This is a genomic window from Xanthomonas sp. F14 (genome assembly GCF_014199865.1).
On the sequence record NZ_JACHOM010000002.1, the window covers coordinates 176144 to 291486 of the forward strand.

Consider the following 115343-nt stretch of genomic DNA (forward strand, 5'->3'; position numbering starts at 1 on the left):
CGTTTCGTGCTGACCGTGGGCGCCACCGCCAACCAGAACGGCACCGCCTTGTTCGAAGGGGTGACGGTGATCTTCCTGGCGCAGTTCTTCAACGTGGACCTGAGCATCGGCCAGCAGTTCATGGTGATGCTGGTCTGCATCCTGGGTGGCATCGGCACCGCCGGCGTGCCGTCCGGCTCGCTGCCGGTAGTGGCGCTGATCTGCGCGATGGTCGGGGTCAACCCGGTCGGCATCGGCATGATCCTGGGCGTCAATCATTTCCTGGACATGTGCCGGACGGCGCTGAACGTGACCGGCGATCTGGCGCTGACGACCTTGGTTGCCAAGGGCGAGGAGTAGGGAGTCGGGATTGGGGATTCGTCACAGCGGGCTGCGATCGTCAGGCGCCAGGTTGGTTCTTGCGGTGTTGCGACGGTGTCTGACACTGATTGCATCGCTTCCAGCGGACGAGTCTGCCAAGGTCGGTTCCGGCTTCACCAATCCCGAATCCCGACTCCCCAATCCCAGCCCCCTAACGCGCTCTGTGGGAGAATAAGCGTCTCCGCTTCCAGCGGTGTTCCCCTCCGCTTCCATAGACGCCCATGACCCAGCCCACCCGCCGCCAGCTGGCCAACGCCATCCGTTTTCTCGCCGCCGATGCGGTCGAAGCCGCCAAATCCGGCCATCCCGGCATGCCGATGGGCATGGCCGATATCGCCGAAGTGCTGTGGAACGATTTCTTCCGGCACAACCCGAACAACCCGCAGTGGTTCAACCGCGACCGTTTCGTGCTGTCCAACGGCCACGGCTCGATGCTGCAGTACGCGCTGCTGCACCTGTCTGGCTACGACCTGCCGATCGAGCAGCTCAAGCAGTTCCGTCAGCTGCACAGCAAGACCGCCGGTCACCCCGAGCGCAGCGAAACCCCCGGCGTGGAGACCACCACCGGCCCGCTCGGGCAGGGTTTTGCCAATGCGGTCGGGTTCGCGCTGGCCGAGAAGTTGCTGGCGCAGCGCTACAACCGCCCGGAGCTGGAAATCGTCGACCACCGTACCTGGGTGTTCATGGGCGATGGCTGCATGATGGAAGGCATTTCCCATGAAGCCGCTTCGTTGGCCGGTACCTGGGGCCTGGGCAAGCTGGTCGCGTTTTGGGACAACAACCAGATTTCCATCGACGGCAACACCGCCGGCTGGTTCAGCGACAACACCCCGGAGCGCTTTGAGGCCTATGGCTGGCATGTGATCCGCGATGTGGACGGACATGACGCGGAGAAGATCAAGGCCGCCATCGAGACCGCGCTGGAGAACACCGACAAGCCCACGCTGGTCTGCTGCCGCACCAAGATCGGCTTCGGCGCACCGAGCAAGGCCGGCAAGGAATCTTCGCACGGCGCGCCGCTGGGCAAGGAAGAACTCGAGGGCGCCCGCAAGGCGCTGGAGTGGCCGTACGGCCCGTTCGAAATTCCCGAAGAGATCTACGCCGGCTGGCGCGCAGGTGGCACCGGCACCCTGCGTCAGGCCGAGTGGGAGCAGTTGTTCGACAAGTACGGCAAGCAGTACGCGGCCGAAGCTGCCGAGCTGACCCGCCGCTCGCACGCCGAGCTGCCGGCCGACTTCATCGCCCAGGCAGATGCATACATCGCCAAGGCGCAGCAGGACGGCCAGACCATCGCCTCGCGCAAGGCCTCGCAGCTGGCGATCGAAGCGTTCGCGCCGTTGTTGCCGGAACTGATCGGCGGTTCGGCCGACTTGGCGCATTCCAACCTGACCTTGTGGAAGGCCAGCAAGTCGGTGGCCACCGATGATCCGGATGCCAACTACGTCTATTACGGCGTGCGCGAGTTCGGCATGACTGCCATCGCCAACGGCCTGGCGCTGCATGGCGGCTTCATTCCGTTCGACGCCACCTTCCTGGTGTTCAGCGATTACGCGCGCAACGGCGTGCGCATGAGCGCGTTGAATCCGGCCCATGCCATCCACGTGTACACGCACGACTCGATCGGCCTGGGCGAGGACGGCCCGACCCATCAGCCGGTGGAACACCTGGCCTCGCTGCGCTACATCCCCAACAACGATGTGTGGCGCCCGGGCGATGCGGTGGAGTCGGCGGTGAGCTGGAAGGCCGCCATCACCCGCAAGGACGGCCCGAGCTGCCTGGTGTTCAGTCGTCAGAACCTGCAGCACCAGCCGCGCAGTGACGCGCAGCTCAAGCTGATCGAGCGCGGCGGTTATGTGCTGGCCGATGCCGAAGGCGGCACGCCCGACGTGATCCTGATCGCCACCGGTTCGGAAGTCGGGCTGGCGGTGGAAGCCAAGCAGACCCTGGACGCGGCCGGGCTGAAGACGCGCGTGGTGTCGATGCCGTCGACCGATGTGTTCGATCGCCAGGATGCGGCCTATCGCGAGTCGGTGCTACCCAATGCGGTGCGCAAGCGCGTGGCGGTGGAAGCGGGCGTGACCGGCTTCTGGCGCAAGTACGTGGGCCTGGATGGCGATGTGGTCGGTATCGACACCTTCGGCGCCTCGGCACCGGCCGATCAGCTGTACGCGTACTTCAAGATCACCGCCGAGCATGTTGTCGCGGCAGCCAAGGCGCTGTAACGCCTTGCGTGGTGCCTGAAAGAAAAAGCCGGCGAAAGCCGGCTTTTTTGTTGGATCTCGTGATCAATGCGCGATGTGCGGTACTTCATCATTCAACGAGCGCGTTGCGTGTTTCAGCGTGCGTCGTTGGCCATCACCGCTGCGCGGATTCTGGTCAGCACTTTCAGCTGTGCGTCCATCATCGGCGGGTTGGGGTCATGCCCGGTGCGTGGCAGCAGCAGGAATTCCTTGCTCGGTGCAGAAAGACCATCGAAATAGGCTTTGCTGATCTGGGCTGGGGTGACCAGATCCTGTTCGCCCTGAATCAGATAGACCGGCATGGCGAACTGCGGCCCGAGTGTGCGCAGGTCGATCTGCGGGCCCATGCCGTCGCCTGCCAGCCCGACGAACTGCAGGAAGGAATAGTCTTCTCCGGCCTCATAGGCTGCACGGTAGTCGGGCGTGTCGTACTCCGCTGCGAAGGTGAACCAGTCTTCCGGTGCCGGGTCGGTACTCAAGGCTTCGTACTTGCGCGTCAGGCGCCTCAAGACGCCGAAGTTGCGCGGGTTGGTCCATGGCGGCGGGCCGATCTTCTCTAGCTTGCCGATCGCGTCTGCATCGCTGGCTACGCTCGCCAGGCTCAGCGTCTTGGTGTAACTGGCCGCCATATCGTCCTGGTAATTGACTAGTTGCGCTGTACCGACATACGCATGGAACAGACTGGGATTTGCCTTGGCGATATTGACCGACAGTGCCGAGCCCCACGATCCACCCATCAGGATGAGCTTGGATTTGCCCAGCCGTTGCGTGGCATAGCGCGCGACCGCGCTACCGTCCTGGGTCAGCCGCTGCATGGTCAGCGTCTCGCCGTCGGCAGGTTTGCTTGCCGCGTAGGTCTTGCCAGAGCCGCGCTGATCCCACTGCACGATGGTGAAGTCGCGGGTCCAGCTGCCGAACAGGCGATGCGCGAACGGCGTGTTGGGGTTGCCCGGCCCGCCATGGACGATCAGCACCACCGGATTGCGGCAGTCCTGACCTTCGATCGTGACCCATTGCTGGATGCCTCCGATCTGCACAAGACCTGCCTCGTGCACGGCGTTGCCGGGTACCCGGCAAGCCTCGTTCAGCGACGTTTTATCTGGCCCTGCAGCAGCGCTCACTGCCGGCGTGCACAACAACAGTAGAGCGATAGCTATCCAGCATTTCTTCATGTGATCCCCGTTGTAGTGCGTTCCGTCGTTCCGTCAGCCAACTGTTCAGTAGCTCCCGTTCCGAGTGTCGCGTCTATGCGAGTTCGGCTGCAATGGCTGAGGTCAAACCGGGAGTTGCGCAGTGGGCCTCCTGTCCAGGTAGCGCTCGCTTGTGTCAAGTAAATGCTAAAAATATGTCAATCCAGCTATTTAAAATGTGAATCATTCCCATTAAAATGGCGCGCTGCCGCTGGTAAGGCACACCGTTTCCTCCCCCTTGTTGCCGGCGCGGCGTCTTCGCAGCGCGTGGTCTGATCCGTCTGCGTTGGAGTTCCCGATGATCCGTAGTACCGAATTGCGTCTTGCTTCCGCGGGCGCGCGTCGCCATGTCCTTCCGCGCGCGCTGTTCGCCGCGCTGTGCGCGATGGCCGCCGGCCAGGCATTGGCCGAGACGCCTGCCGCCGGCGATGCAGAGGTCACCACCCTGGACCGGCTCATCGTGCAGGGCGAGCAGGCCAAGGGCTATACGGTGGAGAAGACCACGGCCGGTACGCGCATGAACCTGTCGCTGCGGGAGATCCCGCAGTCGGTCAGCGTGGTTACGCGCGACCGCATGGACGACCAGAACCTGCAGAGCATCACCGATGTGCTCAATAACGTCTCCGGCATCTCGGTGGCGCAGAGCGACAGCGAGCGGCTGGAGTTCTACGCGCGCGGTTTCTACATCGACAACTACCAGTTCGACGGCATCCCGGCGTACATGGAGCAGGCCTGGAGCTACGGCGATTCGGCGCTGGACGTGGCGCTGTACGACCGCGTCGAAGTGGTGCGTGGCGCCACCGGCCTGCTGACCGGCTCGGGCAATCCGTCGGCCTCGATCAACCTGGTGCGCAAGCATGCGCTCAGCCGCGACTTCACCGGCACCGTGTCGGTGGGTGGCGGCGATTTCAACAAGACCCGCAGCGTGGCCGATGTCACCGTGCCGCTCAGCCCCGAAGGCACCGTGCGTGCGCGCGTGATCGGCGTGTACCAGGACGGCGAGTCGGACATGGACCGCTACGGCCTGCGCAAGAAGATCGGCTCGGCGATCATCGATGCCGACCTCACCGACAGCACCTTGCTGAGCGTGGGCTACGAGTACCAGAAGAAGGAATCGAACGATGTCACCTGGGGTGGCTTCCCGCTGTTCTACAGCGATGGCACCCGCACCAACTACGATCGCTCGTTCAACCCGGCGGCCGACTGGACGTTCTGGGACACGCGTCTGCAGCGCACCTTCGCCAGCCTGCAGCAGAGCTTCGACAACGGCTGGACCCTCAAGGCCAATCTGAGCCACGAGAAGACCGAAGCGGCGAACCACCTGTTCTATCCGTTCTATACGATCTTCGGGTTCGACCGTGCCACCGGTGGCGGCGTGGTGCCGTATTCGGGCAACTACCTGACCGAGCGCAAGGCCGATGGTGCCGACGTCTATGCGGAAGGCCCGTTCCAGCTGTTCGGCCGCGAGCATCAGCTGGTTGCCGGCGCCAGCTACAACCGCCGCGAGTACGTCAATAACGGCACCTTCGATTTCCCGGCGCCGCTGGACAGCTACCTCGGCTGGACCGGTGCCTACCCGGAACCCAACTGGAGCCCGCGCACGGTGCAGAGCACCGGCACCATCAAGCAGAAGGCGGCCTACGTGGCTGCGCGCTTCTCGCTGGCCGATTCGCTGAAGTTGCTGGTGGGTGCGCGCTACACCGACTGGCAGATCGATGGCGGCAACTTCGATGCCACGCAGGGACTGGCGCCGTTCTCCGACAGCCAGACCGAAGTCACCCCGTACGCCGGTCTGGTCTACGACATCAACGACGTGTGGTCGACGTACGTCAGCTACACCGAAATCTTCAACCCGCAGACCCTGCGCGATGCCACTGGCGGCTACCTGGATCCGTTGACCGGCAAGGGCTACGAAGCCGGCGTCAAGGCAGCGTGGTTCGACGACAGGCTCAACGCCTCGCTTGCGGTGTTCCGCATCGAGCAGGACAACCTGGGCGTGGCCACCGGCGGCGTCGTCCCCGGTAGCAGCGACTTCGCGTATGAGGCCGCCAACGGCGTGGTCAGCGAAGGCTTCGATTTCGAGGTGTCCGGGCGGGTGACCGAGAGCTGGAACACCACCTTCGGCGCCTCGCACTACACCGCGCGCGATGACAGCGGCACCTCGATCAATACGCATCTGCCGCGCACCACCCTCAAGCTGTTCAACAGCTACACCCCGCAAGGTGCGTGGAGCGATCTGACCGTGGGTGGTGGCGTCAACTGGCAGAACCGCTCGTACTATGTGGACCCGGTCTACGGCGCCTTTCAGCAGAGTGCTTATGCACTGGTCAGCGCGTTTGCGCGCTACCGGTTGTCGCCGCAGTTCTCGGTGCAGCTCAATGTCGACAACCTGCTCGACAAGCGCTACTACTCTCAGTTCAACGGTGGCTATGGCGCATGGGGCGCCTCGCGCAACGGCATGCTGACCTTCAACTACACGTTCTGATCGCAGACCGGGCCGGGCGCGATATCAGCGCCTGGCCTGGTGTTGCAACGATGCAGGCACCTTGCAGAAGGTGCCTGTTTTTGTGTCTGGCGCCAGCGGAGTGATCGTGGATCTGCGGCGCATGCCGCACTGCCTGCGCTACCTGCTGGTATCGGTTTGCGTAGGTGCTATCGAAGTGACGCGCAAGCGACTGATGCCTTCCGCCAATGTCGGCGCGCTACAGAAACACTTCCTGCCTACGCAAACGTACACGCGAAGACGCGCCGGTAATCGCATCGACGGTCAGGGCTACAGCGGTTCCAGATACGGTGCCATCACCTCTGCAACCCAGTCCATGAACGCACCTACGCGTTGCGGCAGATGGCGACGCTGCGCGTAGAGCAGGGTGACCGGCATCGGTTCTGGCGCGATGGCGGCCAGCAGCTCGATCAAGGCGCCGCTGTCCAGGTGTGGGCGCAACGGGCTGGCCGGCGCCTGGATGATGCCCAGGCCCGCCAATGCCGCGGCGAGATAGGCATCGCCGTTGTTGACCGTCACCGGGCCGCGCATCGGCAGTAGCTGGTAGGCCGGTCCATCGCGGTACTCGAAGCCGGACGATCGCTGGCCCAGCGTCGGCACGTAATGCACCAGGTCGTGGTGAACCAGATCGTCCAGGCGCTGCGGCGTGCCCCGTCGTGCGAGGTAGTCGGCACTGGCGCAGTTGATGATGCGAAACACGCCGAGCGGTCGTGCGACCAGGTTGGTGTCTTCGAGCGTGCCCACGCGCAACACGCAATCGAAGCCTTCGCGCACCACATCGACGCGGCGGTCGGTGCCGCTGATTTCCACCTCCAGCTGCGGGTGCTGCGCCAGGAACGTGGGCAATGCGGGAATCACGAAATTGCGTGCGATGCCGGAGGACATGTCCACCCGCAGGCGCCCGCGCAGCTGGCTGCGCTCGCGCTGAAACATGCTCTGCAATTCGTCCATGTCGTCGAGCAGATCGCGGCTGCGCTGGTAGAACGCGGTGCCATCGCCGGTGAGTTGCACGCGGCGCGTCGTGCGATGCAAAAGCTGCGTCCCAAGCGAGGCTTCGAGCCGCTGCACGGCTGTAGAAACGCTGGCTTTGGGCAGGCCCAGCGTTTCGGCGGCGCGGGTGAAACTGCCGAGCTCGGCGACGCGCAGGAAGGCGCGTAGCGACTCCAGGGTATCCATCGATTGGTCGACGTTCTTGAACGGTGCAATCAGGTTGGACCGATTTATGTGGCGCGGCAAGCGCAATAGTCTTGGCACGGCCAGGCAATGTCACCCCCGCCAGCGGTCACCGACCAACTCTGTGATCGCCCCAATCGCTTCCCAACACGTACCGGAGTCCATCCATGTCGACCACCTCACCGATCACCCTGATCACCGGCGGCAGCCGCGGCCTGGGCCGCAATGCCGCGCTTGCGCTCGCTGCGGACGGCAGCGATATTGTGCTGACGTATCGCAGCCAGGCAGATGAGGCCGCTGCGGTGGTCGCCGAAATCCACACGCTCGGTCGCCGTGCGCAGGCACTGCCGCTGGATGTTGCCGACGCGGATTCGTTCGCGGCATTCGCTGAGCAGTTGAAGCAGGTGCTGGCCGGTTGGGATCGCACGCAGTTCGATGCGCTGGTCAACAATGCGGGTACCGGGCTGCACGCGGCCATCGCCGACACCACGCCGGCGCAGTTCGACGCCCTGGTCAACATCCATCTCAAGGGGCCGTATTTCCTGACCCAGGCGTTATTGCCGCTGATCGCCGACGGCGGACGCATCCTCAACGTATCCAGCGGCCTGGCACGTTTCGCACTGCCCGGTGCCTCGGCTTACGCGATGATGAAAGGCGGGGTGGAGGTGTTCACCCGCTATCTGGCCAAGGAACTGGGCGCGCGTGGCATTCGTGCCAATACGCTGGCGCCGGGTGCGATCGAGACGGACTTCAACGGCGGCAGCGTGCGCGATAACGCACAGGTCAATGCGATGGTGTCGTCGGTCACGGCGCTGGGGCGCCCAGGGCTGCCGGACGATATCGGGCCGGTGGTCGCTGCGTTACTCGCGCCGGGAACCGGTTGGGTCAATGCGCAACGCATCGAGGTATCGGGCGGCATGTTGATCTGAATGCACAGGCCTGCGCATCACGCGCAGGCCTGTGTCTGCATCACCGCTCGGTGAATCACTGCAGGGTTTGATCGCCATGCAATACGGGGTAGGGATTCAAGACTTCTCCCTTCCACCATTGTTTTTCCGGCCCCAGGCGGTGGATCTCGAAGTGCAGATGCGGTGCGGCAGGATCGGCATTGCCGGTGCTGCCGACGTAGCCGATGACCTGGCCGCGCTTGATCGACTGCTTTTCTGCCAGGCCGTCGGCATACCGTTCCAGGTGTGCGTAGTAGTAGCAGTACGTGCCGTTCGGATCGAACTGGTAGACGGTCAGGCCACCGCGCTCGCTGTTGAACAGTTTCTCGACCGTGCCGTCTGCAACTGCAATGACCGGTGTGCCGGTCGGCGCAAGAATGTCGATGGCATCGTGCACGCGGCCTTCGCTGCGTGCGTCGGTAAAGGTGTCCTGCAGCTGGCCGCTGCCGATGCCTTGCACCGGAATCAGCAGGCCGCTGCCTGAACTCGCAGCTTCAGGAGCGGCTGCAGACGCAGGCGCGGCTGGCGTGTTTGCGGCGGGCATCATCTCGGTGGATGGCGACGATGCGGCAACGGCTGGAGCGGCAACCGCTGGAGCTGCAGAAGGTGCTGCCATTGCCGCCTCTGACGCATCAGACTGCGCTGTCACCGCGGGTGCAGCTGCGGACGCCGGTGCCAGCGCCCCCTGTGGCGCCCCGCGTTCCAACCACCAATAGCCGGCTGCACCGAGCAAGACACCGACCACCAGCATCATCAGCAGTTTCATGCTTACTCCTGCATCACCACCGGCATGGACGGGCCAACCACGCTGGCCAGATTGACCACGTCCCAGTTGGTCAGGCGCACGCAGCCATGCGATTCGGTCTTGCCGACATGGCCGGGTTCCGGCGTGCCGTGCAGGCCGTAATGCGGCTTGGACAGATCGATCCACACGCGTCCGACCGGATTGTTCGGGCCGGAGGGCAGGGTGGCCTTCTGATCGCCCTTCTTCGCGTCCCAGAACAGCTTGGGGTTGTACTTGAACACCGGGTCGCGCGCCACGCCCAACACCTTCCAGCGGCCGATCGGCAGCGGGTCGTGCTTGCTGCCGGAGGACACCGGGAACTGCGCATACACCTTGCCGTCGGCATCGAACAGGCGCAGCGTCGACTCGGACTTGTCGACCACCAGCTTGGCCGGCTTGGCCAATGGCGGGACACCGTCGATGTTGGGCACCTGGATCACGCCACCGGCCTTGTTCAAATCCACGCCGGGGTTGAGCTGGCGCAGCAGTTCCGGAGCGGCATGGAAACGCTCGCCCAGCGCCTCGTCCACCGAGGTGTAGCCCAGCGACGTCAGCTTGGCCTGGTCGGCCGGTCCTTTCGGAATCGGCTGGAACGGCCCTGCCACATCGGCATCGGTGAGCGTGTACTGCACCAGCGCCGGCGTGGTGTCGGCCTGCAAGGCCTGCCAGGTGGCGTCATCCAGCTCACCGGTGACCTTGATCCGGTGCGCTGCCTGAAATCCGGACACCGCACGCTTCTGGTTGGAGCCGCGCTCGCCGTCGATCTGTCCGGGCGAGAAATGCGCGCGATCCAGCAGCACCTGCGCGTGCAGGTCCGAACGCGGACCGGTCGGCACGACCGTTGCAGCGGGAGCTGCTGCAGGTGCCGGCGCAGGTGCGGCGGCGGGCTGCGGCGCTTGCGCCAGTGCGGACAGGGAGGTGCCCAGAGCAAGGGCGAGCAAGCAGGCGCGAGCGTAGATGCGTGGTGGCATGAGCAGGTCCGGAAGAGGCATGCGCGCACCTTGCCCGAGCCGCCTGCGTGGTCTGCGTGAAATGGCTGCACCGGGACTGACTGGGCGCGCAGTCGCGATGCGGGTCAGGAATGGATACCTGCCATCTCGCCTCCGCACAGCTGCCATAGATGCCGCTGCCTGCCGCTTCTACCCGAGCGGCAGAGAGAATGATGCACCACGCCGCAATCGATCGCCTGCATGTCAGTCAGGCGATCGATACGGATTGGTGCAGACCCGGTCCCTGCAGCTGCAGACGTTGCGCCGCTGCTGTCCGCAGGTCTGCCGTCAGTAGGTGTAGCCCACCGTCAGCATGTACACCCGTCCGGTCTGTACATAGGCGCCGTCGGCCCCAGGGTCGTAGGCCATGTAGCGTTTTGACTTGCCTTGGGTTTCGTAGAACGTGGCGGCATTGAGCAGGTTCTTGGCCGACACACCGACATCGACGTGGTGCGGCAGATGATAGGTCGCGGTGAAGTCCAGTGACTTGACCGGTTGCAAATAATAGTTGAGCCGGTCGCTGGTCAGCCCCAGCAATTGCAGGCCGGTGTAGTTGTAGCTCAGGTCGGCGCGCAGGTGCGTGTCGTCGTAGAACAGATCCATGTTGTAGATGCGCTCGGGTGCGCGTGGCAGCCAGGTTTTTTCCGGTTGGTCGCTGCGTCTGCTGTCTGCTTCGCTGTGCTGCAGCGTGAGGTTGGCGGTGACGCCGACGTTGCTCCACAGGCCCGGCAACTCCTGCAGGCGCTTGCTCGCTGCCAGCTCCAGTCCATAGAGCTTGGCGGTGCCGCCGTTCTGCGGCATGGTCACTGGCACGCCGTTTTCGAAGGTGGTGCCGGTTGGTACCAGCCCGCCCAGGGTGTTGTCGTTGCTGGTCGCCGATTGCGAGGTATAGATGAAGCCGGTGATGCGCTTGTAATAGGTCGATGCGCTGAGCACGCCGCCGCTGTGATCGTAGAACTCGGCGGAGAGATCGGCGTTGTCGGCCTTGCTCGGCTGCAGATCGGGATTGGGCCTGGAGATGCCGACCACCTTCTGGGTATCGTCGATGGTGTACACCGTCTCGCCGGAAATCAGGCCGAACGCCGGGCGGCTGAAACTGCGCCGCAACGAAGCCCGATACACGGTGAGATCATCCGGCCGATAGTTGATGCTGATGCCCGGCAGCACTTGCCCATAGGTGCTGCCGGTGCCGACGAAGCTGCCGGTGCTGCCATCGCCGCTGGATTGCCAGGATTCGGCCGCATAGCGTGTCAACTCGTAGCGCACGCCGGGCAGCACGCTCACCGAGCCGACATGCAGCGCGGCCATTGCATAACCGGAATAGATCGCCTCGGTGCTGGAGGTGGTGTTGGCGTTGTAGTCGTTGGCGGTATAGACGCCTGCGCCGTTGGGATCGTTGACGTACTTGTAGGGCAGCGCCTGCGCAAGCATCCAGTTGCGGTCCAGCAGTTTGAACGGGCCGGCGTAGCGGCCGTCGAAGGCGTGATAGGTGACGCGGCCCGGGATCGCGCTCAGTGGCGGCCCGCCTGCGGTGGGGAAGGCGTAATTGGGTCCGCCAAAATACGGCCCGTTGGTGACGAAGTTGCCGTCCTTGTGGAAGAACGGGTGATCGTAGGCGCCACGGTCGGAATGGTCGGCAGACAGGCCGAGCTTGACGCTGTCCAGCACGTCGCCATCGACCTGGTAGGTGATATCGGTTTGCGCATTGATGCGGTTGTCGTGACTGCCGGCGTCGTGCCCCTGCACCTTCCACAGCAACGACGAATCCAGGTTGTAGAAAAAGTCCTGCAAGGCAGGCGTGCTTGGCGCGATGCTGGGATAGCGGGGGTTGCTGAGGTCGAAGGCGAAGCTGCCGGGCGTAAAGCCATACAGGCTTGCCGATACGTAGTCCGGGCGGCTGCGGGTGCCGCGACCGACCGAGCTGCCGTAGTCGAAGCGCAAGCGGCCTAGCGTGGTCTGGCCTCCCAATTGCAGCGTCGCCAGTTTTTCGTCGATATCGTGCGTGTTGAAGTAGCTGCCACGCACGGCAGTGGGCTGGCTGCGATAGGTTTCCAGGCGCGCGCTGGACTGGTCCTGCTGCCCGGTGACGCCGTAGCTGCCGTAGATCGCACGCGCGTACAGCGCGCTGTTGTCGCCTTGCCAATCCAGCGAGAGATTGCCGCCGTAGCGTTCGATCTGGCTGGTGTAGAGGCTGTACTTGTAGCGGGTGCTGATCAACGGCCCGACATCGCGCAGGTCGGTTGCAGTGGCGAGGGCGGGATCGGCCGGCACGTATTTGCTGTTGGGCGCCGGCGCCTGCGCCATGTTGTTGTTCCTGCCGTAATACGCCGATGCGTAGAGGCCGAAGGCATGACCATCGCCAAACTTCCAGGCCAGCTCCTGCTGGAAGGTGCCGCCGCTGTCCTTGCCGCCCAGCTTCGAGGCCAGCGCATTGAACTGGCCCTGCGCGGTGCTCTTGGCGTAGACATCCTGGCCGAAGTCGAAGGCATTGGGCGTGCGCATGTCGATCGCGCCGCCGATCGCATCGCCGGGCATGTCGGGCGTTGGGGATTTGGACACCTGCACCGACTGGATGCCGAACGGCGCCAGCATGTTCAACGAGATTGCGCGCGTCGATGAATCGGTTTCCGGCATGCCGAAGCCGTTGAGCGTGTAGGCGTTGTAGCTGGCGTCCATGCCGCGAATGCTGACGTAGGCGTTTTCGCCGGTGGTGGCCTGGCCCAGATGCATGTCGCTGTATGCGGACAGGCCCGGCATGTGCGACACGACATCGGCGATGCCGCCCGAAGGGATCGCATCGATCTGCTGCTTGCTCATCACGCTGTTGACGCTGCTGGACAGGCGCTGTTCGTTGAGCGATCCCGGTGCGGCGGCGTGCTTGGCCTGCACGTTGACCGAATCCAGCGTGGTGGTGCCAAGCTCCGGCGTCTCGGCAAACGCCGGCGCGGACAGTGCCAGCGCGATGGCGCAGGTCAGGCGATGGGTGGTGCGTGGGGACTGCATGCAATGGCTCGCGTGGTTGGAGAAGATGGAGTGCCCGGCCCCTTACTGCGGGTGCGGGTGTGCATCGCCGACGCCTTCCGTTGCGACAGGTCTGTGTGTGGTGCGGAAATTGCGACGACGGCAGTGACCCCGACTCAGTGCCCGAGGTCGACGCCCTTGCAGTGCGCCTGCGCCAGCTGCGGATTGCAGCGTGCGACCGCATCGCCTTCGAAGCGCACCACGTAACCGTTGCCGGCCGGCTCATGTGCGGGGAAGTCGGTGCTGAGCAACTGCGCGCCGCTGGCCAGCATGCGGTCGCGGCGGGTGGTGTCGTGTTGCAGTGCTTCCTTCAGGTCGGCGTCGGTACGCGTGCGCACCAGGTAGCCGGCTTTCACCAATTGGGTGATCGTCTCGGCGGGGCCATCGTTGAGTTCGGTGAACGCGGCATCGTCTTGGCCAGGCACGGCATTGGTGAAGCACACGCGTCCGCGCAGCGACGGATGCCCGCGCAGGTAGCTGGCACCGGCCGTGCGTTGGTCGAGCAGGAACACCACCTTGCCGCGTGCCTCGCTCAACGACGGCCAGCCATGCGCAAGCACTGCGGCGTTGAGCGTGGCTGCGTTGCCACGGACCTGATCGGGGCTGAGGTACTCGCCGGGTCGAAACACCGCGCGCAGTTCGGCATCCAATGCATCCATCGCCGCCGGATCGAACGGCTCCGGCTGCACGGTCGGAAACGCCAGTTGCACCGGCGCCTGCTTGGTTTCCAGCAGGATAAAGATCGGCACATGCCCGGGGTGCTGCTTCGACCACGCACGCACTTCCTGCAGGCACGCGATCAAGGGCTGGCAGGTGCTGCGCTGGTCCACGTCCTGCACGTGCATGACCTTGAAGCCGGGTCTGTCCATCACTCCGGCCGGTGCGCCGGGCGGTGCGGGCGGCAAGCCGGCCTTGGCGATCTGCGCGACGCTGGCCGGGTGTGCGTAGCGACCACCGTTGGCGTCGGCGAAGACATCCAGTTCGAGTTGTCTGACGCCATCGTCCAGTTGTTGCCTCAGCGGCGGATGGCGGTAATCCAGTGCCGCGAACAGCTCCGGACTCAGTCGTTGCAGCAGTGTCGCTTCGCTGGGAGCGAAGCCGGCGTGGTAGCTGTTGTGGCTGCCGATGTATTGCAGATCGGTGAGGCGAGGCGCGGCATGCGCGGTCACGCCGGCCAGCATCAGCAGGCCAAGGAATGCAGCGCTAAGTGTGTTGCTTCGCCTTGCGCGTGATGGCTTCGCTGTGCGGTCATCGCCTGGATTCACAGCCGAAACAACGAATAAGCAGCGCATGCAGCCAGGCCGGGAAGAAGGTGGTCGCCATCATCCGGGCCAAATTTGACGCAAGGCTTTCCGCCGTGTTGCCGTCGTGCGTCACAGTGCGAAAAACGCGCCATGGCATCGCTTTTCGCGACACCGGCGCGTCAGTGCACTCTGGTCTTTTGCAAGGCATACGCCAGCAGCCGTGCCTGCACCCGTTCGGCGATGCTGCGTGGCGCATCCAGTGCCATCCGTTGCAGACCGGCGGCTTCGTATGCATCGTCGCTCTTGCGTGACAGCAGTGCGCGCCAGACGGTCATCAGCTTTGCGCTATTGCCGGCGGTGGCGCGTTTGAGCCAGCTCAGGGCGCGCAGCAGGTGTTGCTCGACTCCGGTGAAGTCGCTGCCGAGCGGGTAGTCGGGCAGGCTGCCATCGCGGCGGAACGGCGCCAGCGCCTGTTCCAGTGCCTGCGGCGTGTTGCGTTGCGCACGCGCAGGCAGTGCAGAGTCGCCACGCAGCTTGCGCGATGCCTTGGCGGTTGCCAGCAATGCGTCCTGGAAGCGTGCATCGCAGATGCCGGCCATCGCCAGCACGCAATCCTGATCGGTCTGGTGGCGCAGGTCGGCGATGCCGTACTCGGTGATGTAGAGATCGCGCAGATGGCGCGGGATGGTGGTGTGCCCGTAGTTCCAGCGCACATTGCTCGCCGCATGTGCACCGGCATCGCGCGTGGCCCGCAGCATCAACGCGCTGCGCGCCTGCGGCAAGGCATGCGCCATCGCCACGAAGTTGTACTGGCCGCCCACGCCGGAAACCACACGACCATCTTCCAGCCCGTCGGACACCGCCGCGCCGAGCGCGGTGGCCATCATGCAGGAGTTGAAGAAGCGCGCATCGCGGCGTTGCAGCCGCTCCAGCGCTTCGTTGCCGCCATACAGCTGGTTGATCTCGCTGATGCGACGCATGCCGATGGCACTGCGCGTGTCCGCATCCAGCTCGCGTAGCCACTGGTAGAAATCCGGCGAGCCGAGATAGAACGCCCCATGCAGAAACTCGCCTTCGCGGGCCAGGCGCGCGTGATCGGCCGCATCGGCGCTGCCGTCGGCGATGCGCTGCATCAGCGTCAGATCATCGTGCACCTTGCGGCGGATCACGCCGCTGTCCACCAATTGCTTGAACCCTTCGTTGAGCATTTCGCTGCAGCCGTACAGGCCGATCTCGAACGGCGCCAGGCCACCGCTGGCGCGCACCGCAGGATGCTGTTCCAGTTGCGGGTCCAGCGCCTGCAGCACGCGCCGATAGGTGGCGTTGTCGGTATGTCGCAGTACCAGCGCATGGCTCAGTGCATCGGCCAGGGTGCCGATGCCGATCTGCAAGGTGCCGCCATCGCGGACCAGCGCGCTGGCATACAGACCGATGGCGTAGTCGACGCTGGTTACCGGCTGCCTGGGCAACCCGAACAGGCGCGGCGACGGACCGGGCAGGTCGATCACCAGATCGAAGAACGCCTCCTCCACTGCCGCGGTTCCGCCGATCCACGGCAGTTGCGTGTCCACTTCCGCCACCAGCATGGGGCGCGGCAGGCCGAGCGCCTGCACCGCATCCAGCGTGTCCTGGGTGATGTCGTTGTTGCACGACAACGACAGCCGCGTGCCGCCCGGTTCGCGCGCCACCTTCTGCACGATCAGGTTCGGCGCGCGCTGCGCCACCGCCGCAGCAGCGTGGGTGTAGTTGAGGCTCGTGTAGTCAGCCTGCGCCTGGGTGGAGTGCAGCAGCCCGCCGGACTGCATGTAGAACTCTTCCACCTGCACATGCGCCGGCAGCGCATCGCGCAGCATGTCATCGACATAGGTAAGACGCGGGAAATCCTCGCCAAAATGGCGCGCGATAAACGGCGCCGCAAAGCGTGCCTCCAGTCCCGCGCCGGGTTTGGGCGGATTGAGCGACAGCGCCGTGTACAGCGCCAGTGGCCGGGTCGGCGTGTGCTTGAGCTGCGCATACAACGCGTTCAACAACCGGTGCGGCTTGCCGATGCCCAACGGCGCGCCGACGCGCAGCGGGCCATCGAGACGTTGCAGGATGTGCGCAACCGCGCCGGGCAGGTCGGTAAGGTGTTCGGTCATCGGTGCAGGGTAGCCGAGGCGATGGCGGGGCAGGTATCTGGATCGCCGACAAGGCCTGGTCTGCGCATGCATTTCCCGCAAGGCAATCGAAAACGCGCTTGACAGGGACAAGATTTACACGCGTAATCGATAAAAATTACGGATGTAATCGCATGTCGATCAGTGACGCCGAAGCGGTGGTGATGCAGGTGCTCTGGGATGCGGCGCCACGCAGCGCCGACGAGGTGGTCGCCGCGCTGGCAGGCCGCAGCGACTGGGCCGAGCCCACCGTCAAGACCTTGCTCAACCGCCTGCTCGGCAAGCGCGCCATCCGTGCCGAGAAGCAAGGGCGACGCTATCTCTATTCGCCGGTGCTGGCGCGCGAGCAGTGGGTGCAGCAACAGAGCGAGGGATTGCTGCAGCGCCTGTTCGGCGGACGGGTGGCGCCACTGGTGGCGCACTTCAGCGAGCGCGGAAAACTCAGCGCATCCGATATCGCGGAACTGAAACAACTGCTCAAGGAGCTGGACGATGAATCCTGAGGCCTGGGTCCTGTTGTCCCGCGCAACGCTGTACACCACCGCTGCGCCGCTGGTCTGCCTGCTCCTGCGTCGCCCACTGCGCAAGCGGTCGGGTGCCGGCGCGGCGTATGCGATCTGGTCCTGCGTCCCGCTGGCGCTGGTGGCGGCCTTGTTGCCCGGCCCGTCTCTGGGCATCGCGGTGCCGGGATTGCCGGCGCTGACCGCCATGCCGGCGCTCTCCAGCGTGCATGGCGAAGGTCGTGCGTGGGCAGCATGGCTGGCAGCAGCGTGGCTGGGCGGCGCGGTGGTGATGGCGATCGGATTGTGGACGCGGCAACGGCGTTTCATGCGCAGCCTGGGGCCGTTGCACCGGCGCGACGACCGGCTCTGGTCGGCCGCGCGCGATGCTGGTCTTCCTGCATCGTTGGGACTCTGGCGTCCGCGCATCGTGCTGCCGGCGGATTTCAGTGAGCGCTATAACGCCGATGAGCGCGCCCTGATCCTGGCGCATGAGCGCATGCATCTGCGCCGCGGCGACCTGCATGCCAACCTGCTGGCGGCGCTGATGCTCTGCATCGGCTGGTTCAACCCGCTGATGCATCTGGGCTGGCGTGCGTTCCGGCTGGATCAGGAGCTGGCCTGCGATGCGGCCGTGCTGGCGCAACATCCGGGCAAGCGGCGCAGTTACGCCACCGCCATGCTCAAGACCCAGCTTGGAGGCGACTTTACGCCGCTCGCCTGTCATTGGGCCGCATCGCATCCGTTGACGCAGCGGATCGCGGCGCTGCGCGGTTCCCCCATCGCTGCCGGACGTGCGCGCTGGCGCGCGGCGATGGTCCTGCTGCTGGCGGCGACGATCAGTACAGCCGCCTGGGCACTGCAGCCGGCACGCATTGCGTTAGCGGCACAACCGGCGCTGGCGGCCGGCAACGCGGTGGATTTCGCCACGATGCAACCGCCGAGATATCCGGCAGCCGCGTTTGACGGCGGTATCGAGGGCTTTGTCGAACTGCAGATCGACATCGACCCTGGCGGCGTGCCGCAGCATATCGACGTCGTGCAGAGCAGGCCGGCCGGCGTGTTCGATCAAGCGGTGCTGGAGGCAGCGCGTCAGTGGCGGCTGAAACCTGTTTATGTACATGGCAAGCCGATTGCTTCCACGGTGCGCGTGCCGGTGAAGTTCGAACTGGATGGGTCGGAGCAAACGTCTACCGATGCCGCCGCCGCGCGCTCGGAGGCGCCAGCGTCCAACCGCCTTGCCGGTTGTGCTTCAGCGGGCTGCGCAAGGCGGGAGAGGCCGTGATGCAATCCAGCGCAACCAGCAAAACGACTGCACAATTGTCTGGCGGGCGCGCCGGGTGTCCGGGATTGGCATGTGCCGCGCATACTCGCCGGTTCCTGCACGCTGGCCACGCCCACCCGACAACTGCTCGCCACGTGTTGTCGGCCGTCCTTGCGCCGACCTGCGCCGCAATCCTGGCGCTGTCGCTTGGCGCATGTGCAACGAAAGGGGGGCAGGAACAGCAGCGCAGCCAGCGCGAAGATTCGGTGGACCAGCGCATGCTGAGCGCGCAACCGCGTGGCAATGGTGGCGGCTCCATCCAGTCTTACACGTTGGCGCCAGCACAGCGCTTCCGCATGCCGCGCGCGCTGCGCAGCGATGCGCCGGTGCTGCCGGCCGATTCGCCGCGGCAGAGCTTGCCGCCGACCACCGTGTGCGCGCATGTGATCCTGAACGCCGACGGCGCGGTACAGCGCGTCGACCCCATGTCCGATCGCGACGAATGTGCTGCCGGTCTGCTGCCGGACAATGCCGATCTGGTGCAGTCGGTGCGTACCACGGTGCAGCAATGGCAGTTCGTTCCGGCCGCGCTGTGTACGTTTGCCGCTGGCGTGGCGCAGCCGGCCGCGCTGGACGATTGCAGCGGCGCCATCAGCCAGCAGCCGGTACCGGTGACGCTGTCGTTCGCGTTCACCTTCGAAGTGCGGCAAGGCAAGGTCAGCGTGCGTACCGGCAAGGTGGCGCGTTGAGCGCGCGCATCGCGGCGATCAGAGCATGTCGGGGGCGAACAGGCGCCGCCGCGAGACTTCGTCGCCGGACAGCATGAAGCGGCCATCGCCGCGGTAATGCACCGTTCTCGGGAGCGCGGGCCGCTTGGCCACCTGCGCGCTCACCACTTCCCAGACAAAGAGCGCGTGGCGGTTGATCTGCCGGCCGTCGTGCAGGTGGCATTCGAAACTGGCGTAGCACTCGGCGATGGCCGGCGCTGCGACCCGTTGGCCGGGCACGGCGGTCAGCCCGAAGTGGTCGAACTTGTCGATCTGTGCACCGCTGCTGTTGCCGATGCCGATCACGGTGTCGAGCAGCTCGGCCGTCGGCAGGTTGATCACGCATTGCCTGCTGCGCCGGACCAGCTCGAAACTGTGGTTACCGGGGGCGATGCAGCACGCGATCAGCGAGGGCGAAAACTCCAGCACCATATGCCAGCCCATGGTCATGATGTCGCGCTGGCCCTTGTGGGCCGAGCTCACCAGCACCACCGGCCCCGGTTCCAGGAAGCGGCGCGCCTGCTCCACCGGGAATGCGTGCTTTCGATACTGTTTCATGGACACACCAGCTGATTGAATGCGGTGATCACCGGTGCCGATGCGCTCATTCCAGCACATGCACGCTATCGGCGATGCGCTGCACCTCGTCGGGATTGTGGCTGACATACAGCATCGGCAGGCGGATCTCGTCGCGCACGCGTTGCAGGTAGGGAATCAGTTCTTCGCGGCGCGCCTGATCCAGTGCCGACAAGGGCTCATCGAACAACAGGATCGCCGGTTGCGACAACAAGGCGCGGCCGATCGCCACGCGCTGCGCTTCGCCCCCAGACAGATTGCGCGGCCGGCGTTGCAGTAACGGCCCAATCCCCAACAGCGCCACCACGTCGTCGAAACCGAATGGCGCCGTGCCGCGCGCATGCCGGCCGTAACGCAGATTGCGGCGCACATCCAGATGCGGGAACAGCCGCGCATCTTGGAACACGTAGCCGATCCTGCGCTTGTGCGTGGGCAGGTTGATGCCTTGCCGGGCGTCGTACAGGCAGCGCCCGTCGATGCGGATATGCCCGGCCTGCGGCTGCACCAGCCCGGCGATGGCATTGAGCACCGTGGTCTTGCCCGCACCGGAAGGACCGACCAGGGCCACCACCCGCGCCTGGTCCTGGATGTGGAGATGCCGCTGGAAGTTGCCGCGCTGCAGCTGCAGGTCGATATCGAGCATCAGCCGTCCTCGCGCGGATGCGGCCTGCGCACCAGCCACTCGGACAGCAGCAGCGCCGCCAGCGAGATCGCCAACGCAACGCCGGCCAGCCGCCACACGCCCGATTCCATGCCCGGCACCTGCATCAGCCCGTAGATGGCCGACGACAAGGTCTGGGTTTCGCCAGGAATATTGGACACGAAGGTGATGGTCGCGCCGAATTCGCCCAAGGCCTTGGCGAATGCCAGCACCATGCCGGCGACCAGGCCCGGCCAGGCCAGCGGCAAGGTAATGCTGAAGAACACCCGCCATGGGCCCGCACCGAGCGTGGCGGCGGCTGCTTCAAGACGGCGATCGGTCGCTTCGATGGACAGGCGGATCGCGCGCACCATCAGCGGAAATCCCATCACCGCGCATGCCAGCGCCGCGCCGGTCCAGCGGAACGCGAACTGGATACCGAGATGTTCCAGCAACCAGCTGCCGACCGGCCCCTGCGTGCCCAGCACCACCAGCAGCGCATAACCGGTCACCACTGGCGGCATCACCAGCGGCAGATGCAGCAGGGCATCCAGCAGCGCCTTGCCCGGAAAGCGCCGCCGCGCCAGCAGCCAGCCGCAGGCGATGCCCGGCGGCAGGCTGGCGACGGCCGCAACGATGGCGACCTTGAGACTCAGGCCGATCGCGGTCAGCTCCTGCGGGGTGAACATCGACAACGGCGCGCCTCAATCCTGCAACGAAAAGCCACGGCGAACGAAGATCGCCCTGGCCGGCTTGCTGCCCAGCCATTGCACGAACGCGGCCGTGCCGGCATTGCTGCTGTTCTTCAACGCAGCCACCGGATACACGATGGCGTCGTGGCTATCGGCGGGGAAGGTCGCAACCACGCGGACCTTTGGTTCGGCGCGCGCATCCGAGCCGTACACGATGCCCAGCGGCGCTTCGCCACGCGAGACCAGCATCAATGCGGCGCGCACGCTTTCCGACTCGGCCAGGCGATTGCTTACTCCATCCCACTGACCGAGTTTGCGCAGCGCTGCGGCGGCATACTTGCCGGCCGGCACGCTGTTGGTCTGGCCAACCGCCAACCGACCGCTGTCACCGAGCGCCTTGGCAATCGCGCCGGGCTGGCGCGGATCCACGCGCGGCTTGCTGGTGGCCGGGGCGATCAACACCAGGGTATTGCCGAGCAGGTTGCGGTGCTGCGCCGGCACGACCAGGCCGCGTTGCTGCAGATAGTCCATCCATTCCAGGTCGGCCGAAAAGAACACGTCCGCCGGCGCGCCTTGCTCGATCTGGCGAGCCAGTGCTGAGCTGGCGGCGTAGGAAACGCGCACCGGCGTGCCGGTCGCCTTTTCGTAAGCGGCCGCGGCCTCGTCCATGGATTCCTTCAGGCTTGCTGCGGCAAACACCGTCACCGGCGCGGTCTGCGCAGTGGCCAGGACGGGCAGGGCAAGCATCAGCACGCAGAACGCGCGCTGCCAAAAACCGATCGTGCGCATGGGAAGCTCCAGCAAGGTCAGGCAGCGATCATAGCGGCTGCGCGTCATGCGTCGCGTGGTGGCGACACTGGTGCGTCAGCCAAGCACGTCGTCGCAGCGGCCGGCCTGCAGATTGGTCTGCAATGCCGGCCGGATCAGCCTGGGCTCGGGCAGCGTGGCATCGCGGGCCTGGCGCTGCGCCACGAATGCATCGATCTCCACGCCGTCGCGCACGTGGATATTGCTGCGCCGCTGCTCGCCGATGCTGGTCTGGTACGCCACCTCACGGCCGCCCGGGCCGTAGTCGTGGCAGACGAACACGCGCGTGTCCGCCGGCAGCGCGTACATGCGCTGGATCGAGGCGAACAGTTGCCGTGCATCGCCGCCGGGGAAATCGCAGCGTGCGGTGCCGGCGTCCGGCATGAACAACGAATCGCCGGGGAACAGCGCATCGCCGATCAGGTACGCGATGCTGTCGCTGGTATGCCCGGGCACCGCGATGACACGTACCTGCAGCGTGCCAAGCTCGAAGCGCTCCTCATCGGCGAACAGGTGATCGAACTGCGAGCCGTCGGCACGGAAGTCGTCCGGTAACGCACAACGTGGCGCAAGCGTCTGCTGCACATCGCGGATGCCGTCACCGATGCCGATGCGTGCCTGTGGCCAGTGCTGCTTCAGCCACTGCGCGGCAGACAGGTGATCGGCATGCGCATGGGTTTCCAGCAACCACTGCACCTGCCAGCGGTGGTGGGCGACGGCATCGACGATGGCTTGCGCGGCACGCGTGCCGACCTTGCCGGTGTCGGCCGCATAGTCCAGCGCCGGATCGATCACCGCTGCCGCCCCGGTCGCCGCGTCGGCGACCACATAGGTGAAGGTGTTGCTGTCGGCGTGAAAGAACGCAAGCACCTCGGGCTGCATCGGCGTCTCCATCTCAGGGCGCGGCCAGCGCCGCATTGAGCACGGCGGCCAGTCGGTCGCCAGCCTCGCGCAATTGGGTCTCGGCAAGCGGACGATAGGTCGCGATGTAGTCGTCCGGCAACACGTGCTTGCTCGGATAGACACCGGGCGTGACCGCGATCTTGCAGGAGGCCTGCGCCCATGCCGCAGCCGGCGGTGGCAGCACCGGCGATGTCGCAGCGGTCGCCGGCAACGCCAGCAGGCGTTGCAGATACGCATCGTCATCAAGATGGCGGTCGTTGAGCATGCCGCTGTCCCACAGCGCATGCAGATTGCTGCCCTTGCCGGCGACCTGCAGCTGGAATTCATTGCCGCCCTTGTCGTGCGCGTAGCCGGCATGCATCGGCTGATGGATGTCGCCGACAAAATGCACCACGAACTTCAGGGCCTGCCGGCGCACGTCCAGCGGCTGGCTACGGTCGGCAAGCAGCGCGGTCTGCCGGTCGAGCGCGGCGATCACGCAGTTGCCGTCCGGGCAGTCGCGCGGCGGCGCATACGTGCAGTCATGCTCGCCAAGATTGACGTAGTGCCAGGGCCCGGAGCGCTTGCCCAACTCCGGGTCGTGCTCGCGCAGCTCGTCGGCCCAGCTGGCGACACCGGCCAATGTCGGGTTGGCTTCGCCCTTGAGCAATTGCGCCACCTGCGCTTGCGCCTGCGGGCTCAGTTCGGTCTCGGCAATGCGCGCCACCAGGCGGTGGCCTTGCGGCCCCCAGGCGAACGCGCTGATGGGCTGAAGGGCCGCGACCACGGTTGCGGCAAGAAGGAGGATGCGAGGAGAGAAGGTCTTCATCCGGCAATTGTACGCATCGGTCCGGGACGGTTTGATGGCCGTCCCCGGGCGAAGCACAGCCACGGCTCAGCGTGGCGTCTGCGGCATGCTCAGAAGTACACCAGGTACGACACGCCATAGGTCAGCGGATCGATCCGCGCCTTGCCCAGCCGGCTGCCATTGAAGTCGACGTTGCTGCGCGAATTCGTCCAGCGCGCATCCACCCGCAGGCCGCTGCGATCGTTGAAGATGAAGTCCACACCGACATGCGCGGTGGCGCCCACCGAGTCGTCGAAGCTCAGGTCGCCATTGCCGAAGGCGTCATCGACGTCCTCACCGACAAACGTGGTGTAGTTGATGCCGACACCCACGAACGGCGACACCGTGCCGTAGCCATTGATGTGGTACTGCAACAGCACGCTCGGCGGCACCGACCAGTAGCTGCCCACCTTGCCGACGCCCTCGAGCTCCAGATCGTGCTTGCCCGACACCGCGGCATGCACCTCGATGCCGAGGTTGTTGCGCAGGAAGTATTCGTAGGTGAACGAGAGCGCCGGGGCGCCCTTGATCTCGGCACGCGTGCCACCGAAGCTGCCGCTGTCGGACTTGGGCGAGACATAGCCGGCGCCGTAGCCCGTGGTCCAGTGACCGGCCGATTGTGCAAGGGCGGGCGCGGCCGAGGCGGCCAGTGCGATGGCGAGGGCGGTACGGATCAGCATGCTCATGGAATCCCCGGATAGGTCGGACAGGCGGTCGACGTGACCAACCTGTCCGCAACTCCGGCGGTGGATTCACGTCCCTGGACGCCAAGTGTGCCAGAGATGCATCGCGCACGCTGCCGGGCTCAGAAGCGGTGCACGTAGGCCACGCCGTAGACCAGCGGGTCGATGTTGACCGTGCCGATGCGGTTGCCGTCGAGGCGCGCTTCGGTGTCGATGTCGATCCAGCGCAGGTTTACCCGCAGCGCGCCGCGGTCGCTGAGCTTGTAGTCCACGCCCGCGTGCAGTGCCACACCCCAGGAATCGTCCAGTTCCAGCTCGCTGCCGGCCAGCGCGCCGCGCGTGTCGGTGCTGAAGAAACGGGTGTAGTTGATGCCCGCGCCAACGAACGGCGAGAGCCTGCCCTGGCTGCTGAAGTGGTACTGCAGCGAGATCACCGGCGGCAGATGCTTGGTGCTGCCGACACGCCCCAGGCCACGGAGCGCGATGTCGTGCTCGAACGGCAGCGCAGCCAGTACTTCGATGCCCAGGTTGTCGGCAATGAAGTATTCGGCGGTGAAGGTCGGCTTGATGTCCTTGCCGACGTCCGCCTCCAGCGTGCCGCCGACCAGGCGGCCGTTATCGGACTTGGGAGCGACCTGGTGGGCACCGACGGCAACGGTCCAGTCGCCTTTGGATTGAGCCAGTGCGGGGACGCTGGCGAAGCCGGCGGCCAGGCCGGCGAGCAGAAGGGTAGAGCGCATGCGCATGGAAACTCTCGTTGTGTGCAGGGGATGGAAGAAGTCTTGATGGTTTGCCCGCTGGATGCCTTGATCCTGATCAATCCGTCCGTGTAATGACGTTGCGGGTCATGCGCGGACGCGAGCAGGCACCGGCAGCGGCAGCAGCGATCTGCGCCATGCCGGTGATCGCGCCGGCGCATCGCGTCCGGTCTGCAACGCGATGCGCCTGGCGCAGGCGGCGGCGGGGGAGGAACGCCGACGCCTGCGTGCGCGGTGGAGCAGGCAGCGAGCGGATGGCTGCAGCGCTCGCGCACTTACTTGACCTTGGCGAGCGTGGGCGCATCCACTTCCGGCATCGCCGAGCTGTGGTGGTTGATGATCAGCCACTTGTCGTCGCGCTTTTCATACACGAAGGTGTAGCGCGCCTGCACCTTGCTCTTCTTGCCGTCCTTGTCGGTCAGCGTGAAGGTGTAGACACCGGCATCCACCGCGCTGTCGTCATCGAGCACGCGCACGGTGCGGTAGTTGACGACGCCTTGCGGCTTCTTGGTCAGGAACATCTCGAAGTACTTTTCGATCTGCGCACGCGAGGCGCGCACTTCGTTGGAGACGGTCGGCAGCAACACACCGTCCGGCGCGTACAGGTCGGCCACCTTGTGCGGGTTGCCGGTGGCCAGCGCCGCGTTCCAGGTGTCGAACAGCGCAGCGACTTCGCGCGCTTCGCCATCGGCGGGCAGCGCGGCCTTGTCGGTGTAGTGCATCACGCCGCCAGCCAGCGCCGGGGTGGCGGCCAGGGCCAGAACCAGAGAGAGAAGGGTGCGACGCATGGGGAATCTCCGTTGTGATGGATGGGTGCCTCAGCAGGCAGGGCCAGTATCGAAATCCACGGAGCGCCGAAATGCTGCTGTTCGGCATATGCATCGATACGCCTTTCAGCATATCGATATAAAACTTAAGTAATTGAATTGGAATGGATATATCGAAAAATCAGGCGTAGTTCCGATTGCCGCGCCCGTGCCGCAACTCAGATCGTCACGGGCCCTCAAGTCAGGCAGGCGTCAGCCCCACCGCATCGCTCCGGCAGCACCGATGCTCATCACCTTGTCGATTGACGGCACCCACACAGCGTGCCCACCTTTCGATTCCCGATTCCCGATTCCCGATTCCCAATCCCCACCACGCATGCACCAAGGCACAACGTCCTAGCGCCACATGCTGCAGCGCTGGCGGCAGCACGGCTGCACGAGTGCGACGCTGCTAGAATGGCGGTCCCTTTCCATCCGCCGCGCCATCGCGGCCGCAGGAGCTAGTGAACATGGCAATCAAGGTTGGCATCAACGGATTCGGTCGCATCGGCCGCAACGTGCTGCGCTCTGCGGTGCAGAACTTCGCCAATGACATCGAGATCGTGGCCATCAATGACCTGCTCGAGCCCGATTACCTCGCCTACATGCTGCAGTACGACTCGGTGCATGGCCGCTTCAAGGCCGATGTGTCGGTCGACGGCAACACGCTGATCGTCAACGGCAACAAGATCCGCCTGACCCAGGAACGCGACCCGGCCAACCTCAAGTGGGATGCAGTCGGCGCCGACGTGGTGATCGAGTCCACCGGCCTGTTCCTGACCAAGGAAACGGCGCAGAAGCATCTCGACGCGGGCGCCAAGAAGGTGATCCTGTCGGCACCGTCCAAGGACGACACGCCGATGTTCGTGTTCGGCGTCAACGACAACACCTACAAGGGCGAAGCGATCGTCTCCAACGCCTCGTGCACCACCAACTGCCTGGCGCCGTTGGCCAAGGTGATCAACGACAAGTGGGGCATCAAGCGCGGCCTGATGACCACCGTGCACGCGGCCACGGCGACGCAGAAGACCGTGGACGGCCCGTCGAACAAGGATTGGCGCGGTGGGCGCGGCATCCTGGAGAACATCATCCCGTCCTCCACCGGTGCCGCCAAGGCCGTGGGCGTGGTGATCCCCGAGCTCAACAAGAAGCTGACCGGCATGAGCTTCCGCGTGCCGACCTCGGACGTGTCGGTGGTCGACCTCACCGTCGAACTGGAAAAGCCGGCCACCTACGCCGAGATCTGTGCCGAAGTGAAGGCGCAGAGCGAAGGCGCCTTGAAGGGCGTGCTGGGTTACACCGAAGACAAGGTCGTGGCCACCGACTTCCGCGGCGAAACCTGCACCTCGGTGTTCGACGCCGACGCCGGCATCGCGCTGGACTCGACCTTCGTCAAGCTGGTGTCCTGGTACGACAACGAGTGGGGCTATTCCAACAAGTGCCTGGAAATGGTGCGGGTTGTCGCGAAGTAAGCGCTGCTTTCATTGAATAAAAAAGCGCCTTATGGCGCTTTTTTATTTGAAGTCCTGATCCTTGGTAAACACTCATTCTGCAGTGATGCGCATGTCTTCGCCCTTGCCTGTGACGGCGACTCGGCTACCAACTGCCAAGCCGGAAACTTCGGCACTCGGCTTTGTCACGATTACCTGCGACTTGTTGTCGAAACGGATCTTCAACATGTAGTGCGAGGCTGCACCATTGCTGACAACTTTGTCGCCAACCTGCTTGCCGGCATACGTGCCTGCCGCCGCTCCAGCCTCCGCACCAAGTGGACTGTTGGATTTCAGGCCGAGAAAGCTGCCCGCCATGCCGCCGAAGTTCGAGGCTGCATTCTTCAGGCGCTTGGTACGTTCTGGAACGTTTTCGCCTTTGTTCTCGATGGGTTCCATCGCTGCAATGGTCCCGTGCCTTGCCGATTCGGCCATGACAGGTACAGCAAGCATGAAATGCGCCAGTGCGAGCGCCAGCCATGCAGTACGACTAATCCAATTCCGTGGTTTCATTCGGAGCGTTCCTTGTTTGATAGATTGATGTCGATCAGGGATGGCGCTACTTTTTTTGTTTTGGGCGCCCCCAGCTACGCACATGGTCGTTGCACTTGCTGCCAGCGAAATCGTATCGGGTGATGATTCCGTCCGAATCGGCGACGAAGGTGATTTCGCAATGATGTTCGGCGGGAACGAAGACTTCCTCGCTATGCTGGTTTTCCTGAAAAATCGGGGTGGCGGCCACGCCATTGCCTCCGCCGACCGTGCCGATAATCCCTCCCTGCGTGGTCCAGTAATTGGTGCGGTAGTGCGCCTCTATGCCGAAGTTGTAAGTGTAGGCAGTCTCCTGCGTCTCGGTGTTTTCGGACGTATAGAGCCCTTTCCCTACCGGCCATTGCATCATCAGTTCGCTGGCGTCGTGGCCAATCCAGCTTCGGGCGACATCTTCAGCGGTGCCGAATATGTCGGCAGAGGCCTGCGGTGCGGTCGTCAGCAGGACGAGTGCGCAAAGTGCGGAGAGTGAGTAAGAGCGGAAGAGGGTGTGCATTGTGATACGTCCGTGCAGGGCAGTGATGCCGTTGGTCCTTGCGAATCGGGTGCTCACCCGTGCGCTGGCGCGTTTGTAGCACTAGAGGTAAAGCTCGGCAAGTAGCGAATTACTGGATCTGCAAGACGGCTCAGCGTGGACATCGACCCAGGCGCGTGCGCTAATAACCTGCTGGCCAGTGATTGTTCCTGCGCTGGGACCACAGAGGACGTACAGGGGCACCCAATGAATTCAAGGAGAGACAACGTGCAGATCAATCGTATGTGGATGGGAACCATGGTGCTGACGATGGTGCTGGCAGGGCTGGCGCCGCAGGCAATGGCAAAGAAGCAGACCGGTACGCCGGCCTGGATGAATGCCGATGGCGAGGTGATCAAGTCGGCCGATGTCGAGGCGGGCTATGGCGAAACGGTCAAGGGCATCAACGATTACGAAGGTGAGATCACCGGCAAGCCGGCGCCTGACAGCAAGTTCACCCAGCTGAAGATCGGTATGCCGATGAAGCAGGTCACCGACCTGATTGGTCAGCCGAATGATCAGGGCTCCTACGTGACCGGCAAGGCGTTTATCCCGTTCTTCTTCGGCGGCGACCGTTACCGTTACGAGATGGCCTACAAGGGCCAGGGGCGCCTGGTGTTCGCTGGCAAGTCGATGGACACCGGCGGCAACCTGATCTGGATCATCCATAACAAGAACGACAGCGGCTACCGCGAATAAGTGTCAGACGCCCGGTTCTTCCGGGCGTTTTTTTGGAGTGCATGTTCGTGCCTATGGCCAGTGTGGCTAGGTGGCGCCGACGGCATCGCGTCGCTGCGCTTCAGCCAGTGATTGGCTGCCCAGACGCGGCCTGAGCCTGTATGGTTCGCGCATTCGGCCGGATGCCGACTCAGGGGTTGTGCGTTGGAAACGATGATTGTGACGGTGGTGCTGTTGCTGCTTGCGGTGCCGGTAGGGCTGGTGATCGCCCTGGTGTGGATCGCCGGGCTGCGGCGGCGCGTGGATGCGCTGGAACAGCGGCTTGCGCAATGGCAGGCCAGCGGCGCAGCAGGTGCGGACGCGGCGGCGGTGCACAGGTCAGCGCCAACGCCATCGCCTGCCGGGGCGTGGGAGCCGCAAGAGGCGTCCAACGTCGGCATGCCTGCGTATGGCGAGCCTGAGCTGCCTCTCGCAGCAGATCTGCAAGCCGCGCCGGCGCCGACGCCGGTCGCACCACTGCCAGTGCCGCCAGCATTGCCGGCAGAAGCTCCCGCATCGTCTGCGGCGCGCAGCGCAGTGCAAGCGCCGCCCCTGACCGCTGCGCCTGCCGAGTTCGAGCAGCCAGCGCACGTGCCCTCCGGGCCGGGCCCGCTGGCGCGCGTGGCCAGCGCAGCGAAGCGCTGGTTCACCGAGGGCAATGTGCCGGTCAAGGTCGGCATGCTGGTGTTGCTGGCCGGCGTGGCGTCGCTGTTGAAGTACGCCAGCGACCAGGGCTGGATGCGCATGCCGATCGAGCTGCGGCTGGCCGGCATCAGTGTGCTGGCGCTGGTCGGCCTGGTCTTCGGCTGGAAGCAACGGCTGCAGCGGCCGGGCTTTGCGCTGGCGTTGCAGGGCGGCGCCATCGGCGGCTTGCTGCTGACGGTCTTTGCCGCGTTCAAGCTGTACGGGCTGCTCGGCGCAGGTCTTGCGATGGGCATCAGCGTGGTGCTGATTGCCGGCATGTGCGTGCTGGCGGTGGTGCAGGATTCGCGCACGCTGGCCGTACTGGGCGTGCTGGCCGGCTTTCTCGCGCCGATCTGGCTGTCCACCGGCAGCGGCAATCATGTCGCGTTGTTTTCGTACTACGCGGTGCTCAACGCCGGCATCGTGGCAATCGCCTGGACGCGTCCGTGGCGGGTGCTGAACCTGCTCGGATTCGCCTTTACCTTCGGCATCGGCACGCTGTGGGGTGCGCTGCAATACACCCCGGCGAAATTCGCCACGACCGAGCCGTTCCTGCTGTTGTTCTTCGCCATGTATGTGGCGATTCCGGTACTGCACGCGCGGCGTGGCGATGGCAGCGCGGGCAAGCTCATCGACGGCAGCCTGTTGTTCGGCACCCCGCTAGTGGCCTTCGCGTTGCAGGCGCGCCTGCTGGATGGCGATCGCCTGCCGTTGGCGCTGTGTGCGCTGGCGGTGGCGGCGCTGTACGCGGGCCTGGCCAGCTGGTTGCTGCGACGTGCCTCCACGCGCCTGCTGGGTCAGGCGCACGCGATGCTGGCGGTCGGTTTTGCGACCCTGGCGGTGCCGCTGGCATTGTCGGCGCGTGCCACCGCCAGCGTCTTCGCGCTCGAAGGCGCCGGCTTGCTGTGGCTGGGACTGCGGCAGCAGCGTCGCATCCCGCAGTTCAGCGGGGTGGCGTTGCAGTTGCTGGCGGCGGTCGGGGTCGCCTTCGGTGTGGATGCGTGGCGCCACGACACGGTGGCCGTTGCCAACGCCACCTGCATGAGTACCTTGCTGCTTGCATTGGCCGGCTGGGCCAGTGCCTGGTTCCTACGCGATGCAGGGCAGCCGCGCCGCGCGCTGGTGGCGTATCTGTGGGGGCTGGGCTGGTGGGCGCTGTGCGGTGTGCACGAGATCTTGCGCTTTGCCGGCGATCTGCGCAGCGAGCCGGATCTGCTGCTGGGCTTTGTCGCACTCAGCGTGTGGCTGGCAGCCGAGGTGCATCGGCGTCGCCCGGCAACGGCGCTGGTGTGGACGGCGATGTTCGGGCTGGCGCTGGCCGCGCCGTTGGCGCTGTGGCAGAGCCATGCGCATACGCAACCGTTCGCACATTGGGGGGCGCTGGCCTGGCTGGCGTTCGCCGTGGCCGGCACGCGCGCGCTGTGGTGCCTGCGCAGGCAGCACGGCGCCGGCGCGGTGGCCGCACAGTTCATCTGGTGGCTGCTGTGGCCGCTGGTGGTGTCGTTGGGCGTGTCCTGGCTGGCCGATACGTTCGTGCTGGCAAATGGCTGGCGTTGCGCCTTGCTGGCCGCGCCCTGGCTGATCGTGGCGGCAGTGGGGCTGTTGCGCTGGCCATGGCTGGCGTGGCCGCAGGGTGCCGGTTTCGATCGGGCACGCAATGCCTTGCTGGGCTGTGTGTTCGCGGTGCTGGGCATCGGTTGGTTGATCGTGCTGCTGGACCCGGTGAGCGCGGCGCCATTGCCATGGCTGCCCGTGCTCAACCCGGCCGAGCTGGCGCAACTGGCGGTGCTGGCCTTGCTGGCGCGTTGGGCCTGGTCTGCGCAGGCGCCGTTGGCCGTGCAACGGTGGCGGGTGACTGCGCTGGGCGTGTCGGGCTGGGCCTTGATCACCGGCAGCACCTTGCACAGCGTGCATCACTGGGGTGGCGTGGCGTGGGATGCCGGCTTGATCGGCGCGACCCTGTCGCAGACCAGCCTGACCATCGTGTGGAGCGTGCTGGGCGTGCTGGGCTGGGTGATCGGCTCGCGGCGCGGTCAGCGTGGACTGTGGCTGGGTGGTGCGCTGTTGATGGGCCTGGTGCTGGCCAAGCTGGTGCTGGTCGACCGCCAGCATCTGGGCAATCTGCTCGGCATCGGCTCGTTCATGGCCTATGGCCTGTTGTGCACCGTGGTGGGCTATCTGGCACCGGCGCCGCCGCGCCAGCCGGTGGCCGAAGAGCAGACTGGCGGAGACGATGGCGTGGACAAGGATCAGGCATGAAATCGAGGCAATGGGGATGGCTGCTGTTGGTGCCGCTGCTGGCGCAGGCAGCCGATGTGCGCCAGGACTATCGTCAACAGTGGCCGCTGCAGGTAACCGGCGCGGACGCCGGCATGTATCAGCTGCGTTTGAATGCGGCGATCTATCGCAGCGCCCATGACCCGGGGCTGCGCGATGTCACGGTGATCGATGCGCGTGGCGAGGAGATGCCGGCCGCGCTCTTGCCGGTGGATGCCGCGCCGGCTGCCGCGCCGCGTCGGCAACGCCTGCCCTTGTTCGCGCTGCCGGCCGGTGCGGCGCCCGCCAACGGCGATCTGCAGCTGATCGCCGAACGCGATGCCAGTGGCGCGGTGCGTCGGCTGGAAGGCCGTTTCGCCACCGGCACCGCTGCCGTTGCAGGCGCCGGTGGCAGCTGGCTGATCGATGCCAGCGCGTTGCGCGATCGTCCGCGCGCGCTGTGGCTGGACTGGGACGGCAACACGCCGGTGCAGGCCCGGCTGCGCGTGGAAGGCAGCGACGATCTGCGCGACTGGCACCTGCTCGCCGCAGATGCCACCGTGATGGCGCTGGACAACCAGGCGCAGCGTCTGCAGCAGCGCCGCATCGCGTTGGAGGCGGGCGCGCGCTATCTGCGCATCGTGCCGGTGTCCGGCGAGTTGCCGGCCTTGCGCGTGGTCGATGCGGAACTGGACGGCGTCTCGACGCCGCCGCAATCGCAGTGGCTGGAATTGCCGGGCACCGCGCAGGACAAGGCAGTGGTGTATGCCTTGCCTGGGCGCTTTCCGATCACCCAGGTCGATGTCAGCGGCGGTCAGGCCGAGGCGGTCGAATGGACCGTGGCAAGCCGCGATGCCGATGACGCACCGTGGCTGCAACGTGCCGGGCCATGGTTGGCGTATCGCCTGGGTACTGGCACCGCCGCCGCGTCGCCACCGCAACAGCTGTCAGCGCCTGTGCGCGACCGTCAGTGGCGATTGCTCGCCGCACAAGGACGCAGCACCGCGCTGCCGACGCTGCGCGTGGGCTACCAGCCGGAGCGGATGATGTTTCTCGCCCAGGGGCAGCCGCCGTATGCGGTGGTCGCCGGCAGCGCGCGGCAGCAACGTGGCGATGCGCCGCTGGCCTCGATGCTGCAGGCACTGCGCCGCGAACGCGGAGCGCAATGGCAACCGGCGCAGGCCAACATCGCCGCGCAGGCACAGCCGCTGGCCGGTGATGCCGCGCTGCAGCCGGCCGCCACACCGCGTGACTGGAAGCGCTGGTTGCTATGGGCGCTGCTGGTCGGCGGCGCCTTGCTGGTCGGTGGTTTTGCAGTGAGTCTGCTGCGCAATTCGGCGACCGACCGCAGCCCCTGACGACCCTTCGCGTTGCAACGCGGTTTGCCGCTGCGGCGCGAAGGTCCGACAATGGGCATCCCCCGTCGCAAAGGCAGCCGCATTGCCCGTCGTCTTCGACCGAGCATCCCCCGCATCGCCAGCCGTATGGGCAGCGACATGCGCGACAGGCAAGCTGCAATCTCCGCGACCTGCACGCGGGCGCAACGCCAGCGTGCAACGGCTGCGCCAAGCCATCCATCCGCGCAGCGCCCAGGCATCGGCGCCACGTCCACCGGCTGCTTTTTCGATTCCCCAATCCCGATTCCCCAATCCCCAGACCTAGCGAGCTGACCCCATGTCCATCGTCCGCATGACCGACCTCGATCTCTCCGGCAAGCGCGTGCTGATCCGCCAGGATCTCAACGTGCCGATCGACAACGGCCAGATCACCTCCGAGCAACGCATCACCGCGTCGGTGCCCACCATCAAGCTGGCGCTGGAAAAAGGCGCTGCGGTGATGGTCACCTCGCACCTGGGCCGGCCCAAGGAAGGCAGCTGGACCGAAGAAGATTCGCTGGCGCCGGTAGCCGCGCGCCTGACTGCGCTGCTGGGCGTGGACGTGCCGCTGGTGCGCGACTGGGTCGACGGCGTCGACGTCGCGCCGGGCCAGGTGGTGTTGCTGGAGAACTGCCGTATGAATGTCGGCGAGGGCAAGGACGACGAGACGCTGGCACGCAAGTACGCGGCGCTGTGCGATGTGTTCGTCATGGACGCCTTCGGCACCGCGCATCGCGCGCAGGCCTCCACGCATGGGGTGATTCGCTTTGCGCCGGTGGCTGCCGGTGGCCCGCTGTTGATGGCCGAACTCGATGCGCTGGCCAAGGCGCTGGACAACCCCGCCAAGCCGCTGCTGGCGATCGTGGCCGGCAGCAAGGTGTCCACCAAGCTGGAGCTGCTGTCCAACCTGGTCAACAAGGTGGACCAACTGATCGTCGGCGGCGGCATCGCCAACACCTTCATCGCCGCAGCCGGGCATGGCGTCGGCAAGTCGCTGAGCGAGCCGGATCTGATTCCCACCGCCAACCAGATCGTCGCCGATGCGAAGCTGCGCGGTGCGGAGATTCCGTTGCCGACCGATGTGGTCGTTGCCAAGCAGTTCCTGCCCGATGCCGAAGCGACGGTGAAGGCGCTCGACGCCGTGGAGGCCGACGACCTGATCCTGGACATTGGCCCGCAGACCGCCGCGCGCTACGCCGAGCTGATCGCCAGCGCCGGCACCGTGGTGTGGAACGGGCCGGTCGGCGTATTCGAGTTCGAGCCCTTCAGTCATGGCACCGAGACGCTGGCGCGTGCGATCGCCAGCTCCAAGGCGTTCTCGATCGCCGGTGGCGGCGACACCCTGGCGGCCGTGGACAAGTACGACATCGCCAAGGACGTCACCTACATCTCCACCGGCGGCGGCGCCTTCCTGGAATTCCTGGAAGGCAAGACCTTGCCGGCGGTGGCCGCGCTCGAGGCGCGCGGCAAGTGAGTGCAGCCACGCTGTTCTTCGATCTGGACGGCACCCTGGTCGATTCGGAGCCGGGCATCGTCGCCAGCATCGTGCACGCCTTCGACGCGGTGGGCCAGCCGCGTCCGTCGCCGCAGACCCTGCGCGCGTGGATCGGCCCGCCGCTGCGCGACAGCTTCACCGACTGCTTTCCCGACGATCCGGAGCTGGTGCAGCGCGCACTGGCGGCGTATCGCGGGCGTTACGACGCGGTCGGCTGGACCGAACTGAGCGTGTTCGACGGTATCGGTGAGGTCGTCGTCGACCTGCACCGCGCCGGCCATCGCCTGGCGGTGGTGACCTCCAAGAACGAGCGTTACGCGCGCCGCATCGTCGAGCATCTGCCGTTCGGGGCCTGCTTCGAGAACGTGATCGGGGCCAGCGAAGACGGCGAACGCCGCTTCAAGCCGGACCTGATCGCCGAAGCGCTGCGGCGGTTGGACATCGCCAAGACCGGCTGCGTGATGATCGGCGACCGTCGGATGGACATCGATGGCGCCAACCACCACGGCATCCACAGCATCGGCGTGCTGTGGGGCTTCGGCGACGAAGCCGAGCTGCGCGCCGCCGGTGCCGGTGCGATCGCGCACACGCCTGCCGAATTGCGCGCCTTGATCCAGTCGTAGGAGTGACAAACAGAGCAGCTGCGCGCGTCGCCAGGCGAGCGCAGCCGGCGCTCGTCGTTGGATAGCGGCACGCGGATGCGGTGAGGGTCTTGCAGCATCCGCGCTGCGACGACCGCTCGTTGTCATCCGACCGCCGCTGCAACCCGTAGGGCCTTCACCGCTGCCGCGTTAGGGTGGCAGCCCACAGCAACATCCCGCGGTGCGTCAGCGCGCTGCGGAAAGCGTACGTACTGTCCCGCACTGTCTTTAGGACATGCCGGAATACGAGGGTGGCTATGCCGCAATGCCATCCTCGGTAGGTGACGCGTGTGTTAAGTTTCGCGGCTTTTACAGGGAGGCCATCATGAAAGAACGTCAACGCCGCACCAAGATCCTCGCCACGCTCGGACCGGCGACGGATCCGCCCGGTGTGCTGGAAGCCTTGTTCAAGGCGGGCGTCAACGTGGTGCGCCTCAACTTCAGCCATGGCGACCCGTCCGGCCAGGCCAAGCGCGCGGCCGAAGTGCGCGCGGCGGCCGTGCGCGTCGGTGCCGAAGTCGGCATCCTGGCCGACCTGCCGGGCCCGAAGATCCGCGTCGAACGCTTTGCCGAAGGCAAGGTCAAGCTGACCACCGGCGAGCGTTTCGACCTGGTGGCCGACCCCAATGCGCCTGCCGGCGACCAGCACCAGGTCGGCGTCAGCTACCTCGGCCTGCCGCAGGACGTGGCCGCCGGCGACGTGCTGCTGCTGGACGATGGCCTGGTGCAGCTGCAGGTGGCCGAAGTGCAGGGGCAGCGCATCGTCACCACCGTGCTCAACGACGGCGTGCTGTCCGATCGCAAGGGCCTGAACAAGCAGGGTGGCGGCCTGTCGCTGGGCGCGCTGACCGAGCGCGACAAGGAGCTGATCGGCATCGTCGCCAAGATCGGCGTGGACTTCATCGCGGTGTCGTTCTGCCGGAACGCCGAAGACATGAATGACGCGCGCCGCATTGCCCGTCAGCACGGCTGCGATGCCGCGCTGGTGTCCAAGATCGAGCGCACCGAAGCGATCGAGAACCTGGTCGAGATCGTCGAAGCCTCCGACGTGGTGATGGTGGCGCGTGGCGATCTGGGCGTGGAAATCGGCGATGCCGAATTGCCGGGCCTGCAGAAGAAGATCATCCGCGAGTCGCTGGCGCAGAACAAAGTGGTGATCACCGCCACGCAGATGCTGCAGTCGATGGTGGAAAGCCCGATCCCGACCCGTGCCGAAGTGCTGGACGTGGCCAATGCGGTCATCGACGGTACCGACGCGGTGATGCTCTCGGCCGAGACCGCGGCCGGTGCCTACCCGGTGCGTGCGGTGGAAGCGATGGCGCGCATCTGTCTGGGTGCCGAGCGTCAGTTCGAGTTCGACACCGACTTCGAAGCGGCGCAACGCAATCTGCAGCGCGCCGACCAGGCGATCGCGATGGCGACCATGTTCCTGTCCGAGCACATCGGTCTGGCTGGCGTGGTCGCGTTGACCGAGTCCGGCGGCACGCCGCGGTATCTGTCGCGCTTCCGTTCCAACATGCCGATCTACGCCTTCACCCGTCACGATGGCGCGCGCCGCCACATGGCGATGATGCGTGGCGTGTTCCCGATCAGCTTCGACAGCCGTGGCCTGACCCCGCGCGAGGCCGCACGTGCGGCGATCCGCCTGCTGGTGGAGAACGAGCGCATGGGGCCCGGCGACCGCGTGGTGTTCACCAGCGGCGAGCATATGGAAACCCACGGTGCCACCAACACGCTGCGTCTGCTGGAAGTGGGCGAAGACGGCCGCGCCAGCGGTCTGGGCGAGCTGTAACGCACGCCCTGCGCAGCGCGTGCGTCGTCGGTCGACACGCGCGCTGCATCCACATCGTTGCGTACAGACACAGCGGCGGCCTGCGGGTCGCCGTTGTGTTGTGCGGGACAGGGTCTGCGGTGCGAGTGCGCCCGCGGAGCGCGCAGCCCGCAACGCGCATCACGCTGCGAGCCGCGCCACACATCCGCCATGCCGGACACGTGTAATCGGTTGCAGGCATTCCGTGAAGGAATGTCTGCAACTTTCGTCGCTATACTTTCGTTCTCCCCCGCAGCTGCCACAGGAACTACATGAGCATCGAACAGCTTGCCGAAACCGCCCAGGCCATGGTCGCCCCGGGCAAGGGCATCATCGCCATCGACGAATCGACCAGCACGATCGCCAAGCGTTTTGCCAGCGTCGGCATCGAGAACATCGAAGAAAACCGTCGCGCCTACCGCGAACTGCTGCTGACCACGCCCAAGCTGAGCGACTACATCTCCGGCGCGATCCTGTTCGACGAGACCATCCGTCAGAAGACCAAGGACGGCGTGCCGTTCGCCGAGTACATGACCGCCCACGGCATCATCCCGGGCATCAAGGTCGACAAGGGTGCGCAGCCGCTGGCCGGCATGCCGGGCGAGCTGGTCACCGAAGGCCTGGACGGGCTGCGCGCGCGTCTGGAGGAGTACTACACGCTGGGCGCACGCTTCGCCAAGTGGCGTGCGGTCATCAACATCGGCGAGGACATCCCGTCCGGCACCTGCATCGAGGCCAACTCGCATGCGCTGGCGCGTTATGCCGCGCTGTGCCAGGAGCAGGGCCTGGTGCCGATGGTCGAGCCGGAAGTGATCATGGACGGCAACCACGACATCGAGACCTGCTACGAGGTCACCGAAGCCACGCTGCGTTCGCTGTTCGGCGCACTGTATGAGCAGAATGTCGTGCTCGAAGGCACCATCCTGAAGGCCTCGATGGTCATCTCCGGCAAGGGCTGCGAAGAGCAGGCCAGCGTCGAGGAAGTGGCCGAGTCCACCGTGATGTGCCTGAAGTCGACCGTGCCGGCGATCCTGCCGGGCATCGTGTTCCTGTCCGGCGGCCAGACCGACGAGCAGTCCACCGCGCACCTCAACGAGATGCACCAGCTCGGCAACCTGCCGTGGCCGCTGAGCTTCTCGTACGGCCGCGCGATGCAGCAGGCTGCACTGAAGCTGTGGGCCAAGGACATGACCGGCAACTTCGCCAAGGCGCAGCAGGTCATCTATGAGCGCGCCAAGGAAAACGGCCTGGCCGCGCTGGGCAAGTGGAAGGGTTGATCGGCATGCCGGCCGCTTCATGGCCGGAGCACACCTAGCGAAAACGCCGGCAGCGATGCCGGCGTTTTTGTTTGTGTGGGTTGCCACGCGCCCGCACGACTTTCTAAACGCAACGAGCGCCTTGCGGCGCTCGTCATCTCCAACCTCTGCCTTGCACAGGCGTCAGGCGGCAGCGGTTTCCTGCGCAGCCAGCGCCTGCTGGTAGGCCTTGAACGTGGCCTCGTTGTAGGCCACCAGCACGATGTGCTTGGGCACCTTGTGCGAGCGCTGCCAGTCGCGCGTTTCGGTCACGGCGATGCGCGCGGCCTGGTACAGCGGATAGCCATAGATGCCGCAGCTGATGGCCGGGAATGCGATCGAATGCAGCATCATCTGCTCAGCCAGCTTCAACGACTGCCAGTAGCAGTTGGCCAGTTGCTCCGGCTCGTTGTGCTTGCCGTCGCGCCACACCGGGCCGACGGTATGGAAGACGTGCCGCGCCTTGAGATCGAACCCGTCGGTGATGCGGATTTCGCCGGTGGGGCAGCGCACGCCTGGACGCACCTGCGGTAATGCCTCGCAGGCCTGCAGCAGGCGCGGGCCGGCAGCGCGATGGATGGCACCATCCACGCCGCCACCGCCCAGCAATGATTCGTTGGCGGCGTTGACGATGACGTCAACGTCGAGTTCGGTGATGTCGCCTTGCCAGACTTCGATCTTCATGGCCAGATAATTATGGGATTTGCATGAGGAACGCGTGATGGGGCGCGCGTTGCGGAACAGGCACGCTAGCGCCCATTCATCTCATCTGCTGCGATTGCCGGGAACGGCTGTGGCGGTCGTGCGGCGGGAAGCATGCGAACCCGCAAGCTGCGATCAATCCGCTCAATCGCCGAGCAGCAATGTCGCCACGATTGGCGACTTACAGCCAGCGCCGCACGCGTGCGCAATAGGCGCTGTATTGGCGGCCGAATTCGTTGCGCAGACGCGCCTCTTCGAATGGAATCACATACCGCTGCAGGGCCAGCCAGGGCAGCGGCAGCAAGACGACTGCCCACAGCAGGCCTAGCTGCAGGCACAGGCCCACATAGCTGAGCACCAGCGCCAGGTACATCGGGTTGCGGGTGAAGCGATACGGGCCATCCAGCACCAGCCGTGAGGGATGGCCGCTGGGCATGATGGTGGTGCGCCGGCGCGCGAACAGGATGAAGCAGCTCACCGCCAGCGCCAGCCCCAGACAGGCGATCACACCGCCGGTCAGCTCGATCCAGGCCAGTGGCGTCGGTGCAGGCAATGGCAGCTGCAGTGCGCTCTGCAGCCAGGCGCCCACGCCCAGGGCAAGCGCGAAGTGCGCAGGCGAGGTGATCTTGACGAGCCATGGCGCCCGCCACACGCGGGTGTCGCTGTATCCATACGGCCGGTTGCTCACGACGGTTCTCCCTGTGTCGGCCGCCATCCTAACGTTTCCTTGACGCGGAGGGGAGTATGCGCACGCCGGAGTCCGCCGCACGCGAACGAAAATCCACGCAGGCGTAGTGCTGCGACATTGGCATGTCCGCGCCGGCACGCGGGAGCACAACGAGCAGCTGCGCAATGACTGGACGACCACAAACACACAGGCCGCGCTGTGGGCGCGGCCTGTGTGTGCAAACCAACGCTGTGTGATCGGTCAGGGCAGACCGGCCAGCCAGTCGTCGTCGGAGCCTTCGTTGATGTCGGCAAACAGCGGCGTGGAGAAATAGCGCTCGCCGGTATCCGGCAGCATCGCCAGCACGACCGCACCGGGCACCGCGCTTTCGGCCACGCGCAAGGCGGTGGCGACGGTGGCACCGCCGGAGATGCCGGTGAAGATGCCTTCTTCGGCGGCCAGACGGCGGGCCACGCTGATCGCGTCGGTGTCTTCCACGCTGAGCACTTCGTGGGCGACCTCGCGGTTGAGCACCTCCGGCACGAAGTCCGGGGTCCAGCCCTGGATCTTGTGCGGCTTCCAGTCCTGGCCCTGCAATAGCGCAGCGCCGGCCGGTTCGGTGGCGGTGATGCGCACTTCCGGGCGGGCCACGCGCAGCACTTCACCCACGCCGGTGAGCGTGCCGCCGGTGCCCCAGCCGGTGACGAAATGGTCCAGCCGGTGGCCGGCGAAGTCGCGCAGGATTTCGGCCGCGGTGGTGTTGCGGTGGTAGGCCGGATTGGCCGGGTTGGCGAACTGGCTGGCCAGGAACCAGCCATGCTGCTCGGCCAGCTCCCTGGCCTTGCGCACCATGCCGCTGCCGCGCTCGGCGGCCGGGGTCAGGATCACCTTGGCGCCGTAGGCGCGCATCAGCTTGCGGCGCTCGATCGAGAAGGTTTCCACCATGGTGGCGACGAACTTGTAGCCGCGCGCGGCGGCCACCATCGCCAGCGCCACGCCGGTATTGCCGGAGGTGGCTTCGACAATGGTGTCGCCGGGCTTGAGCAGGCCGCGTTGTTCGGCATCGAGGATGATCGCCAGCGCCAGGCGGTCCTTGACCGAGCCGCCCGGATTGAACGACTCGACCTTGACGTACAGGGTCACGTGCTCGGGCGCGAGCCGGTTGAGTTTGACCACCGGGGTACGGCCGATGGTGTCGAGGATGTTGTCGTACAGGGCCATGGGGTCTCCGTCGGAATCAGGCTGCGTGGGCGAGTGTGGGCGCGTCGGGCGTTGCGATGGGTGAGTGCGGGGGCGGCTGCGCGGTCAACGGCGCTGCGCCGAACCAGTGCAGGCTGGCGGCCAGCCCGGCGACCTCGCCCAGGATCAGCAACGCCGGGGCGCGCACGGCGTGCTGCTGCGCGGTGGCCGCCAGGCTGGCGAGGGTGCCGGTGATCACGCGTTGCTGCGGGCGCGAGCCGTTTTCCACCAGCGCGAACGGGGTGGTGGGTGCGCGGCCGGCCTGCAGCAGGCGTTGCTGGATGCCGTCCAGGCCGGCCACGCCCATGTAGAAGGCCAGGGTCTGGCGTTCCTGGCCAAGCGCCTGCCAGTCCAGCGTGTCCAGCGAATCCTTGCAGTGCGCGGTGATCAGCCGCAGCGATTGCGCATGGTCGCGGTGGGTGAGCGGAATGCCGGCATAGGCGGCGCAGGCGATCGCGGCGGTGATGCCGGGAATGACCTGGAAGCCGATGCCGTGGTCGCGCAGGAATTCCAGCTCTTCGCCGCCGCGGCCGAACACGAACGGGTCGCCGCCCTTGAGCCGCACCACGCGGCGCCCGGCGCGCGTGTGCTCGCGCATCAGTACGTGGATCTGCTCCTGGCGCGTGCTGTGGCCCTGGGCGGCCTTGCCGACTTCCACGCGCAGCGCGTCGCGTCGGGCCAGTTGCAGGATCTGCGGGCTGACCAGGCGATCGTAGAGCAGCACATCGGCCTGCCGTAGCGCGCGCAAGGCATGCCGGGTGAGCAGGCCGGGGTCGCCGGGGCCGGCACCGACCAGGGTCACGCTGCCGGGCAATAGCCGGCCGACCGCGGTGCGTGGCGCCGGGGGCCGTGCAGGTGGCGCTGCCGACGCGGCGGGCGTGGCGTCGTGGGTAAGCAGGCGGCGTGCGCTGGCCGCGGTACGCAAGGCATCGTTGAGGTCCGGCGCGGTGCTGGCGGCGATGGTGAGCCAGACCGGTTGGTCGGGCAGCTCCAGCCATGCCGGCTCGAACCGTCCCACCAGCCAACGCAGCCGCCCGGCCTGCGCCCAGTCGCGCAGTTGCGGGCTCAATTCCGGCGCGCCGACCAAGGGGACGGCGCCGGCCTGCAGCAGCGCGGCGGTGGCGTGCTCGGCCTCGGCGCCGCCGCCGATCACCAGGACGGCACGGCCACGCAGGTCGGCAAGAAGCGGGAAAACAGAGGGCACGGCCAGCGCATCGAGAGGGGAGGGCCAGACCGTAACGCCGGCATATAGCGGTCGGAAATGACTTCATACACCCTGAAAATAGCGTTCGGTTATAAGCTGGCCCGCAGAACTCCTCTACAGTCGAGTCCTTCGTGGCGCCTCGCGCTTTTTTGGATATAAGCCCATGACGCTGACCCAACTTCGCTATCTGGTCGCCATCGCCGATGCCGAGCTCAACATCACGCTCGCCGCCGCGCGTGTGCATGCGACCCAGCCCGGTCTGTCCAAGCAGCTCAAGCAGCTGGAGGACGAACTGGGCTTTCTGCTGTTCGTGCGCAAGGGACGCAGCCTGGATGCGGTGACGCCGGCCGGCGTGGAAGTGATCGAGCGCGCGCGCTCGGTGCTGTCGGAAGCCAACAACATCCGCACCTACGCGGCCAACCAGCGCCGCGAGAGCCAGGGCCAGCTGACCCTGACCACCACCCACACCCAGGCGCGTTTCGTGCTGCCGCCGGCGGTGGCGCAGATCAAGCATGCCTATCCACAGGTCAGCGTGCATCTGCAGCAGGCCGCCGAAAGTGCGGCGCTGGATCTGCTCAGCCAGGGCGATGCGGATATCGCAGTGGTCAGCACCGCCGGCGGCGAACCGAGCGCCGGCATCGCGGTGCCGCTGTATCGCTGGCGGCGGCTGGTGATCGTGCCGCGCGGCCATGCGCTGGATCAGGCACGCACCGCGCCGGACATGCAGGCGTTGTCGCAGCACCCGTTGATCAGCTACGAATCCTCCACGCGGCCGGGCTCGTCGCTGCAGCGCGCATTCGCCCAGGTCGGGCTGGAGCCGAGCATCGCGCTGACCGCGCTGGACGCAGACCTGATCAAGACCTATGTGCGTGCCGGGCTGGGCGTCGGGCTGGTGGCTGAGATGGCGGTGAGCGCCAGCGACGAGGACCTGCGCGCCTGGCCGGCGCCGGCGCCGATCGCCGAGTGCATCGCCTGGGCAGTGCTGCCGCGCGACCGCGTGTTGCGTGACTACGCCCTGGATCTGGTGCACGTGCTGGCACCGCAGATCGACAAGCGCGACCTGCGCCGCGTGCTGGACGGCAACCAGGCCCCGGCCTGGCCGCTGCCGCCGACCTGGGAATCGCTGACCCAGACCATTACCAGCTGAGCTGGCTGTCGAAGACTGCAGCGCGCATCGAGCACGCTTGCTCGCGACGTCTGCTGTCGACGTCTGCTGTGTCCGGGGGAATGCTTCGGTCACTGAGGGGGCGCCTGCACGCGTACCGGCATGGGACACGCCGCAAGTACGTCCACGTAGCAACTGTGCAACTGCGTCATGCTGGCGGTCAGTGTGCGGAATCGATGACGACTGTCCGTACACTGCGACCTGTACGCCGGGCGTACCGATTCCCCTTGGCTGCGCGCGCGGTCCCTGTTCGCCACTGTGAGGCACTGCCACCGATGACCGAGCCACTGCGTCCGCCCCACAGCCGGCTGTGGTCGCCCGACCAGGACGGCGGCATGGCCTTGCAGCTGTCGGCACGCGTCGAGGGCCGCGAGCATGCGGTACTGACGGTGCTGGCCGATTCCCGGGACGAATCGTTGTGGGTGGAACTGCAGGCCGATGGCACCCAGGTGCAGATTCCGCTGGCGGTGCTGCGCCAGCTGCTGGAGGTTGCGGCGGAAGAGGTGCATTCGGCGGACTGGTTCGCGCGCCAGGATGCGGCCGATTCCGGGTTCTGAGACAGCCCGCGAACGCACATCGGAATGGTGCGCTGCAGCGTCCGCTTTCTAGAAAACCTTTCTTCTATCAATCACTTGAGGAGCGGTGGGCGCTCGCCAAAATGCGCACTGTCGGTGATTCTCCCTACAGCTGTCAGGGCCGTGGCGGCGGGGTGGTCTGGCCGCATCAAGTTGCGCCCTGCGCTGTCGTAAATCCTTATAGCAACCATCACGCGACACTCTCGGACGTCTAGGGGTGGACGGCGCAGGACCGGCGATGCGGCACATCGCATCGCTGGTTTGTTTGTCGGTGTCGTCAAGCGGTTGCTAGCGCTGTCGCATCACCATTGCGCGAGGCTGCGCAATGGAGCGACTGGCGCACCCGGGTCCCTGGGGAGAGACCTGGCGTGCTTGGCGGCGGATCCGGGTCGGGAGCCCGGGTCCGCCTTTTTTTGCGTGGCATCGGCTGCATGGCGTTGCCGGTCTGCGCAATGCCGGCAAGCAGCGCCCACCTGCTGCGCTGACTCAGTCTGGCCCGGCGCTACCGAGTGGTGGTCAGGCCAGCGGGATGCGTACCGAAAAGCAGGTGCCGCCGCCCGGGCGTGGGCGCACATCCACTTCGCAGCCCAGGGTCTCGGCGGTGCGGTGCACGATCCACAGGCCGATGCCCAGCCCGTCGCTGCGCGGGTCGGCCTGGCGGAAGGCCTGGAACACCTGTTCGGGGTGGTCCAGGTTCAGGCCGATGCCGCTGTCGATGATTTCCACCACCGCGTGGCCGGGGCGACGCCGGACGCCGACCAGCACGCGTCCACGTTCGGTGTACTTGACCGCGTTGCCGATCAGATTGCCGAGCAAGGTGGTCAGCAGCGTGGGATGGCTGCGCACGCGTAGCGAGGTGGGCACGTGGCGCAAGGCCAGGCACTTGTCGATCGCCGGTTGCCGCCACACACCCAGCACCGAATGCAGCACATCTTCCAGCGCCAGCGGCTGCAGATCCGGCGTGGCGGTCTCGCTGGCGGCCGCCAGGGTGGCCAGCTCGTCGAGGTTGCGCGCCACCAGATTGATCGCATCGCGCGCGGTGACCAGGGTCGGCACCGAATCGACATTGGCATGCCGGCGCATCTTGTCGATGGCGTAGGCGGCGGTGCGCAGCGGGGTCTTCAGGTCGTGCCCGGCGATGGCCATCAGGCGACTGCGGTAGCGGTCGGATTCTTCGGCCACCTGCAGCGCGCGGCGCAGTTCCAGCTGTGCCATGGTCTGGCGTGCGAGTGCGCGCAGCGCATCGACCTGTTCGGCACTGAGCTGGCGCGGCTGGCGGTCGAGCACGCAAACCGTGCCCAGCGGCAGACCTTCGCTGGTCTTGAGCACGGCGCCGGCATAGAAATGCAACGGCGCCTCGCCGGTCACCAACGGATTGCGCGCGAAGCGGACGTCCTCGCGGGTGTCCGGCACCACCAGCACGTCGCTGTCGAGCAGCGCATGCGCGCACATCGACTTGAATAGCGGCGTCTCGCGCTCGCCCATGCCGCGTTCGCTCTTGAACCACTGCCGCTCGGCATCCACCAGGCTGATCAGCGCGATCGGCGTCTGGCAGATGATCGAGGCCAGCCTGGTGATGTCTTCGAAGGCGGCCTCGCGCGGCGTGTCGAGGATGCCGTAACTGCGCAGCGCCTGAAGGCGCAATGCCTCGCTCGGCGGCTTGGCAGCACAGGGAAGGGGCTCGGCCGCTGGGTCGGACAGGACGGTGCTCATGCGCGCGCAGGTGGATGGATGACGTATAAGCATAGGGCATGCCAGGGCCTGCCATGTGCGCGCTGTCACGTCCACTGCTGGAACTGTGACTACCGACCTCGACAACGGCCGTGCATCGACCCTTCAGGACTTCGTCTGTACTCGCGTCTGCGCGCCTGCAGGGTGCCTGATCGTCAGATTCCGCCACTGCTCAGTCTGGCGGGCAAGGCGGCCGTTGCCGACGGGTGCGACATGCGGTCGCGCACCGGCCGCCACCATCGCCCCTGCGGCATGCGGCGGCTTACACTCGCGCAATGCCTTCGCTCCGCCGCCACCCTTGCCTGCACTTGCTTGCCTGTCTGGCGGTGCTGCTGATGCTGGTGGCGCCGCTGGTCAGCCGTTGGAGCCAGGCGCAGTCGCCCGAGCCGATGTGCATGAGCGGGCCGGCGCTGGACGCGGGCGGGTCGCTGCATGCGGACCAGGCCCTGCCGGCGCAGACGGCCGCGCACCATCACGCCGCCGCTGCATCGCCCGCCAAGCCGGACACCGGCCAACACGCAGGCGCGCATGGTGAAGCCTGCGATTACTGCGTGCTGGCCGCGCGCCTGCTGCCGTGGCTGGCGTTGCTGGTGCTGTGCCTGCTGCAAGCGCGGCCGGCGCCGGCGCCGGTGCACAGGCAGGCGCGCGCAACATCGACGGTGCGCTGGGCCGCACTCGGGGCACGTGGGCCGCCGCTGCACGCGTGAGTCTGGCCCCATCGCGGGCGTCCGCTGCGTTGTAGCGATTGCGTGCCCGACCTTCCGGCGCGCCCGCACGCAGTTGCATGGACGACCTGCTCTCCTGACGTGATGCCTGTGCCCGCCGTGTTGCCGCGGCGCACGGCGGTGTTGCCGTGCCGGCACGGCGAAGGGTTGGTCATGCGGTTGCGATTATTGAAAACGCTGTGGTACGCGCCATCGTTGGCGCTGGTGTGGGGGCCTGCCTGCACTGTGCAGGCGCAGGATGCGGCATTGACCCTGGGCAAGGTGCAGGTGAGCGCGCAGACCCAGCGCAGCCCGAGCACGGCACGCGTGCTGAGTTCGGTGGATGTGATCGGTGGCGAGCTGCTGCACGATCAACACGTGGACTACAGCTGGGAGCTGTTGATGCGTGCGCCGGGCGTGCAGGTCACCCAGTTCCGCATGGGCACCGATGCGGGGCGGTTCTCGTTCCGTGGTTTCAATGGCGAGGGGCGCATCAATGCGGTGAAGCTGCTGATCGACGGCATCCCCAGCAACGACAATGCCGGCGGCATGCCATATCTGGATGCGGTGTTTGCGCAGGACATCAGCGCGATCGAGATCGTGCGCGGCACCAACGATGCACGCTACGGTCTGCATGCGATCGCCGGCAGCGTGGATGTGCTGACCCGTACCGGCGGCAACGATGGCCGCCTGAGCGTGACGGCGGGCAGTTTCGGTGCGCGCGAGGTGCAGTTGGGCAAGGGCTTCGAACATGGCGCATGGAGCCAGAACTATGTGTTGGCCTGGCGCGATTCCGATGGTTATCGCGAGCACGCCGACGCGCGCAAACGCAGTGTGGCCGGCAAGTGGTTCTATACCGACCCCGATGGCGGCTTCCGTGCCGGGCTCACCACGCGTTACTACGACAATCACGCGCTGGAAGCCGGTTATCTGGATGCGGCCAGCGCACGCGCGGCGCCAGGCAGTTCGCCGGCGTATGCGCAGGACGATCGCAGCGAACGCCAGCTGCGGCAGACCGCGTTGCACGCGGACGGCACGCTGGGCGCCGCTGCGCAGTGGAGCGCCAAGGCCTACCAGAACGATTACCGCAATCGGCGCTGGGTACGCTTTTCCGCAGCCGGCCTGCAGCAGGAACGCGATACCGATGAAACCCATCGCGGCCTGCTGTTGCGCGGCAACTGGCAGCCGGATTGCGGCGCGCTGGCGGCCAATCTGGAAGCCGGCGTGGATGCGCAGTGGCAGGACAACCAGTCGCAGCGCTACCGCACCGTGGCACGGGTGCGCGGCGCGCAATTGCGCGATTGGGATTACGACCTGCGCACGCGCGGGGCCTACGTACAGGCGGTGCTGACCCCGGTCGAGCGGCTGCAGCTGGTGCCGGGCTATCGCATCGACCGTGTCGATGGGCAGCTGCACGATGTGCGTGCCGGCATTTACGCACCGACGTACGACTACGGCACCATCAAGCAGCCCAAGTTCAGTGCCAGCTACCGGCTGGCCGGGCAAAGCAGCGTGTACGCGAACTGGGGGCGCAGCTTCCAGATCGGCAGCGGCGATGGCGCGTATCGGCGCCAGCCGGCAAATCTCGGCCCGTCGATCAACGACGGCTGGGAGGCCGGTTTCAAGTTCGCGCCATCGGCGCTGATGGACGGCCGCCTGGCGTATTGGGAGCAACGCGCTTCCGGCGAAGTCGCCACCATCCTGGGCGTCAATGGCGTGCCCGGTGTCGGCGATGTGGCCAATGTCGGGCGCACGCTGCGGCGCGGCTGGGATGCGCAACTGAACCTGCAGCCGGCCGAGCACTGGCGGGCCTGGATGTCGTATTCGCGGCAGAAGGCCAGCATTGCCACGCCGGACCCGAGTGCGCCGACCACGCGCGGCAAGGAGATCGAAAACGTGCCGCACTGGCTGGCCACCGCCGGGCTGGAATGGCAGCTCACCGCGGCGGTGCAGCTGAGCGCCTGGGGCAATGCGCAAGGCGATTATTATCTGGAGCGCAGCAATACGCTGGGGCGCACCGGTGGTTACGCCCTGCTCAATCTGGGCGCGCGCTGGAATCTGGACGCACGCAACGCGCTCAGCCTGCAGCTGCGCAATGTCACCGATCGCGCGTACGTGTATGCGTGGTACGACACCGGTAGTTCCGGCTATTCGCCGGGCGATGGACGTGCGTTGTCGCTGTCCTGGGACTGGAGCTTCTGATGCGCGCAATCATGGGCGATGGCCGCGTCACCGATCCGCGCCGGGATGGCCGCTGGCGCTTTTATCGCGCGGTGTGGCGCTGGCACTTCTATGCCGGTTTGCTGGTGCTGCCCTTCATCGTCTGGCTGGCGCTGACAGGTGCGGCGTTCCTGTACCAGGATACGATCGACCGCAGCGTGCACCATGGCTTGAAGGTCGTGCCGGTGGGCGAGCGGCGGGTGTCGGCGCAACGCCTGGTCGATGCGGCGCAGCGCAGGGTCGGCGGCAGCTTGTTTCGTTACACCACGCCCGCACGCGCCGATGCCAGTGCCGAGATTGGGCTGGTCGACACGCACGCTGTGCGGCAGGTGGTGTATGTCGACCCGTATCGCGCACGCGTGCTCGGCGTGCTGCCCGAGCACGGCACCCTGGCCTGGACGATCCGCCGGCTGCACAGTCTCGAGTTGATCGGGCCGTTTGCGCGCGGCTTGATCGAAATGGCGGCGGGCTGGGCGATCGTGCTGGTGCTGACTGGTGTGTATCTGTGGTGGCCGCGTGGGCGCCGCGGCGGGGTGGTCAGCGTGCGCGGCACGCCGGGGCAGCGGCTGTTCTGGCGCGATCTGCATGCGGTCACCGGTGCCGGCGTCGGTGCGGTATTGCTGTTCCTGGCGCTGACCGGGATGCCGTGGTCGTGGCTGTGGGGCGCGCAGGTCAATCGCTGGGTCAATGGGCAGGACTTCGGATATCCGGCCGGTGTGCGGGTGCAGCTGCCGATGTCGCAACAGCGCTTGTCCGAGACGACCGATCCGGCGTGGTCGTTGCGGCAGGCGCGTGTGCCGGAGTCAGCGGTGCCTGGGCGTGGAGCCGCGGGGGGGGATGAGGGTCTGCATGACGGGCGGGTGGGTGTGACGCTGTCGGGTGCGGAACATTCGGAACATTCGGAACACGCGGAACACGCGGAACAGCCAAGCCGGTCAGAACATGCGGTGCAGTCGGAACATGCCGCACACGGCGGCACCGGCAACGTCGCTGCGCCCGGTCACGGTGCCATCGGGCTGGATGCGGCGATGGCGCGGTTCGATGCGCTCGGCATCGTGCCGGGCTACAGCGTCTCGCCACCGCGTGGCGCCACCGGGGTGTATACCGCCTCGGTCTATCCGGCCGACCTGCAGCGCCAGCGCGTGATCCATCTGGATCAGTACAGCGGTGCGGTGCTGCTGGACATGCGCTACCGCGATTACGGGCCACTGGCGCGCGCGCTGGAATGGGGCATCAACGTGCATCTGGGCCAGCAATACGGCACTGCCAATCAGGTGATCCTGTTGCTGGCCTGCGCGGCGATCGTGCTGCTGTGCGTGAGCGCGGCGGTGATGTGGTGGAAGCGTCGCCCGGTCGGCGGCCTGGGCGTGCCGCCGTTGCCGGCCGATCCGCGCACGCTGCGCGGTCTGCTGGCGCTGCTGGTGATCTGCGGGCTGATCTTCCCGCTGGTCGGGGTGTCGTTGTTGCTGATGTGGCTGTTCGACCGCTACTGGATGCAGCGCAGTCAGGCACGTGTTCCCGCGGCATGAGTACGTGCGCGTCACCTCAATGCGCTGCGGACGCGCCGAGTCAGGGATGCGCTTGGCGGTGTGCCCACCGGCAAACTCGACGCGTAGTGGTGCAGGCAAGCTTCGTAACGAGCGCGCGCTGCGCCGCGCTCAGATGTCCTCGTGGATGCCGCATTCGCGCTTCAACCCGAAGAAGCGCGTGTCCTCCTCGCGCATGCCCGGTTCCCAGCGGCGTGTGGTGTGGAAGTCGCCGATGGACACGTAGCCTTGTTCCCATAGCGGGTGGTAGGGCAGGTCGTGCGCCTGCAGGTATTGCCACACGTCGCGGTCGGTCCAGTCGGCGATCGGGCTGACCTTGTAGCGCTCACCGCGCTTCTGCACGATCGGCGTCTGCGCGCGGCCACCGGACTGGCTGCGGCGCAGGCCGGTGAACCAGGTGCCTACGTTGAGCTCGTCCAATGCGCGGCGCATCGGCTCGACCTTGCGCAGGTTGTTGTACTGGTCGATGCCGACCATGCCCTGTTCCCACAGGCGGCCGTGGCGCGCCTCCATCCAGGCGCGGCTGACCAGCGGGCGGTAGACCTTGAGGTTGAGCTTGAGCCGGTCGGCCAGCGCGTCGGCAAACCGGTAGGTTTCCGGGAACAGGTAACCGGTATCGATCAGGATCACCGGAATGTCCGGGCGCTGCTGGGTGAGCAGATGCAGCGTGACCGCCGACTGCGCGCCGAAGCTGGACGACAGTGCCGCCTCCTGCGGGCCGTGTTGCAGTGCCCAGGCCACGCGCTCGTCGGCGCGCAGGCCTTCCAGCTGCGCGTTGAGCGCGTCCAGGTCGTCCAGCGCGGACGCAGTGATCGATGCAGCGGGCAGCGCGGTCATGCGAGCAATTCCAGGTCGAGGTGACGGTGTGTGGGGTAGGGCGGCAGCGCGATCAGGCCGCTGCGATGCAGGAAATCGCCGAAGCCTTCGTCGCCGGCCTGATCGCGTTCTGCCGCATAGCGCGCCAGCAGCGGTTCCAGTGCGGCGAGAATGTCCGCTTCGGTGATGTTTTCGCGGTACAGCGTGTTCAGGCGCTGGCCGCGGCGGTCGCCGCCCAGCATCAGGTTGTAGCGGCCGGGCGCCTTGCCCACCAACGCGATCTCGGCCAGATACGGGCGCGAGCAGCCATTCGGGCAGCCGGACAGGCGCAGCACGATCGGGGTGTCGGCCAGCCCGTGTTGCTCCAGCACCGGCTGCAGGGCCGCGCTGAAGTCGGGCAGGTAGCGTTCGGCCTCGGCCATCGCCAGCCCGCAGGTCGGCAGCGACACGCAGGCCATTGCGCCGCGTGCCAGCGCGGTGGGCGCGCGATTGCCGGCATCCAGGCCGTACTGCGCGACCAGGGCATCGACGCGCGCTCGCTCGCTGGCCAGCACGCCGGCGATGACCAGGTTCTGGTTGGGTGTCATGCGGAACTGGCCGACGTTCAATTGCGCAATCGCGCGCAGGCCGCTTAGATGCGCAGCGGTGTCGGTATCGGCGATGCGCCCGGCAGGCAGGGCCAGGGTCAGATGCGACAGACCATCGTCGCCCTCGACCCAACCGTAGCGATCGCCGTTGTGCTCGAACGCGAACTGCCTGGCGGGTTGCAACGCAAAGCCGGCACGGCGTTCGATCTCGGCCACGATGGTGTCCAGGCCGTGATCGTCGATGGTGTACTTGAAGCGCGCGCGCTTGCGCACCGCACGGTTGCCGAAGTCGCGCTGGGTGGTGACCACGGCGGTGGCCACCTCCAGCAACTGATCGCGGGTGACGAACCCGACGACATTGGCCACACGCGGCCAGGTTTCCGCATCGCCATGGCTGGCGCCCATGCCGCCGCCGATGCTGACGTTATAGCCCAGCAACTCGCCGTCGTGCAGGATCGCGATGAAGCCCAGGTCGTTGGCGAACACGTCCACATCGTTGAGCGGCGGCGCGGCGAAACCGATCTTGAACTTGCGCGGCAGATAACGGTCGCCGTAGATCGGCTCTTCTTCGTTGCCGGAGCCGGACACGCGCTCTTCGTCCAGCCAGATCTCGTAATACGCACGGGTGTTGGGCAACAGATGCTCGGACACCCGCGCGGCATCGGCATACAACGTGGCATGCGCCTGCGACAGCAGCGGATTGGCGGCGACCTGCACATTGCGATTGACATCGCCGCAGGCGGCCAGCGTATCGATCAAGGTGGCATTGATCGCCTGCATGGTCGCCTTGAGCTCGCGCTTGATCACGCCATGGAACTGGAACGCCTGGCGCGTGGTGATGCGCAGCGAATGATTGGCGTACCGCGTGGCGATGCCATCCAGCGCCAGCCACTGCGTGGGCGAGATCACCCCACCCGGCGTACGGGTGCGGATCATGAACTGGTACGCCGGTTCGAGCTTCTGCCGACGCCGCTCATCGCGGATGTCGCGATCGTCCTGCTGGTAGCTGCCGTGGTACTTGATCAGAGTCTGATCATCCTCGCGCAACGCACCGGTCACCGCATCGGCCAGGCTCTGTTCCAGCGACCCGCGCAGACGGCGACTTTCGGATTTGATGTCTTCGACGGAGTGGCTCATGACGGGATTCGGCATTCGTGATTGGGGATTGGCAAAAACAAACAAGCAGCAGCACGACAACAACCAGACCCGGGGAACCCGCAGTTACGAATCCCCAATCCCCAATCCCGATTCCCGGCACTAATAGACATCACGCGCATACCGCCCCTCCACCTGCAGACGGGTGAGATACGCCGCGGCGGCTTCTGCATCCACGGCGCCGTGGGTGGCGACGATGTCGAGCAGGGCGGCGTGCACGTCCTTGCCCATGCCGATGGCGCCGCACACGTACAGATGCGCACCGCCTTGCAGCCAGGCGTAGACCTCGGCGCCGCGTGCGCGCAGGCGATGTTGCACGTAGATCTTTTCGGCCTGGTCGCGCGAGAACGCGACTTCCAGCGCGTGCAGTTCGCCGCGTTGCAAGGCCTGTTGCCATTCGGCCTGATACAGGAAATCGGTATTGAAATGCTGCGCGCCGAAGAACAGCCAGTTGCGGCCCTTGGCGCCGGTTTCGGCGCGTTCCTGGACGAAGCCGCGGAACGGCGCCACGCCGGTGCCCGGGCCGATCATCAGGATGTCGCGATCGGTATCGGCCGGCAGCCGGAAGCGCGCATTCGGCTCGATGTAGACCGGTGCGGTATCGCCTTCGCGCAATGCGGCCAGAAAGCCGCTGGCCGAGCCCAGATGCGCATGCCCGTGCGCCTGGTAGGTGAGTTCGTCCACCACCAGGTGCACTTCCTCGTCCACGCGCTTGCGGCTGGAGGCGATCGAGTACAGGCGCGGGGTGAGCGGGCGCAGCGCGGCCAGCAGGCCTGCATGGTCCCAATCCGCCGGCCAGCGTCGCAGCACGTCGATCAACTGGTGATCGGCAAGCAATGACGCCAGGCCGGCGGTCTGGGTCGGGGCGAGCAGCGCTTGCAGCTCGTCGGCGCGCGCACGCTCGGCATGGGCGGCCAGCAGCGGCCGCGACAGCTTGGTCAATTCGCGCCGGGTGGCCAGCCACTCGTGCAGGGCCAGAGTCTCTTCGCCGACGGTGACCGCGGCATGACCGTCCAGGCGCAGCGTTTCGAGCACCGCATCGACCAGCGCAGGCGGATTGCGATGGCGGATGCCCAGCGCATCGCCGGGCTCGTAGCTCAGCCCGCTGCCTTCCAGCGAAAATTCCAGATGGCGCACGCGCTTGCTCGGCAAGGCGTAGACGCGGAACTGCGGGCCCTTGAAGTCGCGCCCGCTGACGATCTGGTTGGCCAGCACTTCGGCGGGGAAGGGCTGCTGATGCGACCACACCGGTGCGGCTGCACTGCTGCGCAACGGCGTGATGGTGGCCGATGGCGGGCCGCTCCTGAGCTGCTCGCGTGCATGCTTGAGCGCCTGCGTGCGCCAGGGTGCAGCGACGCTGTCGATATCCAGATCGGCTTCGCCGCGTGGCTGCACGCGGCTGCCGCCAAGTTCGGCCAGGCGATCGTCGATGCCGCGTGCGATGCCGCAGAAATCGGCGTAACTGGAGTCGCCCAGGCCGAGCACCGCGTACTTGAGCTCGGGCAGCTTGGGCGCGCGGCGGCTGGCCAGGAATTCCACCAGCCCGATCGCGTCGTCCGGCGGGTCGCCTTCGCCCTGGGTGCTGATGACCACGTAGAGCAGTCGCTCGCTTGCCAGCTCGCGGGTGGGGTACTGATCGGCACGCAGCAGACGCACGCTCAGGCCGGCGGCCTCGGCCTCAGCTGCCAGCTGCTCGGCCTCCCGGCGTGCATTGCCGGTCTGGCTGCCGTACAGCACGGTCAGGCGCTGGCTTTCCTGTGCCGGCGCGTGCGGCTGGCCGCCTGGCAACACCGCCAGCGAGCGCGGCGGCTGGCCTTGTGCCAGCCCGGCGGTGTAGCCGGACAGCCACCACAGCGATGCGGCATCCAGGCCGTCGACCAACCGTTCCAGCAGCGCCTTGCGCTCGTCGGGCAAGGGGCTGGGCGGAAGCGCGGAACTGGCGGCGGTCATTCGGATCCAGGGCGGTTGATGAGACCAGCGATGTTAGGGAAGCGTTGCCGTGGCCAGAAAGGATGAGCCGTTATCGCGTTATGCCGGCCGCTTATTTGGGTGTGGGCGGCCCGCGCCACACACTGCGGCGCCTTGCCCTACCATCGGCTGGTCTGCCCGCCGACGCCCACGACACCTTGATGACTCTGCTGCCCCTGTCACACCTGGATCGGCTCGAGGCCGAAAGCATCCACATCCTGCGCGAGGTCGCCGCCGAATTCCGGGCCCCGGTGATGCTGTATTCGGTGGGCAAGGACAGCTCGGTGCTGCTGCATCTGCTGCTCAAGGCGTTCGCGCCGTCGCCGCCACCGATCCCGCTGCTGCATGTGGACACGCGCTGGAAGTTCGGCGAGATGATCGCCTTCCGCGACCGCCGCGCGGCCGAGACCGGCGTGGACCTGCGCGTGCACATCAACCCCGACGGCATCGCCCAGGACGTCGGCCCGATCAGCCACGGCGCGGCGGTGCATACCGACATCATGAAGACCCAGGGCCTGAAGCAGGCGCTGGAGCAGGGCGGCTTCGACGCGGCGATCGGCGGGGCGCGCCGCGACGAGGAGAAATCGCGCGCCAAGGAGCGCGTGTTCTCGTTCCGCAACGCGCGTCATCGCTGGGACCCCAAGAACCAGCGCCCGGAATTGTGGAATCTGTACAACGCGCGCACCAAACCCGGCGAAAGCGTGCGCGTGTTTCCGCTGTCCAACTGGACCGAGCTGGATATCTGGCTGTACATCTACCGCGAACGGATACCGGTGGTGCCGCTGTATTTCGCCGCGCCGCGCCCGGTGGTGCAGCGCGACGGTGCCTGGATCATGGTCGACGACCACCGCCTGCCATTGCACGACGGCGAGACGCCGCAACTGCGCTCGGTGCGCTTCCGCACGCTGGGCTGCTATCCGCTCACCGGCGCGATCGAATCGACTGCAGACACGCTGGAAGCGGTGATCGCCGAAATGCTGGTCAGCACCAGCTCCGAACGCCAGGGCCGCATGATCGATCATGCGCCAGGCGCGTCGATGGAGCAGAAGAAGCTTGAGGGGTATTTTTGATGGGCAGGGAATCGGGATTCGGGATTGGGGATTCGCAACAGCGGTTCGCCGTGGACGGAACGGAGGAAGCAGCTGCCTTTGCCAATCCCCAATCCCCACTCCCCAATCCCGGCGCGATCAGCGCCTATCTGCATCAACACGAAGCCAAGCCGCTGCTGCGCTTCATCACCTGCGGCAGCGTGGACGATGGCAAGAGCACCTTGATCGGGCGCCTGCTGTACGACAGCAAGCGGCTGTTCGACGATCAGCTTGCCGCACTGGAGAGCGATAGCCGGCGGCACGGCACGCAGGGCGAGGGTATCGACTATGCGTTGTTGATGGATGGGCTGGCCGCCGAGCGCGAGCAGGGCATCACCATCGATGTGGCGTACCGCTATTTCGATACCGACCAGCGCAAGTTCATCGTCGCCGACTGCCCCGGACATGAGCAGTACACGCGCAACATGGCCACAGGCGCATCCACTGCCGATGTTGCGGTGGTGCTGGTGGACGCGCGCAAGGGCTTGCTGGCGCAGACGCGCCGGCACAGTTACATCGTGTCGTTGCTTGGCATCGGCCACGTGGTGCTGGCGGTCAACAAGATGGACCTGGTGGACTACGACGCGCAGGTCTTCGCCGACATCGCCGAGGGCTACCGCGCGCTGGCCGCGCAGCTGGGCATCGCCGATGTGCAATGCATTCCGTTGTCGGCCCTGGCTGGCGAAAATCTGTCCAGCCCATCGGCGCGGATGCCGTGGTACCGCGGCCCGCATCTGCTGCAGCATCTCGACACCGTGCACGTGGAGACGCCGGAAGCCGGCAGCGGCTTCCGCTTGCCGGTGCAGTGGGTCAATCGCCCCCATCAGCACTTCCGTGGCTACGCCGGCACCATCGCGGCCGGGCAGGTGCGGGTGGGCGATGCCGTGGTGGTGGTGCCGTCCGGGCGCCGCACGCAGGTGGCATCGGTGCTGGATGCCAACGGCCAGGTGGACAGCGCACGCGCCGGCCAGGCGGTCACGCTGACCTTGCGCGAGGAGATCGATATCAGCCGCGGCGACATCATTGCCGCCGTCGACGATCCGCCGGAAGTGGCCGACCAGTTCGCCGCGCATCTGCTGTGGATGGACGATGCCGCCTTGCTGCCGGGGCGCCCGTACTGGCTCAAGATCGGCACGCGCACGGTCACTGCGAGCATCAGCGAGATCAAGCACAAGGTCGATGTGAACACGCAGGAGCGGCTGGCCGCCAAGCGGCTGGAGCTCAATGAGGTGGGCTACTGCAATCTGGCGCTGGACGAGCCGATCGCGTTCTCGCCGTATGCACGCAACCGCGTGCTGGGCGGCTTCATCCTGATCGACAGGCAGAGCAATGCCACCGTGGCCGCCGGCACGTTGGAGTTTGCGCTACGCCGCGCCGGCAACGTGCACTGGCAGCATCTGGACGTGGACCGCGCCGCGCGCGCGCGCATCAAGGGCCAGACCCCGCGCGTGCTGTGGTTCACCGGCCTGTCGGGCGCGGGCAAGTCCACCGTCGCCAACCTGGTCGACAAGCGCCTGCATGCGCTGGGCTATCACACCTTCATCCTGGACGGCGACAACGTGCGCCACGGGCTCAACCGCGACCTGGGCTTCACCGACGAAGACCGCGTGGAGAACATTCGTCGCGTGGCCGAGGTGGCGCGGCTGATGGCCGATGCCGGCCTGATCGTGCTGGTGAGCTTCATCTCGCCGTTCCGCGCCGAGCGGCAGCTGGCGCGCGAGCGCTTCGATGCCTGGGAGTTCGTCGAGGTGTTCGTGGACGTGCCGCTGGCGGTCGCCGAAGCGCGCGATGTGAAGGGGCTGTACCGCAAGGCGCGGGCCGGGCAGATTCCCAATTTCACCGGCATCGATTCGCCCTACGAGGCGCCGGAGGCGCCGGAGGTCCATCTTCACGCCGATGGTGAGAACGTAGAGGCGCTGGCGCGTCATGTGCTCGAGTTTCTCGGGCTGGAACGCTGAGCGGGGCTGACAGGACATAGCGGCAGGCGTCAGGTGGGTGTGGGCAACGCGAAGCCGTCATGCATGAATGCGTGCATGCAGCGGCCGAGCGGTGGCCGCGTCCGTCCGGCATCCACGCCGTCGTGTCGGTGGCTGCGCTGGCCAGCGCATCGCGCCGACGACAGCAAGGGTCTTTGGTCATGGTGCAAAGCACGCCCTTTCTGTCAACTCCATGGCGGCTAGGTCGTTAAACTTTCGACGTACCCCGCCAGGATGTTCTGATGCTTGTTCGACCCAGCGCGCGTTTCGGCGCAGCGCTCTTGTTGGCCGTCGCGCTGGCCGGTTGTAGCCGTGAGGCCGCCGCGCCGGCCGCCGCCAAACCCATCCCGGTCTCTGTGCAGGCGGTGACCACTCAGCCCTGGAACTCGACCGTGCAGTCGATCGCCACCGTGCGTGCGCGCGAATCGGTGGCGCTGACCGCGGCGGTGAGCGATGTGGTGGAGCAGGTCAATTTCGACAGCGGCGACGAGGTCAAGGCCGGGCAGCTGCTGCTGCGGCTGCGCGGCAATTCGCAGCAGGCGGCACTGACGGCCGCGCAGGCCACCTTCGAGGAAACCGATCAGCTGTACCGGCGCCAGTTGAGTCTGGTTGGCCAGCAACTGGTGGCCAAATCCACTGTCGATACGCAACGCGCGCTGCGCGATGCAGCGCAGGCACGCGTGCAGCAGATGCGCGCGGAGATCACCGACCGCGAGGTGCGCGCGCCGTTCTCCGGTGTGCTCGGCATCCGCCAGATCAGCCCGGGCTCGTTGATCACCTCCAGCACGGTGATCGCCACGCTGGACGATGTGGCGCGCATGTACGTGGACTTCCAGGTGCCCGAGTCGCAGTTCGGCCTGGTGCAGCTCGGCAATACCGTCAATGGCACCGCGGCGGCGTATCCGGGGGAGCAGTTCGAAGGCGTGGTGGCGGCGATCGATTCGCGCATCGACGAGACCACACGCTCGGTGACGGTGCGGGCCGACTTCCCCAACGGCGACCGCCGGCTGCGTCCGGGCATGTTGCTGGATGTGCGCCTGTTCCAGCCGGCGCGGCAGGCGGTGGTGATCCCGGAGATTGCGGTGGTGCAGGTGGGGCGCGAGTCCTACGTGTTCCGGGTCAAGCCCGACAGCAGCGTGGAGCGCGCCGACGTGCGCCTGGGCGAGCGCCGCGACGGCAAGGTGGAAATTCTCGACGGGGTCAAGGCCGGTGAGCGCATCGTGGTCGACGGCACCGGCAAGCTGCGTCCGGGCCTGAAGGTGGTCGATCAGGCCGCGCCTGCATCTGCAGCGGCGCGCCCGCAGGCAGCACGATGAAACTCTCCGACCTGTCCATTACCCGCCCGGTGATGGCGGTGGTGATGAGCCTGCTGCTGATCGTGCTGGGGGTGATGTCGTTCACCCGGCTGACCTTGCGCGAGTTGCCGGCGATCGACCCGCCGATCGTGTCGGTGGACGTGGAATACACCGGCGCCTCGGCGGCGGTGGTGGAAAGCCGCATCACCCAGGTGCTGGAAGACGCGCTGGCCGGCATCGAAGGCATCGAGACCATCGAGGCGCGCAGCCGCAACGGCTCTTCCGATATCAGTATCGAATTCGTGCAGTCGCGTGATGTGGAAGCCGCCGCCAACGACGTGCGCGATGCGGTCAGCCGCGTCTCCGACCGCATGCCCGACCAGGCGCGCCCGCCGGAGATTTCCAAGGTCGAGGCCGACGCCGACCCCATCCTGTGGCTCAACATGAGCTCCAGCACGATGGATACGCTGCAGCTGTCCGACTACGCCGAGCGCTATGTGGTGGACCGCTTCTCCAGCCTGGACGGCGTGGCGCAGGTGCGTATCGGCGGGCGCCAGCGCTATGCGATGCGGATCTGGCTGGACCGCGATCAACTGGCCGCGCGCGAACTGACCGTGGCCGACGTGGAAGCGGCGCTGCAGAACGAGAACGTGGAACTGCCGGCCGGCAGCATCGAATCGGCGCAGCGCGATTTCACCTTGCGCGTGGAGCGCAGTTATCTCAAGCCCGAGGACTTCGCCAAGCTGCCGCTCAGCAAGGGCGAGGGCGGCTATGTGGTGCGCCTGGGCGACGTGGCCAGGGTCGAGCTGACCTCGGCCGAGCGCCGCGCCTACTTCCAGAGCAACGGCGTGCCCAATGTGGGCCTGGGCATCGTGCGCAACTCCACTGCCAACGCGCTGGACGTTGCACGCGAGGCGCGCGCGCAGGCCGAGGAAGTGCAGAAATCGCTGCCGCAGGGCACCAACATCTTCGTCGCCTTCGACACCACGACCTTCATCGATGCGGCGGTGGAGCGCGTGTATCACACGCTGATCGAAGCGGTGGTGCTGGTGCTGGTGGTGATCTGGGTGTTTCTGGGCAGCGCACGCGCGGCGCTGATTCCTGCGGTGACGGTGCCGGTGTGCCTGATCGCCGCATTCATCGCGCTGTACGCGTTCGATTTTTCGATCAACCTGCTGACCTTGCTCGCGCTGGTGCTGTGTATCGGCCTGGTGGTGGACGATGCCATCGTGGTGGTGGAGAACATCCAGCGCCGCATCGACCTGGGCGAGCCGCCACTGGTGGCGGCCAAGCGCGGTACCGGCCAGGTCGCCTTCGCGGTGATCGCCACCACCGCGGTGCTGGTGGCGGTGTTCCTGCCGGTGGGCTTTCTGGAAGGCAATACCGGGCGCCTGTTCCGCGAGCTGGCGGTGGCATTGGCCGCGGCGGTGGCGATCTCGGCCTTCGTGGCGCTGACGCTGACGCCGATGATGTCGTCCAAGCTGTTGCGCTCGCACGGGCAGGCCAGGCCCAACCGCTTCCATCGCTGGTTCGATGGCCGCATGCAGGCCGTGTCCGGGGCGTACGGGCGCTCGCTGGAGCGGCATGTGCATCGCACCTGGATCTTCGCGCTGCTGATGCTGTTGGCACTGGGTGCCAGCGCGTGGTTGATGGGGCGGATTCCCTCCGAGCTGGCGCCAGCCGAGGACCGCGGCAATTTCCAGATCATGATCGACGGGCCCGAAGGCGCCGGCTTCGATTACACCGTGGGGCAGATGCATCAGGTCGAGGCAATCCTTGGCCCCTACGTGGGCCCGGACAAGCCCATCGTGCGGGCCAACCCGCGCGTGCCCGGCGGCTTCGGCAGCAGCGAGGAAATGCACACCGGCCGGGTCAGCGTGTTCCTGCAGGACTGGGAAAAACGCACGCGCCCGACCACCGAAGTGGCCGACGAACTGCAGCAGAAGCTCAACGTGCTCAGCGGCGTGCGCGCACGCACGCAGGTGAGCGGCGGCCTGGTGCGCAGCCGCGGCCAGCCGTTCCAGCTGGTGCTGGGCGGGCCGGATTATGCGGAGATCGCGCAGTGGCGCGATCGCATCCTGCAGCGCATGGAAGCCAATCCCGGCCTGGTCGGCCCGGACTCGGACTACAAGGAAACCCGCCCACAGATGCGCGTCAACATCGACCGCCTGCGTGCGGCCGATCTGGGCGTGCCGGTCACCGCGATCGGTGGCGCGCTGGAGGCGATGATGGGCTCGCGCCGCGTGACCACGTTCGTGGACAACGGCGAGGAATACGACGTGATGCTGCAGGCCGGCCGCGAAGGCCGCATGGCGCCGGAAGACCTCACCGCCATCCGCGTGCGTTCCACACGTGGCGAGCTGATTCCGCTGTCCAACCTGGTCACGCTCAGCGAAGTGGCCGAAGCCGGCACCCTGAATCGCTTCAACCGCCTGCGTGCGATCACCATCAGTGCCGGCCTGGCGCCTGGCTACCCGCTCGGCGAGGCGATCGCCTGGGCGCAGCAGACCGCACGCGAGGAATTGCCCGAGTATGCGCAGGTGGACTGGAAGGGCGAATCGCGCGAATACCAGCAGTCCGGCAGTGCGGTGCTGCTGACCTTCGGCATGGCCTTGCTGGTGGTGTATCTGGTGCTGGCCGCGCAGTTCGAAAGCTTCGCCCATCCGCTGGTGATCATGCTCACGGTGCCGTTGGCGGTGCTGGGCGCGCTGGTCGGGTTGTGGGTCACCGGCGGCACGCTCAACCTGTTCAGTCAGATCGGCATCGTGATGCTGGTGGGGCTGGCGGCCAAGAACGGCATCCTGATCGTGGAGTTCGCCAATCAGTTGCGCGACGAAGGCCGCAGCGTGCATGAGGCGATCGTGGAATCGGCATCGGTGCGCCTGCGTCCGATCCTGATGACCTCGATCGCCACCGTGGTCGGCGCAATTCCGCTGGTGGTGGCCGGCGGGCCCGGCTCGGCCAGTCGCGCCACGATCGGCGTGGTGGTGATCTTCGGCGTGTCGCTGTCCACCTTGCTGTCGCTGTACGTGGTGCCGGCGTTCTACAGCCTGATTGCGCCATTCACCAAGTCGCCCGAAGCGGTGGCGCGCGAGCTGGAAACCCTGGAGGCGCAGACGCCGTCGGTAGGCGGTCACGCCTGAGTGATACCGGCAGCGGTGCGCTGCTGCCGGTGGTCAATGAGCGGGGATGCTGCGGCATCGGCGTTGATCGCGGCGTTTGCATCTGGCTGCATCGCAAACAAAACCCAAACATCGGGGCGCAGGCTGTGTCCATCGAGCGCGGCAGCGCCAGGCCAGCGCGATCTATGCGACGCCGCAGCGCGGCCGGTTGCCTTTGCGGGCGGCGCGCTCACCGCATCGGTCGTGCAATGACTAAGGTCACATGACAGTCATGCCCGGCTGTGGTCGACTCCCGCAGTTGCCCTGACCGGAATCGCCAATGCGTCGTCTTGCCTGCCTGCTTGCTCCCTCTCTCCTTGCGCTGTGCTGCGGCACCGCGCTGGCGCAGTCCTCCGGCGAGCCGGTGCCCAATGGCCGCCTGCCGACCTGGGCAGTGCCCGAGCGCTACAGCCTGTCGTTCAAGATCGATCCGGACCAGAGCGAGTTCAGCGGCCGCACCAGCATCCGCGTGCAGCTCAAGCAGCCCTCCGATCACCTCTGGCTGCACGGCAAGGAACTGAAGGTCAGCAAGGTCACGGTCAAGCCGGTCAAGGGCAAGGCGCTGACCGCACGCTACGTGCAAGCCGATGCGCAGGCCGGTGTGGTGCGCCTGGATTTCGGCCGCACGCTGCAGCCGCAGACGCTCACCGTGGACATCGTCTACAGCGCGCCGCTCAATCAGCAGCTGCAGGGCCTGTATCAGGTGAAGTACCAGGGCCAGGCCTATGCGATGACGCAGATGGAGCCGATCAGCGCGCGCTACGCGTTCCCCGGTTTCGACGAACCCGCATTCAAGACTCCGTTCGACCTCAGCCTGACCGTGCCCACCGACGACCAGGCGCTGGCCAACACCATCGCCACCTCGACCAAGCCGGCCGGCAAGGGCTGGAAGACGGTGACCTTCGCCCCGACCGTGCCGCTGCCGACCTATCTGGTCGCCTATGCCGCCGGCCCCTGGGATGTGGTGGACGTGCCGGCCATGCCGGCCACCCCGCAGCGCCCCAACCCGACCCCGTTGCGCGGCATCGCCGCCAAGGGCCAGGGCCCGCGCATCACCCCGGCGCTGGACCAGACCCCGGCAATCATCGCCGCGCTGGAGGACTATTACGCCTTCGGCTATCCGTTCGACAAGCTCGATCTGGTCGCCGCGCCGGACTTCAGCGCCGGTGCGATGGAAAACCCCGGGTTCGTCACCTTCCGCGACTGGCTGCTGTTGCTGGACAAGGACTCGCCGGCCGAGAACGTGCAGCGCTCCTTCAACACCAATGCGCATGAGCTGGCCCACCAGTGGACCGGCGACGCCGTCACCATGGAATGGTGGGACGACCTGTGGTTGAACGAGGCGTTCGCCACCTGGATGCAGCAGAAGATCACCATGCAGCTGCACCCGGAATACCGCGCCAATCTGGACCGCATCGGCGGCGCGCAGTACGCGATGGACAACGACAGCCTGGTCAGCGCGCGCAAGATCCGTCAGCCGATCACCGGCAACGGCGATATCGAGACCGCCTTCGACGGCATCACCTACCAGAAGGGTGCGGCGGTGCTGGCGATGTTCGAGGCTTTCGTCGGCGAAGACGTGTTCCGCCAGGGCATGCGCGCCTACATCGCCAAGCACAAGTTCGGCAGCGCCACCGCCGACGATCTGGTCGATGCGATCGCCGATGCCGCCGGCAAGGGCGAGGAGTTCAAGGCCGCCTTCCGCAGCTTCCTCAATCAGCCGGGCGTGCCGTATCTGCAGACCCAGCTCGCCCGCGAAGGCGGCAAGACCGTGGTCAAGCTGCAGCAGCAGCGCTATCTGCCGCTCGGTTCCACCGGCTCCACTGCGCAGCAATGGGGCGTGCCGGTGTGCGTCAAGTACGGCAAGGGCAAGAACCAGGTCGGCACCGCCTGCCAGATGCTCGCCGACGGCAGCGGCAGCATCGTGCTGGATGGCGCAGGCAAGAACACCTGGGTGTTCCCGAACGCGCGTGGCGCCGGCTACTACCGTTTCAGCCTGCCCAAGAAGCAGCTGGCTGAACTGGGCAAGCAGGTCGGCCAGCTCGACGACAACGAACAACTGGCCTATGCCGATGCGATCGATGCGGCCTACCGCCACGGCGATACCGACGGCGACGCCGTGCTGGCAGCGCTCAAGCAGTTGGCGCCGTCCGAATCGGCCGATGTGTCCACCGCGCTGCTGAACCGCTTCGTGTGGATCTGGCGCTACCAGGCCACCAGCCAGGCCCAGCGCGACGCACTGCGCAAGGTGGCCGAACAGGCGTATCTGCCGCGTCTGCGTCAGCTGGGTTACACGCGGCGTAGCGGCGAGTCGATCGACGACACCAGCCTGCGCTCGGCGCTGGCCGGGCTGTTCGCGCTGCGCCTGCAGAATGCGGAAGTACGCAAGGCACTGCTGGCGCAGGGCGATGCGGTCCTGGCCGGCGGCAACGGCGCGCTGGACTTCTCCAAAGCCAATCCGGATCTGCTCGGCACCGCACTGGCAGTGACCGCGCAGGAGCGCGGCGCACCGGCGGTGCAGAGCCTGATCGACGCATTGCGCACGCATGCCGACCCGGCGCAGCGCAACGCCATGATCGCCGCCCTGGGCACGCTGCAGGACCCGGCGCTGCTCAAGCAGGTGCGTGATTTCGCGCTGACCGATGCGATCAAGGTGGGCGAGATGAAGAGCCTGCTGATGCGCGGTCACAGTTATGAGGCCTCGCACGCGTCGATGTGGCCGTGGTTCACCGCCAACTTCGACCGTATCGTGCAGCGCAGTGGTTCGTTCGACGGCGGCGGATTGCCGGCGCTGGGTGCGTCCGGCGGTTGCAGCGTGGAAGAAGCCGACCGCCTGGATGCGTTCTTCAAGCCGCGCCTGGCCACGCTCAGTGGCGCCGACCGAGGCATGGCGCAGACCGGCGAGACCATCCGCCTGTGCGCCGCGCTCAAGCAGGCGCAAACCACCAAGCGCTGAGCCGCGGCCTGCGGCCCGGGTGCGCGGTATTGGCAGTGGCGATACCGCGCATATCGGAGCAGCTGACAAGACGACAGCGTGCACCGCCAGGCGCGCGCCCACTGCCCGCAATCGGCATGTGCCACGCGCGCACTTCGGTTCTGGGCGCGCCGTCCGCAACCATCTGGCACCTGCTCGCCAGGTGTCATCAGCCATTACAGGGCCGAAGCGATGGACGAATCACTGACACTGCACGGGGACGGTTTCGTGCTGCGTCGCTGGCGCCAGGACGACCTGGACGCCTTGCTGCGGCATGCCAACGACCCGCTGGTGCCGCGTGGATTGAGCGAGCGCTTCCCGCATCCGTATACGCGCGCCGATGGCGAGGCCTTCCTGGCCGGACGCGTGGTCGACCTGCAGCATCCGGTGCTGGCCATCGAGATCGACGGCCAGGCCTGCGGCACGATCGCGGTGCGTCCGGGGCAGGGTGAGCGACGCTTTTCGGCCGAGCTGGGCTACTGGATCGGCAGTGCGTACTGGGGCCGTGGCTGGATGACGCGCATCGTGGGCACATACGTGCCCTGGGCAATGCAGACCTTGCCGCTCTATCGCGTCCAGGCCACCGTGCTCGACACTAACCCGGCATCGGCCAGGGTGCTGCTGCGCAACGGCTTCGTCGAAGAAGGCTGCAGCCGCTGCGCGATCATGCGGCCGGATGGGCTGCACGATTTGCGCGTGTTCGCGCGGGTGGAGTTGCCGGCCGATCTGGACTGATCCTGGCCACGTGCGCTGGCGAACGCGTGGGCCAGGCGCATTTGCACGCGGCGGGTTGGCGCAGATCCGTCACCGGCATCGGCACCGATCCCGCGTGTCCTGCATAGCGTCAACGTCAACCTAAGTCCCTGTGTTGCAGGGCCTCGAAAGCAGCGCCTCGGCTACCTCGTATACGGCTCGTTGCGCCAGTGGCTTACCATCGTCGCCAATGCGTCTGCACCGCCGGCTATGCCGGCCTGCAGGATGACGAACACCGCTGGTGGCGGAAGGGGCGATACGGTCCCCGCAGCCGGCAAGTAACACGAACCCTGGATACGACGATGACACAGCATGATGGACGCGGCGGACGACCGCCGCGCGATGGCAGCAGTTCCGGCGCCTCGCACAATCCCTGGGGCCGCGCCGCGCCGCGTACACCGGCAGCGCGCCCGCCGGCACGACAGGCGCCAACGGCGTACACGCCTGCTGCTGCGCAGTCCGCGGCTTCGTCGTCCGGCGGCAATGCGCGCGAGCTGCGGCTGTACGGCATCAACGCAGTGCAGGCCGTGTTCAAGGCGCGCCCGGAGGCGGTGCGCAAGCTGTACCTGAGCGAGGCGCGCATCCCGCAGTTCAAGGCCTTGCTGGCCTGGTGCGTGGCCCAGCGCATCGGTTACCGCGTGGTCGAGGAAGCCGATCTCAGCAAGCTCGCTGCCAGCACCCACCACGAGGGTGTGGTGGCCGATGTGCTGCGCGTCGCCCCGCAGCCGTTGCAGGACTGGCTGGCTGCGTTGCCGCAGGGGCCAGTGCTGGCGCTGTGGCTGGATGGCGTGGGCAACCCGCACAACTTCGGCGCGATCCTGCGCTCGTCCGCGCACTTCGGGGTGGCCGGTCTGCTGCTGCCTGCCGGCTCCACGCTGGGTCTGTCCGGCGCAGCCGCGCGCGTGGCCGAAGGTGGCGCCGAAGCGGTGCCGCTGGTGCAGCTGCCCGACACCGCAATGGCGATGGCGCAGCTGCGTCAGGCCGGTTTCGCAGTGGCGGCCACCCTGGTGGAGGGCGGCCAGGACGTGTTCGCCGCCGCGCTGCCGCAACGGCTGGTGTATGTGATGGGCGCGGAGAGCGAGGGCATGGACCGCCAGTTCGCGCGCGATTGCGACCTGCAGTTGTCGATCCGCGGCAGCGGCAAGGTCGAAAGCCTCAACGTGGCCTCGGCCACCGCCGTGTTCCAGGCCGCCTGGCGTGCCCGTGCGTTGGGTGGAGAGTCGTGATGCGCCTGTGTGCCGGTCTGCTTGCCGCCGCTTGTGCGTTGGGCGTCAGCGCGCATGCCGCAGCGGCCTCCACGCCTGCCGCACCGCCGCAGGTGCGCACTGATCACGGCCTGGTGCGCGGGCAGTGGCAGGACGACGGCAGTGCGGTGTTTCGCGCGATTCCGTTTGCCGCGCCACCGCTGGGCGCGCTGCGTTGGCAGCCGCCGCAACCGGCTGCTGCCTGGTCGGGCGTGCGCGATGCGACCCAGGCCGCCACCCCGTGCGTGCAACCGGCGCTGGGCTGGAACGACGCCATGGCCAGACGCGGTACGGAAGATTGTCTTTACGTCGAGGTGCAGACGCCCACGCTGCAGCCGGCCAAGCCGCTGCCGGTGTTCGTCTGGATCCACGGCGGCGCCAATGTGGCCGGTGGCGCCGATGGCCATCTGCCGACCAACCTGGTCGCACAGGACATGCTGGTGGTGACGCTGCAGTACCGGCTCGGTGCGCTCGGCTTCCTGTCGCTGCCGGAACTGCGCGATGGCGACCATCAAGCCGCCGGCAACTACGCCTTGCTCGACCAGATCGCCGCGCTGCAGTGGGTGCGCGACAACATCGCGCAGTTCGGTGGCGACCCTGCGCGGGTCACCATCGCCGGGCAGTCGGCCGGTGGCCAGGATGTGGGCTTGCTGATGCTCAGCCCGTTGGCACGTGGTCTGTTTTCGGCGGCGATCGAGCAAAGCGGCACCGCCGGGTTCGGATTGCCGGCGCGTTCGCTGGAAGACAATCGCGCCCTGGGCGTGGAGATCGCCAAGCGTGCAGGTATCGATGACCCCACCACGCGTCTGGCGCAACTGCGCGCGCTGCCGGTGGAGCAGCTGATCAAGGCCGGGCAGGGTGTCGACGTGCCGGCACTGGATGACGATGGCTACATCTGGCTGCAGGCGATCGTCGATGGGCGCGTGCTGCCGCGTGCGCCGGCCGCGTTGCTGGCCGACGGTGCACAGGCCAAGGTGCCGCTGTTGATCGGCTATGTGGTGCAGGAGCTGGAATACGGCGGCAAACAGGGTGCACAGGCGCGGCTGCGTCGCGACTATCCGGCGCAGGCCGATGCCGTGCTGCAGGCGCAACGCACGCATGCGGCGCAGCGTGCCGCACGGCAGGGCGACGCAGCGATGCAGCTGTCCACCGATCTGACCTTCCGTTGCCCGGCAGTGACCGTGGCCCAGCATCAGGCCGCGCTCGGCGTGCCGGTGTGGCATTACGTGTTCGATACCGCCGCACCGGGCGGGCGGGTCACGCATAGCGCCGAGCTGCCGTTCCTGTTCAAGGGTCTGCCGATCGGCCAGCCGCCGGTGAGTCTGCAGCGCTATTGGGCCGCGTTCGTGCAGCGTGGCAATCCCAACACCAAGGGCTTGCCGGCCTGGCCGGCATTTGCGCCCAAGCATGCGGCATTGCAGTTCGCCGCCAGTGGCGTGCGCCCGCTTAAGGATGCACGCCCGGCGGTGTGCGCAGGCGTGGACCTGCCGTAATCGATCGCGCGTACCGCCACGGTACGCGCGCTTGACTCAATTCGACTTGGCTCAACTCAGCGGACGCAGCCCGTCCGCCGAGCTTATTTTTTTTGCAGTCGCACGGCGGCGCCGCCGTTTGCAGCCAATGGCAGCTGCAGGCTGTCGTTGGAGGTGAGTTTGCGCGTATCGATACGCACCTCCGTCGGGGCCGCGCCGTCGGCATAGATGGTGGCGGTCCAGCTGCCCTTGCCCAGGAATGCCAGCGGCAAGGTCAGCGTGCGCGCCTGCTCGTTGGTCATCGCGCCCACGTACCAGTCCTTGCCGCTGCGCCGCGCCAGCGCGATGTGCTCGCCGATGGCGCCATCGAGTGCGCGCGTCTCATCCCAGCTCGCCGGCACATCGCGCAGGAACTGCGCTGCCGGTACGTTTTCGTATTGTTCCGGGCTGTCGGCGACCACCGCGAACGGGCTTTCGTAGACCACATACATCGCCAGTTGCTGCGCACGCGTGGTCATCACCTGCGGCGCGATGTGCTGCATCTTGAACTCGGCCGGACGCACATTGCGGAAGCCACCCGGTGTGTAATCCATCGGCCCGAGCAACATGCGCGTGAACGGCAGCGTGAGGTTGTGGGTGGCGGTGATGCGGGTGGTCCACTTGTTGTACTCGGCGCCGAGCACGCCTTCCTGCGTGAGGTAGTTGGGATAGGTGCGGGTCAGGCCGGTCGGGTGATAGGCGCCATGCAGATCCACCAGCAGTTTGTGCTCGGCGGCCTTGGCTAGCAGGCGGTGATAGAAATCCACCATCTGCTGGTCGTCGCGGTCCATAAAGTCGACCTTGATGCCCTTGATGCCGAGTTGCTGATACCAGGCGAGTGCTTCGTCCATGTGCGCATCCAGCGCGCGCCAATGCGCCCATAGCCACAGCCCGACATCGCGCTGCCGTGCGTAGGCCACCAGACCCGGCAGGTCGAGCTGCTCCACCGGGCGGCGGATATCGGCATCGACGTTGTACTGGCCATCGCCGGTGCTGCCGAAATACCAGCCATCGTCGATCAGCATGTATTGCAGTTTCAATTGCTGCGCGTGATCGATGTAGCGCTCAATCGTGGCGGTATTCATGCCCGGCTGTGCCACGCCGCTGGCCAGTGAGCCGGACCACCAATCCCATGCCGATTTGCCCGCGCGCACCCAGCTCGCATCGAAGGCCGGCGGTGGGTTGAGTGCGGAAATCAGATTGGATTCAATCAGGCTGGCCGGGCTGTCGCCCAGCATGATCACCCGCCACGGCGTGGCGAAATCGCGGCCCTTGGCATCAAGGCTGACGGCCAGCGTGGGGTCGTCCAGGCGTGGCGATAATTTCGCCGATACGCCCAGGCTGCCATCCTCGCGGCCGGTGAGATACAGGCCGGCGTAATCGCGCAGGTTCGCCTCGGCAATTGCCAGCGTGGTGCCGCCTGCATCGGTCTGGCACACCAGCGGCAACTCGAGCAGATTGTGCGGGCGCAGCCTGGATGCGGCGATCGCATCGTATTCGCCCTCATGGCTGGTGCCGAAGCGGCCCAGGTTCAAGCTCCAGCATGCGTAATCGCTGGGGAATGCAAAGCCGGTGAGCTCATTGCGAATCCGCACCTCACCGGCGTCGGGCAGCACATAACGCAGCGCAACGCCGTCGTCGTAGGCGCGCAATTCCACTGTCAGGCGTCGCTGTTTGGGGTCCGACAACTGCACGCGCAATTGGCGGTAGTGATCGCGTGCCTGACGCGTCTTGCCCACGGCCAGGGCGAAGCGGCTGTCATGCGTTTCGGTGGTGCTGCCCTGCAACGTCATCGCCTTGCCGAGCGTGTCGGCGCGGCCCAGATCCAGTCCGAGCGGAGCGTCGTCGAGCACGACTTTGTTGCGATACAGCACGCGATAGGTCGGCACGCCGCCCGCGCGCAGCGTGAATTCCACCTGCGTACGTGCGTCGGGCGACTGCACCTGCAAACGCTGCGCAGCTGCAGGTAACGCGATCGAACACAGCAGCGCGCACGCCGCCGGTAATGCGGACTGGATCAGGTTTCGCATGAGCCCCTCCTCCTGGGAGCGCCAACCCTAACGCAGAACGGTTGTCGTCGATATCCACCTGGGGTAACGTTACCTCGCACCATGGCCGCTGAAACAGGGGCGGCAGCCACGGGCGGCATCACGACAGATGCAATGACAAGGCGACGACGCGTCGCCTTGGCGGTTGCGTCCAGGTGGTGTGCACCGTTGCTTGGCAGTAGAGCTTGGGAGAGGCCTCTAATGCTGATGGTTCGCAAGGCGTTCCGCCGTGGAGCGCTGTGGTTGTTGTGTGCTTGCATCGCCTGGACTGCAGTGGAGGCTGCACCTGCCGATGCCGATCCGCCCGGTCCCTACGACGTGCGCGTGCTCGCGGGCGGTCTCGGGCTGAGCAAGAAGCTCGCTGCCGGAACCCCGCTGCTGGCCGCCGATGCGGATTGGAGCCTGTCCGCCTGGGTGCGGCCCTCCAGCGGGACCACCGGCCCGGCCTTGATTGCCGGGCTCGGTGATCCGCAGGCGGCTGGCCGTTTCTTCGTCATCGACAACGGCCTGCTGGGCTTTGCCCAAGGCGCCGAGCATGTGCTGCGCAGCAAGCAGCCGCTGCGCGCCGGCGTCTGGACGCAGGTTGCCGCGATTGCGCAGGGCACGCGCCTGAGCCTGTATGCCAATGGCCGCCAGGTGGCCAGCGGCAACGTGCAGCAAACTGCGGTCGCGCCCACGCTGGTGTTCGGTCCGCGCCAGCAACCGGCGGCGTATACGCAGCACTTCGGCGGCGAGATTGCAGGCTTCACCGCACAGGCCGGTGCCCTGGATGCGGCAGCCATCGCACGGCTTGCCGGACAGGCGCCAGATCCTGCACTGCAGCGCTTTGAAGACGCATCGCCAGGCTGGCGTGTGCAGGTCAAGCAGATGGCAGGGCAACTCGCACCGCAAGCGGCGGCGACCCTGCCGCGGAGTGCTGCGCCCTTCCCGGCGCCGGTCGCCAGGCCGGTGTCGGAAGCGCCTGCGCTGCAGCCGTTGGATGCCGCCGCATGGCGGCTCGGTGCATGGCAACTCGCTGCGGCACCAGAGCTCGGTCAGGCCAGCGGTGCGACGCTGTCGCGTAGCGATTACGCTGCCGGCAAGACCCGCTGGCGCGCCGCGACCGTGCCGGGCACGGTACTCACCACGCTGGTCGATCGTGGTGTGTATCCGGATCCGGATATCGGCCTCAACAACATGGCGATTCCCGAATCGCTGAGCCGGCAGGACTGGTGGTACCGCAGCAGTTTCGATCTGCCTGCAGCACTGCAAGGCAAGCGATTGGAGCTGCTATTAAACGGCATCAACTATGCCGGCGAGATCTGGGTCAATGGCACCCAGGTCGGCCGTACCCGCGGCGCATTCGCACGCGGTCGCTTCGATGTCAGCAAGCAGCTCAAGCCGGGCAGGAACGTCGTCGCGGTACGGGTGTCGCCACCACCGCATCCCGGCATCGCGCACGAACAGTCGATGACGGCCGGTGTCGGCGAAAATGGCGGCATGCAGGCGTTGGACGGGCCGACCTTCATCGCCAGCGAAGGCTGGGACTGGATTCCGGCGGTGCGCGATCGCAATGCCGGTCTGTGGCAGGACGTGCAGCTGCATGCCACCGGTCCAGTGGCGCTCGGTGATACGCAAGTGATCACCGCGAAGCTGGCACCGGATCATCACCGCGCGGAACTCGAAATCAACGTGCCATTGCGCAACGACACTGCCGCAGCAGTGCAGGGCACGGTGCAGCTGGCCTTTGGCGATGTACGCATCCGGCGCGAGGTCAACGTGCCGGCCGGTGGCAGCACGCTCAAGCTCACTGCTGCGGATACGCCGCAGTTGGTCGTCGCCAATCCGCGTCTGTGGTGGCCAAACGGTTATGGCGAGCCTGCGCTGTATACCTTGCAGGTCAGCGTCGAAGTGGCCGGTACGCCGTCGGACGCGCAGCAGCTGCGCTTCGGCATTCGTCAGGTGACCTACGAACTCTCGTTGTTCGACGACGATGGCGCGTTGCGCCGCGTCCTGGTCGATCTCAATCAGGCCCGGCAACGCGGCGAGCGCATCGTCGACGTGCGGCATGCAGCGATCCGTCCGGTACCCGGCGGCAATGCGCAATCCTTGTATCCCGGCGCCTTGTCCTCGCCGGCGGTGCAGCAGCTCGACGACAACAGCCTGGCCCCGCATCTGGCACTGCGCATCAATGGTGTGCGTATTGCGGTGAAGGGCGGCAACTGGGGCATGGACGACTGGCGCAAGCGGGTCTCGCGCGAGCGGCTGGAGCCATACTTCCGCCTGCAGCGCGATGCGCATTTCAATGTGGTGCGCAACTGGGTGGGGCAGAACACCGAAGCCAGCTTCTTCGAGCTGGCCGACGAATACGGCATGCTGGTGCTCAACGACTTCTGGCAGTCAACCCAGAACTACAACATGGAGCCGGCCGACGCGGCGCTGTTTCTGGACAATGCCGCCGAGGTGATCAAGCGCTTCCGCAATCATCCTTCCATCGTGCTGTGGTTCGGACGCAACGAAGGCGTGCCGGCGCCGATTCTCAACGAAGGCCTGGACCAGCTGGTGGCCGAACTCGATGGCACGCGCTGGTATACCGGCAGTTCCAACGAGATCAATCTGCAGGGCAGCGGCCCGTACAACTACCGCGAGCCGGTGGCGTACTTCAACAAGCTGGCGCAGGGCTTTTCGGTGGAGGTGGGCACGCCCTCGTTCTCCACCCTGGAGGCGTTCCAGGCATCGGTACCTGCGGTGCAGGACCAGTGGCCGATCGGCGATGCCTGGGCATATCACGACTGGCACCAGTCCGGTAACGGCGACACCGCCAGCTTCATGCGCTCGCTGACCGACAAGCTCGGCGCGCCGACCAGCCTGGCCGACTTCGAACGCAAGGCGCAGCTGCTCAACTACGAAACGCATCGCGCCATCTTCGAGGGCTTCAACGCCCAGCTGTGGAGCAAGAACAGCGGGCGGCTGCTATGGATGAGCCATCCGGCCTGGCCCAGCAACATGTGGCAGATCTACAGCCACGACTACGACACCCACGCGGCCTACTATGGTGTGCGCAATGCGGCAGAGATGCTGCATGTGCAGATGAACCTGCCCGGCTACGAGGTGGTGGTGGTCAACAATGCGGCCGAGCCGGTGAGCGGCCTGCGCGTGCGCGCAGACGTCTATGCCGCCGACGGAAAGTTGCTGCAGCAGCGCGAGCAAGCGCTGGAGGCCGCGGCGGTTGCGGTGTCGGCACCGGTGCTGCAACTGGCGCCGTTGCTCAAGGACACCAATGGGTTGGGCTTTGTGCGGCTGCAACTGCTCGATCGCGACGCGGTCGTGCGTTCGCGCAATTTCTACTGGGTGGCGCGCGATGCGGCGGCCATGCGCGGTCTGGATGCGCTGGCGGCAGTGCCGGTGCAGCTCAGCACGCAGCTGCAGGAGGGCGCCGAACCGGTGCTGCGCGCCAGCGTGCGCAATGCCTCGCAGCAGGTTGCGCTCAACACCAAGCTGACCCTGGTGGATGCGCAAGGCCAACGCATCCTGCCGGCGTACTACAGCGATAACTATCTCAGCCTGGTGCCGGGCGAGCAGCGCGAGATCGAGATCCGCGGCCCGTCCGCGGCGAGCCTGCGCAACGCCACGCTGCAGGTGCGCGGCTGGAATGTCGAACCATCAACAGGCGTCGCCAACGGACTTCCGTAGCGGCGCCAGCGCGTTGCCGCGCCGTGCCCCCGCACGGCGTTCGCACTGACGCGCCGATTGCGCGTCAGCCAATACCGCATTGCCGTTGCTGCAATGCCATTCGAAACGGTCGTGGATTGTCGTCATCCCTGGGAGGGGACCATGAACAAGCTGCATTCGAACACCCGCCACACCCCACTGGCCGCCGCACTCGCGGCTGCACTCACCCTGCTTGCCGGCAGCGCAGGCGCACAGGACGCCGGCAACGCCGCCGGGGTCACCGACCTGGACAAGGTCATGGTCAAGGGCGTGCGCGGCGCGCAGGCCGAGGCCATCGAGAACAAGCGCACCGCCGCGCAGATCATCGACTCGATCTCTGCCGAAGACATCGGCAAGTTGCCCGACGTCACCATCACCGATTCGCTGCAGCGCGTGCCAGGCGTGCAGATCCGGCGTTCGGCCGGCGAGGGCTCGCAGCTCAATATCCGCGGCATGCCGCAGGTGCAGACCACCATGAACGGCGAGTTGTACCTGAGCGCCGGTGGCGGCGACCAATACGGCCAGCCGAACATCGGCCGCGCGCAGCCGGATTTCGTCGATATCCCGCCGACGCTGTTCAGTGGCGTGGACGTGATCAAGTCGCCGACCGCCGCCGATCTGGATGGCGGCATCAGCGGTACCGTCTCGCTGAAGACGCGGCGCCCGTTCGACCTGCCGGAAGGCTGGACCTTCAGCGGCCAGGCCGAAGGCTCCTACGGCGACCGCGTGCAGGAACTCAACGAGCTGTACTCGGGGCTGGCCAGTTTCCGCACCGAGCGCTGGGGCGCGTTGCTGGCCGTGTCTTATTCGGATGCCACGCTGGAGAACAAGCACCCCAGCGTGTATTCCAACGGCGCGCAGAAATCCACCGAGCAGAATGTGGGATTCGATTTCAACGGCGACGGGCGCATCGGCAGCAACACCGACCCCAGCAATCTGCCGCGCGATTATTTCTATAACTGGGTCGCCACCGAACTGGACAACCGCAGCACCGATCGCCAGCGCACCGGCATCAACGGCTCGTTCCAGTTCAACATCAACGATTCGTGGACGGTGTTGGCCGATGCGGCCTACACCAAGCTCGAAGACCAGGACACCTCGGTGGCCGCGCAGCTGCACACCGGCTGGGCCACCAACCAGTTGCAGCCCGGGTCGGTGGTCGATTCCAACGGCGTGCTGGAATACGGCCAGTTCCGCTACAACCGCTTCCAGGCCCACTCGATGGCCGGCGTTGCCGACTCGGACGCGCTCAACACCAATCTGGAGCTGCGCTTCGATGATGGTGGCCCCTTCCGTGCGTCGTTCCGCTGGGTGCATGGCGATGCGCAGCGCACCTACGACGAAGCGCGTGCCGATGCGGTGGTGACGCGTGGCGACCAGATCACGCGCGCCGGCGGCATCACGCAGTGGGCGAACGCCAACGGCTTGCCGACAGTGGATGCCTCGGTGGATTTCCGTGGCACCTATCCGGCGGTCAACCTCGGCACCGACGTGTCCAACCCGGACAACTGGCAGCTGATGTCGACCTGGGCGCAGGGCAACAAGATCGAAGCGACGATGGACGCGTTCCGCGCCGATGGCACCTTCGAGTTCGACGAGGGCGTGGTGCGCGGCTTCCAGTTCGGCATCCGTTACGGTGAGCGCGAGGTCAAGCTGGATACCTATCGCTATCTGTCGCCGGTATCGACCAGCTGCGCCGACCCGAACCGCTCGCTGTATTACTTCAAGGATCCGCTGATCGTGGACACCTGCAGCGGCGTGTCCGAAGCGCGCCTGCTGCCGTTCAATTCGATTCCCGGTTACTGGGCGTATTTCAACGACTTCGATCCGCTCAAGGTCACCGGCCTGGGCAGCCAGGGCCTGCCGGCGATCAACCCGCAGGTCATGAAGGACCCGGTGGGCTATCTCAACAGCCTGTACCCCGGCAACGTGGCCTACCAACAGGCCGCCGACTCCTACAAGGTCACCGAAAAGAGCACCGCGGCGTATTTTCTGGCCAATCTGGAAGGCGGTACCGGCAGCGCGGTCCCGTGGACGGCCAACATCGGCGCGCGCATCGTGCAGACCAAGCTGGCGATCGACCAGTACCTGAGCAGCGGCAATGTGTTCATCGGCAATGTCGAATGGAACGGCGTCAGCCCGGCGATCGGTACCAATCGATTGAATCGCCAATACACCGACGTGCTGCCCACCGCCAACCTGTCGCTGGACATCACCGACGCGCAGAAGCTGCGCTTTGCCTACAACAAGGCGGTGGCGCGCCAGGACCTGCCCGATCTCGGGCGCGGGTTGGTGAGCTTCTATGCGGTCAACGGCACGCCACCGCGCAACCCCGCGTTGCCTTCGGATGCGGTGCTGTTCCTCAATGGCCGCTCCGGCAATCCGGATCTTGATCCGTATCGCGCCACCAACTACAACGCCTCGTGGGAATGGTATTTCTCCGATGCGTCGTTGGTCAGCGTGGGTGCGTTCCTGATCGATGTGAAGTCGTTCCCCACCACGGTGACCAATATCGAGCTGTTGCCCGACGCCGATGGCGTGGCGCGGCTGGGTGGCCCGGTTGAGCGCATCGTCAATGGCGGTGGCGGCAAGATCAAGGGCTTTGAAGTGGGGTATCAGCAGGCCTTCGACTTCCTGCCCGGCTGGTTGAGCGGCTTCGGTACCAACATCAACTACACCTTCTCCGACGCCGACACCGACAACACCGATATCGACGGCAACACCTTGCCGATCGGCGACAACTCCAAGCACCAGGCCAACGCGGTGCTGTGGTACCAGAAGGACAGGCTGCAGGCGCGTGTGGCCTACAACTGGCGCAGCAAGCGCTTCAGCCAGGTCAACAGCGGTGCCTGGGGCGACGAGCTGGCGATCTGGAACGACGACGTGGGCTATCTCGATGCGTCCTTCAGCTACGACGTCAACGATCACCTGACCCTGTACGCCCAGGCCACCAATCTGACCGGCGAAAGCGAGCGTCGCTACGCGCAGTGGACCAACCACTACTACGACCAGAACATCTTCGAGCGTCGTTACTACGCGGGCTTGCGTCTGCGCTTCTGATCCGGCTGCACCGTTGTGCGACCCAGCGCACCCCCGCGCTGGGTCGCGCATGTTTCGCTGTTGTCGCTCTCCAAGCGGTCATTGCGCTTTCTTCCCGTCGCCGCTGAGTGCGGCGCTGCAGTACGCCTGACGGCAACGTCGGGCACCCTCCCATTCGGCCGCATCGTCGGGAAGCGATGTGGCCGTTTTTTTAGCGTGATGCCGCAGGCGTTACCCGATGCCGATCGATGCGGCGCTTACCGCGCCGGTGGCCCGGCCGTCGAGCCGCGCTTGACCACGGTGTACTTCATCACCTGATGCACGCCCTGCGCGGGAGCGCCCTTGCGTCGCTGGCGGATCGCATCGGCCAGCAGCGACACCGCCGCGCGGCCCATCGCGGTGACCGGTTGATGCACGGTGGTGAGTTCGGGCCAGATGGTGGTGGCAACCGGGGTGTCGTCGAAGCCGGCGACCGATACATCTTCGGGCACGCGCAGGCCCAGGCCGTGTGCGACCGCAACGGCGGCTGCCGCCATATCGTCGTTGCTGCAGAACAGGGCGGTAGGCGGTTGCGCCTGCGCGAGCAGGCTGCGCGCGGCGAGCAGGCCGGAGTGATAGGTGAACAGACCGTCTGCCATCAACTCTTCGGCCACAGGCAGGCCGGCAGCCTGCAGGCTGTCGAGATAGCCATTGGCACGTAATGCACTGGGCGTGTGCTTGGGGTCGCCCTTGATCAAGGCGATGCGGCGATGGCCCAGTTCGATCAGGTGATCGACGATGGCGCGCGCGGCCTGGTAATCGTCGATGCGCACCGAGCTGATCTGCGCCATCGGTGCACCGCTCGCCACCGCCACGACTGGGATGCCGCGTGCATCGAGTTCGGCAATGGTCTGGCGCGAATCGCATAGCGGGGGCGGCAGGATCACGCCGTCCACACCGGCCGCCAGCAAACGCTCGGTGGCGGCACGCTGGCTGCGGATGGCGCCGCATTTTTCCACCAGTACCTGGCTGCCATTGAGGCTGCTCTGTTCGAGCAGCCCGAGCATGAATTGGTTGAGATAGGCCGCGCTGGGATTGCTGTACAGCACGCCGATGCGCAACAGGCCGCTGGTGCGCAACGAACGGCCGGCCAGGTTGGGGCGATACCCCAATGCCTGGACCGAGGCTTCCACCCGCACGCGCATCTCCTCGCCGACATGCGGGTGGCGGTTGATGACGCGCGAAGCGGTCATCGGCGAGACGCCGGCGTGCTTGGCGACATCCAGCAGGGTTGCCGCGTTGTTCGCACTGCGTTGGCGCTTGGCCGCCATTGTGTGTGCTCGTCCTGGAGTGGAAGCGAAAGGCAGGTGGCGTGCTTGAGGCCTGCAGCGACCAGGACGTGCCTGGCCGCTGGCGATCGTCGCTGCGATGTCGGTATCGGCACAGACAACGCGCAGCGTGCGCGTGCCCTGTGCCGCGCGCACTCAACCGAGGAGTGCCCGCGACGTCTGCAAATGCAGTTATTCGCTCGGCGGCTGCACGCTTTTTGCGCGGCTGCCGAAATCGCCATCGGCTTCGGCCGCCAGGTACGCAAACACCGTGTAGGCCGCGACGTTTTGCGCAAGCGCCTTGGGGTCGATCTTGTCCAGCGTGTCGTCGGCGGTGTGGTGCAGATCGAAGTAGTCGGTGCCATCCTGCGCAAGCCATGCCCAGGCGCCACCCTTGGCGGAAATCGGCCCGACATCCGGGCCGGGGCCGCCCTTGCTCGGCTCATACGCGATGCCCAACGGCGCGAGTACCTCGGCAATCTGTCTGGTCGCTGCGCGCGACGCGTCCGGTGCCGCCGAGCCGGTGTTGAACGCATAGATGCGCCCGGCACCGAAGTCGCTCTCCGCGCCGATCTGATGCAGCGCCATGTCCTTGGCATCCTTGCCGTGCGCGGCCGCATACGCCTTGCCGCCGTACAGGCCTTGCTCCTCGTTGGCGAAGGCCACCACGCGGATGCTGCGCTTGGGCGCCTGCTTGAGTTGGCCGATCAGGTGGCCCGCGGCCATGGTGATCGCCACGCCGGCACCATCGTCGATCGCGCCGGTGCCCAGATCCCACGAATCCAGATGCCCGCCGATCACCACCACTTCCTTCGGCTTGCTGCGTCCGGTGATTTCGCCGATCACGTTGTAGGAGGTCGCGGTGCCGTCCCAGCCGCAATCCAGCGCCAGCCGCACACGCGTGCTGCCCAGCGCGGTCAGGCGCGCGAGCTGGTTGGCATCGGGCACCGACAACGCCGCCGCCGGTACCGGCGTCACGCCTTCATCGAAGCGGGTGATGCCGGTATGCGGCACGCGGTGCGAGTCGGTGCCGGCCGAGCGCATCACGAAGCCGATCGCGCCCTTGCGGATCGCTTCCGACGGGCCCTTGCTGCGCACCGCGCCGCCATTGCCGTAATCCTTGCCGTCGCGCGCCTTGGTCATCTGGTAATCGACGAACGCGATCTTGCCGGCCAGCGAGCCGGCCGGTGCGGCCTGCAGTGCGGCCAGGTTTTCGAAGCGCACCACCTCGCCTTCGACGGTGCCGCCCGGGCTGCCGCCCAGTGCAGTGATGTGCAGGGGCTGCGCATGTGCACCGATCACCGCCGCCTGCTCGCTGCGCCGCTGCCATTTGGGAAAGCTCACCGGCTCGGTCCACACCTTGTCGAAGCCCAGCGACTGGAACTTGGCCTTGGCCCAGGCCACCGCGCGCGGATCGGCCTCGCCACCGGCGATGCGTGGGCCCACTTCGGTGGTCAACGATTCCACCACCGCAAAGCCGGTGGTGTCGGCCAAGGCCTGCTCGCGCAGCTGCGCGGCGGTGCGCAGCGCGCCATCGGCGATGGTGGTCTGTGCGGCAAGCGCGGGTGTGCAGGCGAGTAGGGCAGAGATGGCAACAGCGAGGCGACGCATGCAGGGCGGCTCCAACGACAAGGGGACCCCGAGCTTATCAGCGCGAGGTCCCCCGTCTGCGTGCGAAAGGTCATCCTCCTGCGCGAAGTTGCGCAGCGGATGTGTCCGCTTACGGCACGCCCGGTGTCTTCAGTGTGTCGTTCTTCAACGAATCGCGGATCTCGCGCAGCAACAGCACTTCTTCGCTCGGGCCCTTGGGGGCATCCGGCTTGCGGTGGGTCAGGCGGTTGATCAGCTTGACCACCATGAAGATCGCAAAGGCGATGATCACGAACTGCACGACGGTGTTGATGAAATCGCCGTAGCCTATCGCCACTGCCGGAATTTCCTTGCCGGTGGCATCGACGCCGGCCGGCTTGAGCACCCAGGCCAGGCGCGAGAAATCCACATTGCCGATGGCCCAGCCGATCGGCGGCATGATGATCTTTTCCACCAGTGCAGTGACGATCTTGCCGAACGCTGCACCGATGACCACACCGACCGCCAGGTCGATGACATTGCCACGCATCGCGAATTGCTTGAATTCGCTGACCATTCCCATAGCGCACTCCAGATGCGGTCGCGGACCAACTGCCGCAGGGTGATCGTAGCGGGCCGCGTGTCAGCCCGCGATGATGCCGTGGCGCTCGGCAACGTTTTCCAGGCGCGCACTGAACTGATCGCCGGGCAGCAGCGGACCGACACCGGCCGGCGTGCCCATGAAGATCAGGTCACCCGCGCGCAATGCGTAGAGTTTGGAGAGCTCATGCAAAATCTCCGGCACGTTCCAGATCATCTGATCCAGCAACGACTGCTGACGCACCTGGCCGTTGACCTCCAGCGACAGGTTCAAGGCCTCCAGCGCGCCCACTTCGCCGGCATGCACCAGCTCGCTGATCGGCGCGGAGTGGTCGAAGCCTTTGGCGATGTCCCACGGCAGGCCCTTGGCCTTGGCCGCTGCCTGCAGATCGCGTCGGGTCAGGTCCAGGCCCACGCCGTAGCCATAGATCAGCGCCTCTGCCTGCTCCACCGGCAACTCGCCGGCCGGCGCATCGCTGCCCAGTGCCACCACCAGTTCCACTTCGTGGTGCAGTTCCTTGGTGCCCGGCGGGTACGGAATGTGGTCGCCGTGGCCGACCACGATCGCATCGGCAGGCTTCATGAAAAAGGTCGGCTGGCCACGCTCGGCCTTGGAGGCAGGCGCAGTGGCGCCCATCTCGCGCGCGTGATCGGCAAAGTTGCGGCCGACGCAGTAGATGCGGTGCACCGGAAAGTTGCCGCCACCAACCACCGGAATGCGCGGAACATCGGCGGCGGGAATCACATCGTGGGTCATGCACGCATCCTTGGGGAACGGGGCACGTGAGTCTAGCCGTTTGCCCGTGCATGACGGAACCGCCGCGCTGCAGCGTGCAGTGCGGCGAAACGTCTGGTTGGCAGGTCTGCGATCACGGCTTGCATCGGCGCACGCAAACTCGCGCAGACCGGTCAATACCTGCGCGACTGATTCGGGATTGGATGCTCACCGCGCTGGAGGCGGTGGACTGGTGCCTCAGTGCGACAACGGCAGCGCAGGCTTGCGCACCACGCGGTATTCGGCCTCGACCACGCGGGTGTGCTGCGGCGTGCGACGGTTCGATTTGCTCAGCAGCTTCCAGGCAATGCCGCCCAGGATCATCGCCGCGCCCACGAACACGCTGAAGAAGATCAGCACCGCAAGGATGACCAGACCAGCCAGGCCGGCGGCCACGCGCACCAGCGGGTGACGCGGCTTGCGCGGGGCAAACAGGTGATGGAGGTTACCGAGTTGGAAGATGCGTGCAGGCATGGCGGTGGGCTGCCGGGCAGGAAACAGGCAGGCAGTATCGTTGCGGTTTCATGTCATTGAGTGAAAACTTCGTTAAACGTTCGCTCGTTTTGTTAAGTTCATCACATCGGGTGTGCTGGGCGATTGTCGCTTTGGCAGCCCGGAGCGCCGCCCGTACGGGCCGGCAAGCGGGCGAATTGCAGCCCGCCGCGTGGCGTCGGGGCGATGCAGGCGCATGCCACAATCGCAGTCCGTTCTCGAACAGCAGACTGCATGTCTTCGTCATCGCCCACCACGCTTGTCGAACTGGCGCAGATTCCCGACGCCGGATTTCTGGAAGTCGAAGCGGTCTGGGACGGCGGCCCGGAGTCGCTGGTGCTGTATCGCGACGGCGCCCAGGTGCGTGCCTGGTTGAACGTCTGCCCGCACGCCGGCCGCCGGCTGGACTGGGCGCCGGGCCAGTTCCTCAAGACCAAGGACGGCCACCTGGTGTGCGCAGCGCATGGCGCAGCGTTCGAGCTCACCGGCGGCGAATGCATCAGCGGCCCGTGCCGCGGTCAGTCGCTGCTGGCGGTGCCGGTGCGCATCGAGGGTGAGCAGGTGGTGCTTGGGTGACTGCTGAAGGTGGTGCGGCTCAGCGCGCTGCCCACCAGAACATCAGGTTGATCATCGACACCATCACCACGATGTAGATCAGCGACAGCGGTGCGCCCACGCGCCACAGCTCGCGCGGCTGATAGTTGGCCGGGCCGGCCACCATCGAGATCACCGGGTTGGAGGCCGTCATCAGATTGTTGGACGCCGACAGCGCCACGATCAGCGCGAATGCGGTGGGGTTGCCGTTGGCGGCCAGCGCCAGGTTGACCGCAATCGGCACCATCACGATGGTGGCGCCGACATGGCTGATTACCAGCGAAAACGCGGTGGTCAGCAGCGCCAGGCTGATTTCCAGCGCCCATACCGGAATGCCTTCGGGCAGGCGGTCGATGGTATGGCCCGCCACCCAGGCCGCGGTGCCGCTGCTGTCCATCGCCCAGCCGAGTGGAATCAGGCCGGCCATCATGAAGATGGTCTTCCAGTTGATCGAGGCATAGGCCTCGTCCATGCGCAGCACGCCGCTGACCAGCATGCAGGCCACGCCGGTCATCAAGGTCAGTGCCACCGGCAAGCGCGAGGTCAGCGCGATCAGGATGGTGAAGGCGAAGATCGCCATGGCGATCTTGAACTTGTGCGGGCGCTGCTCGCCCTTGGGGAAGTCGGTCACCGGCACGAAATCGCGGCTTTCCGCCGCCTGCGCCAGGTCCTGCCAGATGCTGTGGAACACCAGCATGTCGCCGCCACGCAGCGGCACGTTGCGCACGTCCTCGCGGATCACCTGCTTGTCGCGGTTGATCGCCAGCAGGCTGATGCCGCTCTGCTTGCGCAGGCGCAACTCGGCCGCGGTCTTGCCGATCAGTCGCGAGTTGGGCGGAATCAATGCTTCGGAAATGCCGGCCAGGCTGGGGTTGAACAGATCGCCCAGGTTGCGCAGGCGCGAGGACATGCGCAGGAACTGGTTCTGCGCGAAGTCGGTCACTTCCTGGCGCGGCCCCATCGCACCGAGCACGCTGCCGACCCAGATGCGCATGTCGGCCGGCGGCGCCAGGCGGGTGTCGTTGCCGGTCTTCAGGGCCAGCAGCAACGGCGCGTCGTGCAGCGCTTCGGCCTCGCCAAGGGTCATGCCCACCAATGGGCTTTCGGCGCTGACGGTGAGCTCGAACACGTCGCCGTCGATGCCGTAGGTCTTGGCGAAATAGCTTTCGGTGCGCGAGGGCGTGACGCCTTCGTTGATCAGGCGTTCTTCTTCGATCAGCTTGCGGTCGCCGTAGAAGCGGAAGTACAGCAGTGCGGCGATCAGCAAGGCCACGCCGATCGGCAGCGGCGCGAACATCGTCAACGGCTCGATGCTGGCCATGCCCGAGGGCAGGTTGTTGTTGGCGGAGACCAATAGATCGTTGAGCAGGATCAGCGGTGAATTGCCCACCATGGTCAGCGCGCCGCCCATCACGATGGCCGCGGCGATCGGCAGCAGCATGCGTTGCAGGGTCAGCCCGGTGCGCGTGGCCAGCCGCGAGGCGACCGGCAGGTACAAGGCCATCACCGACGGGTTCTGCATGAAGGACGAATTCAAGCCGGAGATGGCCAGCGTCATCATCATCAGGCGTTGTTCGCTGCCGTGCGAGCGCCGCAGCAACCAGGTCGCCAGGCGATTCAACGCACCGGTGCGCTCCAGCCCCGCACCAAGAATGGTGGTGGCGATGATGCTCATCACCGCGTTACCGGAAAAACCACCGAACAGTTCTTCCGGCGCCACCAGCCCGGTGACGCCCAGCACCACCAGCACGATCAAGGCCACCACGTCGGCGCGGATGCGCTCGAACAAAAACATCGCCATCGTGAAACCGACCAGCCCGAGGACGAGCTTCATATCGTTGGTCAGTGTCAGCGCGGTGTCCATCGGGGCAGGGATTCGGGATTCGGGAGTGGGGATTGGTCAGGCGACTGCGGCGTCGAGTATGCGGGGTAGCGCTGTTACGAATCCCCAATCCCCGCTCCCGAATCCCGGTCATAAACCAGATCCCACACGCCGTGGCCGAGCTTCTGGCCGCGGGTTTCGAAGTGGGTCTGCGGGCGCCAGGCGGGGCGTTCGACGTGGCCGCGCGGGCCGGCGCGATTGACCAGGCCCGGGGTGGCGTCGAGCACGTCCCACATCTGTTCGGCGTAATCGGCCCAGTCGGTGGCCGCATGCAGGCGGCCACCATCGCGTAGCTTGCGCACCACCAGCTGCGCGAACGCCGGCTGGATCAGGCGGCGCTTGTTGTGGCGCTTCTTGTGCCACGGATCGGGGAAGTAGATGCGCACCTCGTCAAGCGCGCCATCGGCGATCTCGTGTTCGAGCACTTCCACTGCGTCGTGGTGATACAGGCGCACATGCGTGCTGCCATCCTCGTCCAGCGCATTGAGCAGGCGACCGACGCCGGGCGCATGCACCTCGATGCCGATGTAATCGCGGCTGGGGTCCTGCTGCGCGGCAAAGCGCAATGCCGCGCCATTGCCAAACCCGATCTCCAGCACCTTGGGTGCGGGACGGCCGAAGGCCGCATCGAGATCGCGCGGCGCACCGCTGTAGTCCAGGCCGAAGCGCGGCCACAACTCGTCGAACGCGCGCTGCTGCGCCGGGGTGAAGCGGCCCTGGCGCAGCACGAAGCTGCGCACCTGCCGGCGGCCCTCTTCGATGGTGAAGGGCTTGGGCGGCATCTTGGCGCCGTCGCTGGTGAAAGGATCAGTCATGAGTTAAGTCACATCAAAAAACAAAAGCCCCTCTACCTTGGGGAGAGGGGTTGGGGTGAGGGTACGGCGTAAGGGAGCACGTGCAGCGACGCGCGATCCAGCAACGGCCACATCCGGCATGTCACACGGCCAAGCGGTGCGCATCGACGGCAATGTCAACGCAGCCCACCCACTCATCCAATCACGCCATCCACCGGACTCGACGCCGAGGCATACCGCTTGCGCGGAATCCGCCCGGCCAGGAAGGCTTCGCGTCCGGCCTCGATCGCCTTGCGCATCGCGCTCGCCATCAGGATCGGATCGCGCGCACCGGCGATGGCGGTGTTCATCAGCACGCCGTCGCAGCCCAGCTCCATCGCGATCGCCGCATCCGATGCCGTGCCCACGCCGGCATCGACAATGATCGGCACCTTGGCGTTTTCGATGATTTCCAGCAGGTTGTACTTGTTCTGGATGCCCAGCCCGGAGCCGATCGGCGCGGCCAGTGGCATCACCGCCACGCAGCCGATCTCTTCCAGGCGCTTGGCCAGGATCGGATCGTCGGAGGTATAGACCATGACGTCGAAGCCGTCGGCCACCAACTGCTCGGCAGCCTTGAGCGTTTGCACCACATCCGGATACAGCGTGCGCTCGTCGCCGAGCACTTCCAGCTTGGTCAGGTTGTGGCCGTCCAGCAGCTCGCGCGCCAGCCGGCAGGTGCGCACCGCGTCTTCGGCGGTATAGCAGCCGGCCGTGTTGGGCAGCAGCGTGTAGCGATCCGGCGGCAGCACATCGAGCAGGCTGGGCGCGTTGGGGTCCTGGCCGATGTTCACCCGGCGGATCGCCACGGTGACGATCTGCGCGGCGGCCGCTTCGGTGGCCAGGCGGGTTTCGTCCAGGTCCTTGAACTTGCCGGTGCCGGTCAGCAGGCGCGAACGGTACGGCTTGCCGGCGATGATCAGCGCATCAGAGGGGGCGGTATTGGTCATCGGGCAATTATCACCGATCGCGCGCAGCTGCGCCGGCCTGTGTGCCGCATCAACCGCCGCCCAGCGCGTGCACGATCTCCACCACATCGCCGGCACGCAACCGGTGCGTGGCATGCCGCCCGCGCGACACGATTTCGCCATTGATCTCCACCGCCACGCGCCGTTGTGCAAGACCTTCCTGCTCCAGCAGGGTGGCCAGCAGCAGGTCGTCGGGAATGTCGCGCGGGGTGCCGTTGAGTTGAATGTTCATGTCATCATTGTGGCATCGCGTGCCGCCAGGGCGCGCGTTTTTGCGTTATGCGGCAATGCAGCGTGAGCGCGGGCGGCGAGGGTGAAACCATGTGCCATTCGCCGGCGTACGTCAGCAGGTCCGGTCCAGTTCCACACTACCTTGAGCAGGCACTCCCATGGCTTCAACCCTTCGCCCGATCCGTTCCCTGATGGCCGTGGCCATCGCCATTGCGGCCACCCCGGCCATGGCCGCGTCTGCGTTCGACCAGACCGTGTTCTTCGGTGACAGCCTCACCGACAGCGGCTACTACAACCCGTTGCTGCCGGCCGCCTCGCGCGCGGTCACCGGCAAGTTCACCACCAACCCGGGCTGGGTCTGGGCCGAGTACGTCGCCGATCACTACGGCACCAATGCCGCGCCCAACGGCAATGGCCAGACCGGCGACAACTACGCCGCCGGCGGTGCCCGCATCCAGGCCGGTTCGACCAGCGTGCTCGGTGCCGCGCCTTCGGTGACCAGCCAGATCAATACCTACCTGAGCGCCAACGGCGGCCAGGCCAATCCGAACGCGCTCTACACCGTATGGGGCGGCGCCAACGATCTGCTCGCCGCTGCCGCCGTGCCGGCCCAGGCGCAGGCCATCATCGGCAACGCGGTCACCGCGCAGGTCGGTGCGGTCGGCGCCTTGCAGGCCGCCGGCGCGCGCTACGTGATGGTGCCGACCATTCCGGACGTGGGCATCACCCCGCGCTTCCGCGCCGGCGGTGCCGCTGCGATGGCGCAGGGCACTGCTGCGGCAACCGCCTACAACACCGCATTGTTCAATGGCCTGCGGTCGGCCGGCCTGCGCGTGATCCCGGTCGACACCTTCCACATCCTGCAGGAAGTGGTTGCCAATCCTGGCACCTACGGCTTCAGCAACGTCACCAGCACCGCCTGCAACCCGGCCGTGCCGCTGCCGGCCTGCAACCCGACCAGCCTGGTCGCCGCCAACGCGCCCAACACCTATGTGTTCGCCGATGGCATCCACCCGACCACCGCCACCCACCAGATCCTGGGCGAGTACGCCATCTCGCTGCTGGAAGCCCCGCGTCTGCAGCAGGTGCTCACGCATTCGGCGCAGGCGATCGGCCGCGCGCGCGCCGACCAGGTGGCCTGGCATCTGGACGGCAAGCCGGACGCCGATGGCCTGCGTTGGTGGGGCAGCGTGCGTGGCGACATGCAGCGTTACGACCACGCCGATCTGTACGACGGCATGGCCCCGGCCGGCTTGTTCGGTGTGGACTGGACTGCGGGCGACCTGGTGTTCGGCGGCTTTGCCGGCTTCGGCAGCATGGACGCCGACTTCGGCAACCGTAACGGCAGCTTCAAGCAGGACGACACCACGTTGGGCGGCTTCTTCGGCTGGTACACCGGCCCGGTCTGGGTCAACGCGCAGGTCAGCTACAGCTGGCTGAGCTACGACGTCGACCGCGAAGTGCAGCTGGGGCCGGCCACCCGCGTGCACAGCGGCTCGCCGGATGGCAGCAACCTCACCGCCGCGGTCAACGCGGGCTATTCGCTGGGCGAAGGTAACGTCAAGTACGGCCCGGTGGTCGGCCTGACCTGGCAGAAGCTCAAGCTCGACGGCTACACCGAGAGCAACGAAAGCTCCACCGCACTGGGCTACGCCGATCAGGACATCGACTCGATGGTCGGCCGCATCGGCTTCCAGGTGCGCCTGGACGGTGCAATGGTCAAGCCGTACCTGCAGGCGACCTACGACCACGAGTTCAAGGACGGCATCGAAGCCAGCGCCTGGCTGCAGTCGATGCCGGACGTGGGCATGTACACCGTCCCCGGGCAGAACTTCGATCGCAACTACGCGACCGTCGTGCTGGGCGCCCGCACCGGCCTGTGGGGCCTGCAGAGCAACATCGGCCTGAGCACCACCACCGCCCAGCGCAGCGCCCGCGACGCGACGCTGTTCGTGAATTTCAGCGGCAACTTCTGATCCACGCGCCACACGCGTTGCAAGCGAGGGCCGGGCAACCGGCCCTCGTCACATCTACGCATTGCGCCCGGCCCCCGCACCCGCCTAAACTCTCGCAACGCCGTGCGGGCGTAGCTCAATGGTAGAGCTGTAGCTTCCCAAGCTACTGACGTGGGTTCGATTCCCATCGCCCGCTCCATGTCCGGCAGTGGCCTCTGACGATCTTGTCCACTAGGCCAGCGCGGATTGCTCGATATCTGATCCGTCCTAACTGAATTGCTTACCTTCTGGGCCGGTCGCTGCGCGATTGCACTTACTCCCTGACATGCAATTTCAGGGCGCAGCTCAAGCCTCCGCAGTCGATGGTAACGATTGGTTTTCAGCCGTCGGCTTTTTAACTGCGGATCGGGGGTTTTCGTCGGCTACAACCGATTGCGACGGTGCCGCCGGACATAACATTTAGTGTTTGGACCGGCATTGATTGCAGCGCGCCGCGGCGAATAACGCCAGTTGCGCGCTTCGCTATTTCCTTGCCCATGGTCAGGAACCTCCTGATTGAGCGGGCTCGCGGCGATGGGCATAGTGGCAGCCATCATCGAGCGAGCACCATGACCGCCACGCATCCTCAACTCATCGGCGCACTTCTCAAGGGCATACGCCGCGCCGAATCCGCGCGGGCAGCCTCGGTTGCTCACCGCGCCGAGCAGATGCGTTTTGGTTACGGCACGCCGGACGATGCTGGCAAGGTGCTGGAGATGTTCGCGCTGGATTCCGAGCAGATTCGCGAGCTGGGGCTGGTGGGGGTGGAAGAGCTGGGCGAAGCGGTCTGCCATGCCTGGTCCATCAACGCCGGCGAGCTGGATCGGGTGGTGCAGTGGTTTTCTGCGCCCAGGGTCGAGTTTGTTGGCAAGCACTGCGGTGAGCTGATCCGGGCCGGGCGCATCGGGCCGGTGCTGACCATGGCCCGCGAGCATGCCTTGCTGCGCCATCGCTGAGCGCAGCCAGACTCGGGCGCGTCCTGCCGCTTTACGCTAGCCGGCGCAGCGGCAATACTCGCTGACCCGTCCAACCTCAGTTTTGCCAATGCGCCAGGTTCCGCCCGCTTCACCCTCTGCCGCCGCCAAAGCCCAATTGCTGGAAGAGCTGCGCAAGCTCGAGCAGGAAGAAGCCCAGCTGAAGTATGCCCAGACGCTGGAAGCCTTCGACCAGGTGGTCGAGGTGCTGACCCAATTCGGCAGCCGCTTCAATGCCAAGCAGAAGTCCCAGATTGCCTCGCTGGCAATGACTGGCAAATCCAAGGGGCCGTTGTCGTCCACAGGCGAAGTGGTGGCCAAGTACTGGATTCCGCATTCCGGCGAGACCTGGTCCGGGCGTGGTCGCACGCCGCGTGCGTTCAAGGCCTGGGAAGGCACCAGCTCCTACAAGGAATGGAAGGCCAATCATCCGGACAAGCGATTTCCGCTATATCCGGGCTGAGTTTTGCGTCTTCAAGGTCTGGCTAGGGCGCGTAACGCTTAGCGATCCACGGCCGTCGTGCACTTTGGTGTTATCGCCGTCATTGCCGCATTCGAGACGCTGCCGGATCGTGCAATCACGTCTGGGTGTGGTGATGCTTGCCGATGTCGCCGTGCTTTAGGCCGGAGCCAGCGAATTGCGCGTCCAGCTTGCTGTGGCGATGTAATTGTTTAAGCACAGTGCGTCGCGATAAGCGGCGGGTTTTTCGATAGATGTACTCGAAATGCGTGATTGCCGGGTGCGGCTGTTTCGTTTTTTTTAAGTTGGTTGATCGGCTATCGATAAAGGCGAGCGGTAACTCGATAAATACTGCACCAGGCCGCATCGCCACGCGCGTCACTAGAGACCAAGCCACTGCTCCAAGCGCTTTGGCAAGCAAAGCCATTGCAGCTCTATCTGCGATTGCGGCGCGCCGGCAGCGATTCTGCTTCCCCGCGCTCGACGCAGAGTCTGGCTGTCACTTTCAGAGTTGCACTGCTGCATCGACATCCATGAATCGATAGCGCAGATCCTGTTAAAGCCGTAGCCTCCGTCGCCGATGTCGAAGCAATAAAAAACTCGCGGCCTACCGGGTTTCCGGCAGGCCGCGAGTTCGTGTTACCGCATCAGTGTTACTGATCGTTCTTGCACTCAAACACCGACACGCTGCGCGGCGGGGCCAGGAATTCGCTGGCGCCGGCCGGCATCATGTCCACTTCCAGCGCTTCGTCGGTCGAGAGCGCCAGCTTCCAGTGCACCGGTTCGTCGGCCGAGGGCAGGGTGAAGGTCACGCCTTCGTGGTAGGCATTGATGACGATCAACAACGTGGCGTCGTTGGCCAGCTCCTTGACACCGGAGGTCTGTGCCTTGCCTTCCAGCAGCAGTCCCACCGAGCGCGCGCCGGCATCGGTCCAGTGCGCGTCGTCCATTTCGGTGCCACCCGGATTGAGCCAGGTGAGATCGCGCAGGCCTGCCTCCTCGTTGTACTGGCCGTTGAGGAAGCGGCCGCGCGACAGGATCGGATAGCGCTTGCGCAACTGTGTCAGTGCCTTGACGAAGTCGGTCAGGCGGCCATCGGTCGGGTCGTTTTCCCAGTCCAGCCAGGTGATCTCGTTGTCCTGGCAATAGGTGTTGTTGTTGCCGCCCTGCGACTGCGCACGCTCGTCACCGGCAAGCATCATCGGCGTCCCTTGCGAGAGCAGCAGCGTGGCGAGCAGGTTCTTCATCTGCCGCTCGCGGATCTGCAGCACGTCCGCGTTGTCGGTATCGCCTTCCTCGCCATAGTTGCAGGAACCGTCGTTGGACGAACCGTCGCGATTGTCCTCGCCATTGGCGATGTTGTGCTTTTCGTTGTAGCTCACCAGGTCGCGCAGGGTGAATCCATCATGCGCGGTGATGAAGTTGACCGACGCCCATGGACGGCGACCGCGACGATCGAACAGATCGGCCGAACCGGTGAAGCGCGTGGCGAACTCGGCGAGCTTGCCATCCTCGCCCTTCCAGAACTCGCGCGCGTTGTCGCGGAACTTGTCGTTCCATTCCGACCAGCCCGGCGGGAAATGACCGACCTGGTAGCCGCCGGGGCCGCAGTCCCAGGGTTCGGCAATCAACTTGACCTCCGACAGCAACGGATCCTGGTTGCACGCATCCAGGAAACCGCCACGCTGGTCGAAGCCACTGGGCTCGCGTCCCAGGATCGTGGCCAGGTCGAAGCGGAAGCCGTCCACATGCATCTCGCCGGCCCAATAGCGCAGCGAGTCGTTGACGAACTGGATCACCCGCGAGTTGCTCAGATTGAGCGTATTGCCGGTGCCGGTATCGTTGATGTAGTAACGCTTGTCTTCGGCAAGGCGATAATAGCTGGCGTTGTCGATGCCCTTGAACGACAGCGTCGGGCCCAGCTCGCTGCCTTCGGCGGTGTGGTTGTAGACCACGTCCAGGATCACTTCCAGGCCCTGCTTGTGCATGGCCTTGACCATGTCGCGGAACTCATCGCGATGTCCGCTGGACAGGTAGCGCGACTTCAGCGCGAAGAAGCCGATGGTGTTGTAGCCCCAGTAATTGCGCAGGTCCTTGTCCAGCAGATGCTGGTCGTCCAGATACGCATGTACCGGCAACAGCTCCACTGCGGTGATGCCCAGGTCCTTGATGTATTGCAGCACCTGCGGCTGCGCCAGGCCGGCGAAGGTGCCGCGTACGGCCTCCGGTACCTGCGGGTTGCGCATGGTATAGCCACGCACATGGGTCTCGTAGATCACCGTCTCGTTCCACGGCTTGAGCAGGCGCGCATCGTCTTCCCAGTCGTAGGTGTCTTCAACCACCACACACTTGGGCATGAACGGCGCGCTGTCGCGCTCGTCGAAACTCAGATCGCCGTCCGGGTGACCCACGGTATAGCCGTACAGTTCGTCTGCCCAGATCAGGTCGCCATCCATCTCGCGTGCATACGGGTCCATCAACAGCTTGTTGTGGTTGAAGCGGTGGCCTTCGGTCGGCTCATACGGGCCATGCACGCGGTAGCCGTAGCGCTGGCCGGGTTTGACGTCGGGTAGGTAGCCGTGCCAGATCTCGTTGGTGTATTCCGGAAGATCCACCCGCACTTCGGTGCCCTGTTCGTCGAACAGGCACAGCTCCACGCGCGTGGCATGCGCGGAAAACAACGCAAAATTGGTGCCCTGGCCATCGAAGACGGCACCGCGCGGAAACGGGCGTCCTTGACGGATGCGGGAGGGGTTGGCGTAAGCCGCGCTTGCTGGACGTCGCATTGAGAGTCTCGGGTGCGCCGGCATGCCGGCATTGAGGGAACTCAAGCATTGCGGGTTGCGCTGTGCAAACTGCGTCACGACGACAGGGGGGCGGCGTGAGGGCGGTCGATACGGCGCGCGGCGGCCGGTCATTCCGACCGAGGTGACGGAAGCGCGCGCTGACGCGGATGGAGCTGAGACGTTGAGTCGCGCATGTCTGCTGCGTTGTCTGCGCGACTGTCGCGGGCAAACCTGCGCCGTGCATCACCTGTGCCGAGGTACGTCAGCGCGCTTGAGCGCTGCGCAGCCGCCCTGCTAGCATCCGGGCCGTCGCAGCCACGCCGCGCGTGCAGTCTTACAGCTGCCTTGCTGCGTCACTTCCACCTCCCATTCTCGGGGCCGTCGCACACCCGTCGAGCGCAACGTGCAAGGGCAGGGAAGCTGCCCGCGCGTGCAGTCGGCTGGCAGACCTACGGACTTGGGTCACTCCGTCATCAGACTCCGACCATGTCCAGGCCCCGCCGTACACCTGCCGCGATGAAAATCGCCATTCTTTCCCGCAACAGCAAGCTGTATTCGACCCGGCGGCTCATCGAGGCCGGGCGCAAGCGTGGTCATACCGTGCGCATCCTCGACCCGCTGCGCTGCTACATGCGCATCGCCGCCGACGGTTTCAGCCTGCACTACAAGGGCAAGCCGATCACCGGCTTCGATGCGGTGATCCCGCGCATCGGCGCCTCGGTCACGCGCTATGCCACCGCCGTGTTGCGCCAGCTCGAATTCATGGGCACCTACACGCCCAACCCGTCCGACGCCATCCTGCGCTCGCGCGACAAGTTGCGTGCGCATCAGTTGCTGGCCGCGCAAGGCATCGACATGCCGGTGACCGTGTTCGGCGACAACCCGGACGACACCCAGGATCTGCTGTCGATGCTGGGCCCGCCGCCGCATGTGGTGAAGTTGAACGAGGGCGCGCAGGGCGCCGGGGTGATCCTCACCGAGAAAGCCAGCGCCTCGCGCGGCGTAGTCGAGGCGCTGCGCGGGCTCTATGCCAACTTCATCGTGCAGGAATTCATCGGCGAGGCCGAGGGCGCGGACCTGCGCTGCTTCGTGGTCGGCGACCGGGTGGTTGCCGCGATGCGCCGGCAGGCGGCCGAGGGCGACTTCCGTTCCAACCTGCATCTGGGCGGCAGCGCTGCGGTGGCCCAGGCCACCGAGCAGGAGCAGGAGGTCGCGGTACGCTCGGCGCGCGCGCTGGGCCTGGCCGTGGCCGGTGTGGACCTGATCCGTTCCAGGCGCGGGCCGTTGGTGCTCGAGGTCAACTCGACTCCCGGACTGGAGGGCGTGGAAGGGGTCTGCGAGGTGGACGTGGCGGCGGCGATCATCCAGCACCTGGAGCAGTCGATCCGTTGATCGGGCCGGGAGTGTTGTTAGCAAAAATTTAACGAAAATCTAATCCTTTCCTCGCTAGCCTCACCCGACCGTAGCTCCGCTCTCGGCAGTGACGGTGATCGGGATGAACTTTTGGCCCAAGTGCGTTGTCGCACTTAGGCCTTTTTACTTAGGCACGCTTGCTCCACCAGCGACGTCGAGTCTAAAGTGAGGAAATGTTAAACGGACGATGGAACAAGGAACGATCATGCTCAAGGCTTTCTGTTATACGGCATCTTTGTCTGTGCTCTTGCTAGTCAGTGCTGCGGATGCCTCGGCAACAGTAGACGTCAAGAAGCCTTTCGCCCAGCAGGCCGCTCAAGTGCGCAACGAGCTGGATGGCGGCACCAAGTACTCCGAGATCAGTCAGGAAGACCGCGCTAAGGTGCTTTCTGCGCTCACGAGAATAGAAATTGCAGTGGCAGAAAATGGTGATGCACAGGCGTTGACGCCGGACCGAAAGGCAGCGGTCTACAACGACCAAGAGCTCATCAATACAATTTTGACGAGGGCGGGTGAGGAAAGTCGCCTGGTTTGTACGCGTGAAAAGGCGACGGGTTCTCATCACACCACTTCGATCTGCAAAACCGTTGCCGAACGCAGACGCTTGCGTGACAGCGGCGAGCGTGACGTGAGCTCCATGCAGCGGAGACACAAGGCCACCGACCCGGGCTCCTAAGTCCACCCCGACCATAGTTATTGAGGTTTCAGTGCGAATTCTAGTAATCGAAGACAACAGCGATATCGCCGCCAATCTGGGCGACTATCTCGAAGACCGCGGCCACACGGTGGACTTTGCCGCCGACGGCGTGACCGGTCTGCACCTGGCCGTGGTGCACGAGTTCGACGCCATCGTGCTCGACCTCAACCTGCCCGGCATGGATGGCATCGAGGTGTGTCGCAAGCTGCGCAACGAAGCGCGCAAACAGACACCGGTGCTGATGCTCACCGCACGCGATTCGCTGGACAACAAGTTGGCCGGTTTCGACTCCGGCGCGGACGACTACCTGATCAAGCCGTTCGCGCTGCAGGAAGTGGAAGTGCGGCTCAACGCGCTGTCGCGTCGTGGCAAGGGTGTGCACACCCGCGTGCTGGAAACCGGCGATCTGGAATACAACCTGGACACGCTGGAAGTGCGTCGCCGCGGCAAGCTGTTGCAGCTCAACCCCACTGCCTTGAAGATCCTGCAGTCGCTGATGGAGGCCTCGCCGGCCGTGGTCACCCGCCAGGAGCTGGAAACCCGCGTCTGGGGCGAAGAACTGCCGGATTCGGACTCGCTGCGCGTGCATATCCACGGCCTGCGTGCGGTGGTCGACAAACCTTTCGATGTGCCGATGATCCAGACCCGTCACGGCATCGGCTATCGCATCGCCTCGCCCGATGCCTGAAAGCAATAACGGCGCGCGGCCCGCCCGCAGGCGCGGCCGCTACCGGCGGCGTCTGCGCAGCCGCATCATCCTGTCGTTCGTGTTGTTGGGCTTCTGCCTGACCACGCTGTTCGCCTTCGCCACCAACTGGGCGCGCTCTCGCGTGGAAAACCAGTTAGTGGAAGACGTGATGAACCGCAACATCGACGCCTTTGCGCAGCGCTTCTATTCCGACCCGCTGCGCAACCCCGACCTGCCGGTGCAGCAGATGCGTGGGCGGGTGGTCAAAAGCGACAAGTTCGAAGCGCTGCGGCTGGAACAGCCGGAGTGGTATCAGTTCCCGGACGGCATCCACACCATCTCCGGCGTGGACGAGAACGGCAACGCGTATTCGTACAAGCTGGCGGTGCGCAAGACGCCGAGCGAGTGGTTCTTCCTCGCCTACGACATGACCCAGACCATCAAGGGTGAGATCCAGCTCAAGCGCACCTTGATGCTTTCGGTGCTGGTGTTCAGCGGCTTCTCGCTGCTGATTGGCTGGTGGTCGGCGTCCAAGGTCATGCGCCCGGTGTCGGACCTGGCCGCACGCCTGCGCGCCTACCGCGGCGGCACCAGCGAGCCCAAGCCGCTGGCCGCGCACTTCCCGGACGACGAAGTTGGCCAGCTGGCCGAAGCGCTGGACGATTACTCGGCCCGCCTCACCGAAGTGGTACAGCGCGACCGCGAATTCAATGCCGACGTCAGCCACGAACTGCGCACCCCGCTGGCGGTGATCCGCGGCGCCACCGAACTGCTGCTCACCAAGCCCAATCTTGACGAAAAGATGCTGCAGCGCCTGCAGCGCATCCAGCGCGCCGAACTGCAATGCAGCGACCTGATCGGCTCGCTGCTGCTGCTCTCGCGCAATGAACGCGGGCAGGGCAGCAGCAATGTCGCCAAGGTGGCCGAGCAACTGATCGACGCGCACCGCGCCCAGCTCGGCGGCAAACAGCTGGAGCTGCTGCTGGAGGGCGAGCGCGACCTGGTCATCGACGCGCCCGAATCTGCCTTGTCGGTGGCGCTGGGCAACCTGATCGGCAACGCGGTCAAGTACACCCAGGACGGCCAGGTACGCGTGCGCGTGCTTGGCGATGCGGTGGAAGTGATCGACTCCGGCCCCGGCCTGAGCGAGGAAGACGCCGCCAAACTGTTCCAGCGCGGCTACCGCGGCACCCACGCCGGCCACTCGCAAGGCGGCGGCATCGGCCTGTCGATCGTCAGCCGGCTGTGCGACCTCTACGGCTGGCGCGTCAGCGTGCGCCCAGGCCAGCAGCGCGGCGTCATCGCAACACTAGCCTTCCACCGCTAACCACCACCCACACTCCCGTAGGAGCGCACCCGGGCGCGAGGGCTTTACACGTATCGTCCTTCCCACTGCAGGGCATCCAAACAACATCCGCACCCAAAACCCAGCTCAGCGCTCCACCACCGTCACCACCAACTCGCCCGCACGCGCAGTGATCTGCAGCTTGCACCCAATCGCAAACTCCAACTGCTCCAGCCAAATCCCGCGCAAGCGCACGCTGGGAATCCGCTGGCTGTGCGGCCGGCCAGATTCTGCATCGTAGTAAGGGAGTAATGGATGCCACGCTTCGTGTGCTAACGATCTCGCCGGCGGTAACGGCAGCCGACTGTCCATGGCAGTATTTTGAGTGCGCACCCGTAGATGTCAGCGCCCGATTGGATGCGTTTGTAAAACTGCCCTGTAGCTCGCATCCAGGCTTCGCGCTTGTTGCGCCAATCGGTCCGTGTCGCCTTCGTTGCTGACTACGTCATCGGCAATGGCCAATCGTTGTTCGCGAGACGCTTGCGCGGCAATCATCTGATCGGCAAGCACCGATGTGCTCCCGTCGCGTTGCATCAGGCGAGCATGTTGGAGCGACACCGGCACATCGACGACGAGAATGCGGTTTAGCCAGGCATAGGTCGCTCGTCCGCCCGCTTCGGTCAGCAGGGGAATCGCGACGATCGTATAAGGGCCCACGGCTGCCAGCGCGGCGCGCTGCAGTTCTGCGCGAATGGCCGGGTGGGTGATCGCTTCCAGCGCTTTCCGTTGGACTGGATCGGCGAAGACGATCTTGCGCAGCGCTTGGCGGTCCAGCGTTCCATCCGGTAACAGAATCTCGCGGCCGAACTGCTCGGTAATGGCGTCGAGAATGGAGCCAGGCGCCACAACCCGCCGCGCAACAACATCCGCGTCAATGACCGGCACACCAAGCTTCTCGAACTCGGCGGTCAGGGCGCTCTTGCCGGAGGCGATGCCACCCGTGAGGCCGACGATGAAGTCGCTCATCGCCGTGCCCTGATCAACGCAGGCCTGCGAAGTGCAGGTAGCCGTCCACAAGATCGTTGCCCCAGAAGAACACCACCCAGCCGGCGATGGCCAGGTAGGGGCCAAACGGAATCGGGGTGGCGCGGTCGCGGCCCTTGGCCACCAGCCAGATCGAGCCGAGGATGGCACCGACCAGCGAGGAGATCAGGATGATCGGCAGGATGCCTTTCAGCCCGCACCAGGCACCGAGCGCGGCCAACAGCTTGAAGTCGCCGTGGCCCATGCCTTCCTTGCCGGTGAGCTGCTTAAACAGCCACCACACCGTCCACAGCGAGACATAGCCAACCGCCGCGCCCAGCAGGGCGGGCTTGGCCGGCATGTAGAGGTTGTCCATCGAGCCGACCAGGCCCAGCCACATCAACGGCAAGGTCAGCTGGTCCGGCAGCAGCTTGTGGCGCAGGTCGATGCCGGACATCGCCACCAGAAAGCAGCTCAGCACGATTGCGCCGAAGCCCTGCCAGCCGAAGCCGAAGCGCCAGACGCTGGCTACACACAGGATCGAGGTCAACAGCTCAACCAGCGGGTACTGGATGGAGATTGGCTTGCCGCTGTAGCGCGACTTGCCGCGCAGCATCAGCCAGCTGAAGAGCGGGATGTTCTCCCACCACTTGAGCTTGTCGCCGGTGACCGGGTCGTGCGACGGCTCCACCACGATGCCCGGCGGCGGCGGTTCATAGATGTCCGGCAGCTCCAGGATCTCGCGCGCGTCGCGCCGCCACTGCCACTCCATGCGCTTGGGCAAGCGCAGGATCACCACGTTCAGGAAGCTGCCGATCAGCAGTCCCAGTCCGGCCGCGGCAGGAAAGCCGAGACCGGGATGCTGGTCGAGAAATGCCATTACGTCTTATCCAACCACCGAAGCGAGCTTGAAGATGGGCAGGTACATGCCGATGACCATGCCGCCGACGATGGTACCAATGAATACCATGATGATGGGTTCTAGCAAGCTGCTCAATGCATCGACAGCATTGTTGACTTCTTGTTCGAAGTATTCGGCTACCTTGAATAGCATCGCATCCAATGCGCCGGCCTCCTCACCGATTGAAGTCATCTGTACAACCATATGCGGGAACAGATTGACCTGTTTCATTGCCACGTTGACTGGATAGCCGACTGAAACGTCATCGCGCATACGTAACACAGCCTTCTCATAGACCGAATTGCCTGTCGCACCTGCAACGATGCTCAGCGCCTCTACCAAGGGCACGCCAGCCTTGAATGTCACCGCCGTCGTACGGGCAAATCGGGCTATCGAGCTGTTATGCATTATTTGGCCTAGGACGGGGGCCTTCAAGATCAGGCGGTCCATGCCGTGTTGCATAGCAGGCGACCGTTTATAAGCGAATATAAAGCCAGTGATACTTCCTGCTAATACAATCAAAAGGAGCCACCACCACGCAACCATGAATCGCGAAGCGTTGACAATCATCTGTGTAAATGCAGGAAGCTCCGCGCCAAAACCTTTGAAAACGTCTTCAAATTGGGGTACCACCCAGACAAGGAGGATGGAGCTGACAATCAGTGCGACGGCCATCACCATTGCCGGGTAAAACATCGCTTTTTTGATCTTTCCCTTAAGTGCTTCGATGTTTTCTTTGTAATTCGCCACCGTATCAAGAACGGTCTCAAGTACGCCCGCGCCTTCGCCTGCACGGACGAGATTTCGGTAGAGCTCGTCAAATTGCACGGGATGCTTGCTAATTGCTTCGTGCAACGAGGAGCCCCCCTCAATATCCGTGCGGATCTGGCCAACCATGTTCCGCATACGGGGGTTCTTGTGGCCACTGCCAATAATTTCGAGGGCACCCACAATTGGGACGCCTGACTTCATCATCGTCGCCATTTGACGGCTGAAAAAAGCGATATCTTTAGGTGTGACCGTCTTGCCCGCCGCGCCGAATAACGGCTTGGGTTTGACCTTCACTACCGTTGGCGTGATGCCTTGGCGACGCAATTCTGCGCGCAGCAAGTTAGCACTCTTGGAGGTCTGTTCCCCCTTCATCTTGACGCCGCGCTTGTCCTTACCCTCCCAGATGAATTGCAACTGCTGGTCGATTGAGCGGGACACGGCCTCTTTCTTGATTGCGCTACGTATTGCTGACATTAGCTCTGCTCCCCGTCCAGCCATCCCCAGGTGGACACTGTCTTATCTTATCTGGTTCTAAGGCGTATGACACTCGTTCGAACAGGAGCGTTGCACGCATATCGGTACTCAAACAATGTGACGCGCAGAGTCACTTTCTGGCCTTGTCCGGCAGAGGGTTAGCCCTGTCGCAGATATCACTTTTCACCATGTGCCCTACGGCGCTACGCAGATAGACTTGCTACCGGGGAGGCAGGTCATTGTTCATGAAGTTGGCACGTAATCTGCTTGTATCACCCGCACGGGGCGCTCTGCGCCGCCGAGGCGCTCAAGGGGATCAGTAGCCTTGAGAGCTGAGTGTCCGTCAACCTACTCAACTTATCTCTAGGGGATTCACAATGAAGAAGCAGCAGGGCTTTACCCTGATCGAATTGATGATCGTTATCGCGATCATCGCCATCCTGGCCGCTATCGCACTGCCGATGTACCGTGACTATGTGGCCAAGTCCCAGCTGACCGCTGCCCTTGCGGAAGTGAGTCCCGCCAAGACCATGCTGGAATCCAAGCTTCAAGAAAACAGCCTGTATGTTCCTGCAGACGCGCAGGAGGTTGGTCTTCAGACTACATCCCCGCGCTGCACGAGCTTTGGTGCAACCGCTACTACGCTTACGTGCGTCAATATTAAGGGCAATGACATCGTTGCCGGTGCGACTTTGACGTTGACTCGTAACGCAGGTGTTTGGACGTGCGGTATCAGTGGCGGCGCCGTAGTTGCCAAGCACAAGCCGGCTGGCTGCACCTGATCGTTGTAAGCTTTGAGTCTTGAAAAGGCCCTGTATGGGCCTTTTCTTTTATCAGCATGCAAGTGCTGTCGGGGTATGTGCGGCGCAAGCTTTTTGTATTTGTTGCCGGGTTTCTCTGAATTGGTAGGGTTTTTGGCTTGGGGAGTGTGTTGTACATTTATATCCCCGCTTTCGGAGCGACAAGATGAACGTAGTCATTGCCAATCTGGTCGGCATTACCGGCATTGCTCGTCGGCTTGTCCAAGACGGGGCTTTAGATGAGTCAGCGGCAAGGCTGGCGATGGATCAGGCTAGCGCTGCCAAGGTGCCTCTGCCCCAATGGTTTGCTGAGAAAAAATTGGTAACCGCGTCTCAACTTGCCGCCGCTAACGCGGTCGAATTCGGTATGCCACTGATGGACGTGTCGGTCTTCGACGCCAATCAGAACGCGGTCAAACTGGTCAGTGAGGAGTTGCTCCAGAAGTACCAGGTGCTGCCGCTGTTCAAGCGCGGCAACCGGTTGTTCGTGGGGGTGAGCAACCCGACCCAGACCAGGGCGCTGGACGACATCAAGTTTCATACCAATTTGGTGGTCGAGCCGATCCTGGTCGACGAGGACCAGATCCGTCGTACCTTGGAGCAGTGGCAGGCCAGCAACGCATCGTTGGGCTCGTCGCTCGGGGACGATGATGAGGGGATGGGCGACCTGGACGTGTCGGCCGGGGACGAGGACATGGGCGCCGGCGGGGATTCCGGGGTCGATGCCAAGGGCGACGACACGCCGGTAGTGAAGTTCGTCAACAAGGTGCTGGTGGATGCGATCCGGCGGGGAGCCTCCGACATCCATTTCGAGCCCTATGAAGACGACTACCGGGTGCGGCTGCGGATCGATGGGCTGCTGAAGAACGTGGCCAAGGCGCCGGTGAAGTTGAGCCAGCGTATCGCGGCACGCCTGAAGGTGATGTCGCAGCTGGATATCGCCGAGAAGCGGGTGCCGCAGGACGGGCGCATCAAGCTCAACCTGTCCAAGACCAAGCAGATCGACTTCCGTGTGAGCACTTTGCCGACCCTGTTCGGCGAAAAGGTGGTGCTGCGTATCCTGGACGGCAGCGCGGCCAAGCTGGGCATCGAGAAGCTGGGCTACGAGGCTGACCAGCAGAAGCTGTTCCTGGATGCGATTCACAAGCCGTACGGGATGGTGCTGGTGACCGGGCCGACCGGTTCGGGCAAGACGGTGTCGTTGTACACGGCACTGGGCATCCTCAACGACGAGACGCGCAATATCTCCACCGCCGAGGACCCGGTGGAAATCCGCCTGCCCGGCGTCAATCAGGTGCAGCAGAACAACAAGCGCGGCATGACCTTTGCCGCGGCGCTGCGTTCGTTCCTGCGCCAGGACCCGGACATCATCATGGTCGGCGAAATCCGCGACCTGGAGACGGCCGAGATTGCGATCAAGGCCGCGCAGACCGGTCACATGGTGCTGTCCACGCTGCACACCAACGATGCGCCGCAGACCATCGCGCGTTTGATGAACATGGGCATCGCGCCTTACAACATTACTTCGTCGGTGACCTTGGTGATCGCGCAGCGTCTGGCGCGGCGCCTGTGCAACAACTGCAAGCGCAAATCGACCTTGCCCGAGCATGCGTTGCTGGCGGAAGGCTTCACGCCTGCGCAGATCGCTGCCGGGATCGAGCTGTATGAGGCGGTCGGTTGCGACGAGTGCACCGAAGGCTACAAGGGCCGTACCGGTATCTACCAGGTGATGCCGATGACCGACGAGATCGGCGCGATCGTGCTGGAAGGCGGTAACGCGATGCAGATCGCCGAGGCGGCACAGAGTATCGGCATCCGCGACCTGCGTCAGTCGGCGTTGGTCAAGGCCGCGCACGGTGTGACCAGCCTGGCCGAGATCAATCGGGTGACGAAGGACTAAGGGCTGGGATTTGGGGATTCGGGATTGGGGATTCGCAAGAGCCCCCGACCGGCGGGCTGGGCAGCTGTCTGTCTTGGATCGTTACTGGCGACCTGCATCAGGTGGACTGGATGAAGGTCGCACGGGTGATCAGCCTGGCCGAGATCAATCGGGTGACGAAGGACTAAGGGCCGGGAATAGGGAATCGGGATTGGGGAATCGGAGAAGCTGGCTACGGGGGGAATCCTTTTCACCCAAGCTTCTGCTCACCGGTTTTGGCGAGACTTGGCAAAGTTGCGAAGCCCCCAAAAAAACGGCGCTTCCTCGTAAGGGGAGCGCCGTTTTTATTAGGAGAACAGCATCCGGCCATGAATGCCGTCCTCTAAGGTTCTCGAGACGTAGAAGCCAGAACAGAGCCGTCAAAGCAACTAAACACGGCAACCCGCTGTTACGATTCCCGATTCCCCAATCCCGACTCCCGGCCTTTTACTCCATCCCCAACTTCTTCAATTTATAACGCAACGCCCGAAACGTGATGCCCAGCTGCGCGGCGGTCTTGGTCTTGTTCCAGCGGTTTTCTTCCAGCGCCTTCTGGATCGCGGCGCGCTCCAGTTGCTCGATGTAGGAAGGCAGGGCGGCCGAGGCCGGGTCGATGTCCACCACCGCTTCGCGGGGTTCGACGGCGGCGCTGCCGGGGGTGGCGGCCAGGCGATGGCCGCCGTGGGCGGGCAGGCGCAGGTCGCTGGCGCTGATCTGGTCGTCTTCGGCCAGGGCCAGGGCGCGTTCGAGGATGTTTTCCAACTCGCGCACGTTGCCCGGGAAGCCGTACTGGTCCAGCGCGTCGAGCGCGGACTGGGTCAGCAGCGGAATCGGCCGGCCGTGGCTATGTGCCAGGCGCGCGATGATGGCCGCGGCCAGTTGCGGCAGGTCGCCGCCGCGTTCGCGCAGCGGCGGCACGCGCAGTTCGATGACGTTGATGCGGTAGTACAGGTCGTGGCGAAAACGGCCGTCGGAGACCAGGTCGCCCAGGTTCTTGTGGGTGGCCGAGAGAATGCGCACGTCCACCAGCGACTCGCTGGACGCGCCCACCGGGCGCACCGATTTTTCCTGGATCGCGCGCAACAGCTTGACCTGCATCTGCAGCGGCAATTCGGCCACTTCGTCCAGAAACAGCGTGCCGCCGTGCGCGGCCTGGAACAGGCCTGGCTTGTCGGCATGTGCGCCGGTGAAGCTGCCCTTCTTGTGGCCGAAGAATTCGCTTTCCATCAGTTCGGCGGGGATGGCGCCGCAGTTGACCGGCACGAACGGGCCGGCCGCGCGTGCGCCCTGTTCGTGGATGGTGCGGGCGACCAGTTCCTTGCCTACGCCCGATTCGCCGACGATGTAGACCGGCGCCTGGCTGCGCGCGACCTTGCCGATGGTGGCGCGCAGGCTTTCCATCGCACTGGAATCGCCGAGCAGGCGGCTGGCCTGTTCCGGCGGTGGCGGTGGCGGGGCAGGGCGGTCGCGGTTATTCAGTTCCAGCGCGTGCTTGACCAGGCCGCGCAGCACGCTGATATCCACCGGCTTGCTGACGAAGTCGAAGGCACCGGCCTTCAAGGCTTCCACCGCCAGGTCCATGCTGCCGAACGCGGTGATCATCGCCACCGGGGTCTGCGGATAGTGCTTGGCGATTTCGGTGACCAGCTCGATGCCGTTGCCGTCGGGCAACCGCATGTCGGTCAGGCACAGGTCGTAGGGATTGTTGGCCAGCAGCTCGCGCGCTTCGGCCAGGTTGGCGGCGGTGCTGATGCGCAGGCCCATCCGGCCCAGGGTGAGAACAAGCAGTTCGCGAATGTCACGCTCGTCATCGACAACCAAGGCACTTTTCGGTTCGTTCATGTGGCGCACGATAGCCCACGGCGATGACCGTCGACAATTGCCGGCCGGGTCCGGGCGTAACGATTCACGCGATCACACGATGGTGCGCGGGCGCAGCACGATGCGCAGTGGCTGGCCGCACGGGCACGATCGCAGTGCCAGCGCAGGCCGCAGCGCCATTGGCTTGCTGCTGGCATGACGCAGCGCTCTCGCTCATTTCCCGAGCAGGCTATTGGGCCCCTGCAACAGGATCCGGAAACAGGCGCCGCCGCCCGGCACCGACACGTAGTCCAGTTGCGCCTGGTTGGCGCGGCACAGTTCCTGGGCGATATACAGGCCCAGCCCGGTGCCGTGCTCGGAGGTGGTATAGAACGGGCGGAACAATTGCGCGGCCACCGTCTCCGGGATGCCGGGGCCGCGGTCGACCACGTCGATCACTGCCATGCGCTCCATGCGCTCCACGCGCAGTTTCACCCGCGCTGGTTCGTCCATGACCCGGCCGTACTTGAGCGCGTTGTGCACCAGCGCGGTCAGGATCTGGTGCAGGTGCTTGGGGTCGATCAAGGCATGCACGGCATTGCCCTGGATGCTGGCCTCCAGGATGTCGGTCTCCATCGACAGGGTCTGCCGGTACTCGACCACGAAGCGGCGCACGAAGGCGGCCAGATCCAGGTTGTCCGGGCTTGCGCGCTCGCGGCGGGCCAGCGCGAGCACGCTCTCGACAATGCCGTTGGTGCGCTGGCATTGCTGGTGGATGATCTGCAGCAGGCGGCGGTCGGCATCGCCGATGTCCGGGGATTCTTCCAGCAGCTGCGAGGCGTAGCTGATCGCCGCCAGCGGGTTGCGGATCTCGTGCGCCAGGCTGGCCGAAAAGCGCCCCATCGCCGACAGCGTGAGCGATTCGGCGCGCCGCGACACCACGCTGGCATCGTCCAGAAACACCAGCACCAGGTCGCTGTCGGCGAGCAGCCGCACGAAGCGCGGCTGCACTTCCGGGCGATCGGCGCCCAGTTGCAGCGGGGCCTCTTCCTCGCGCCAGCCGCTGCGCCAGCGCTGCAGGCGGCGCGACAGTTCGGGCGTGAGCGCCGCCAGCGACAGGTCGACCGGGGCGTTGCGCTGGTCGCCGTCGCCGAGCAGCGCCAGCGCCGCCTCGTTGGCCAGGGTGATGCGGTTGTGCGTATCGACCACCAGCACGCCGGTGCGCATGCGGCGGATGATCAGTTCGTTGATCTCGTAGAGGTTGGCGACCTGCGCGCCGCGTTCTTCGGCCAGTACCTGATTGCGGCGCGCACGCGAGCCGATCTGTTCGCAGATGAAGGCCACCGCGACGTAGCTAGTGGCGAACATCGCCAGCTCCGCGACCGGGCGGGCGGCGCCGCCACCTTCGAGCAGGGTCCACAGGTATTCCAGCACGATGGCGCCGCTGGCGAGTACCGCGATGCTCATGCCGTAACGCAGGCGCAGCAGGATCGAGGCAGCTGCGACATTGAACAGCAGCATCATCGCGATGCCGGCGCTGGCGCCGGGCAGCGCATGCGTGGCCAGGGTCGCCGCGGCGATGTCGGCCAGCACCGAACAGAACACGGTGGTGGTCAGCCGGCGCTCGCTGCGGCCCCAGAACAGCAGCGGGATCGCCACCGACAGATAGCCGATCGCCACGCCGGCCGCAAGGCGCGGGTAACGCGGCTCCGGGATCGCGTCGGACAGGGGGCTGAACACCAGGGCGGCGATCAGCCCGGCCACCAGCACCCGGTACAGCGAAAAGAAGTACAGCTCGCGCTGCGGCGCGGACTGGATCCGGTCGATAAGCGATGGGCTGGATGGCAAGCCGATTCCCCGCTGGAGCAAGCCGCGAGTATAGGCAGGTGGGCGGCCCGCGCAGCGCTTGTGCACAGTGCCGGGCTGCACGCAAGCGCCGCAAACGGCGGGCCACCCGCGCCGACTTTTGCGCCGCACGGCGTGGTCGGCCACAATAGGCGGCCCGTTCGCGTCTCTTGACGTGCCGCCCAGGCGGTCTGCGTTGCACGCAGCGGTCGTTTCCTTTTCCCACGGTGACGCATGAATTTCCACGAATACCAGTCAAAACAGCTGCTTGCCGAGTACGGCATCCCCGTTCCGGCCGGCAAGGTCGCGGCGACCCCGGACGAAGCGGTTGAAGTCGCCAATTCCCTGGGCAAGGGCCCCTGGATGGTGAAGGCGCAGATCCACGCGGGCGGTCGCGGTAAGGCTGGCGGCGTCAAGTTCTGCAAGACCACCGACGACGTGAAGGCCGCAGCGGCCAAGATGCTCGGCACCAAGATGTCCACCTACCAGACCGCCGGCGTCGAGCTGCCGATCAATCTGGTGCTGGTGACCACCGCCGGCGAGATCGTCAAGGAGCTGTACCTGTCGATCCTGGTCGACCGCGGCACCAAGACCATCACCTACATCGCCTCCAGCGAGGGTGGCGTGGAGATCGAGCAGGTCGCCGCCGAGACGCCGGAGCTGATTCACTCGCTCAACGTCGATTTCGTCGAAGGCGTGCAGGGCTACCACGGCCGCGATTTCGGCTTCAAGCTCGGCCTGACCGCCAAGCAGGCCGGCCAGTTCGCCAGCATCATGGTGAACCTGTATCGCCTGTTCAACGAAAAGGATCTGGCGCTGGTTGAAATCAACCCGCTGGCGATCCTGGACGACGGCAACCTGTACGCGCTGGACGGCAAGTTCGACAGCGACGACAACGCCGCGTTCCGTCAGAAGCAGCTGGTCGCCATGCGCGACAAGACGCAGGAAGACGAGACCGAAGTGACCGCCTCGGAGCTGGACATCAACTACGTCACCATGGACGGCAACATCGGTTGCATGGTCAACGGCGCAGGCCTGGCCATGGCCACCATGGACGTGATCAAGCTCAACGGCGGCGAGCCGGCGAACTTCCTGGACGTGGGCGGCGGCGCCAACAAGCAGCGCGTCATCGAGGCATTCAAGCTGATCCTGTCCTCGGACAAGGTCGAAGGCATCTTCGTCAACATCTTCGGCGGCATCGTCCGTTGCGACATGATTGCCGAGGGCATCATCGCTGCGGTCAAGGAAGTGGGCGTCAAGGTCCCGGTCGTGGTGCGCCTGGAAGGCACCAATGTGGAAGAAGGCAAGCAGCTGCTGCGCGACAGCGGCATGGCCATCATCCCGGCCGACAACATCAACGACGGTGCCAAGAAGGTCGTCGAAGCTGTCAAGAACGCCGCCTGATCCACGACACCGAAGGAACTATCCATGTCCGTTTTGATTAATAAGAACACCAAGGTGATCGTGCAGGGCTTCACCGGCCAGCAGGGCACCTTCCACGCCACTCAGATGATCGAGTACGGCACCCAGGTCGTCGGCGGCGTGACGCCGGGCAAGGGCGGCACCACGCATATCGACCTGCCGGTGTTCAACACCGTGGCCGATGCCGTGCAGAGCACCGGCGCCGATGCGTCGGTGATCTACGTGCCGCCGCCGTACGCGGCCGATGCGATCCTGGAAGCGGCCGCGGCCGGCATCAAGGTCATCGTCTGCATCACCGAAGGCATCCCGGTGCTGGACATGCTGCGCGTCAAGAACGTGCTGACCCGCTCGCATCCGGACACCGTGCTGATCGGGCCGAACTGCCCCGGCGTGATCACCCCGGGCGAGTGCAAGATCGGCATCATGCCGGGCCACATCCACAAGCCGGGCAAGATCGGCATCGTGTCGCGTTCGGGCACCCTGACCTATGAAGCGGTCAAGCAGACCACCGAAGTGGGCCTGGGCCAGAGCACCTGCATCGGTATCGGTGGCGACCCGATCAACGGCCTGAACTTCGTCGACTGCCTCAAGCTGTTCAACGAAGATCCGCAGACCGAAGGCATCATCATGGTTGGCGAAATCGGTGGCGACGCCGAGGAAGCCGGCGCCGAGTACATCAAGCAGTTCGTGAAGAAGCCGGTGGTCGGCTTCATCGCCGGTGCGTCGGCGCCGGCCGGCAAGCGCATGGGCCACGCCGGTGCGATCGCATCGGGCGGCAAGGGCACTGCCGAAGGCAAGTTCGCGGCGATGGAAGCTGCCGGCGTCAAGACCGTCCGTTCGCCGGGCGATCTGGGTGCGGCGATTGCTGCGCTGGTGAAGTAAGCACGCCGCGCGCGCAAGCGCGTAGCGTCGGAGAGGCCGCCTTCGGGCGGCCTTTTTTGTGGCTAGCCACTTTAGCCAGCGGTCTGTGGCGAGTCATTTGTTGCAATGGCCGACGTGGCCATTTCCGCTGGCCAATGGCTGGCTGGTGCCAGCGTCTTCGCCGGCCGCCGTTGCCTGCCGCGGCTTGGCGGCGGATTCGAGCGGCTTGCAGCGTTCGATTCAAAGCTCGTGCTGTTGCGCATTGAGCTCAAGCAACAGCTCCACGAACGCGCGCACCTTGGCCGGTCGAAAGCGCGTTGCCGGGAACACGGTGTGGATGCCGCCGGACGGCAACTGCCACTGCGGCAGCACATGCAGCAAGCGACCGGCGGCCAGATCGTCGGCGACCACATAATCGGGCAGCACCGAGATGCCTGCACCCTGGCACACCGCCTCGCGCACGGCGAGGGTGGCGTCGAGAAAGATGCCCGGCTGCACGTCCACACTCTGCGGCGCATGCGTGGCGTGCGCGAATTGCCAGCGCTGGTGATCGCGCAATGCAGTGTTCGCCACGAAGGGCAGGGTGGCGACGTCCTGCGGCGATGCGATTCGGGCCAGCTGCGCGGCCATCGCGGAAGGCGCGACCAGCAACTGGCGAAACGCGCCGATCTTGCGTGCCTGCAGGCTGCTTTCGGCCAGCCAGCCGACGCGGATCGCAAGCTCGATGTTGGCCGTCATCAGGTCCAGGGTCTGGTCGCTGAGGATTGCGTCGACCTTGCAGGCCGGATGGCGCCGGGTGAAGGCCGCGATCGCCGGCACCACCACGCGCACGCCGTAGTCCAGCGGGGCGGTGAGCCGGAGCAGGCCGGACGGTTCGGCGGCGGTGTCGGTGAGTGCGTCGAAGGCGTCGTCGGTATCGCGCAGGATGGCCGCGCAGCGCTGGTAGAACGCCTGCCCGAGTTCGGTGGTGCGCACCCTGCGGGTCGTGCGCACCAATAACGAGGTGCGGCATTCGCGCTCCAGGCGGGCGACCTGCTGGCTCACCACCGCCTTGGTGATGCCCAGGCGCTCGGCGGCCGCCGTGAAGGAGCCGGTGTCCACCACTGCGACGAAGTAGGCCAGGCGGCGCAGATTGCCCAGGCCGCCTGGTCCGGTCTCGCTTCGATTGTGTGTCTTTGGCATACGGTATGTTTATGGCGGATGGATTTAAGAGTCAACGGCGCGGGCCTAGGATGCCTTCCTCGCCACCGGATGCCGCTGCCATGTCCACTACCGTTCACTACATTTACGACCCGCTGTGCGGCTGGTGCTATGGCGCCAGCGCGGTGGTGTCGGCGCTGCAGGCACGGGCCGATGTCGCGCTGCAACTGCTGCCAGCCGGGCTGTTTCTGGGCGCGGGCGCCAGGGCAATGGACGACACCTTCGCCGGCTACGCCTGGTCCAACGACCAACGCATCGCACAGCTGACCGGCCAGGATTTCAGCGCCCAGTATCGGCAGCGCGTGCTCGGCAATCGTCAGCAGCGCTTCGATAGCGCTCCGGCGACGTTGGCACTGACGGCGGTGGCGCGTGTCGCTCCGTCGCGCGAAGTGCAGGTGCTGGGGGCCATCCAGCGGGCGCGCTATGTCGAGGGCGACGATGTGACCGCGCTGGACACGCTGGTGGGCCTGCTGCAATCGCTCGGGCTGGAGCAGGCCGCGAAGCAGATCGCCGCGCCGGATGCGCAGCTGCTTGCGCTGACACAGGCGCGCATCGACCAGGCGCTGGAGCTGTTGCAGGAATTCGATGTACGCGGCGTGCCGACGCTGGTTGCGCAGTCGTCCGGCAAGCGGTGGTTGCTGGATGTCGGGGCGGGTTATGGGAACCCCGATGTCGTCCTGCGGCAGTTGGATGCTGGGCATTTTTTGGCATCTGGGTGACGGGTTTCTCGCCATGGGGTTGGCTTTCTTGCAGCGGACCTTTCCCCACACACGTCTCCAGTGACTTGGCTGTCTTCCGCCGCACCCTCACCCCAACCGTCGCCATCCCCAAAGGCCAAACCAATGCCAACCCGACGAGACGTCATCAAAACCCTGGCCGTTGCGAGTGTCGCAACCGCCTTCCCTGGAGCGAATACCGCCATGGCTGCACCGACCACACTGACGTATCAACATTTCCCCGCCGGTGAACATGGGTTCTTCCGCGCGCCGGTGCTGATTTCCGGCACGCACGATGCGGTGCTGATCGATGGTGGCTTCACCCTGCCCGACGGCAAGGCGCTGGTCGAGGCGATCCGCGCCAGCGGCAAGACGCTGACCACCATCTACATCAGCCAGAGCGACCCGGACTACTACTTCAGCCTGGCGCCGATCAAGGCTGCCTTCCCCGAGGCGCGCGTCATCGCCGCCTCGGCCACCATTGCGGCGATCAAGGGCAATGTCGAAAAGAAACTGGCCACCTGGGGCCCGCAGCTAAAGGAAAACGGCCCGCAGCGCCTGGCCGACATCGTGATGCCGGAACCCTTCGATGGCCCTGCACTCACACGTGAAGGCCACGCGCTGGAGATCGTGGAGGCCGACGGTCTGGCCAACCGACGCTATATCTGGGTGCCTGCGCTGAAGGCGATCTTCGGTGGCGTGCTGGTGTTCTCCGGCACGCATGTGTGGACCGCCGATACGCACGGCGCCGAAGGCCGTGCAGCCTGGCGCAAGACGCTGGAGCGCATGGCGGCGCGTTTGCCATCGGTGGTGGTGGCCGGCCATTTGCTGCCGGGCGCGCCCACCGATGCCTCGGCCATCGCCTACACGCGCGATTATCTGCTGGCTTTCGAGCAAGAGCTGGCCAGGCACAGCAACAGTGCCGACCTGATCAAGGCCATGACCGCGCGCTACCCCGATGCCGGCATGACGGTGGCATTGCAGATCGGCGCCAAGGTCGCCACCGGCGAGATGCAGTGGGGCTGATGCGATGACGGCGCAGCCGGACACCATCCGCGCAGGCGCCGTGCATGCAGTGGACGCGCAACACCGACGCAGCGCCAGATCCCTGCACGCCGCTGCGCTTCTGGAATAATGCAGGCTTGGCGGCGACGCCGGTCTGCATCCCGGTCTGTTGCGGGATGCGGCGCAGCCACGCCTTCCCCGCTGCATTCGCATAGGCCTTCCAATGTCCCAGACGCTCCGCATCGCCATGGCGCAGTTCGACTTCCCGGTCGGCGCCGTGACGCGCAATACCGATCGCATCATCGACTTCATCGCGGCAGCGCGCGACGAGTTCGATGCGGACATCGTGCTGTTTCCCGAGCTGGCGATCAGCGGCTACCCGCCGGAAGATTTGCTGCTGCGGCCCGGTTTTCTCGCCCATTGCCAGGAAGCGCTGGCGCGCATCGCCGCCAGTACGCGCGGCATCGTGGCGGTGGTCGGCTGGCCGCAGAGTGCCGGCAGCGTGGTCTACAACGCCGCCAGCGTGTTGCGCGACGGGCGTATCGAGGCGACGTATCGCAAGCGCGAATTGCCCAATTACGCAGTGTTCGACGAGCGCCGCTACTTCGACGTGGACCCGGATGGCGACAACTGCGTGGTCACGGTCAAGGGTGTGCAGGTGGGCGTGGTGATCTGCGAGGACCTGTGGTTTGCCGAACCGTTGGCCAGGACCGTGCAGGCCGGCGCCGAGCTGGTGCTGGTGCCCAATGCCTCGCCCTACGAGCGCGGCAAGCATGCGCAGCGCGATGCCCTGCTGGCCGAGCGCACACGCGAGAGCGGGGCGGCGATTGCCTACCTCAACGTGGTCGGCGGCCAGGATGCGCTGGTGTTCGACGGCGCATCGGTGGTGGCCGATGGCGACGGTACCGTGCATCCGGCCGCTGCCGCCTTCGTCGATCAGTGGCTGGTGGTGGACTACGCCGCCGGCGAGCGCAGTTTCACCCCGGTGGTGTGGGTGGACGATGGCGACGAGAGCATGGATGCGCTGGCCTGGCGCGCCGTGGTGCGCGGGCTGCAGGACTATTGCCGCAAGAACGGCTTTACCAAAGTCTGGCTGGGCCTGTCCGGCGGCATCGATTCGGCGTTGGTACTGGCGATGGCGGTCGATGCGCTGGGCGGCGACAACGTCACCGCGGTGCGGTTGCCGTCGCGCTACACCGCCAACCTGTCCAACGATCTGGCCGACGAGCAATGCCGCGCGCTGGGCGTCAAGCTGGAAACCATCGCGATCGAGCCGGCGTTCGAAGGCCTGCTCGCCGCGCTGGGGCCGATGTTCGAAGGCACCCAGCCGGACATCACCGAAGAGAACCTGCAGTCGCGCAGCCGCGGGGTGATCCTGATGGCGCTGTCCAACAAGTTTGGCGGGCTGCTGCTGACCACCGGCAACAAGAGCGAGTACGCGGTGGGTTACGCCACCATCTACGGCGACATGTGCGGCGGCTACGCCCCGCTCAAGGATCTATACAAGACCGAAGTGTTCGGCCTTGCCAAGTGGCGCAATACCGTGGGCGGGGCGCCGGTGATACCGCCGGCCGTGATTTCGCGCCCGCCCTCGGCCGAGTTGCGCGACAACCAGACCGACCAGGATTCGCTGCCGCCGTACGATGTGCTTGACGGCATCCTGTACCGCTACGTCGACCAGGAACAGTCGCGCGATGACATCGTCGCGGCCGGCTATGCCGCCGACACGGTGGAACACGTGCTGCGGCTGGTGCGGCTCAACGAATGGAAGCGCCACCAGGCCGCGCCCGGGCCCAAGGTGTCGCGGCGCGCGTTCGGCCGCGAGCGGCGTTACCCGATCACCAATGGTTATTCCGGCCAGTAGCCCGACGGCTATTGCGGTCGGTCGTCCGGCGCACCAGCCACCGCTGCGGTGGCCGGTGCTTGGGCAAAGCGGGTGAGCAGGTCCAGGGTCGGCTTGGGCCGGGTCAGGTCGTACATCAGGCCGAAATGGCCTTCGGCGCCCTGGATGCTGGTCTGGTCCAGCAATTCGTAGACGTTCACCTCGGACACCACGTCGGCATAGTTGTCGCGCACGTTGCGCAGCAGCTGCGCCAGGCTGTCGTAGCAGCCGCGGTCGCCTTCCGCACCGCCGGTGGTGTTGCCGGTGTAGATCTCCGCACAGTTGAGTTCGTTGAAGAACACCGGGGTCTTGTAGGTCTGCGCCGCGGTGCGCAGCTGGCCCAGGTACAACGCGCTCCAGTAGCCGGCATCCTGGTGGAAGGCGTAGTAGTGGAAGCTGATGTGGTCGAAATTGAAGCCGGCCGCCTTGGCCTTGGCCAGGAACCATAGCGAGCCATTGCGATCGCCGGGGCAGCGTGCGCTGGCGCTGCGGTCGTCGCTGTTGCAGGCGGTGATGTTGATGGTGAAACGCAGGCCGGCGCCCAGTTCGTTGGAGGCCTGGCGCATGCCCAGGTACATCGTGGTCATTGCCGCGATGCGCGCATCGGCCTCGGCGCGCACCAGGTCCTGTTCGTTGCCGATCTCCCAGACCTTGATGTCGGCCGCATAGCGGCGTGCCAGCTGGTAGCCGATCTCGCGCGACATCGGGTAGACCATCGGGCGCAGCGTGATGCCGTACTTGCGCGCCAGCGGGACCAGCGCATCCAGCGTTGCGTAATCGCGCGGGTCCACATCGAAGCGGTAGCTGCGCAGATTGCGTGCGGCCAGCAGCTGGAAGCGGGCCTCGGCCTGGGCCATGGAATAGCCGGGGCGATTGTCGTGAGCGTTGACGCCGTAGACGATCGGCGCCGCGGTGGCGGTGTTGGTCATCGCCGCCAGCAACAGGGCGAGCAGGAACGGGACGATGCAGCGGGACATGCGGCCTCCTGGGCGGGCGCCAGCGGGGAGTCGGGTCTTCTTCAGGGCCGAGTATAGGCAGCGCACAGGCGCGGTTCGGTGACCTGGTGCCGGGTCTGGCGAGGTGCCTGCAGCTGTCGCGGGCAGGCGCGCCCCGCGTTGCGGGAGAGGGTGGGGCGCGGGCGCGGAATGCGGGACGGCCGATCTCCCGGTCGATCAGGCGTCATTGTCGCCAGGCATCGCGAGTGCCTGCGGCAGCCGGCGCGCCGTCACCGCCGCAGGCGCGTTACCGCAATAAAAAAGGGGCCTTGCGGCCCCTTCTCATCACGCCGGCGACTGATGTCTCAGTCGCGGCTCATCTGTGCATTGCGCTGACCGGTGGCGGCAGACTTCTCGCCGGCGAACGGATTGAGCTTGCGAATGGCCCAGGGATACTTCGGCCAGTCGCCGGTCAGCCACGGGTGCTGCGGGCTGTTGAGCTCCAGCACGCGGCGTGCGTCGGCGGC

General features: G+C 65.7%; 92 protein-coding genes, 1 tRNA gene and 2 other RNA genes (2 of these 95 running past the window's edge). 48 read left to right on the forward strand and 47 right to left on the reverse strand.

Features of this window, described 5'->3' with window-relative positions; translation table 11 throughout:
* Nucleotides 1-339: the 3' end of a dicarboxylate/amino acid:cation symporter gene (locus tag GGR73_RS09295; protein ID WP_102253528.1), read on the forward strand. Its footprint begins 942 nt before the window's first position; the window shows 339 of its 1281 coding nt (coding positions 943-1281); its start codon lies off the left edge, out of view; the stop codon is at nt 337-339.
* Nucleotides 340-581: 242 nt separating this feature from the next.
* Entirely contained in the window at nt 582-2582 is a 2001-nt protein-coding gene (gene tkt, locus GGR73_RS09300) for a transketolase (protein WP_184456649.1), read from the forward strand.
* 113 nt (nt 2583-2695) lie between these two features.
* On the opposite strand, the gene GGR73_RS09305 is transcribed toward tkt, so the two are convergent.
* Complete coding sequence (locus tag GGR73_RS09305) at nt 2696-3637, reverse strand: alpha/beta fold hydrolase (protein ID WP_184456651.1); 942 nt, start codon at nt 3635-3637, stop codon at nt 2696-2698.
* 451 nt (nt 3638-4088) lie between these two features.
* Between GGR73_RS09305 and fhuE the strand changes: the two genes are divergently transcribed.
* Nucleotides 4089-6275: a ferric-rhodotorulic acid/ferric-coprogen receptor FhuE gene (gene fhuE / locus GGR73_RS09310; RefSeq protein ID WP_184456653.1), complete on the forward strand. Its 2187-nt coding sequence runs from the start codon at nt 4089-4091 to the stop codon at nt 6273-6275.
* A 288-nt stretch (nt 6276-6563) separates the two neighbouring features.
* On the opposite strand, the gene GGR73_RS09315 is transcribed toward fhuE, so the two are convergent.
* Entirely contained in the window at nt 6564-7535 is a 972-nt protein-coding gene (locus GGR73_RS09315) for a LysR family transcriptional regulator (protein ID WP_184456959.1), read from the reverse strand.
* 98 nt (nt 7536-7633) lie between these two features.
* Here GGR73_RS09315 and GGR73_RS09320 point away from each other — a divergent pair, with 98 nt between their 5' ends.
* Entirely contained in the window at nt 7634-8395 is a 762-nt protein-coding gene (locus GGR73_RS09320) for an SDR family NAD(P)-dependent oxidoreductase (RefSeq protein WP_184456655.1), read from the forward strand.
* A gap of 55 nt (nt 8396-8450) precedes the next feature.
* On the opposite strand, the gene GGR73_RS09325 is transcribed toward GGR73_RS09320, so the two are convergent.
* The 5 genes from GGR73_RS09325 to GGR73_RS09345 form a co-directional block, all read right to left on the reverse strand.
* Nucleotides 8451-9179, reverse strand: coding sequence for a M23 family metallopeptidase (locus GGR73_RS09325; protein ID WP_184456657.1), 729 nt, complete (start codon nt 9177-9179; stop codon nt 8451-8453).
* A gap of 2 nt (nt 9180-9181) precedes the next feature.
* Entirely contained in the window at nt 9182-10111 is a 930-nt protein-coding gene (locus GGR73_RS09330; RefSeq protein WP_184456961.1) for a L,D-transpeptidase family protein, read from the reverse strand.
* Between the two features lie 363 nt (nt 10112-10474).
* Entirely contained in the window at nt 10475-13189 is a 2715-nt protein-coding gene (locus GGR73_RS09335; RefSeq protein ID WP_184456659.1) for a TonB-dependent receptor, read from the reverse strand.
* 134 nt (nt 13190-13323) lie between these two features.
* On the reverse strand, nt 13324-14499 hold the full coding sequence (locus GGR73_RS09340; protein WP_456362943.1) for a phosphatidylinositol-specific phospholipase C1-like protein: 1176 nt from the start codon (nt 14497-14499) through the stop codon (nt 13324-13326).
* A gap of 131 nt (nt 14500-14630) precedes the next feature.
* Nucleotides 14631-16589: an acetyl-CoA hydrolase/transferase C-terminal domain-containing protein gene (locus GGR73_RS09345; protein ID WP_184456663.1), complete on the reverse strand. Its 1959-nt coding sequence runs from the start codon at nt 16587-16589 to the stop codon at nt 14631-14633.
* Between the two features lie 152 nt (nt 16590-16741).
* Between GGR73_RS09345 and GGR73_RS09350 the strand changes: the two genes are divergently transcribed.
* The 4 genes from GGR73_RS09350 (at nt 16742) to GGR73_RS09365 (ending at nt 19120) form a co-directional block, all read left to right on the forward strand.
* On the forward strand, nt 16742-17110 hold the full coding sequence (locus GGR73_RS09350) for a BlaI/MecI/CopY family transcriptional regulator (RefSeq protein WP_184456665.1): 369 nt from the start codon (nt 16742-16744) through the stop codon (nt 17108-17110).
* Nucleotides 17100-18392, forward strand: coding sequence for a TonB family protein (locus tag GGR73_RS09355; protein ID WP_184456667.1), 1293 nt, complete (start codon nt 17100-17102; stop codon nt 18390-18392). Before GGR73_RS09350 ends, GGR73_RS09355 begins: the two co-directional genes overlap by 11 nt.
* Nucleotides 18393-18462: 70 nt before the next feature.
* Nucleotides 18463-18538: non-coding RNA, sX9 sRNA (locus GGR73_RS09360), on the forward strand.
* Nucleotides 18527-19120, forward strand: a complete 594-nt coding sequence (locus GGR73_RS09365; RefSeq protein ID WP_456362944.1) for a hypothetical protein — start codon at nt 18527-18529, stop codon at nt 19118-19120. Before GGR73_RS09360 ends, GGR73_RS09365 begins: the two co-directional genes overlap by 12 nt.
* Nucleotides 19121-19138: 18 nt before the next feature.
* Here the strand turns inward: GGR73_RS09365 and GGR73_RS09370 are convergent, their stop codons facing one another.
* The 9 genes from GGR73_RS09370 to GGR73_RS09410 all read right to left on the reverse strand — a co-directional run bounded on the left by GGR73_RS09370 (nt 19139) and on the right by GGR73_RS09410 (nt 25811).
* On the reverse strand, nt 19139-19696 hold the full coding sequence (locus GGR73_RS09370) for a flavin reductase family protein (RefSeq protein WP_104576736.1): 558 nt from the start codon (nt 19694-19696) through the stop codon (nt 19139-19141).
* A gap of 46 nt (nt 19697-19742) precedes the next feature.
* Entirely contained in the window at nt 19743-20357 is a 615-nt protein-coding gene (gene modC / locus GGR73_RS09375) for a molybdenum ABC transporter ATP-binding protein (protein WP_016902262.1), read from the reverse strand.
* Complete coding sequence (gene modB / locus GGR73_RS09380; protein WP_179465302.1) at nt 20357-21043, reverse strand: molybdate ABC transporter permease subunit; 687 nt, start codon at nt 21041-21043, stop codon at nt 20357-20359. Before modB ends, modC begins: the two co-directional genes overlap by 1 nt.
* A gap of 15 nt (nt 21044-21058) precedes the next feature.
* Nucleotides 21059-21835 (reverse strand): molybdate ABC transporter substrate-binding protein, encoded by a 777-nt coding sequence (modA, locus tag GGR73_RS09385; protein WP_184456669.1) that lies wholly within the window; start codon nt 21833-21835, stop codon nt 21059-21061.
* Nucleotides 21836-21910: 75 nt separating this feature from the next.
* Nucleotides 21911-22735 (reverse strand): MBL fold metallo-hydrolase, encoded by an 825-nt coding sequence (locus tag GGR73_RS09390; RefSeq protein WP_184456671.1) that lies wholly within the window; start codon nt 22733-22735, stop codon nt 21911-21913.
* Nucleotides 22736-22748: 13 nt separating this feature from the next.
* Nucleotides 22749-23564 carry a S1/P1 nuclease gene (locus GGR73_RS09395; RefSeq protein ID WP_126967317.1) on the reverse strand — a complete coding sequence of 272 codons (816 nt, stop codon included), beginning with the start codon at nt 23562-23564 and terminating at the stop codon, nt 22749-22751.
* An 89-nt stretch (nt 23565-23653) separates the two neighbouring features.
* The gene (locus GGR73_RS09400) at nt 23654-24268 is read right to left on the reverse strand and encodes an OmpW/AlkL family protein (protein WP_024938162.1); all 615 of its coding nucleotides are present in this window, start codon (nt 24266-24268) and stop codon (nt 23654-23656) included.
* A 119-nt stretch (nt 24269-24387) separates the two neighbouring features.
* Nucleotides 24388-25011, reverse strand: coding sequence for an OmpW family outer membrane protein (locus GGR73_RS09405; RefSeq protein ID WP_184456673.1), 624 nt, complete (start codon nt 25009-25011; stop codon nt 24388-24390).
* A gap of 287 nt (nt 25012-25298) precedes the next feature.
* Nucleotides 25299-25811: an SgcJ/EcaC family oxidoreductase gene (locus tag GGR73_RS09410; protein ID WP_102251397.1), complete on the reverse strand. Its 513-nt coding sequence runs from the start codon at nt 25809-25811 to the stop codon at nt 25299-25301.
* A 488-nt stretch (nt 25812-26299) separates the two neighbouring features.
* Between GGR73_RS09410 and gap the strand changes: the two genes are divergently transcribed.
* Nucleotides 26300-27301 (forward strand): type I glyceraldehyde-3-phosphate dehydrogenase, encoded by a 1002-nt coding sequence (gene gap / locus GGR73_RS09415; RefSeq protein WP_024938165.1) that lies wholly within the window; start codon nt 26300-26302, stop codon nt 27299-27301.
* Between the two features lie 72 nt (nt 27302-27373).
* Here gap and GGR73_RS09420 read toward each other — a convergent pair whose 3' ends face one another.
* Both GGR73_RS09420 and GGR73_RS09425 read right to left on the reverse strand, forming a co-directional pair.
* Nucleotides 27374-27772, reverse strand: coding sequence for a hypothetical protein (locus GGR73_RS09420; protein WP_046344062.1), 399 nt, complete (start codon nt 27770-27772; stop codon nt 27374-27376).
* A gap of 106 nt (nt 27773-27878) precedes the next feature.
* On the reverse strand, nt 27879-28364 hold the full coding sequence (locus tag GGR73_RS09425) for a hypothetical protein (RefSeq protein ID WP_046344060.1): 486 nt from the start codon (nt 28362-28364) through the stop codon (nt 27879-27881).
* 288 nt (nt 28365-28652) lie between these two features.
* Here GGR73_RS09425 and GGR73_RS09430 point away from each other — a divergent pair, with 288 nt between their 5' ends.
* From GGR73_RS09430 to GGR73_RS09460, 7 genes are all read left to right on the forward strand, one after another.
* Nucleotides 28653-29081, forward strand: a complete 429-nt coding sequence (locus GGR73_RS09430; RefSeq protein ID WP_046346046.1) for a hypothetical protein — start codon at nt 28653-28655, stop codon at nt 29079-29081.
* A gap of 192 nt (nt 29082-29273) precedes the next feature.
* A complete protein-coding gene (locus GGR73_RS09435; RefSeq protein ID WP_456362951.1) occupies nt 29274-32042 on the forward strand; it encodes a DUF2339 domain-containing protein in 2769 nt (922 codons plus the stop codon).
* Nucleotides 32039-33397 carry a DUF3999 domain-containing protein gene (locus GGR73_RS09440; RefSeq protein WP_184456677.1) on the forward strand — a complete coding sequence of 453 codons (1359 nt, stop codon included), beginning with the start codon at nt 32039-32041 and terminating at the stop codon, nt 33395-33397. The genes GGR73_RS09435 and GGR73_RS09440 overlap by 4 nt, the downstream gene beginning before the upstream one ends.
* A gap of 316 nt (nt 33398-33713) precedes the next feature.
* Complete coding sequence (locus GGR73_RS09445; protein ID WP_047129224.1) at nt 33714-34889, forward strand: phosphoglycerate kinase; 1176 nt, start codon at nt 33714-33716, stop codon at nt 34887-34889.
* Nucleotides 34886-35533, forward strand: a complete 648-nt coding sequence (locus GGR73_RS09450; RefSeq protein ID WP_104555345.1) for an HAD family hydrolase — start codon at nt 34886-34888, stop codon at nt 35531-35533. The genes GGR73_RS09445 and GGR73_RS09450 overlap by 4 nt, the downstream gene beginning before the upstream one ends.
* A 343-nt stretch (nt 35534-35876) precedes the next feature.
* On the forward strand, nt 35877-37343 hold the full coding sequence (pyk, locus tag GGR73_RS09455; protein ID WP_024938169.1) for a pyruvate kinase: 1467 nt from the start codon (nt 35877-35879) through the stop codon (nt 37341-37343).
* A 290-nt stretch (nt 37344-37633) separates the two neighbouring features.
* Nucleotides 37634-38638, forward strand: coding sequence for a class I fructose-bisphosphate aldolase (locus GGR73_RS09460; RefSeq protein WP_016902277.1), 1005 nt, complete (start codon nt 37634-37636; stop codon nt 38636-38638).
* Between the two features lie 162 nt (nt 38639-38800).
* Here GGR73_RS09460 and GGR73_RS09465 read toward each other — a convergent pair whose 3' ends face one another.
* From GGR73_RS09465 to cobA, 4 genes are all read right to left on the reverse strand, one after another.
* A complete protein-coding gene (locus tag GGR73_RS09465; RefSeq protein ID WP_024938170.1) occupies nt 38801-39340 on the reverse strand; it encodes an O-acetyl-ADP-ribose deacetylase in 540 nt (179 codons plus the stop codon).
* A 199-nt stretch (nt 39341-39539) separates the two neighbouring features.
* The gene (locus GGR73_RS09470; protein WP_184456679.1) at nt 39540-40046 is read right to left on the reverse strand and encodes a methyltransferase family protein; all 507 of its coding nucleotides are present in this window, start codon (nt 40044-40046) and stop codon (nt 39540-39542) included.
* 240 nt (nt 40047-40286) lie between these two features.
* Nucleotides 40287-41246, reverse strand: coding sequence for a cysteine synthase A (gene cysK / locus GGR73_RS09475; protein ID WP_016902280.1), 960 nt, complete (start codon nt 41244-41246; stop codon nt 40287-40289).
* A 16-nt stretch (nt 41247-41262) separates the two neighbouring features.
* A complete protein-coding gene (gene cobA, locus GGR73_RS09480; RefSeq protein ID WP_184456681.1) occupies nt 41263-42468 on the reverse strand; it encodes a uroporphyrinogen-III C-methyltransferase in 1206 nt (401 codons plus the stop codon).
* A gap of 163 nt (nt 42469-42631) precedes the next feature.
* On the opposite strand from cobA, the gene GGR73_RS09485 reads away from it, so the two are divergent.
* Both GGR73_RS09485 and GGR73_RS09490 read left to right on the forward strand, forming a co-directional pair.
* On the forward strand, nt 42632-43615 hold the full coding sequence (locus GGR73_RS09485; RefSeq protein WP_024938173.1) for a LysR family transcriptional regulator: 984 nt from the start codon (nt 42632-42634) through the stop codon (nt 43613-43615).
* Between the two features lie 293 nt (nt 43616-43908).
* Nucleotides 43909-44190 carry a hypothetical protein gene (locus tag GGR73_RS09490; RefSeq protein ID WP_184456683.1) on the forward strand — a complete coding sequence of 94 codons (282 nt, stop codon included), beginning with the start codon at nt 43909-43911 and terminating at the stop codon, nt 44188-44190.
* Between the two features lie 534 nt (nt 44191-44724).
* Here GGR73_RS09490 and GGR73_RS09495 read toward each other — a convergent pair.
* Nucleotides 44725-45921 (reverse strand): GAF domain-containing sensor histidine kinase, encoded by a 1197-nt coding sequence (locus tag GGR73_RS09495; protein ID WP_024938175.1) that lies wholly within the window; start codon nt 45919-45921, stop codon nt 44725-44727.
* A 293-nt stretch (nt 45922-46214) separates the two neighbouring features.
* On the opposite strand from GGR73_RS09495, the gene GGR73_RS09500 reads away from it, so the two are divergent.
* From GGR73_RS09500 to GGR73_RS09510, 3 genes are all read left to right on the forward strand, one after another.
* On the forward strand, nt 46215-46646 hold the full coding sequence (locus GGR73_RS09500; protein WP_102251413.1) for a DUF2946 family protein: 432 nt from the start codon (nt 46215-46217) through the stop codon (nt 46644-46646).
* Between the two features lie 195 nt (nt 46647-46841).
* Entirely contained in the window at nt 46842-48845 is a 2004-nt protein-coding gene (locus GGR73_RS09505) for a TonB-dependent receptor (protein ID WP_184456965.1), read from the forward strand.
* Complete coding sequence (locus tag GGR73_RS09510; protein ID WP_184456685.1) at nt 48845-50392, forward strand: PepSY-associated TM helix domain-containing protein; 1548 nt, start codon at nt 48845-48847, stop codon at nt 50390-50392. The genes GGR73_RS09505 and GGR73_RS09510 overlap by 1 nt, the downstream gene beginning before the upstream one ends.
* A 129-nt stretch (nt 50393-50521) precedes the next feature.
* Here the strand turns inward: GGR73_RS09510 and GGR73_RS09515 are convergent, their stop codons facing one another.
* The 3 genes from GGR73_RS09515 to GGR73_RS09525 all read right to left on the reverse strand — a co-directional run bounded on the left by GGR73_RS09515 (nt 50522) and on the right by GGR73_RS09525 (nt 54918).
* Nucleotides 50522-51247, reverse strand: a complete 726-nt coding sequence (locus GGR73_RS09515; RefSeq protein ID WP_024940721.1) for a phosphoadenylyl-sulfate reductase — start codon at nt 51245-51247, stop codon at nt 50522-50524.
* Nucleotides 51244-52965, reverse strand: a complete 1722-nt coding sequence (gene cysI, locus GGR73_RS09520; protein ID WP_184379098.1) for an assimilatory sulfite reductase (NADPH) hemoprotein subunit — start codon at nt 52963-52965, stop codon at nt 51244-51246. The genes GGR73_RS09515 and cysI overlap by 4 nt, the downstream gene beginning before the upstream one ends.
* 105 nt (nt 52966-53070) lie before the next feature.
* Entirely contained in the window at nt 53071-54918 is a 1848-nt protein-coding gene (locus GGR73_RS09525) for an assimilatory sulfite reductase (NADPH) flavoprotein subunit (RefSeq protein ID WP_184456687.1), read from the reverse strand.
* 179 nt (nt 54919-55097) lie between these two features.
* Between GGR73_RS09525 and cysD the strand changes: the two genes are divergently transcribed.
* From cysD to GGR73_RS09570, 9 genes are all read left to right on the forward strand, one after another.
* Nucleotides 55098-56006, forward strand: a complete 909-nt coding sequence (gene cysD / locus GGR73_RS09530; protein ID WP_167709535.1) for a sulfate adenylyltransferase subunit CysD — start codon at nt 55098-55100, stop codon at nt 56004-56006.
* Nucleotides 56006-57982, forward strand: coding sequence for a sulfate adenylyltransferase subunit CysN (cysN, locus tag GGR73_RS09535; protein WP_184456689.1), 1977 nt, complete (start codon nt 56006-56008; stop codon nt 57980-57982). The genes cysD and cysN overlap by 1 nt, the downstream gene beginning before the upstream one ends.
* A 260-nt stretch (nt 57983-58242) precedes the next feature.
* Nucleotides 58243-59316 (forward strand): efflux RND transporter periplasmic adaptor subunit, encoded by a 1074-nt coding sequence (locus GGR73_RS09540; protein ID WP_046344036.1) that lies wholly within the window; start codon nt 58243-58245, stop codon nt 59314-59316.
* Nucleotides 59313-62438: an efflux RND transporter permease subunit gene (locus tag GGR73_RS09545; RefSeq protein ID WP_024940307.1), complete on the forward strand. Its 3126-nt coding sequence runs from the start codon at nt 59313-59315 to the stop codon at nt 62436-62438. Before GGR73_RS09540 ends, GGR73_RS09545 begins: the two co-directional genes overlap by 4 nt.
* Before the next feature lie 298 nt (nt 62439-62736).
* Nucleotides 62737-65412 (forward strand): M1 family metallopeptidase, encoded by a 2676-nt coding sequence (locus tag GGR73_RS09550; RefSeq protein WP_126966305.1) that lies wholly within the window; start codon nt 62737-62739, stop codon nt 65410-65412.
* A 116-nt stretch (nt 65413-65528) separates the two neighbouring features.
* Nucleotides 65529-65605, forward strand: a non-coding RNA gene (locus GGR73_RS09555) — sX9 sRNA.
* 17 nt (nt 65606-65622) lie between these two features.
* Nucleotides 65623-66165 carry a GNAT family N-acetyltransferase gene (locus tag GGR73_RS09560; protein ID WP_184456691.1) on the forward strand — a complete coding sequence of 181 codons (543 nt, stop codon included), beginning with the start codon at nt 65623-65625 and terminating at the stop codon, nt 66163-66165.
* 320 nt (nt 66166-66485) lie between these two features.
* Complete coding sequence (locus GGR73_RS09565; protein WP_184456693.1) at nt 66486-67409, forward strand: TrmH family RNA methyltransferase; 924 nt, start codon at nt 66486-66488, stop codon at nt 67407-67409.
* The gene (locus tag GGR73_RS09570; protein WP_184456695.1) at nt 67406-68920 is read left to right on the forward strand and encodes a carboxylesterase family protein; all 1515 of its coding nucleotides are present in this window, start codon (nt 67406-67408) and stop codon (nt 68918-68920) included. The genes GGR73_RS09565 and GGR73_RS09570 overlap by 4 nt, the downstream gene beginning before the upstream one ends.
* 83 nt (nt 68921-69003) lie before the next feature.
* Here the strand turns inward: GGR73_RS09570 and GGR73_RS09575 are convergent, their stop codons facing one another.
* Nucleotides 69004-70968 (reverse strand): glycoside hydrolase family 97 protein, encoded by a 1965-nt coding sequence (locus GGR73_RS09575; RefSeq protein ID WP_184456698.1) that lies wholly within the window; start codon nt 70966-70968, stop codon nt 69004-69006.
* 219 nt (nt 70969-71187) lie between these two features.
* Between GGR73_RS09575 and GGR73_RS09580 the strand changes: the two genes are divergently transcribed.
* Together GGR73_RS09580 and GGR73_RS09585 are read left to right on the forward strand one after the other, a co-directional pair.
* On the forward strand, nt 71188-74658 hold the full coding sequence (locus GGR73_RS09580) for a glycosyl hydrolase 2 galactose-binding domain-containing protein (protein WP_184456700.1): 3471 nt from the start codon (nt 71188-71190) through the stop codon (nt 74656-74658).
* Nucleotides 74659-74799: 141 nt separating this feature from the next.
* The gene (locus GGR73_RS09585; protein WP_184456702.1) at nt 74800-77736 is read left to right on the forward strand and encodes a TonB-dependent receptor; all 2937 of its coding nucleotides are present in this window, start codon (nt 74800-74802) and stop codon (nt 77734-77736) included.
* A gap of 236 nt (nt 77737-77972) precedes the next feature.
* Here GGR73_RS09585 and GGR73_RS09590 read toward each other — a convergent pair whose 3' ends face one another.
* The 5 genes from GGR73_RS09590 to GGR73_RS09610 form a co-directional block, all read right to left on the reverse strand.
* Entirely contained in the window at nt 77973-79025 is a 1053-nt protein-coding gene (locus GGR73_RS09590; protein ID WP_184433700.1) for a LacI family DNA-binding transcriptional regulator, read from the reverse strand.
* A gap of 189 nt (nt 79026-79214) precedes the next feature.
* The gene (locus GGR73_RS09595; RefSeq protein WP_039519353.1) at nt 79215-80633 is read right to left on the reverse strand and encodes a M28 family peptidase; all 1419 of its coding nucleotides are present in this window, start codon (nt 80631-80633) and stop codon (nt 79215-79217) included.
* A 109-nt stretch (nt 80634-80742) separates the two neighbouring features.
* Nucleotides 80743-81174 carry a large-conductance mechanosensitive channel protein MscL gene (mscL, locus tag GGR73_RS09600; protein ID WP_024940317.1) on the reverse strand — a complete coding sequence of 144 codons (432 nt, stop codon included), beginning with the start codon at nt 81172-81174 and terminating at the stop codon, nt 80743-80745.
* Nucleotides 81175-81234: 60 nt separating this feature from the next.
* Nucleotides 81235-81948 carry a fumarylacetoacetate hydrolase family protein gene (locus GGR73_RS09605; protein WP_039525784.1) on the reverse strand — a complete coding sequence of 238 codons (714 nt, stop codon included), beginning with the start codon at nt 81946-81948 and terminating at the stop codon, nt 81235-81237.
* Nucleotides 81949-82164: 216 nt separating this feature from the next.
* Nucleotides 82165-82440: a hypothetical protein gene (locus GGR73_RS09610; RefSeq protein WP_053045694.1), complete on the reverse strand. Its 276-nt coding sequence runs from the start codon at nt 82438-82440 to the stop codon at nt 82165-82167.
* 252 nt (nt 82441-82692) lie between these two features.
* Here GGR73_RS09610 and GGR73_RS09615 point away from each other — a divergent pair, with 252 nt between their 5' ends.
* Nucleotides 82693-83034: a Rieske (2Fe-2S) protein gene (locus tag GGR73_RS09615; RefSeq protein WP_104600097.1), complete on the forward strand. Its 342-nt coding sequence runs from the start codon at nt 82693-82695 to the stop codon at nt 83032-83034.
* 19 nt (nt 83035-83053) lie between these two features.
* Here GGR73_RS09615 and GGR73_RS09620 read toward each other — a convergent pair whose 3' ends face one another.
* The 4 genes from GGR73_RS09620 to thiS all read right to left on the reverse strand — a co-directional run bounded on the left by GGR73_RS09620 (nt 83054) and on the right by thiS (nt 86967).
* The gene (locus GGR73_RS09620) at nt 83054-84916 is read right to left on the reverse strand and encodes an SLC13 family permease (RefSeq protein WP_024940321.1); all 1863 of its coding nucleotides are present in this window, start codon (nt 84914-84916) and stop codon (nt 83054-83056) included.
* A gap of 74 nt (nt 84917-84990) precedes the next feature.
* Nucleotides 84991-85749, reverse strand: a complete 759-nt coding sequence (trmB, locus tag GGR73_RS09625; RefSeq protein ID WP_053045691.1) for a tRNA (guanosine(46)-N7)-methyltransferase TrmB — start codon at nt 85747-85749, stop codon at nt 84991-84993.
* Nucleotides 85750-85922: 173 nt separating this feature from the next.
* Complete coding sequence (locus tag GGR73_RS09630) at nt 85923-86717, reverse strand: thiazole synthase (protein WP_016903327.1); 795 nt, start codon at nt 86715-86717, stop codon at nt 85923-85925.
* Nucleotides 86718-86766: 49 nt separating this feature from the next.
* A complete protein-coding gene (thiS, locus tag GGR73_RS09635) occupies nt 86767-86967 on the reverse strand; it encodes a sulfur carrier protein ThiS (protein ID WP_016903326.1) in 201 nt (66 codons plus the stop codon).
* A 190-nt stretch (nt 86968-87157) separates the two neighbouring features.
* On the opposite strand from thiS, the gene GGR73_RS09640 reads away from it, so the two are divergent.
* The 4 genes from GGR73_RS09640 to GGR73_RS09655 all read left to right on the forward strand — a co-directional run bounded on the left by GGR73_RS09640 (nt 87158) and on the right by GGR73_RS09655 (nt 90397).
* A complete protein-coding gene (locus tag GGR73_RS09640) occupies nt 87158-88942 on the forward strand; it encodes an autotransporter domain-containing protein (protein ID WP_184456967.1) in 1785 nt (594 codons plus the stop codon).
* A 104-nt stretch (nt 88943-89046) separates the two neighbouring features.
* Nucleotides 89047-89120: transfer RNA gene (locus tag GGR73_RS09645), tRNA-Gly, on the forward strand.
* A gap of 409 nt (nt 89121-89529) precedes the next feature.
* On the forward strand, nt 89530-89916 hold the full coding sequence (locus GGR73_RS09650) for a hypothetical protein (protein WP_026064907.1): 387 nt from the start codon (nt 89530-89532) through the stop codon (nt 89914-89916).
* Nucleotides 89917-90004: 88 nt separating this feature from the next.
* Nucleotides 90005-90397, forward strand: coding sequence for an H-NS histone family protein (locus GGR73_RS09655; RefSeq protein WP_023904915.1), 393 nt, complete (start codon nt 90005-90007; stop codon nt 90395-90397).
* Nucleotides 90398-90512: 115 nt separating this feature from the next.
* On the opposite strand, the gene GGR73_RS09660 is transcribed toward GGR73_RS09655, so the two are convergent.
* Together GGR73_RS09660 and glgX are read right to left on the reverse strand one after the other, a co-directional pair.
* The gene (locus GGR73_RS09660; RefSeq protein ID WP_184456705.1) at nt 90513-90821 is read right to left on the reverse strand and encodes a hypothetical protein; all 309 of its coding nucleotides are present in this window, start codon (nt 90819-90821) and stop codon (nt 90513-90515) included.
* A gap of 226 nt (nt 90822-91047) precedes the next feature.
* Nucleotides 91048-93180 carry a glycogen debranching protein GlgX gene (glgX, locus tag GGR73_RS09665; RefSeq protein ID WP_065032736.1) on the reverse strand — a complete coding sequence of 711 codons (2133 nt, stop codon included), beginning with the start codon at nt 93178-93180 and terminating at the stop codon, nt 91048-91050.
* A 516-nt stretch (nt 93181-93696) separates the two neighbouring features.
* Between glgX and rimK the strand changes: the two genes are divergently transcribed.
* The 4 genes from rimK (at nt 93697) to GGR73_RS09685 (ending at nt 97305) form a co-directional block, all read left to right on the forward strand.
* Nucleotides 93697-94572, forward strand: a complete 876-nt coding sequence (gene rimK, locus GGR73_RS09670; protein WP_016904091.1) for a 30S ribosomal protein S6--L-glutamate ligase — start codon at nt 93697-93699, stop codon at nt 94570-94572.
* Nucleotides 94573-94798: 226 nt separating this feature from the next.
* Nucleotides 94799-95269 (forward strand): hypothetical protein, encoded by a 471-nt coding sequence (locus GGR73_RS09675; RefSeq protein WP_221234057.1) that lies wholly within the window; start codon nt 94799-94801, stop codon nt 95267-95269.
* A 31-nt stretch (nt 95270-95300) separates the two neighbouring features.
* On the forward strand, nt 95301-95978 hold the full coding sequence (locus GGR73_RS09680; RefSeq protein ID WP_006448355.1) for a response regulator transcription factor: 678 nt from the start codon (nt 95301-95303) through the stop codon (nt 95976-95978).
* Nucleotides 95971-97305: a sensor histidine kinase gene (locus GGR73_RS09685; RefSeq protein WP_016904089.1), complete on the forward strand. Its 1335-nt coding sequence runs from the start codon at nt 95971-95973 to the stop codon at nt 97303-97305. The genes GGR73_RS09680 and GGR73_RS09685 overlap by 8 nt, the downstream gene beginning before the upstream one ends.
* 105 nt (nt 97306-97410) lie before the next feature.
* Here GGR73_RS09685 and GGR73_RS09690 read toward each other — a convergent pair whose 3' ends face one another.
* The 4 genes from GGR73_RS09690 to GGR73_RS09705 are packed head-to-tail and all read right to left on the reverse strand — an operon-like array spanning nt 97411 to nt 100432.
* Complete coding sequence (locus tag GGR73_RS09690) at nt 97411-97656, reverse strand: SymE family type I addiction module toxin (protein ID WP_425598399.1); 246 nt, start codon at nt 97654-97656, stop codon at nt 97411-97413.
* Nucleotides 97657-97665: 9 nt separating this feature from the next.
* Nucleotides 97666-98289: a dephospho-CoA kinase gene (coaE, locus tag GGR73_RS09695; RefSeq protein WP_184456707.1), complete on the reverse strand. Its 624-nt coding sequence runs from the start codon at nt 98287-98289 to the stop codon at nt 97666-97668.
* Nucleotides 98290-98302: 13 nt separating this feature from the next.
* Entirely contained in the window at nt 98303-99166 is an 864-nt protein-coding gene (locus GGR73_RS09700; protein WP_016849610.1) for a prepilin peptidase, read from the reverse strand.
* Nucleotides 99167-99172: 6 nt separating this feature from the next.
* Nucleotides 99173-100432 carry a type II secretion system F family protein gene (locus GGR73_RS09705; RefSeq protein ID WP_047130423.1) on the reverse strand — a complete coding sequence of 420 codons (1260 nt, stop codon included), beginning with the start codon at nt 100430-100432 and terminating at the stop codon, nt 99173-99175.
* 377 nt (nt 100433-100809) lie between these two features.
* On the opposite strand from GGR73_RS09705, the gene GGR73_RS09710 reads away from it, so the two are divergent.
* The gene (locus GGR73_RS09710; protein WP_047129199.1) at nt 100810-101214 is read left to right on the forward strand and encodes a pilin; all 405 of its coding nucleotides are present in this window, start codon (nt 100810-100812) and stop codon (nt 101212-101214) included.
* Between the two features lie 184 nt (nt 101215-101398).
* Entirely contained in the window at nt 101399-103132 is a 1734-nt protein-coding gene (gene pilB / locus GGR73_RS09715) for a type IV-A pilus assembly ATPase PilB (protein ID WP_047129198.1), read from the forward strand.
* Nucleotides 103133-103597: 465 nt separating this feature from the next.
* On the opposite strand, the gene GGR73_RS09720 is transcribed toward pilB, so the two are convergent.
* Together GGR73_RS09720 and GGR73_RS09725 are read right to left on the reverse strand one after the other, a co-directional pair.
* Nucleotides 103598-104992, reverse strand: a complete 1395-nt coding sequence (locus tag GGR73_RS09720) for a sigma-54-dependent transcriptional regulator (RefSeq protein WP_047127086.1) — start codon at nt 104990-104992, stop codon at nt 103598-103600.
* 192 nt (nt 104993-105184) lie between these two features.
* Entirely contained in the window at nt 105185-106798 is a 1614-nt protein-coding gene (locus tag GGR73_RS09725; protein ID WP_016901263.1) for a sensor histidine kinase, read from the reverse strand.
* Between the two features lie 231 nt (nt 106799-107029).
* Here GGR73_RS09725 and sucC point away from each other — a divergent pair, with 231 nt between their 5' ends.
* Nucleotides 107030-108199 (forward strand): ADP-forming succinate--CoA ligase subunit beta, encoded by a 1170-nt coding sequence (gene sucC / locus GGR73_RS09730; protein ID WP_016901264.1) that lies wholly within the window; start codon nt 107030-107032, stop codon nt 108197-108199.
* A gap of 24 nt (nt 108200-108223) precedes the next feature.
* On the forward strand, nt 108224-109099 hold the full coding sequence (gene sucD, locus GGR73_RS09735) for a succinate--CoA ligase subunit alpha (RefSeq protein WP_011038208.1): 876 nt from the start codon (nt 108224-108226) through the stop codon (nt 109097-109099).
* A 219-nt stretch (nt 109100-109318) separates the two neighbouring features.
* Here the strand turns inward: sucD and GGR73_RS09740 are convergent, their stop codons facing one another.
* Nucleotides 109319-110260, reverse strand: a complete 942-nt coding sequence (locus GGR73_RS09740) for a LysR family transcriptional regulator (protein ID WP_065032726.1) — start codon at nt 110258-110260, stop codon at nt 109319-109321.
* Nucleotides 110261-110340: 80 nt separating this feature from the next.
* Here GGR73_RS09740 and GGR73_RS09745 point away from each other — a divergent pair, with 80 nt between their 5' ends.
* From GGR73_RS09745 to GGR73_RS09755, 3 genes are all read left to right on the forward strand, one after another.
* Nucleotides 110341-110997: a DsbA family protein gene (locus GGR73_RS09745; protein ID WP_184456709.1), complete on the forward strand. Its 657-nt coding sequence runs from the start codon at nt 110341-110343 to the stop codon at nt 110995-110997.
* Nucleotides 110998-111198: 201 nt separating this feature from the next.
* Complete coding sequence (locus GGR73_RS09750) at nt 111199-112020, forward strand: MBL fold metallo-hydrolase (protein ID WP_456362945.1); 822 nt, start codon at nt 111199-111201, stop codon at nt 112018-112020.
* A gap of 202 nt (nt 112021-112222) precedes the next feature.
* Complete coding sequence (locus GGR73_RS09755; protein ID WP_102255998.1) at nt 112223-113863, forward strand: NAD+ synthase; 1641 nt, start codon at nt 112223-112225, stop codon at nt 113861-113863.
* An 8-nt stretch (nt 113864-113871) separates the two neighbouring features.
* Here GGR73_RS09755 and GGR73_RS09760 read toward each other — a convergent pair whose 3' ends face one another.
* Both GGR73_RS09760 and GGR73_RS09765 read right to left on the reverse strand, forming a co-directional pair.
* Nucleotides 113872-114858, reverse strand: a complete 987-nt coding sequence (locus tag GGR73_RS09760) for a hypothetical protein (RefSeq protein WP_184456713.1) — start codon at nt 114856-114858, stop codon at nt 113872-113874.
* 323 nt (nt 114859-115181) lie between these two features.
* A protein-coding gene (locus GGR73_RS09765; RefSeq protein ID WP_024939405.1) for an outer membrane protein assembly factor BamD crosses the window boundary here: on the reverse strand, nt 115182-115343 show its 3' end. 720 nt of this gene lie beyond the right edge of the window; 162 of the gene's 882 nt are visible here — the last part of the coding sequence; its start codon lies beyond the right edge, outside the window; it ends in the stop codon at nt 115182-115184.

Bases quoted from the DNA above. Each gene is read 5' to 3' on its own strand.
- GGR73_RS09495 (WP_024938175.1), bottom strand. From the start codon at position 45,921: ATGAGCACCGTCCTGTCCGACCCAGCGGCCGAGCCCCTTCCCTGTGCT.
- GGR73_RS09605 (WP_039525784.1), bottom strand. From the start codon at position 81,948: ATGACCCACGATGTGATTCCCGCCGCCGATGTTCCGCGCATTCCGGTG.
- cysK (WP_016902280.1), bottom strand. From the start codon at position 41,246: ATGGCCCTGTACGACAACATCCTCGACACCATCGGCCGTACCCCGGTG.
- GGR73_RS09345 (WP_184456663.1), bottom strand. From the start codon at position 16,589: ATGACCGAACACCTTACCGACCTGCCCGGCGCGGTTGCGCACATCCTG.
- GGR73_RS09485 (WP_024938173.1), top strand. From the start codon at position 42,632: ATGACGCTGACCCAACTTCGCTATCTGGTCGCCATCGCCGATGCCGAG.
- GGR73_RS09370 (WP_104576736.1), bottom strand. From the start codon at position 19,696: ATGAAACAGTATCGAAAGCACGCATTCCCGGTGGAGCAGGCGCGCCGC.
- mscL (WP_024940317.1), bottom strand. From the start codon at position 81,174: ATGGGAATGGTCAGCGAATTCAAGCAATTCGCGATGCGTGGCAATGTC.
- GGR73_RS09440 (WP_184456677.1), top strand. From the start codon at position 32,039: ATGAAATCGAGGCAATGGGGATGGCTGCTGTTGGTGCCGCTGCTGGCG.
- GGR73_RS09490 (WP_184456683.1), top strand. From the start codon at position 43,909: ATGACCGAGCCACTGCGTCCGCCCCACAGCCGGCTGTGGTCGCCCGAC.
- GGR73_RS09335 (WP_184456659.1), bottom strand. From the start codon at position 13,189: ATGCAGTCCCCACGCACCACCCATCGCCTGACCTGCGCCATCGCGCTG.
- GGR73_RS09430 (WP_046346046.1), top strand. From the start codon at position 28,653: ATGGTGCTGGCAGGGCTGGCGCCGCAGGCAATGGCAAAGAAGCAGACC.
- GGR73_RS09740 (WP_065032726.1), bottom strand. From the start codon at position 110,260: ATGCCAAAGACACACAATCGAAGCGAGACCGGACCAGGCGGCCTGGGC.
- GGR73_RS09685 (WP_016904089.1), top strand. From the start codon at position 95,971: ATGCCTGAAAGCAATAACGGCGCGCGGCCCGCCCGCAGGCGCGGCCGC.
- GGR73_RS09580 (WP_184456700.1), top strand. From the start codon at position 71,188: ATGCTGATGGTTCGCAAGGCGTTCCGCCGTGGAGCGCTGTGGTTGTTG.
- GGR73_RS09620 (WP_024940321.1), bottom strand. From the start codon at position 84,916: ATGGACACCGCGCTGACACTGACCAACGATATGAAGCTCGTCCTCGGG.
- GGR73_RS09595 (WP_039519353.1), bottom strand. From the start codon at position 80,633: ATGCGTCGCCTCGCTGTTGCCATCTCTGCCCTACTCGCCTGCACACCC.
- sucC (WP_016901264.1), top strand. From the start codon at position 107,030: ATGAATTTCCACGAATACCAGTCAAAACAGCTGCTTGCCGAGTACGGC.
- glgX (WP_065032736.1), bottom strand. From the start codon at position 93,180: ATGCGACGTCCAGCAAGCGCGGCTTACGCCAACCCCTCCCGCATCCGT.
- GGR73_RS09350 (WP_184456665.1), top strand. From the start codon at position 16,742: ATGTCGATCAGTGACGCCGAAGCGGTGGTGATGCAGGTGCTCTGGGAT.
- GGR73_RS09460 (WP_016902277.1), top strand. From the start codon at position 37,634: ATGAGCATCGAACAGCTTGCCGAAACCGCCCAGGCCATGGTCGCCCCG.
- GGR73_RS09340 (WP_456362943.1), bottom strand. From the start codon at position 14,499: ATGCGCTGCTTATTCGTTGTTTCGGCTGTGAATCCAGGCGATGACCGC.
- GGR73_RS09660 (WP_184456705.1), bottom strand. From the start codon at position 90,821: ATGGCTTTGCTTGCCAAAGCGCTTGGAGCAGTGGCTTGGTCTCTAGTG.
- gap (WP_024938165.1), top strand. From the start codon at position 26,300: ATGGCAATCAAGGTTGGCATCAACGGATTCGGTCGCATCGGCCGCAAC.
- GGR73_RS09650 (WP_026064907.1), top strand. From the start codon at position 89,530: ATGACCGCCACGCATCCTCAACTCATCGGCGCACTTCTCAAGGGCATA.
- GGR73_RS09540 (WP_046344036.1), top strand. From the start codon at position 58,243: ATGCTTGTTCGACCCAGCGCGCGTTTCGGCGCAGCGCTCTTGTTGGCC.
- GGR73_RS09590 (WP_184433700.1), bottom strand. From the start codon at position 79,025: ATGGCGGCCAAGCGCCAACGCAGTGCGAACAACGCGGCAACCCTGCTG.
- GGR73_RS09655 (WP_023904915.1), top strand. From the start codon at position 90,005: ATGCGCCAGGTTCCGCCCGCTTCACCCTCTGCCGCCGCCAAAGCCCAA.
- cysD (WP_167709535.1), top strand. From the start codon at position 55,098: ATGACTCTGCTGCCCCTGTCACACCTGGATCGGCTCGAGGCCGAAAGC.
- GGR73_RS09525 (WP_184456687.1), bottom strand. From the start codon at position 54,918: ATGACCGCCGCCAGTTCCGCGCTTCCGCCCAGCCCCTTGCCCGACGAG.
- GGR73_RS09550 (WP_126966305.1), top strand. From the start codon at position 62,737: ATGCGTCGTCTTGCCTGCCTGCTTGCTCCCTCTCTCCTTGCGCTGTGC.
- GGR73_RS09445 (WP_047129224.1), top strand. From the start codon at position 33,714: ATGTCCATCGTCCGCATGACCGACCTCGATCTCTCCGGCAAGCGCGTG.
- modC (WP_016902262.1), bottom strand. From the start codon at position 20,357: ATGCTCGATATCGACCTGCAGCTGCAGCGCGGCAACTTCCAGCGGCAT.
- GGR73_RS09705 (WP_047130423.1), bottom strand. From the start codon at position 100,432: ATGTCAGCAATACGTAGCGCAATCAAGAAAGAGGCCGTGTCCCGCTCA.
- GGR73_RS09395 (WP_126967317.1), bottom strand. From the start codon at position 23,564: ATGAAGACCTTCTCTCCTCGCATCCTCCTTCTTGCCGCAACCGTGGTC.
- GGR73_RS09435 (WP_456362951.1), top strand. From the start codon at position 29,274: ATGATTGTGACGGTGGTGCTGTTGCTGCTTGCGGTGCCGGTAGGGCTG.
- GGR73_RS09700 (WP_016849610.1), bottom strand. From the start codon at position 99,166: ATGGCATTTCTCGACCAGCATCCCGGTCTCGGCTTTCCTGCCGCGGCC.
- trmB (WP_053045691.1), bottom strand. From the start codon at position 85,749: ATGACTGATCCTTTCACCAGCGACGGCGCCAAGATGCCGCCCAAGCCC.
- GGR73_RS09400 (WP_024938162.1), bottom strand. From the start codon at position 24,268: ATGAGCATGCTGATCCGTACCGCCCTCGCCATCGCACTGGCCGCCTCG.
- sucD (WP_011038208.1), top strand. From the start codon at position 108,224: ATGTCCGTTTTGATTAATAAGAACACCAAGGTGATCGTGCAGGGCTTC.
- GGR73_RS09675 (WP_221234057.1), top strand. From the start codon at position 94,799: ATGCTCAAGGCTTTCTGTTATACGGCATCTTTGTCTGTGCTCTTGCTA.
- GGR73_RS09515 (WP_024940721.1), bottom strand. From the start codon at position 51,247: ATGACCGCGCTGCCCGCTGCATCGATCACTGCGTCCGCGCTGGACGAC.
- GGR73_RS09615 (WP_104600097.1), top strand. From the start codon at position 82,693: ATGTCTTCGTCATCGCCCACCACGCTTGTCGAACTGGCGCAGATTCCC.
- GGR73_RS09325 (WP_184456657.1), bottom strand. From the start codon at position 9,179: ATGAAACTGCTGATGATGCTGGTGGTCGGTGTCTTGCTCGGTGCAGCC.
- GGR73_RS09405 (WP_184456673.1), bottom strand. From the start codon at position 25,011: ATGCGCATGCGCTCTACCCTTCTGCTCGCCGGCCTGGCCGCCGGCTTC.
- modA (WP_184456669.1), bottom strand. From the start codon at position 21,835: ATGCGCACGATCGGTTTTTGGCAGCGCGCGTTCTGCGTGCTGATGCTT.
- GGR73_RS09750 (WP_456362945.1), top strand. From the start codon at position 111,199: ATGGCTGCACCGACCACACTGACGTATCAACATTTCCCCGCCGGTGAA.
- GGR73_RS09720 (WP_047127086.1), bottom strand. From the start codon at position 104,992: ATGAACGAACCGAAAAGTGCCTTGGTTGTCGATGACGAGCGTGACATT.
- GGR73_RS09500 (WP_102251413.1), top strand. From the start codon at position 46,215: ATGCCTTCGCTCCGCCGCCACCCTTGCCTGCACTTGCTTGCCTGTCTG.
- cysI (WP_184379098.1), bottom strand. From the start codon at position 52,965: ATGCCGAATCCCGTCATGAGCCACTCCGTCGAAGACATCAAATCCGAA.
- GGR73_RS09710 (WP_047129199.1), top strand. From the start codon at position 100,810: ATGAAGAAGCAGCAGGGCTTTACCCTGATCGAATTGATGATCGTTATC.
- GGR73_RS09320 (WP_184456655.1), top strand. From the start codon at position 7,634: ATGTCGACCACCTCACCGATCACCCTGATCACCGGCGGCAGCCGCGGC.
- pilB (WP_047129198.1), top strand. From the start codon at position 101,399: ATGAACGTAGTCATTGCCAATCTGGTCGGCATTACCGGCATTGCTCGT.
- GGR73_RS09760 (WP_184456713.1), bottom strand. From the start codon at position 114,858: ATGTCCCGCTGCATCGTCCCGTTCCTGCTCGCCCTGTTGCTGGCGGCG.
- GGR73_RS09745 (WP_184456709.1), top strand. From the start codon at position 110,341: ATGTCCACTACCGTTCACTACATTTACGACCCGCTGTGCGGCTGGTGC.
- pyk (WP_024938169.1), top strand. From the start codon at position 35,877: ATGAAAGAACGTCAACGCCGCACCAAGATCCTCGCCACGCTCGGACCG.
- GGR73_RS09390 (WP_184456671.1), bottom strand. From the start codon at position 22,735: ATGCAGCCCGAGGTGCTTGCGTTCTTTCACGCCGACAGCAACACCTTC.
- cysN (WP_184456689.1), top strand. From the start codon at position 56,006: ATGGGCAGGGAATCGGGATTCGGGATTGGGGATTCGCAACAGCGGTTC.
- GGR73_RS09560 (WP_184456691.1), top strand. From the start codon at position 65,623: ATGGACGAATCACTGACACTGCACGGGGACGGTTTCGTGCTGCGTCGC.
- GGR73_RS09545 (WP_024940307.1), top strand. From the start codon at position 59,313: ATGAAACTCTCCGACCTGTCCATTACCCGCCCGGTGATGGCGGTGGTG.
- thiS (WP_016903326.1), bottom strand. From the start codon at position 86,967: ATGAACATTCAACTCAACGGCACCCCGCGCGACATTCCCGACGACCTG.
- rimK (WP_016904091.1), top strand. From the start codon at position 93,697: ATGAAAATCGCCATTCTTTCCCGCAACAGCAAGCTGTATTCGACCCGG.
- GGR73_RS09465 (WP_024938170.1), bottom strand. From the start codon at position 39,340: ATGAAGATCGAAGTCTGGCAAGGCGACATCACCGAACTCGACGTTGAC.
- GGR73_RS09640 (WP_184456967.1), top strand. From the start codon at position 87,158: ATGGCCGTGGCCATCGCCATTGCGGCCACCCCGGCCATGGCCGCGTCT.
- GGR73_RS09410 (WP_102251397.1), bottom strand. From the start codon at position 25,811: ATGCGTCGCACCCTTCTCTCTCTGGTTCTGGCCCTGGCCGCCACCCCG.
- GGR73_RS09755 (WP_102255998.1), top strand. From the start codon at position 112,223: ATGTCCCAGACGCTCCGCATCGCCATGGCGCAGTTCGACTTCCCGGTC.
- GGR73_RS09425 (WP_046344060.1), bottom strand. From the start codon at position 28,364: ATGCACACCCTCTTCCGCTCTTACTCACTCTCCGCACTTTGCGCACTC.
- GGR73_RS09630 (WP_016903327.1), bottom strand. From the start codon at position 86,717: ATGACCAATACCGCCCCCTCTGATGCGCTGATCATCGCCGGCAAGCCG.
- GGR73_RS09355 (WP_184456667.1), top strand. From the start codon at position 17,100: ATGAATCCTGAGGCCTGGGTCCTGTTGTCCCGCGCAACGCTGTACACC.
- GGR73_RS09565 (WP_184456693.1), top strand. From the start codon at position 66,486: ATGACACAGCATGATGGACGCGGCGGACGACCGCCGCGCGATGGCAGC.
- GGR73_RS09585 (WP_184456702.1), top strand. From the start codon at position 74,800: ATGAACAAGCTGCATTCGAACACCCGCCACACCCCACTGGCCGCCGCA.
- GGR73_RS09510 (WP_184456685.1), top strand. From the start codon at position 48,845: ATGCGCGCAATCATGGGCGATGGCCGCGTCACCGATCCGCGCCGGGAT.
- modB (WP_179465302.1), bottom strand. From the start codon at position 21,043: ATGTTCACCCCGCAGGAGCTGACCGCGATCGGCCTGAGTCTCAAGGTC.
- coaE (WP_184456707.1), bottom strand. From the start codon at position 98,289: ATGAGCGACTTCATCGTCGGCCTCACGGGTGGCATCGCCTCCGGCAAG.
- fhuE (WP_184456653.1), top strand. From the start codon at position 4,089: ATGATCCGTAGTACCGAATTGCGTCTTGCTTCCGCGGGCGCGCGTCGC.
- GGR73_RS09610 (WP_053045694.1), bottom strand. From the start codon at position 82,440: ATGCCTGCACGCATCTTCCAACTCGGTAACCTCCATCACCTGTTTGCC.
- GGR73_RS09420 (WP_046344062.1), bottom strand. From the start codon at position 27,772: ATGCTTGCTGTACCTGTCATGGCCGAATCGGCAAGGCACGGGACCATT.
- GGR73_RS09575 (WP_184456698.1), bottom strand. From the start codon at position 70,968: ATGCGAAACCTGATCCAGTCCGCATTACCGGCGGCGTGCGCGCTGCTG.
- tkt (WP_184456649.1), top strand. From the start codon at position 582: ATGACCCAGCCCACCCGCCGCCAGCTGGCCAACGCCATCCGTTTTCTC.